Annotated in this window: 98 protein-coding genes, 1 tRNA gene and 5 pseudogenes (2 of these 104 running past the window's edge); 53 read left to right on the forward strand and 51 right to left on the reverse strand. The window is 43.5% G+C overall.

Annotated features, from left to right (window positions below; all coding sequences use genetic code 11):
• From P150_RS16405 to P150_RS0110500, 7 genes are all read left to right on the forward strand, one after another.
• Nucleotides 1-877 carry the end of a hypothetical protein gene (locus P150_RS16405; RefSeq protein ID WP_036932189.1) on the forward strand. It extends 1,955 nt beyond the left edge of the window, so the window shows 877 of its 2,832 coding nt (coding positions 1,956-2,832); its start codon lies beyond the left edge, outside the window; its stop codon occupies nt 875-877.
• 29 nt (nt 878-906) lie between these two features.
• Nucleotides 907-1,935, forward strand: a complete 1,029-nt coding sequence (locus tag P150_RS0110475; RefSeq protein WP_028897633.1) for a hypothetical protein — start codon at nt 907-909, stop codon at nt 1,933-1,935.
• Between the two features lie 58 nt (nt 1,936-1,993).
• Nucleotides 1,994-3,694, forward strand: coding sequence for a hypothetical protein (locus P150_RS0110480; RefSeq protein WP_028897634.1), 1,701 nt, complete (start codon nt 1,994-1,996; stop codon nt 3,692-3,694).
• Between the two features lie 18 nt (nt 3,695-3,712).
• On the forward strand, nt 3,713-4,039 hold the full coding sequence (locus P150_RS0110485) for a hypothetical protein (protein ID WP_028897635.1): 327 nt from the start codon (nt 3,713-3,715) through the stop codon (nt 4,037-4,039).
• 186 nt (nt 4,040-4,225) lie between these two features.
• The gene (locus P150_RS0110490) at nt 4,226-4,468 is read left to right on the forward strand and encodes a hypothetical protein (RefSeq protein ID WP_028896642.1); all 243 of its coding nucleotides are present in this window, start codon (nt 4,226-4,228) and stop codon (nt 4,466-4,468) included.
• Nucleotides 4,469-4,534: 66 nt separating this feature from the next.
• Nucleotides 4,535-5,365, forward strand: coding sequence for a DNA adenine methylase (locus P150_RS0110495; RefSeq protein WP_028897636.1), 831 nt, complete (start codon nt 4,535-4,537; stop codon nt 5,363-5,365).
• Nucleotides 5,366-5,390: 25 nt separating this feature from the next.
• A complete protein-coding gene (locus tag P150_RS0110500) occupies nt 5,391-6,029 on the forward strand; it encodes a thymidylate synthase (protein WP_028897637.1) in 639 nt (212 codons plus the stop codon).
• 141 nt (nt 6,030-6,170) lie between these two features.
• Here the strand turns inward: P150_RS0110500 and P150_RS16410 are convergent, their stop codons facing one another.
• From P150_RS16410 to eptA, 4 genes and pseudogenes are all read right to left on the reverse strand, one after another.
• Complete coding sequence (locus P150_RS16410) at nt 6,171-7,211, reverse strand: hypothetical protein (protein WP_036932190.1); 1,041 nt, start codon at nt 7,209-7,211, stop codon at nt 6,171-6,173.
• Between the two features lie 4 nt (nt 7,212-7,215).
• Nucleotides 7,216-8,710, reverse strand: a pseudogene (nrfA, locus tag P150_RS16415) (ammonia-forming cytochrome c nitrite reductase).
• An 82-nt stretch (nt 8,711-8,792) separates the two neighbouring features.
• Nucleotides 8,793-9,400 (reverse strand): annotated as a pseudogene (nrfH, locus tag P150_RS16420) (cytochrome c nitrite reductase small subunit).
• A gap of 397 nt (nt 9,401-9,797) precedes the next feature.
• A complete protein-coding gene (gene eptA, locus P150_RS0110520; protein ID WP_081819316.1) occupies nt 9,798-11,357 on the reverse strand; it encodes a phosphoethanolamine--lipid A transferase EptA in 1,560 nt (519 codons plus the stop codon).
• Between the two features lie 191 nt (nt 11,358-11,548).
• On the opposite strand from eptA, the gene P150_RS16930 reads away from it, so the two are divergent.
• The gene (locus P150_RS16930; protein WP_051617625.1) at nt 11,549-12,220 is read left to right on the forward strand and encodes a phosphatase PAP2 family protein; all 672 of its coding nucleotides are present in this window, start codon (nt 11,549-11,551) and stop codon (nt 12,218-12,220) included.
• A gap of 570 nt (nt 12,221-12,790) precedes the next feature.
• Here the strand turns inward: P150_RS16930 and P150_RS0110530 are convergent.
• Nucleotides 12,791-13,630, reverse strand: a complete 840-nt coding sequence (locus P150_RS0110530; protein WP_028897639.1) for a bifunctional UDP-sugar hydrolase/5'-nucleotidase — start codon at nt 13,628-13,630, stop codon at nt 12,791-12,793.
• Between the two features lie 55 nt (nt 13,631-13,685).
• Nucleotides 13,686-14,450: a 5'-nucleotidase C-terminal domain-containing protein gene (locus tag P150_RS0110535; protein WP_028897640.1), complete on the reverse strand. Its 765-nt coding sequence runs from the start codon at nt 14,448-14,450 to the stop codon at nt 13,686-13,688.
• Nucleotides 14,451-14,691: 241 nt separating this feature from the next.
• On the opposite strand from P150_RS0110535, the gene rplS reads away from it, so the two are divergent.
• Complete coding sequence (rplS, locus tag P150_RS0110540) at nt 14,692-15,054, forward strand: 50S ribosomal protein L19 (RefSeq protein ID WP_028897641.1); 363 nt, start codon at nt 14,692-14,694, stop codon at nt 15,052-15,054.
• An 80-nt stretch (nt 15,055-15,134) separates the two neighbouring features.
• On the opposite strand, the gene P150_RS0110545 is transcribed toward rplS, so the two are convergent.
• Complete coding sequence (locus P150_RS0110545; protein WP_028897642.1) at nt 15,135-15,419, reverse strand: hypothetical protein; 285 nt, start codon at nt 15,417-15,419, stop codon at nt 15,135-15,137.
• Nucleotides 15,420-15,589: 170 nt separating this feature from the next.
• On the opposite strand from P150_RS0110545, the gene P150_RS0110550 reads away from it, so the two are divergent.
• Both P150_RS0110550 and P150_RS0110560 read left to right on the forward strand, forming a co-directional pair.
• Nucleotides 15,590-16,780, forward strand: a complete 1,191-nt coding sequence (locus tag P150_RS0110550; RefSeq protein WP_255327181.1) for a phosphoribosylaminoimidazolecarboxamide formyltransferase — start codon at nt 15,590-15,592, stop codon at nt 16,778-16,780.
• Nucleotides 16,781-16,894: 114 nt separating this feature from the next.
• Nucleotides 16,895-17,080 (forward strand): hypothetical protein, encoded by a 186-nt coding sequence (locus P150_RS0110560; protein WP_028897644.1) that lies wholly within the window; start codon nt 16,895-16,897, stop codon nt 17,078-17,080.
• Between the two features lie 433 nt (nt 17,081-17,513).
• On the opposite strand, the gene pgeF is transcribed toward P150_RS0110560, so the two are convergent.
• From pgeF to hpt, 4 genes are all read right to left on the reverse strand, one after another.
• Nucleotides 17,514-18,326, reverse strand: coding sequence for a peptidoglycan editing factor PgeF (gene pgeF / locus P150_RS0110570; RefSeq protein WP_028897645.1), 813 nt, complete (start codon nt 18,324-18,326; stop codon nt 17,514-17,516).
• Entirely contained in the window at nt 18,319-19,488 is a 1,170-nt protein-coding gene (obgE, locus tag P150_RS0110575; RefSeq protein WP_028897646.1) for a GTPase ObgE, read from the reverse strand. The genes pgeF and obgE overlap by 8 nt, the downstream gene beginning before the upstream one ends.
• Nucleotides 19,489-19,624: 136 nt before the next feature.
• Nucleotides 19,625-20,197: an adenylate kinase gene (locus P150_RS0110580; protein WP_028897647.1), complete on the reverse strand. Its 573-nt coding sequence runs from the start codon at nt 20,195-20,197 to the stop codon at nt 19,625-19,627.
• Complete coding sequence (gene hpt, locus P150_RS0110585) at nt 20,197-20,736, reverse strand: hypoxanthine phosphoribosyltransferase (protein WP_028897648.1); 540 nt, start codon at nt 20,734-20,736, stop codon at nt 20,197-20,199. Before hpt ends, P150_RS0110580 begins: the two co-directional genes overlap by 1 nt.
• 91 nt (nt 20,737-20,827) lie before the next feature.
• Here hpt and P150_RS0110590 point away from each other — a divergent pair, with 91 nt between their 5' ends.
• The gene (locus P150_RS0110590; RefSeq protein ID WP_028897649.1) at nt 20,828-22,345 is read left to right on the forward strand and encodes a bifunctional ADP-dependent NAD(P)H-hydrate dehydratase/NAD(P)H-hydrate epimerase; all 1,518 of its coding nucleotides are present in this window, start codon (nt 20,828-20,830) and stop codon (nt 22,343-22,345) included.
• Between the two features lie 270 nt (nt 22,346-22,615).
• Here P150_RS0110590 and P150_RS0110595 read toward each other — a convergent pair whose 3' ends face one another.
• The 3 genes from P150_RS0110595 to P150_RS0110605 form a co-directional block, all read right to left on the reverse strand.
• A complete protein-coding gene (locus P150_RS0110595) occupies nt 22,616-23,629 on the reverse strand; it encodes a class II fructose-bisphosphate aldolase (protein WP_028897650.1) in 1,014 nt (337 codons plus the stop codon).
• Between the two features lie 324 nt (nt 23,630-23,953).
• Nucleotides 23,954-24,676: an MIP/aquaporin family protein gene (locus P150_RS0110600; protein ID WP_028897651.1), complete on the reverse strand. Its 723-nt coding sequence runs from the start codon at nt 24,674-24,676 to the stop codon at nt 23,954-23,956.
• 279 nt (nt 24,677-24,955) lie between these two features.
• On the reverse strand, nt 24,956-25,201 hold the full coding sequence (locus P150_RS0110605) for a hypothetical protein (protein WP_028897652.1): 246 nt from the start codon (nt 25,199-25,201) through the stop codon (nt 24,956-24,958).
• 126 nt (nt 25,202-25,327) lie between these two features.
• On the opposite strand from P150_RS0110605, the gene P150_RS0110610 reads away from it, so the two are divergent.
• Nucleotides 25,328-26,134 carry a Cof-type HAD-IIB family hydrolase gene (locus P150_RS0110610; protein ID WP_028897653.1) on the forward strand — a complete coding sequence of 269 codons (807 nt, stop codon included), beginning with the start codon at nt 25,328-25,330 and terminating at the stop codon, nt 26,132-26,134.
• A gap of 19 nt (nt 26,135-26,153) precedes the next feature.
• On the opposite strand, the gene P150_RS0110615 is transcribed toward P150_RS0110610, so the two are convergent.
• The 8 genes from P150_RS0110615 to P150_RS0110650 all read right to left on the reverse strand — a co-directional run bounded on the left by P150_RS0110615 (nt 26,154) and on the right by P150_RS0110650 (nt 35,517).
• Nucleotides 26,154-27,959, reverse strand: a complete 1,806-nt coding sequence (locus P150_RS0110615) for a DNA mismatch repair protein MutS (protein WP_028897654.1) — start codon at nt 27,957-27,959, stop codon at nt 26,154-26,156.
• Between the two features lie 34 nt (nt 27,960-27,993).
• A complete protein-coding gene (locus P150_RS0110620) occupies nt 27,994-28,545 on the reverse strand; it encodes a hypothetical protein (protein WP_028897655.1) in 552 nt (183 codons plus the stop codon).
• 572 nt (nt 28,546-29,117) lie between these two features.
• Nucleotides 29,118-30,431, reverse strand: coding sequence for a DUF58 domain-containing protein (locus P150_RS0110625; protein WP_028897656.1), 1,314 nt, complete (start codon nt 30,429-30,431; stop codon nt 29,118-29,120).
• A 37-nt stretch (nt 30,432-30,468) separates the two neighbouring features.
• Nucleotides 30,469-31,443 (reverse strand): MoxR family ATPase, encoded by a 975-nt coding sequence (locus tag P150_RS0110630; protein WP_028897657.1) that lies wholly within the window; start codon nt 31,441-31,443, stop codon nt 30,469-30,471.
• Between the two features lie 103 nt (nt 31,444-31,546).
• Nucleotides 31,547-32,953: a DUF4350 domain-containing protein gene (locus P150_RS0110635; RefSeq protein WP_028897658.1), complete on the reverse strand. Its 1,407-nt coding sequence runs from the start codon at nt 32,951-32,953 to the stop codon at nt 31,547-31,549.
• Nucleotides 32,943-33,560, reverse strand: coding sequence for a DUF4129 domain-containing protein (locus P150_RS0110640; protein WP_028897659.1), 618 nt, complete (start codon nt 33,558-33,560; stop codon nt 32,943-32,945). Before P150_RS0110640 ends, P150_RS0110635 begins: the two co-directional genes overlap by 11 nt.
• A gap of 42 nt (nt 33,561-33,602) precedes the next feature.
• Entirely contained in the window at nt 33,603-34,565 is a 963-nt protein-coding gene (locus tag P150_RS0110645; RefSeq protein WP_028897660.1) for a hypothetical protein, read from the reverse strand.
• Nucleotides 34,537-35,517 (reverse strand): stage II sporulation protein M, encoded by a 981-nt coding sequence (locus P150_RS0110650; RefSeq protein WP_028897661.1) that lies wholly within the window; start codon nt 35,515-35,517, stop codon nt 34,537-34,539. The genes P150_RS0110645 and P150_RS0110650 overlap by 29 nt, the downstream gene beginning before the upstream one ends.
• A gap of 201 nt (nt 35,518-35,718) precedes the next feature.
• Here P150_RS0110650 and P150_RS0110655 point away from each other — a divergent pair, with 201 nt between their 5' ends.
• The gene (locus P150_RS0110655) at nt 35,719-36,438 is read left to right on the forward strand and encodes an RDD family protein (RefSeq protein ID WP_028897662.1); all 720 of its coding nucleotides are present in this window, start codon (nt 35,719-35,721) and stop codon (nt 36,436-36,438) included.
• A gap of 658 nt (nt 36,439-37,096) precedes the next feature.
• On the opposite strand, the gene P150_RS0110660 is transcribed toward P150_RS0110655, so the two are convergent.
• Nucleotides 37,097-37,170, reverse strand: a tRNA-Met gene (locus P150_RS0110660).
• A gap of 137 nt (nt 37,171-37,307) precedes the next feature.
• Between P150_RS0110660 and P150_RS0110665 the strand changes: the two genes are divergently transcribed.
• From P150_RS0110665 to P150_RS0110705, 9 genes are all read left to right on the forward strand, one after another.
• The gene (locus tag P150_RS0110665; protein ID WP_028897663.1) at nt 37,308-37,703 is read left to right on the forward strand and encodes an START-like domain-containing protein; all 396 of its coding nucleotides are present in this window, start codon (nt 37,308-37,310) and stop codon (nt 37,701-37,703) included.
• Nucleotides 37,704-37,804: 101 nt separating this feature from the next.
• Complete coding sequence (locus P150_RS0110670; protein ID WP_028897664.1) at nt 37,805-39,700, forward strand: LptF/LptG family permease; 1,896 nt, start codon at nt 37,805-37,807, stop codon at nt 39,698-39,700.
• 88 nt (nt 39,701-39,788) lie between these two features.
• On the forward strand, nt 39,789-41,000 hold the full coding sequence (locus P150_RS0110675; RefSeq protein ID WP_028897665.1) for a bifunctional 3,4-dihydroxy-2-butanone-4-phosphate synthase/GTP cyclohydrolase II: 1,212 nt from the start codon (nt 39,789-39,791) through the stop codon (nt 40,998-41,000).
• A gap of 692 nt (nt 41,001-41,692) precedes the next feature.
• The gene (locus tag P150_RS0110680; protein WP_028897666.1) at nt 41,693-42,532 is read left to right on the forward strand and encodes a MotA/TolQ/ExbB proton channel family protein; all 840 of its coding nucleotides are present in this window, start codon (nt 41,693-41,695) and stop codon (nt 42,530-42,532) included.
• A 31-nt stretch (nt 42,533-42,563) separates the two neighbouring features.
• The gene (locus tag P150_RS0110685; RefSeq protein ID WP_028897667.1) at nt 42,564-43,223 is read left to right on the forward strand and encodes a biopolymer transporter ExbD; all 660 of its coding nucleotides are present in this window, start codon (nt 42,564-42,566) and stop codon (nt 43,221-43,223) included.
• Nucleotides 43,224-43,225: 2 nt separating this feature from the next.
• The gene (locus tag P150_RS0110690; RefSeq protein ID WP_028897668.1) at nt 43,226-43,900 is read left to right on the forward strand and encodes a biopolymer transporter ExbD; all 675 of its coding nucleotides are present in this window, start codon (nt 43,226-43,228) and stop codon (nt 43,898-43,900) included.
• A gap of 30 nt (nt 43,901-43,930) precedes the next feature.
• Nucleotides 43,931-44,809 (forward strand): energy transducer TonB, encoded by an 879-nt coding sequence (locus tag P150_RS0110695; RefSeq protein ID WP_028897669.1) that lies wholly within the window; start codon nt 43,931-43,933, stop codon nt 44,807-44,809.
• A gap of 93 nt (nt 44,810-44,902) precedes the next feature.
• Nucleotides 44,903-45,865 (forward strand): PstS family phosphate ABC transporter substrate-binding protein, encoded by a 963-nt coding sequence (locus P150_RS0110700; RefSeq protein ID WP_028897670.1) that lies wholly within the window; start codon nt 44,903-44,905, stop codon nt 45,863-45,865.
• Nucleotides 45,866-45,947: 82 nt separating this feature from the next.
• Nucleotides 45,948-47,372: a lipopolysaccharide assembly protein LapB gene (locus tag P150_RS0110705; protein ID WP_028897671.1), complete on the forward strand. Its 1,425-nt coding sequence runs from the start codon at nt 45,948-45,950 to the stop codon at nt 47,370-47,372.
• Nucleotides 47,373-47,611: 239 nt separating this feature from the next.
• Here the strand turns inward: P150_RS0110705 and folK are convergent, their stop codons facing one another.
• The 6 genes from folK to P150_RS0110735 all read right to left on the reverse strand — a co-directional run bounded on the left by folK (nt 47,612) and on the right by P150_RS0110735 (nt 52,004).
• Entirely contained in the window at nt 47,612-48,025 is a 414-nt protein-coding gene (folK, locus tag P150_RS0110710) for a 2-amino-4-hydroxy-6-hydroxymethyldihydropteridine diphosphokinase (RefSeq protein ID WP_028897672.1), read from the reverse strand.
• A gap of 10 nt (nt 48,026-48,035) precedes the next feature.
• Nucleotides 48,036-49,220, reverse strand: a complete 1,185-nt coding sequence (gene queA / locus P150_RS0110715) for a tRNA preQ1(34) S-adenosylmethionine ribosyltransferase-isomerase QueA (protein ID WP_028897673.1) — start codon at nt 49,218-49,220, stop codon at nt 48,036-48,038.
• 3 nt (nt 49,221-49,223) lie between these two features.
• Nucleotides 49,224-49,931: a tRNA pseudouridine(55) synthase TruB gene (truB, locus tag P150_RS0110720; protein WP_028897674.1), complete on the reverse strand. Its 708-nt coding sequence runs from the start codon at nt 49,929-49,931 to the stop codon at nt 49,224-49,226.
• A gap of 19 nt (nt 49,932-49,950) precedes the next feature.
• Nucleotides 49,951-50,766, reverse strand: a complete 816-nt coding sequence (locus P150_RS0110725) for an undecaprenyl-diphosphate phosphatase (protein ID WP_028897675.1) — start codon at nt 50,764-50,766, stop codon at nt 49,951-49,953.
• Nucleotides 50,766-51,050 (reverse strand): DUF3098 domain-containing protein, encoded by a 285-nt coding sequence (locus P150_RS16430; RefSeq protein WP_051617626.1) that lies wholly within the window; start codon nt 51,048-51,050, stop codon nt 50,766-50,768. The genes P150_RS0110725 and P150_RS16430 overlap by 1 nt, the downstream gene beginning before the upstream one ends.
• 75 nt (nt 51,051-51,125) lie before the next feature.
• Nucleotides 51,126-52,004 (reverse strand): ABC transporter permease, encoded by an 879-nt coding sequence (locus tag P150_RS0110735; RefSeq protein ID WP_028897676.1) that lies wholly within the window; start codon nt 52,002-52,004, stop codon nt 51,126-51,128.
• 234 nt (nt 52,005-52,238) lie between these two features.
• On the opposite strand from P150_RS0110735, the gene P150_RS0110740 reads away from it, so the two are divergent.
• The 4 genes from P150_RS0110740 to P150_RS0110760 all read left to right on the forward strand — a co-directional run bounded on the left by P150_RS0110740 (nt 52,239) and on the right by P150_RS0110760 (nt 58,684).
• Nucleotides 52,239-53,021 (forward strand): radical SAM protein, encoded by a 783-nt coding sequence (locus tag P150_RS0110740; RefSeq protein ID WP_028897677.1) that lies wholly within the window; start codon nt 52,239-52,241, stop codon nt 53,019-53,021.
• A gap of 879 nt (nt 53,022-53,900) precedes the next feature.
• Nucleotides 53,901-57,128, forward strand: coding sequence for a choice-of-anchor J domain-containing protein (locus P150_RS0110745; RefSeq protein WP_028897678.1), 3,228 nt, complete (start codon nt 53,901-53,903; stop codon nt 57,126-57,128).
• A gap of 600 nt (nt 57,129-57,728) precedes the next feature.
• On the forward strand, nt 57,729-58,106 hold the full coding sequence (locus tag P150_RS0110750; protein WP_028897679.1) for a YccF domain-containing protein: 378 nt from the start codon (nt 57,729-57,731) through the stop codon (nt 58,104-58,106).
• A 122-nt stretch (nt 58,107-58,228) separates the two neighbouring features.
• Complete coding sequence (locus P150_RS0110760) at nt 58,229-58,684, forward strand: DIP1984 family protein (RefSeq protein WP_028897680.1); 456 nt, start codon at nt 58,229-58,231, stop codon at nt 58,682-58,684.
• A gap of 233 nt (nt 58,685-58,917) precedes the next feature.
• Here P150_RS0110760 and P150_RS0110765 read toward each other — a convergent pair whose 3' ends face one another.
• Nucleotides 58,918-60,246 (reverse strand): YihY/virulence factor BrkB family protein, encoded by a 1,329-nt coding sequence (locus P150_RS0110765; RefSeq protein WP_028897681.1) that lies wholly within the window; start codon nt 60,244-60,246, stop codon nt 58,918-58,920.
• Nucleotides 60,247-60,554: 308 nt separating this feature from the next.
• Nucleotides 60,555-61,226, reverse strand: a complete 672-nt coding sequence (locus P150_RS0110770; RefSeq protein WP_028897682.1) for a DUF308 domain-containing protein — start codon at nt 61,224-61,226, stop codon at nt 60,555-60,557.
• Nucleotides 61,227-61,344: 118 nt separating this feature from the next.
• On the opposite strand from P150_RS0110770, the gene P150_RS0110775 reads away from it, so the two are divergent.
• Complete coding sequence (locus tag P150_RS0110775) at nt 61,345-61,863, forward strand: histidine phosphatase family protein (protein WP_028897683.1); 519 nt, start codon at nt 61,345-61,347, stop codon at nt 61,861-61,863.
• Between the two features lie 245 nt (nt 61,864-62,108).
• Here P150_RS0110775 and P150_RS0110780 read toward each other — a convergent pair whose 3' ends face one another.
• From P150_RS0110780 to P150_RS0110810, 6 genes are all read right to left on the reverse strand, one after another.
• Entirely contained in the window at nt 62,109-62,972 is an 864-nt protein-coding gene (locus P150_RS0110780) for a hypothetical protein (protein ID WP_028897684.1), read from the reverse strand.
• A 580-nt stretch (nt 62,973-63,552) separates the two neighbouring features.
• Nucleotides 63,553-65,469 carry a nucleoside-diphosphate sugar epimerase/dehydratase gene (locus P150_RS0110785; protein WP_028897685.1) on the reverse strand — a complete coding sequence of 639 codons (1,917 nt, stop codon included), beginning with the start codon at nt 65,467-65,469 and terminating at the stop codon, nt 63,553-63,555.
• 175 nt (nt 65,470-65,644) lie between these two features.
• Nucleotides 65,645-66,682 carry a methionyl-tRNA formyltransferase gene (gene fmt / locus P150_RS0110790; protein WP_028897686.1) on the reverse strand — a complete coding sequence of 346 codons (1,038 nt, stop codon included), beginning with the start codon at nt 66,680-66,682 and terminating at the stop codon, nt 65,645-65,647.
• Nucleotides 66,683-66,705: 23 nt separating this feature from the next.
• On the reverse strand, nt 66,706-68,493 hold the full coding sequence (locus P150_RS0110795) for a chloride channel protein (protein WP_028897687.1): 1,788 nt from the start codon (nt 68,491-68,493) through the stop codon (nt 66,706-66,708).
• A gap of 54 nt (nt 68,494-68,547) precedes the next feature.
• Entirely contained in the window at nt 68,548-69,117 is a 570-nt protein-coding gene (locus tag P150_RS0110800) for an L-threonylcarbamoyladenylate synthase (RefSeq protein ID WP_028897688.1), read from the reverse strand.
• Nucleotides 69,118-69,629: 512 nt separating this feature from the next.
• Complete coding sequence (locus tag P150_RS0110810) at nt 69,630-70,607, reverse strand: ROK family protein (RefSeq protein WP_028897689.1); 978 nt, start codon at nt 70,605-70,607, stop codon at nt 69,630-69,632.
• Nucleotides 70,608-70,727: 120 nt separating this feature from the next.
• On the opposite strand from P150_RS0110810, the gene P150_RS0110815 reads away from it, so the two are divergent.
• The 4 genes from P150_RS0110815 (at nt 70,728) to P150_RS0110830 (ending at nt 74,655) form a co-directional block, all read left to right on the forward strand.
• On the forward strand, nt 70,728-71,408 hold the full coding sequence (locus P150_RS0110815; protein WP_028897690.1) for a LysE family translocator: 681 nt from the start codon (nt 70,728-70,730) through the stop codon (nt 71,406-71,408).
• A 21-nt stretch (nt 71,409-71,429) separates the two neighbouring features.
• On the forward strand, nt 71,430-72,038 hold the full coding sequence (locus tag P150_RS0110820; protein WP_028897691.1) for a DUF4924 family protein: 609 nt from the start codon (nt 71,430-71,432) through the stop codon (nt 72,036-72,038).
• Nucleotides 72,039-72,113: 75 nt separating this feature from the next.
• The gene (gene rfbD / locus P150_RS0110825; RefSeq protein ID WP_028897692.1) at nt 72,114-72,995 is read left to right on the forward strand and encodes a dTDP-4-dehydrorhamnose reductase; all 882 of its coding nucleotides are present in this window, start codon (nt 72,114-72,116) and stop codon (nt 72,993-72,995) included.
• A gap of 91 nt (nt 72,996-73,086) precedes the next feature.
• A complete protein-coding gene (locus P150_RS0110830) occupies nt 73,087-74,655 on the forward strand; it encodes a peptide chain release factor 3 (RefSeq protein WP_028897693.1) in 1,569 nt (522 codons plus the stop codon).
• Nucleotides 74,656-75,279: 624 nt separating this feature from the next.
• On the opposite strand, the gene P150_RS0110835 is transcribed toward P150_RS0110830, so the two are convergent.
• From P150_RS0110835 to rfbA, 3 genes are read right to left on the reverse strand one after another with little or no spacing between them, the layout of a single operon-like run.
• Nucleotides 75,280-75,705, reverse strand: coding sequence for a BT0820 family HAD-type phosphatase (locus P150_RS0110835; RefSeq protein WP_028897694.1), 426 nt, complete (start codon nt 75,703-75,705; stop codon nt 75,280-75,282).
• A gap of 60 nt (nt 75,706-75,765) precedes the next feature.
• Nucleotides 75,766-78,255, reverse strand: coding sequence for a polysaccharide biosynthesis tyrosine autokinase (locus P150_RS0110840; protein ID WP_028897695.1), 2,490 nt, complete (start codon nt 78,253-78,255; stop codon nt 75,766-75,768).
• 25 nt (nt 78,256-78,280) lie between these two features.
• The gene (rfbA, locus tag P150_RS0110845) at nt 78,281-79,156 is read right to left on the reverse strand and encodes a glucose-1-phosphate thymidylyltransferase RfbA (RefSeq protein ID WP_028897696.1); all 876 of its coding nucleotides are present in this window, start codon (nt 79,154-79,156) and stop codon (nt 78,281-78,283) included.
• Nucleotides 79,157-79,873: 717 nt separating this feature from the next.
• On the opposite strand from rfbA, the gene P150_RS0110850 reads away from it, so the two are divergent.
• From P150_RS0110850 to P150_RS0110875, 6 genes are all read left to right on the forward strand, one after another.
• On the forward strand, nt 79,874-80,509 hold the full coding sequence (locus P150_RS0110850; protein WP_028897697.1) for a hypothetical protein: 636 nt from the start codon (nt 79,874-79,876) through the stop codon (nt 80,507-80,509).
• Between the two features lie 104 nt (nt 80,510-80,613).
• Entirely contained in the window at nt 80,614-80,907 is a 294-nt protein-coding gene (locus tag P150_RS0110855; protein ID WP_028897698.1) for a hypothetical protein, read from the forward strand.
• Between the two features lie 11 nt (nt 80,908-80,918).
• The gene (locus tag P150_RS0110860; protein WP_028897699.1) at nt 80,919-81,212 is read left to right on the forward strand and encodes a cell division protein ZapA; all 294 of its coding nucleotides are present in this window, start codon (nt 80,919-80,921) and stop codon (nt 81,210-81,212) included.
• Nucleotides 81,213-81,246: 34 nt separating this feature from the next.
• On the forward strand, nt 81,247-82,788 hold the full coding sequence (rny, locus tag P150_RS0110865) for a ribonuclease Y (protein WP_028897700.1): 1,542 nt from the start codon (nt 81,247-81,249) through the stop codon (nt 82,786-82,788).
• Nucleotides 82,789-83,547: 759 nt separating this feature from the next.
• On the forward strand, nt 83,548-84,504 hold the full coding sequence (locus tag P150_RS0110870; RefSeq protein ID WP_028897701.1) for a helix-turn-helix transcriptional regulator: 957 nt from the start codon (nt 83,548-83,550) through the stop codon (nt 84,502-84,504).
• Between the two features lie 75 nt (nt 84,505-84,579).
• Nucleotides 84,580-85,200: a response regulator transcription factor gene (locus P150_RS0110875; RefSeq protein ID WP_028897702.1), complete on the forward strand. Its 621-nt coding sequence runs from the start codon at nt 84,580-84,582 to the stop codon at nt 85,198-85,200.
• A 32-nt stretch (nt 85,201-85,232) separates the two neighbouring features.
• On the opposite strand, the gene cls is transcribed toward P150_RS0110875, so the two are convergent.
• The 3 genes from cls to kdsA all read right to left on the reverse strand — a co-directional run bounded on the left by cls (nt 85,233) and on the right by kdsA (nt 88,312).
• Entirely contained in the window at nt 85,233-86,465 is a 1,233-nt protein-coding gene (cls, locus tag P150_RS0110880; RefSeq protein ID WP_231477630.1) for a cardiolipin synthase, read from the reverse strand.
• 123 nt (nt 86,466-86,588) lie between these two features.
• On the reverse strand, nt 86,589-87,557 hold the full coding sequence (locus P150_RS0110885) for an SIS domain-containing protein (protein WP_036932194.1): 969 nt from the start codon (nt 87,555-87,557) through the stop codon (nt 86,589-86,591).
• Entirely contained in the window at nt 87,554-88,312 is a 759-nt protein-coding gene (gene kdsA, locus P150_RS0110890; protein ID WP_028897705.1) for a 3-deoxy-8-phosphooctulonate synthase, read from the reverse strand. Before kdsA ends, P150_RS0110885 begins: the two co-directional genes overlap by 4 nt.
• A 266-nt stretch (nt 88,313-88,578) precedes the next feature.
• Between kdsA and P150_RS0110895 the strand changes: the two genes are divergently transcribed.
• The gene (locus P150_RS0110895) at nt 88,579-89,130 is read left to right on the forward strand and encodes an outer membrane beta-barrel protein (RefSeq protein ID WP_028897706.1); all 552 of its coding nucleotides are present in this window, start codon (nt 88,579-88,581) and stop codon (nt 89,128-89,130) included.
• A gap of 635 nt (nt 89,131-89,765) precedes the next feature.
• Here the strand turns inward: P150_RS0110895 and P150_RS17150 are convergent.
• The 3 genes and pseudogenes from P150_RS17150 to P150_RS0110915 all read right to left on the reverse strand — a co-directional run.
• Nucleotides 89,766-90,190: pseudogene (locus tag P150_RS17150) on the reverse strand (mechanosensitive ion channel family protein); the annotation flags it as partial.
• Between the two features lie 654 nt (nt 90,191-90,844).
• Nucleotides 90,845-91,165: a hypothetical protein gene (locus P150_RS0110910; RefSeq protein ID WP_028897709.1), complete on the reverse strand. Its 321-nt coding sequence runs from the start codon at nt 91,163-91,165 to the stop codon at nt 90,845-90,847.
• Between the two features lie 118 nt (nt 91,166-91,283).
• Nucleotides 91,284-93,674 (reverse strand): mechanosensitive ion channel family protein, encoded by a 2,391-nt coding sequence (locus tag P150_RS0110915; RefSeq protein ID WP_028897710.1) that lies wholly within the window; start codon nt 93,672-93,674, stop codon nt 91,284-91,286.
• Between the two features lie 108 nt (nt 93,675-93,782).
• On the opposite strand from P150_RS0110915, the gene P150_RS0110920 reads away from it, so the two are divergent.
• Complete coding sequence (locus P150_RS0110920) at nt 93,783-94,691, forward strand: ATPase (RefSeq protein ID WP_028897711.1); 909 nt, start codon at nt 93,783-93,785, stop codon at nt 94,689-94,691.
• 18 nt (nt 94,692-94,709) lie between these two features.
• Here P150_RS0110920 and P150_RS0110925 read toward each other — a convergent pair whose 3' ends face one another.
• Entirely contained in the window at nt 94,710-95,429 is a 720-nt protein-coding gene (locus tag P150_RS0110925; RefSeq protein ID WP_028897712.1) for an SDR family oxidoreductase, read from the reverse strand.
• 301 nt (nt 95,430-95,730) lie between these two features.
• Between P150_RS0110925 and P150_RS0110930 the strand changes: the two genes are divergently transcribed.
• From P150_RS0110930 to P150_RS0110975, 10 genes are read left to right on the forward strand one after another with little or no spacing between them, the layout of a single operon-like run.
• On the forward strand, nt 95,731-96,081 hold the full coding sequence (locus P150_RS0110930) for an NADH-quinone oxidoreductase subunit A (protein ID WP_028897713.1): 351 nt from the start codon (nt 95,731-95,733) through the stop codon (nt 96,079-96,081).
• Complete coding sequence (locus P150_RS0110935; protein WP_028897714.1) at nt 96,072-97,004, forward strand: NADH-quinone oxidoreductase subunit B; 933 nt, start codon at nt 96,072-96,074, stop codon at nt 97,002-97,004. The genes P150_RS0110930 and P150_RS0110935 overlap by 10 nt, the downstream gene beginning before the upstream one ends.
• Nucleotides 97,005-97,018: 14 nt before the next feature.
• Nucleotides 97,019-98,593, forward strand: a complete 1,575-nt coding sequence (locus P150_RS0110940) for an NADH-quinone oxidoreductase subunit C (RefSeq protein ID WP_028897715.1) — start codon at nt 97,019-97,021, stop codon at nt 98,591-98,593.
• Nucleotides 98,594-98,635: 42 nt separating this feature from the next.
• The gene (gene nuoH, locus P150_RS0110945; protein ID WP_028897716.1) at nt 98,636-99,727 is read left to right on the forward strand and encodes an NADH-quinone oxidoreductase subunit NuoH; all 1,092 of its coding nucleotides are present in this window, start codon (nt 98,636-98,638) and stop codon (nt 99,725-99,727) included.
• A gap of 43 nt (nt 99,728-99,770) precedes the next feature.
• Nucleotides 99,771-100,304, forward strand: a complete 534-nt coding sequence (locus P150_RS0110950) for a 4Fe-4S dicluster domain-containing protein (RefSeq protein WP_028897717.1) — start codon at nt 99,771-99,773, stop codon at nt 100,302-100,304.
• Nucleotides 100,305-100,315: 11 nt separating this feature from the next.
• Complete coding sequence (locus P150_RS0110955) at nt 100,316-100,858, forward strand: NADH-quinone oxidoreductase subunit J (protein WP_028897718.1); 543 nt, start codon at nt 100,316-100,318, stop codon at nt 100,856-100,858.
• Nucleotides 100,855-101,163 (forward strand): NADH-quinone oxidoreductase subunit NuoK, encoded by a 309-nt coding sequence (gene nuoK / locus P150_RS0110960; RefSeq protein ID WP_004358046.1) that lies wholly within the window; start codon nt 100,855-100,857, stop codon nt 101,161-101,163. The genes P150_RS0110955 and nuoK overlap by 4 nt, the downstream gene beginning before the upstream one ends.
• 10 nt (nt 101,164-101,173) lie before the next feature.
• Complete coding sequence (gene nuoL, locus P150_RS0110965; protein WP_028897719.1) at nt 101,174-103,204, forward strand: NADH-quinone oxidoreductase subunit L; 2,031 nt, start codon at nt 101,174-101,176, stop codon at nt 103,202-103,204.
• Nucleotides 103,205-103,208: 4 nt separating this feature from the next.
• Complete coding sequence (locus tag P150_RS0110970; protein ID WP_028897720.1) at nt 103,209-104,720, forward strand: NuoM family protein; 1,512 nt, start codon at nt 103,209-103,211, stop codon at nt 104,718-104,720.
• Nucleotides 104,721-104,732: 12 nt separating this feature from the next.
• The gene (locus P150_RS0110975; protein WP_028897721.1) at nt 104,733-106,169 is read left to right on the forward strand and encodes an NADH-quinone oxidoreductase subunit N; all 1,437 of its coding nucleotides are present in this window, start codon (nt 104,733-104,735) and stop codon (nt 106,167-106,169) included.
• 142 nt (nt 106,170-106,311) lie between these two features.
• Here the strand turns inward: P150_RS0110975 and P150_RS0110980 are convergent.
• Nucleotides 106,312-107,216: pseudogene (locus P150_RS0110980) on the reverse strand (IS982 family transposase).
• Nucleotides 107,217-107,443: 227 nt separating this feature from the next.
• On the opposite strand from P150_RS0110980, the pseudogene P150_RS16440 reads away from it, so the two are divergent.
• A pseudogene (locus tag P150_RS16440) lies at nt 107,444-109,494 on the forward strand (cytochrome c biogenesis protein CcdA).
• A 118-nt stretch (nt 109,495-109,612) separates the two neighbouring features.
• On the opposite strand, the gene P150_RS0110995 reads toward P150_RS16440, so the two are convergent.
• From P150_RS0110995 to P150_RS0111005, 3 genes are all read right to left on the reverse strand, one after another.
• Nucleotides 109,613-110,038, reverse strand: coding sequence for a DUF1573 domain-containing protein (locus P150_RS0110995; protein ID WP_028897723.1), 426 nt, complete (start codon nt 110,036-110,038; stop codon nt 109,613-109,615).
• 321 nt (nt 110,039-110,359) lie between these two features.
• Nucleotides 110,360-111,001: a hypothetical protein gene (locus P150_RS0111000; protein WP_028897724.1), complete on the reverse strand. Its 642-nt coding sequence runs from the start codon at nt 110,999-111,001 to the stop codon at nt 110,360-110,362.
• A gap of 478 nt (nt 111,002-111,479) precedes the next feature.
• Nucleotides 111,480-112,442 (reverse strand): type I phosphomannose isomerase catalytic subunit, encoded by a 963-nt coding sequence (locus P150_RS0111005; RefSeq protein WP_028897725.1) that lies wholly within the window; start codon nt 112,440-112,442, stop codon nt 111,480-111,482.
• Nucleotides 112,443-112,873: 431 nt separating this feature from the next.
• Here P150_RS0111005 and P150_RS0111010 point away from each other — a divergent pair, with 431 nt between their 5' ends.
• Together P150_RS0111010 and ricT are read left to right on the forward strand one after the other, a co-directional pair.
• Nucleotides 112,874-113,995, forward strand: a complete 1,122-nt coding sequence (locus tag P150_RS0111010) for a DNA polymerase III subunit delta (RefSeq protein WP_028897726.1) — start codon at nt 112,874-112,876, stop codon at nt 113,993-113,995.
• 84 nt (nt 113,996-114,079) lie between these two features.
• On the forward strand, nt 114,080-115,343 hold the 5' portion of the coding sequence (gene ricT, locus P150_RS0111015) for a regulatory iron-sulfur-containing complex subunit RicT (RefSeq protein ID WP_028897727.1). Its footprint extends 56 nt past the window's final position; only the first 1,264 of its 1,320 coding nucleotides appear in the window; its start codon is at nt 114,080-114,082; the stop codon falls past the right edge of the window.

Genomic DNA, 115,343 nt, shown 5'->3' on the forward strand with positions numbered 1-115,343 from the left:
TTGCCAAACGTTCAATATAAAGGCGGGAGTCTACGAGAACGTCAGAAATAATTACTACTGGCGTTGCGTATCGGAAGTTGGACAAAAGACAGCAAGTGAAGAAGCGTATATCGTTATCACCGGCGACGACAACTATCGGGATAAAAGCGTAAAGAATGATGAGCCCAAAGCAGGCGACAACGTCGTGTTGTGTGGTCACAACACACTTTGGGACATTACACATGGTGTAGACCCTACGCTGCACCGCAACCGAATGAATGTTACGATGATTACCACCTCGAAGGAGGAGGGTGGAACTATCGAAGTATACCGCAACATTCACGACTTTTCACTGAATAAAGGCAACGCCATATTCCATCTGTCTTCAGACAAGATTTATATGAACAGCCAACGCTTCGAGTGGATAAGCGCAGATGGCGAACGTATTCCTAACGTGATTTATCGTGGCGACTGGACACCCGGCACGGTGGCTGCTCGATACGAAGCGTGGTACCACAGTGGGGGCACGTGGCTTTCCCTTGTAGACGACAATACCGATGAACCGGCTGAGCAGTCGCCTAAATGGAAGAAATATGCAGCTAAGGGAGAAGACGGCACATCGCCCTACACGGTGAGTGTGCAGTCGGAAAGCGGTGGCAATGTTATACACAATGGACAAGGCGAAATTGTTCTTGTGGCTGCCGTCTTCCACGGAGAACAGGATATTACATCAACTTTGCAGCCTTATAACTTTTCGTGGGTAATTCAGACAGGCAATCCCGAATTCGACAAGGCTTGGAATGCCCGACACGAAGCGGTTGGAAACCGTATCACCATACGGGCTGAAGAGGTGAGTTTGAAGGCACAAATAGACTGCATGATAGAAATTGAAAGATAAATACATTCACAATAAAAAAAAGAAAAAATATGGCAACAGTAAAAGCAAGAGGTCAGGTAACAATAGTAGACCTTAACGATGCGAAGCAGGTGCAGCTCGTTATGAGTATTAAGCACCCCGTACAGATGTATAATCCCGACACGAAGGTGTATACGCCTAACTTCGGAAGTGATAACAATGTGGTAACGCCAAAAGTTTATGTTACGGGCAACGGTACTAACCTTGTAAGCAAACTGACAACTCTGAAATACGAAGTCGGCGGTACTGTTATAGCTGCCGGGGCAACAAGCGGGCAATACACTGTAGCAGCCATACCGGCAGGCGGAGCACTCACCATTAAGGGAAACATCACTGGCAATTCGCTCCCTATAAAGATAACGGCTGTTTATCATGACGACGAAACCCAGCAGGACACCACGCTCGAGGCACAGGGCTTTGTCGTGAAGACAGCAAATGCCGGTGCGCTCTTTCAGGTTGTTCTCACACAGCCAAAGGGTAACAGCTTCGATGCATCGAACAACATTTCTACGCTCACAGCCGAAGCAAAATGTTTTCGTGGTGGCACGCAGGACACCGACGGCATTACCTATAAATGGTACTCGCTCAACTTAAAAACACAAACGTGGGAACTGCTCACACAGGGCATAGCAACAACAGGTGGAGTATCGACTCTGTCGGTAAAGGCAAATGACGTGCTCAACGTGCAAACTTTCAAGTGCGAAGCCATCGACGGGGCTGACCGTGCCGAAGCTATCGTAACATTCGAAGACCGCACGGATCCCTACTCATTAGAACTGTTCTCTCCAACAGGTTTACAAATAAAAAATGGTCAAGGTTCTACAACTCTCTGTGCCCGACTATATCGTGGCGGAGAACTAATAGAAAGTGAAACAACATCTTCGCAAAAGTTCACCTATACGTGGACCAAGTTCGATAAAAACGGAGCAAAATCTAACTTTGCAGGCACATCGTCGGCACAAAAGACAGGCAATCCGCTCACCGTGTCGGCCAACGACATTGAGCAGAAAGCAACATTCTACTGCGAAGTAAGTCAATAAAAATACTTGTGCATAGGGCTCTTACCCCCTATGCACTCAATCAATACACATTTGAAGTATGGGAAAAGTTATAGCACGTGCATACCTCTCCATTGTCAATGTAAATGATGGAGAAAAAGGCGAAACTGCACTCACACTTGTCGTAACGCCGAATACCTTTGTCTTCCAAACCAACAACAAAGGTATCATCGAAAACTTGACGCAGAATACAGGCACGGTGAAAATGTATGCCGGCACTACGGAAGTACCCATCGACAGCGTAAGTGCAAAGCCCTACAACTGTGATGCCGTTGTATACAAGCAGCAGCTCGCAGGACAAGCTGGTATTCCGCTATATATCCTCGAGTTTAAAAGTGTAGCGCAGGGACAGTGGAGCGGCAAAGTGGAGGTTACTGCCACCTATAAGGGACAGGCACGCACTGCCATTGCTGAATTTATGGTGAGTGCTCAGAAGTGGAATGAGGCACAGTTCTTGGCCAATGAGCAGCAGTTTAAAAGTATAATAGCACAGAATAAAGCGGATAAGCAAGGGCTTGAGAGGCGCATATCTACCATAGAGCAGGATGCTGGGAACATTCGTCTGGAGGTCAGCAGGCAGACTTTCAGTGGCGTGAATATGCTCAAGGGGGCGAGCTTGCGAAGAGAGAAATTTATCTTTGATGGGGAACTAATCGATATATACGGAGGAAGATTAAACCAAAAGCGTATTGAGATAAAAGACCACGACAGATGTGCGTATATTCATACTTATGGTTTTAGCAGTGATACCAACGGAGGATTGTATTTTGTAGCTAAAATAAATGGAAAGGGGGCTTATACCTTTAGCTTCTATGCACAGGTAGCAACAACACCTGACAGGGGAATGTTCGTCAGCAGCTGTCTGAATAGCACTCCTACAACACGCCAAACTTGGTTGCCGCAGAAAAACTTCACACTTATATCTAACGGATTGTGGAATAAATATACTTTCACGATAGAAGTACCCGATACCGTTTGCCGTTACTTGGAATGCAATATACGAATTGTGCGCAATGGCGAAGTCCGCATAAAAGAAATACAGTTGGAGGAGGGCACTAAAGCTACCGCATGGAAAGACCCGGACGTTGTGGAGAGCGTTGAGCGTACCGGTATTGACCTGACCAATGGCACCGTATCTGTCGAAGCTGCCAATTTTGAAATCAAGCATAATGGTGAGAAGCCTTTTGCTGTGAGCAAGGGAAAAGCCCTGCTGGGCGGCTGGGTGTTTGATAAAGGGAAACTGTTTTCTCAATGCGGGGATATTAACGGAAATCCAAGCACGGACTACGGCAATGCGAATTTCACTCCTGACATTGTTCTTGACCCGGTCAATGGGTATATGTCAGGAGTTGGCTCTTTCAGAAAAAAGGTATTGACAATAACTCCTCAAAATATAGAGAATTATGCAAAAACTTCTTATGAGTTGGGTACAAGCTATGTCTTTTTAGCCGGTAAAATAAGTGCCGCAGCTCTATTTAAAGGTACTTTTAAACATCCAATATTCATAACATTACCCGGTAATGGTGGGAATGGTGGTTTTGAGGTTGCCCGGACAATATTGGGGGAAACAATAGTGATATACAACCAATCAAGCAGTTATATAAACATTTGGGGCAGCGGCAGTAGTATTTCGGTCTATCCAAATCAATTTGCCGCACTCGAAGTGAAAATATCGGTAGATAAGACTGGTACAGAAAGTTATTATAATTACGACTGGATAAAAGGAAAAATGTTAGTTTAATATAAAAATAAACGAATTATGAAACTAAAAGTAATGCAAAAAAGAGTTGAGGCAGACGTGAATGGTATTGTCATTATAAATGGCTTTGTCCACGTAGTTACCTATAAGGCAGATATTAGCGACCCAAAGAATGCCAAGGTGTTGCTTTTTCACGACCATGTAGCCAAATGTACCCATGATGACGTTGCCGATGAAAGTTGTGCGGCAGATTATGGACACAACGGCTCTACATTCACAGATGGGCGTTGGAACTCAATCCCGGATATCGAAGAACAAACTGTCGCATACAAAGGGGTACGTGATATCTATTTCGCCATTGAAAGAGGCGAACTGGTTTTAGAGTAAACCTTATAGGGGGAATAAAAAGCCCCCAGCCTGTTAAAAGTCGTCTCACTTACTATTTAACCAAAAACGCCGCAAGGACGCGACCGGGGGCAATATGCCATTCCGACCGTCCTTGCGGTTTTTAATTTTGGCTGCGCTATGCACAGTAATAAGTGAGACATTGCAAAGATACTAAATTTTATGAAGATGAAGATAATTGAGGTCTTGAAATTTAACAGGGAGCTAATAAAAAGGCTCAAAATAGCAGGAATACGTTTAGAAGATGAAGAATTTGTGGACTTATATACCGATTACACAGCATTGCTTGAACACGGCGAAAAGGTAACCTATATAGTTGCTGTCCTATCAGACAAGTATGCCGTGAGTGTGAGAAAGGTTTATCGACTTATTAAGCACTTTCAAAGCGACTGCAAGACTCTTGCAGTGTGATTTGGTTCAAAAGTTCTTTTGACTTACCGAATATGGCGAACTTTGCCGTATTAATTTAGTGAGACAATGAGAAAACAATACCTTTCAGCACCGCTTCCTTTTCAGGGACAGAAGCGGATGTTTGCCAAGGAGTATATAAAGGTACTCCAACAGTTTCTTGATGGTACTACTTTCGTGGACTTGTTCGGTGGCAGTGGACTGCTGTCGCATATCGCCAAGTACCAGAAGCCGAACTCCACCGTTGTGTATAATGATTTTGACGGCTATCGTAAAAGGCTGGAAGTCTTACCCCAGACGAATGCCCTGCTTGCTGAACTGCGTACAATAGTGGATGTTCCGCGACACAAGGCCATCATGGGAGAGCAGCGCGAGCAGGTGCTGTCGTGTATCCGCAGGCATGAGCGGGAGCACGGATATGTTGACTACATCACGCTGTCCTCATCCATCCTGTTTTCGATGAAGTATGCCATCGAGTATGCAGACTTGGAGAAGGAGACCTTATATAATAACATAAAGGGAGTGGATTATCCACCTTGCAACGACTATCTCGATGGGCTGATCATTACCTCCTGTGATTACAAGGAGGTTTTTGAGCGTTACAAGGATGTGCCGGGCGTGGTGTTCCTCGTTGATCCCCCGTATCTGAGTACGGACAGCAAGACCTACAGAATGTACTGGAAACTGTCCGATTACCTCGATGTGCTGACAGTCCTCTCCAGCCACCACTTCATCTACTTCACCTCGAACAAGTCCTCTATCATAGAATTGTGCGACTGGATGGGCAGACACCCGAACCTCGGCGACCCGCTCAGGAACTGCCACCGTAGGGAGTTCAATGCCCACATGAATTACAGTTCGTCCTATACGGACATCATGTTTTATACGGATGCCGCTTGAATAACATTCTAATACCGTTTGAACGATGAATAAATACTATCAGATACTGAACAAAATCCTGGAGCAAGGAAAGACCCAGACCAATAAGAAAGGCAATATCCGCTACTTGCTCAACGAGCAACTTTCATTGTCGCCGGCCGACCTGCTCGACATTTTCGAAAGCCACGGCATAGCCAGGAAGAAACTAAGAAATGAACTGCAGCTGTTCATGCAGGGTGAGCGGCAAGTGGAGAAATACCGCGTGGCAGGTATCAACTGGTGGGACTATTGCGGTTCCGTGCTCGTCAATAGTTATCCGACTTACTTTGAGAAACTGCCGCCATTGTTAGCGAGGATAAACCGCGAGAAGCGCAACTCGAAGAATTATGTTCTGTTCCTCGGTGAGACAGGCGCAGAAAGCAATCAGGCTCCGTGCCTCAGCCTGGTACAGTTCCAAATTGATGACGGAGAACTTGTTCTGTCGGCCTACCAGCGCAGCAGTGATGCGAACCTTGGACTACCGGCCGATATATACCACCTTTATCTTATGGCGCGGCAGATAGACCTGCCACTGAAAAACATAACTCTGAATCTCGGAAACGTACACATATACGAGAATAATTTGGAGCGAACAAGGCTGCTGCTTGAAGGTGATGAGAGTATGAAGTTTGACTTGAATGTCTGAAATAGAATGATAAGAAACAAGAAACGCCCCAAGAAAATCTGAGGCGTTTTTTTATTGGGAGGGGGGAACCTAAAAAAGAACGTTTCGTTTTACGAGGCAGAACGCTTTGTTTTATTTTTTCGGAACGCTTCGTTTTACGGATTATACATAGCGCAGAGGTTCGCGGGCCGACATGCCGATTTCTGTATTGTCATCGAGCTTCAGACTCGACATCGGAAACATATAGCTGCCCGAACTTACCCAACCACGTTTTACGGTTTTGCCCTTCTGCGCCTTGATCAGAATGGCTGTGGCAGCCCCTTTGTCCTTGTACTCCACAAATCCTCCGGCGTTTATGCGCATACCCAAGTCGTCCATTTTCATCATTTTCATCATCTGCTCGGGCATTCCTTGAAGCATTTTGAGCATACCAGCAGGCATTGCGTCCTCAATATATTTTTCCACGGTAATAGTCCATCCCGCGAGTTCGGCAGAAGTGAAACCCTTTTCAATGACGATGTTCTGTGGTTTCTCCTTTGGCAAAGCCTTTCCGGTCTTGCTTTCAAACATAGCCAACTTTGGAGGATACTCGTCGATGGTAAACTTCTGAAGTTCAATGGCGAGTGGCAATTCGTGAACTTTGTCGTAGCTGTCGAGCGCACGCCATTCCGGATTCCCTTCTTCGCAATACATCTTAAGGCGTTTCATATCGACAGAACCCAATACGCCACAGGTTAGGAATATGAATAGTCCCAGATGGCTCACGAGAGAGGGAATGAAACGTTTCTGAAAATGCACGAGCTGATAGATGCCAACTTCCGCCACGATGATGGTATTCCAGAGATAGATGAGCACGAACGGCCAGAAAGAGAGGATACGGCTCAGTCCAATCGGCTCCATTGCGAGATGCCCTTCGGGCACTTGGCGTGTCAATCCCATAATGACTGTGAGGATAGCTGCCGTTGCCAATGCTGGAACGGCAGCTTCGGTCTGTGCCATAAATCGGAAGATATAGGCTTTGGAGCGCAGCATATAGAAAAGCACAAGCGCAGCGATGAGTAGGGCGAGTGCAATGATGTTGGCGGGCCACATAAAGAAACGCCACTCTACGGGGCCTATTGAGGCTTGTAAAAGGGCTCCTGTAATCAGAAGCCCTATACAGATTGCGATACCTTCGCGATATTTCCAAGGTTTATTCCACATCTTTCTACATTGGTTTAGTGATGAAACGTCCCTTTTCCTTAGCTGTTGCTATCCACTTTGGAACGGTGGTCTCAAGGAAGCGTTTCTTGTTTTCCCTGTTTTGGGGCATATCAAGGCCAATGTAAGCCTGAGCTTTTTCCTTTGTAGTGATGTCGGGCAATGGCACATCGCCTGTGAATCCGTGCTTAGCCAACACTTTGGCAATGCGGAAGCGTGCCTGATTTGCATAGCCGAGAGCGTCGCCCAGCAAGCGGGTAATTTCCTGTGGAGCGTGGAAACTTGCACCGTGGCTTGCCACAGCATAGTCCCAACGCCACTGGCTCTTGCGAATGTCCTTGAGAGCTTCCTCCATTTCGGCTTCCGTAGCTCCCTTGTCCCACGCAAACTTAGCCTCAATGTGTGCTGCCGCAAGTGCTTTCTCTACCTGATTGCGCACGTGGAACACCTTTTCCTGGCGTTCATAAACGTTCTGGCGCAGCGTTTCTGCATCCTGACGGTGACAGGTCTGGCAGGTTCTGTCAATCTTTGCCAATGGCGAAGTGATGTGATGATCGGTAAATTTTACGCCACCTTCCTGTTTGTAAGGCATGTGGCAGTCGGCACAGCTTACGCCACGCTGTCCGTGAATGCCCTGCTTGAATATCTCGTAACCCGGGTGTTGACCCTTCAGTATCTTGGCTTTTGACAATGGATTGATGTAGTCGTAGAAGCCCGGAGAGTCATAGTACTCTTCAGCAGCCTCGCAAGTGAGTCCCTTGTCTTGTGGGAACTTGAGGTATTGGCCGTTCTCCTTCTCGAAATAATATTCTGTATGGCACTGGGCACAAACGAGCGAGCGTATTTCCTGATGGCTTGCTTTCCTCACGTCCTTGCCGGCACGTGCCCACGCTTCATAGAGAGCCGGGCGGGCAGGCTTGAGATCCATCGTGCGGGCATCGTGGCAATCGGAGCATCCTACGGTGTTCATCATCTGGCTGCCGTGGTCGCTCCATTTTGCGGCATAGAAAGCATTGCTGCCCATTTCACGCATCAGGCGTGGCACGTCCGGACCTTTACACGTCCAGCAAGTGCCCGGCTGCATTTCCGTCTCGTCGATGCCCGGAGCACCGGTGCGCAGAATCCTTGGTTACATCCTCAATGGCGTGGCGATGCCCGCGTGGGGTGTTGTAATCGCGGGAGAAAGCGTATCCCGCCCAGAGAATCACCATTTCAGGACGTTCTGCCAGTACATCTACTTCCTGTGAGGAATTGTATTTGCTCACAAATGAAGTGTCTTCGGTCATAGCCCAAGTTTGATATTCACGAGGAAAATCTTCAGCAAACTTCTCGTTCTGCGATACAATGCTGTCGGTCATAACGGTGCGCCGGTTGTTGAACACCGAGGCGACCTCTGCTCTACGTTCCAAAAGCGATGAACAGAGCATACCCAAAATAAAGATGATGACCATAGCCCCACCAAAGAGCAGCCATCCTTGCCATTTCTTTAATTGTTTTGCCATATTTGTAGATTTTTGTTATTTCTTCTAATAGCTTCTGTCTTGTTCCTTTCTGCTGCTTATTGGTCTTGTTTCGGCCAATAGCTTATTTGCTTAATATATTCTGCAGCCACTCGGGAACAGGCGACGGAGGTATAGGCACCTGACTTTCGGCATTCGGTGTGGAAGTTAAGGTGTTCATTCCGCCGTGGGGCACATCCTGATGGCAGTCCCAGCACGCCTTACCCTCGCCGCGTCTTGCCTGCATATAGTCTATTTTGCCTGTGTTTACAAACTCTGTATTGAGTTCGGTATGGCAGCGAATGCAGTTGTCCATAATCACTTCCGATGAGGCTTCTTCAGCCATTATCGCCTGATTTTCTGAATGAGTGACAAAATAAGCCACGTGTTTCATTCCGTCCATACCTTTGAACAGATACTTGGCAGCTATGCTCGAGTGCGGCACGTGGCAGTCGTTGCAGGTTGCATCTCGTCCGTGGCTGGAGTGCGACCACGTGGAATAGTAAGGAGCCATAATATGGCAGTTCACGCAGGCTGCCGGATCATCACCTATTATATAAGTATGCATACGCAAGAGATACATAAACAGACCCACCAGTCCCACGATGACACCCGATAAGGATACCAGTACACCTTCTGACGATAACTGAGAGAAGGCAGAAGGGATTTCAACTTTTGCAGATATTTCTTCATACCTATGATTAAGGTGTTTAAATTCGTTAGAATAATAGATTTCACTACAAAATTAGATAATTAAGTTGATAATGTCAATAGTTTTATCCTCATTAATGAGGGTTTTTGTTTTTTAAAAATGTTTAAAATATTAATTTAAGTTGAAATATGTATGAGTGGTAACAAATATTACCATTTTAATTTTCTATACTTCGATACCTTTGCAGTTTTGAAAACTGAGAAACTGTTTCCTCTCATTTCGATACTGTCTGAAAAGCGATTTGCAAGTAACCGAAGAATGGCGTGCAATCTTCGCACAATTGCAGTGCATTCTTGCGAAGAATGGAATGCAATCTTCGCAAGAATGCAAATGAAGTTTTTATTTCTTGATTTTCAGACTGTTATGGAAACTCCTCGTCTACCTCTTTCTTGCGGAAAACAAATCGTGCTCCTGGTCGTAGATGGGACTTTTCACGGAGAGCAGGTTGAGGACGGAGTGGAAGACATAGTGCTGGTCTATGAGTTCTTTCTTCGGCCTGAGCTGGCGGAATCCCGGAGAAGTCCACACGAGGAACGGAATTTCGTACTGCTCCTTGGGGGCTACGCTCATCGGCAGACCGTGCATAAAGAGATTTTTCTCGCCGAGCGACTCGCCGTGGTCAGACACGAACATCATTGCGCACCTCCAATCCTTCAGTGTGCCCAGCGTGTCTATGAGGCCGTTGAGCAGGTGGTCGGTATAGAGAATGGTGTTGTTGTAGGCGTTTATCAGTTCGGGAATGGAGTCCTTGGCATTCTCTACGTTGGAACACACAGGCGTAAACTTCTCAAACTCCTTCGGATATTTCGTGTTGTAGCAGGGGCCGTGGCTCGTGCTCGTATGAAGCACGACGAAAACCTTGTTTTTCTTGCTCGCAAGGATGCGGCCGCGCAGCCCTGCGGTTAGAATCTCGTCGTATTCGGCGTTTATTTCAGGGTGTTCCTTCATAAGGTCGTTCTTGGCCTTGTAGTCCTTGATGTGCACCGGAGGCTCTCCCCAGTTGGTGGTGCGCCACACCACTTCAGCCCCCATACGATTAAGATAGTTGGGAAGAATTTCGTAGAGGTCGGAAGTGGCCTTGTATTCGAGAATACTCTTGCTGCCGGCAGTAGTGTAAGTGAAACACGACTGCGCATTGAACACCTCGAGGTCGCTGCGCTGGGAGAGTTTCGGATTGGTGGGAACGTCGTAGCCGTAGAGTTGGAAGTTGGCCCTGCGCGCCGATTCTCCAATCACGAGCACCACCACCGTCTTCTCATCGTCCTCGAAAGTGCCTAATGGAAGGAGCGTCTCCTCCTTGTTGGCATCGGCTTGGGACGAGAACCACCGGACGGTGTTCACTATATAGGAGTAGGGCATTACCAATGCGCCCAACGCCGTGTCGTATTTTCCAATCCACAGCACCTGATTGAGGTTGAGAAGAACCAGTGCCACGGACAGGCCGATGGAGCTTCCACAGGCTATGCCCAGTTGTTTCGCTTTTCCACGGTCAATTTCCTGCACGAGGATATAGACGGCGGGCAGGATGCCGAAGGCGAAAACATAGAGCAGCAGCATAGGCGTTATGAAGCCTGAAGCCTCCGATTCACGCGTGTTGAACACGTTTCCCATCATCGAGCGGTCTATCAGTACGTGGTAATTGACGACAAAGAATGTGCAGACGGCACTCAGAACGTTGCAGACGGCAAGAAGAATCCGTCCTACATAGCGCAGAAAATAAACGAGCAGGTAGCACATCATAAAGTTGAGTGCGAGCATAACAATGACCAAACTTGCCGTCAGCAGCGACTTCGTGAGGAAGGAATGGCTGGAATGCTCCAGTACAAAACTGAAGAATGGAATATTATAGAAAATCAGATTGCCGAGACTCATCAGTCCTGAGAATGCCCATAAGGATATGGGTTTGCGAAGAAACTGGAATAATTTAAGACTTTTCATTTAGTGATCTAATTTTGTCTGTGCAAAGATAAGAACAATATTTGGCAAAATTCTATGTTTAAATTCTTTTTTGCCTTCGTGCTTATATATTCCTTCAGATTCTTCTTGAAAGATTTATGTTTTTATTATATCTTTTGGCTGTCCCGAAAAATATTTTTAATTTTGCAGCAAACTATAATTAATCACTATCAATGAAGCGAATCTTTATTCCATTTATTGTGTTGTATGTGCTGTTTGTTGCCGCTATGATGATGGTACTGGCAGTTTTTCCAAAAGGCGAACTCCACTTGCTGCTGAACAGTTATCACGCCCCATTTGGCGATTGCCTGTTTATGTATTTTACGCAATTGGCAGAATGGCCGTTGTATATCATTGCCGCCCTTCCGTTATTTTTCAGAAAAGCCGGTTGGACTTATCTCTATCTGGCATCAGAACTTACCTGCGCATTGATAATCTGTCTTGTCAAGCGATGCTTCGACGCACCTCGCCCAATCATATTCTTCGAGCACTCGGGCGTGAAACCTCCCCTTGTCGAGGGCGTAAGTATGTGCTGCCGGCATTCATTTCCGTCCGGTCATACGTCCACTTTCTTTGTCTTTGCCACGCTGTCGGCATTGCTTCTCGCCTATTATTCCAGACAGGAGAGCAGCGTCAGGAAGAGAACGTGCTGCACCCTTCTTATCATTCTTCTGTTTTCATTTTCCGTTATTGGTGGCTATTCGCGCATTTATCTGTCGCAGCATTTCCTGAGCGACGTACTCGGGGGCAGCATTATCGGTTTCATTGTGCCTTGCGCTATGTTTTGGTTGTTTTACAAGCAGCAATGGATGCAGAAAAGATGGTTCAACAAGCGTGTCTTTTGAAAGGGAAAAAGGCTGCAAGGAGCGCAAGCCCGGGTTCAGAATAAGTTGGAAAGGAGACAATCAAATGCGTGAATAGTAAATTCACATTGTAAAAATTCATTACCAAAAAACGGACTTTTAAAATCTTCAAAATAGCATTTTGCGTCCAATAATTGGGAGATTTCGGACAGGAGTTTCGAGAAAAATTCAATGGGAAAGAATGCGTTGAACTGCGTTTTTGCGAAGAATGCAATGCGCCAATACGGCAAAAGGAAGACAAAGGTGCGGGGAACGGAATGCGTTCTTCGCACCTTTGCGTTTCATTCTTCGCACAATTGAAAACAGATCTACGAACAACTGATAATCAAACGCTTACATAGGGCATCGAATAAATGAAAAAAAGAAATCAATTGACAAGGAAATGAGCTGACGGAGAGGGTAATAGGAGAAAGAAAAGAATAAAGGCTGACAGCATAAAACTATCAGCCTGTTTATGAAATCAAGTGCCAATCGAGTTGAAAGGAACACCTATATTATATGACTTTCTTTTAAACTTGCTACCACGGATAGAGTATCGGGCAGCCGACTTTGCTATTTTTTCTTCGACAAGTCGAGAATCATCTTGCCGATATACAGCCCACTCTTTCCGTTTTGGTCTACTCCGACTTCCTTTCCGTCAAGGTCTTTCACGAAAACCAGTTCTTTCAGGAACGAATGGGAATGCCCTCCAAGCACCAAATCAATACCACGGGTCTGTGCAATAAGCTCTTCATCGCTGATGCCTTCGATGTTCCATCCGAGATGGGACAGACAGATAATCAAATCGCACTTCTCGCTTTTAAGTTTATCAATGGTCTTTTGGGCACAGGAAATAGGATCAAGGAACTCCAATGGCTTGTAATTCTTTTCGATTACCAAGCCATCGAGATAGGTTGAGATGCCAAACACACCAATCTTCACGCCTTTCCGCTTGATAATGACGTATGGTTTCACAATGTCTGCAAGCTCAGTGTCCTTGAAATCGTAGTTGGCACAGACGATAGGGAAGTTCAACTGCTTAAACAAACGGGTCATATTCTCCAAGCCGAAATCAAACTCGTGATTGCCGATTGTGCCTGCGTCATAACCCATCATATTCATCAGCCCCACCTCTACATCGCCTTTATACATCGTGAAGTAGGGAGTTCCCTGACAGAAGTCGCCACTATCGAAGAGCAACAAGTCGGGATTCTTAGCCCGCTCTTGCTTCAACACTTCCAATCTGCGCAGAAATCCTCCCCTGTCGGCCTTGGACGTATCGGCAAGGTTCGTACTCAACGGATAGATTTGGCTGTGCGTATCGTTGGTATGCAATATTGTCAGTTGCTTATTCTGCGCAAAACCAACACCTGCATAAAGGCAGAATGCGATTGCTAATATATTCTTTTTCATATCATTCATCGGTTATTTTCAATCATTATTTCGTATTCAACAGAGCAGAAAACATTTATTCAACTCTGATTCTTCCCTCCACAACAGAGTTTACCACCTCTCCTTTTGCGGCATTCTCCTTAAAATAATTAATGATGATATAGCGACTATTGCTTTTTTCATCCTGTGGAGAGTTTACATTCGTCTTAGCCTTCATCGCATTCATCCTGTCATTGCCCTGAGCCACATAGTCAAGCGTTGCAACACGATACTGTCCGTTTGGATCAATCGCCTTGCCGTGGAGCTTCGCACTCTTGAGCTTGCCATCAGAAGTTATCAATAATTCCACACCTTTACTTACGCCTTCGCCCCCATTATGGGCTATTTCACGAAACAGTTGCAGAACCGTAGAACCCGAAAGTGTGAAAAAACAAATCTTGTTTTCAAAAGGCGCAATCTCCAACACATCTCCATAAGTTACCTTTCCCTTTGGCAATGCAGCTCGAATGCCTCCCATATTATAGACGCCGAAGTCCACATTCTCCTTATAATCACGTGCTCCCCACACCATTATGTCGGCAAGCAAATTGGAAAGGTCGCTTTCCGGCTGTTTTGCCACCATATAATGATCGGATTCGCCCACTATCGGTCCCATAATACTGTCTACCTCGTGTTTGTAAGGCTGCATAAATGCGACTGCTCCGGCATCTACCGACGCATCATACCGACTGTCTACAAGGATTCTTGTGCGAGATATGTCCGACAATCCATAATTACTCTTACAGCCCGTAGCCAGTAAAACGAGCGAAAACCCACAACACAAAATTACTTTTTTTCTCATAATGTATAATTTAGTTGATACAAAGGTATAAAAAAGATAAGAGGAAACCGAACCGAACCCATCAAAATATAGCACAGAGAAACGCAAAATAAAGTTAAATTATCCTCTCGATAAACTTTAATATCCCGTGTATCGGCAAAAAGTAGTAACTTTGCAACGCTTTTCGGTATAACCGCTGGCCGTGGAAGAGTCGCGGGCTACGTTGTATTGGAACGACAAACAATATTTAATTATCAAAAAAATGGATTTAATTAAAATTGCTGAGGAAGCATTTGCAACCGGCAAGAAGTTCCCAGAATTCAAGGCTGGTGACACTGTAACTGTCGCTTACAAAATCGTCGAAGGTAACAAGCAGCGTATTCAGCTCTACCGTGGTGTTGTAATCAAGATCAACGGTGAGGGTGAAAAGAAGCGTTTCACAGTTCGTAAGATGTCTGGTACTATCGGTGTAGAGCGTATTTTCCCACTCGAATCACCAAACATCGACTCTATCGAAGTGAACAAGCGTGGTAAGGTTCGCCGTGCTAAGTTGTACTACTTGCGCAATCTTACCGGTAAGGCTGCACGCATCAAGGAAAAGAGAACTCCTATTGCTGCAAAGTAAACTCCTTCGTAAATCCAAGGAAAATAAAAAGGTTCAGAGTTTCACGCTCCGAACCTTTTTCTTTTCTCTCAAATTTCATTTCAATCCTCATAATTCAACTGTCCGTCATTGTCTCCGTGAATGGCACTCTGCAAATCCTTCCAGTTCTGAAACCCTGCAAACAGTGCCAGTCTGTCGAGCGTCTTCTTCGAAGGTTTTTCCTTTGAGGTGAGATAACCCATAAGCTTCTTCAGAGACTTTGACTCAAGATGAATGTGATGCTGCGCCAATTTGGAAGAAAGCTTCTCAAAGTCGGCAGTCAGACCAGTTAAGTGGGGTACTTTGTGCCCAACCTCTTCAACGAGGTCTTTCAAGTTCTTTTTCATCTCTTAGTTTAATAACTAACCGGATGCAAAAGTACAAAAAGATTGGAAATCACGATAACAAAGTACGAAGAAAAAATAATGAAAACCGAAAAATCGGATAAAAAACTTTTCACGCCAATCGGCTATCTCCCATCTTTTGAGTATCTTTGCATCATAATCACATATACCATATAAGTTATATGAAAGAATTAGCTCTCAAATACGGATGCAATCCGAACCAAAAGCCTTCCCGAATCTATATGGAAGAAGGCGAACTACCCATCGAAGTGCTTAACGGCCGTCCCGGTTATATCAACTTTATGGACGCACTGAACAGTTGGCAGTTAGTAAAAGAACTGAAAGCAGCCACCGGTCTTCCGGCAGCGGCATCGTTCAAGCACGTCAGTCCGGCAGGTGCGGCAGTCGGTCTGCCCCTCAGCGACACGCTGAAGAAAATCTACTTCGTGGACGACGTAAACTTTGAACTCACTCCTTTGGCATCGGCATACGCCCGTGCGAGAGGTGCCGACCGTATGTGCTCTTACGGCGACTTCTGTGCGCTCAGCGATACCTGCGACGAAGCCACGGCACGCCTTATCAACCGCGAGGTAAGCGACGGCGTGATTGCTCCCGACTACACCCCAGAGGCATTGGAAATTCTCAAGAACAAGAGAAAGGGAAGCTACAACGTAATCAAGATTGACCCGAATTATACGCCTACCTCCATCGAACACAAGCAGGTATTCGGCATCACTTTCGAGCAGGGACGCAATGAAGTGAAGCTCGACGACCCACAGCTTTTCGAGAATATTCCCACAAAGAACAAGACATTCAGCGAAGAAGCCAAGCGCGACCTTATCATTTCGCTGATTACACTGAAATATACGCAGAGCAATTCCGTATGTTACGTAAAGGACGGACAGGCTATCGGCATCGGTGCCGGGCAGCAAAGCCGCATTCACTGCACACGCCTTGCAGGCAGCAAGGCCGATGAATGGTGGATGCGCCAGTGTCCGAAGGTAATGAACCTACCTTTCAAGGAAGGTATCCGTCGTGCCGACCGCGACAACACCATCAACATTTACATCTCCGATGAATACGAAGACGTGTTGCAGGATGGCATTTGGCAGAACTTCTTCACGGAAAAGCCTGAGCCATTGACACAGGAAGAGCGCAAGGAGTGGTTGGCACAAAACACGAAAGTTGCCTTAGGTTCAGATGCTTTTTTCCCATTCGGAGACAATATCGAGCGTGCTCACAAGAGTGGTGTTGAATATATCGCACAGGCTGGTGGCAGCATTCGCGACGACCACGTTATAGATACTTGCGACAAGTACGGCATTGCGATGGCATTTACCGGTGTGAGACTGTTCCACCATTGATACTGCCCTTCGCTGCTTGCATAAAATGAAGAGGAAAACATTTAAAGAAGGTTTTATTATTGGGCTGGCTATGGGTGCCCTTGCCGCCCTTATGTTTTATTTAAGATAAAAGATATGGACGATTTTGAACAGATATTAGAAGGTGGAATGGTTTTTCGAGGTGCTCCAAAACCTAAAACCGACGACGGCAAGGTAAAGACCAAGGCTAAGAAAAAGAAGTATATTACCGGGGCACACGGCTCCGGAAGTGCCAAACAGAAAGCAAAGTATCGCACTCAACGCGCCAATAGACACAAGTAAAGTGCTGCCAACAACATTTATAAAACAGCCAAAAGCCCACAGATAGCTTTTGGCTGTTTTTGTTTATATTCACTTGAAAAGTGATACTAACTATAAGAAGAAAAGGAATTACAAACTATCACTTTTCAATCTTGCGAAGATTAGAAAACATTCTTCGCACATTTGCATTGCAATCTTGCGAAAAACGCCGTGCATTCTTCGCACAAATGCAAGACAAATTATAATGATCTGTTTTTCAGATGCTTACAAAACAGAAAGACTACAAGACAGAGCATAATTCTTCTAAACCAAAAAATATAATACTGCCGAACAAAACATTGTTTACCATCTTAGTTGTTCGTCTCGACAAACTCAAAATACTATGGCTATCTATTCTGAATACTTATTTACAAAAATAGCCGAACATCAGTCTGTTCAGCTATCCAATATGCTCTTATTTCATTAAAATCGCATTGTAGATTCTTCCCGACTCAACACCCAGTTTGCGCGCTGAAAAATAATCATCGGAAGAAGTATAAGTGCAGATACCTTCGTCGATTATGTTTTCGGGACTTACGCCACCCATTTCAAGATCCATACGATTGCAAAGCTTTAGATCGATATGCCATTTCATAGGTAGCTCGCCTTCTTTCTTTTCTTTTACAGGATACAGTTTTGCAATGGAATTCATATCAAAATTGACGGCTGCAAACTGATCGTAGACTTCCTGTCCCACTTCAAAGTTTTCCAACGAAATTCCGGGACCGATGATTGCCTTTATCTCTTTAGGATTTGAGCCGAAGTTTACGGTCATCTCCCTGACAATCTTCATCACGATGTGATTCAGTGTACCTCGCCAGCCTGCGTGGATTGCTGCGGCAGCGTGATGAGCCTCATCATAGAGCAGCACAGGAATGCAGTCGGCAGTGGAAACGCCAATGCAAATGCCCCGTTCATCGGTCATTACGGCATCCACACCCTCCAATATCTGATTTTTAACAGATTCAGGCAATGAGAACAATTCGCTTGCAATGCGACGGGACTCGATGTGATGTACCTGATGAGGGATAATTAGTCGGGACTCGTCGATGCCCAAATGTTCTGCCAAAGCCTTTCTATTGGCTGCCACCGACTCCTCATCGTCGCCACAATAGAGGTTCACGCTGAACTCGCCGTGCTTTTCCTTCCCCACCCCTCCGTGTCGGGTGGAGCTGAATGCCACAACGTCTTCAGCCAAATCGTAGTAATGGAGTTCGGGCTTAATCATCTGTGTATTCAAAATCGTCGAGTTCCTCTATATCTTCTATCTCATCCTCATCAATCCATTCAATGTCTTCCACGTCGGCACCTTCGTCGTGCATTTCGGCTTCGAAGCGAGACATATCCTTGTCGCGATGAACAAGGTTTTCCTCAGATGTGATAATCTGGAGTTTGTTGCTCTCGGAATTAAGTTCTTTCCAGAGAACATCCTTCAGTTCGTTCAGTCCCGTGCCTGCCACAGATGAGATAAATACCACCGGAAGATCGGTAGGGAGAGTTTCCTGAAGCATTTCTATCAGTTCGTCATCGAGCAAATCACTCTTCGTAACAGCAAGCACACGATGCTTGTCGAGCATTTCAGGATTGAACTGCTTCAGCTCATTGAGCAGAATTTCGTATTCTTTCTTGATATCATCCGTATCGCCCGGAACCATAAAGAGCAACAGGGAGTTGCGCTCAATATGACGGAGAAAACGCAATCCCAGTCCTTTTCCCTCGCTTGCGCCTTCTATAATACCGGGAATATCAGCCATAACGAAACTCTGATGGTCGTGATAGCTGACGATACCCAACGACGGTTCCATTGTAGTGAACGGATAGTTGGCTATCTTCGGCTTTGCGCTCGACAAAGAAGAAAGCAATGTGGATTTGCCGACATTAGGGAATCCCACGAGACCTACGTCGGCAAGAAGTTTCAATTCAAGGATGACGGTCATTTCCTGCATCGGTTCGCCGGGCTGAGCATAGCGCGGAGCCTGATTCGTAGATGTGCGGAACTGGAAGTTTCCCAGTCCTCCTCGTCCTCCTTTGAGCAGTACGACTTCCTGTCCGTCGTAGGAAACATCGCAGACATACTTACCCGTTTCGGCATTGTAGACTACGGTTCCACACGGAACGTCGATATACACGTCCTTACCGTCGCTTCCGTGACACTTGTCGCGACCACCGTTCCCTCCGTGCTCTGCATGTATATGTCGTTGATAGCGCAGGTGGAGCAACGTCCAATAGTTGTGGTTGCCTCTCAGAATGATGCTGCCGCCTTTGCCTCCATCGCCCCCGTCAGGTCCTCCGTTGGGATTATACTTCACGTGGCGAAGGTGCATAGAGCCTCGTCCTCCCTTTCCCGAGCGGCAATAAATCTTTACGTAGTCTACAAAATTACTTTCCATATCAAAAAGAATCAAAACCAATGACCTCCCTAAAACCTTTCCAAAGGAAGAGGTGTCAAATTACCGTTGTGCCGATAATCAGACATCCCCTCCTTTGGAAGGGGCTCGGGGAGGCCATTAAGTTTAGTTTATATTTTTACAAATTATCAATTATCTTTGCTATTCTCGCAAAGATTTCGTCTATCGTGCCCAAGCCTTCAACGTGATGACGGATACCTTCGTTCTGATACCAGTCAATCAGCGGAGAAGTCTGTGTGTTGTAAACATTCAGACGCTTCTGTATTGTTTCTGCATTGTCGTCGGAACGGCCACTCTGCTCGCCACGGAGAATCAGACGCTTCATCAGCTCTTCTTCCGGAACGAAGAGTTCAATCATTGCAGCAATCTGATGTCCACGCTCTGAAAGCATCTTCTTCAATGCCTCAGCTTGAGGTATTGTGCGTGGGAAACCATCAAAGATAACGCCTTTGTGCTCCTTGCCGAAACTATCGTAAACGCTTGCAAGGATATCAATCATCAACTCGTCGGGAATGAGCTGACCGTTGTCGATAAAGCCCTTTGCAGTCTTACCAAGTTCTGTACCATTCTTGATTTCAGCACGAAGAACATCACCCGTAGAAATGTGTCCGAATCCGTACTTTTCAATCATCTTGTCGCTCTGCGTACCTTTACCAGCACCCGGAGCACCGAAAATTACAATATTCTTCATTATTCGTTTACTAAAGTGTATATATCTCTCAAATTGCGTCCTTGCTGGTCGTAGTCGAGACCATAGCCAACAATAAAGTCATTAGGAATCTCCATTGCAACATATTCAATATCCAATGGTACTTGCAGCTTGCCGGGCTTCAGGAGCAGTGTGCTGATGTGCAGACTGGCAGGCTCGCGCGTGCCGAGTGTCTCTATCATACGCTTCATTGTAGAGCCTGTATCAACTATATCCTCAACAATGACCACGTGGCGACCGCGAATATCTTCGTTCAAACCGATAACTTCCTTGATTTTTCCCGTCGAAGTAGTACCTTCGTAAGAAGCCAGTTTCACGAACGAAATTTCGCAAGGGATAGTGATATGCTTCATCAAATCCGAAGCAAACATAAACGAACCATTAAGAACGGCTATGAAAAGAGGATTCTTGTCAGCCATATCCTTGTTTATACGTTCAGCTACTTTCTTTACTCGTTCAAGTATCTCGGCTTCTGGGATAGAAGTTTCAAAAGTTTTGTCTTTTATTGTTACTCGGCTCATAGTCCTAAATCTGTTATTTTGCGCAAAATTACGAAAATTATAGCAAACAATCCTATATGATTAGCATTTATTTTGTAAATTTGCCTTCATTATGAAGATATTCACTAATGCTCAGATACACGAGCTTGACAAATACACAATAGAACACGAGCCCATCAAGTCCATTGACCTTATGGAGCGTGCTGCGAAAGCATTGACCCATTCGATTATGGAACAATGGAGCAACCAGACACCAGTGGTGGTCTTTGCAGGCCCGGGCAACAACGGTGGTGATGCACTTGCAGTCGCCCGTCTGCTATTTGCCGAGAACTATCAGGTAAAGGTGGTGCTCTTCAATATTTCCAACCAACTTTCCGAGGATTGCGCAACCAACAAGCAACGCTTATTGGATATGAAGCAATTCAAGGATTTCACGGAAGTTACGGCTACATTTGAACCACCTGACCTCACGGCTGAAACGCTGGTAGTGGACGGATTGTTCGGTTCTGGGCTGAACAAGCCTTTGGCCGGAGGCTTTGCTTCGCTGATAAAATACATCAATCAAAGTCCGTCAAAGGTTGTAAGTATCGACGTTCCTTCAGGTTTGATGTCCGAGGATAACTCTTTCAATGTCAGGGCAAACATCATTCACGCCGACCTGACGCTTACGCTCCACCAGAAGAAGCTCTCTTTCCTGTTCGGAGATATGCAACCGTTCCTCGGGGAACTGAAAGTGCTCGACATTCGTCTGAGTCAGGAATATATCAATAAGACAGAGGCACAGTTTTCCATACTCGAAGAATCGGACATACGCAGTCGTCTGCTCCATCGCGGAGACTTTGCACACAAAGGACAGATGGGAAATGCGCTCATCATAGCAGGCAGTTACGGTATGGCCGGCGCATCAGTGCTTGCCACGAAAGCCTGTTTACGTTCCGGCGTAGGCAAGGCCACGGTACACACGCCTAAAAAGAATTACGACATTATGCAGATTTCGGTTCCCGAAGCAGTTATGCAGATGGACCACGAAGAGACCACTTTCTCCGAAGCTGTGGACACGGAAGATTTCGACGCACTGGGAATAGGTCCCGGCTTAGGACTGTCAGAGAACACAGCTATTGCAATGATTTCGCAGATTCGCCGTGCGCAATGTCCGGTTGTGGCTGATGCAGACGCATTGAATATGCTGGCGAGCCACCGTGCGTGGATGCAGCAACTTCCAAGAAACATCATTATGACGCCACATCCATTGGAATTCGACCGTTTGAGTGGCTCGCCTGCCAACGGAGACTACGAACGTCTGCAACAAGCAAGGGATATGGCACAGTCTCTCCACGCATACATCCTTCTCAAAGGACATTACAGCGCACTCTGTATGCCCAATGGACACGTTTGTTTCAACCCAACCGGCAACAGCGGTATGGCTACAGCCGGCAGCGGAGATGTGCTCACCGGCATTATCACGGCACTATTGGCACGTGGCTACAAGCAGGAAGATGCCTGCGCAGTAGGTATGTATATTCACGGATTGGCAGGAGATTTTGCCGAAAAGGAAGTTGGAAAGGAAAGTCTGATAGCAAGCGACATCATCAACTATCTTCCGGAAGCATTCAAACGACTGAACGATTAGAAAGAATAAAGAGAAACCTTAAACGCAGCAGAACTGCAAGTGTCTGCACATATAGAAGCGAAGCCCGAAGAGTATAGGATACTTTTCGGGCTTCGCTTGTTTATCTTAGAAGCAGTTTTGCCGTATCGGCAAATCTCTTATCCTGTCATTAAACGAGCTTATCGCATTCTCAAATTCATCGACCTTACTTTCAACAAAGTATGATACAAAGAAAAAACGGCAGTTTCAATAGAAACCACCGTTTTTATGTCTTTAAGCTCTACCTTAACGTTAGTCGAGGTTAGCCAACTTATTGTCAGAACCAAGTACGTTCTTAATCTTGTCTGTGTACAAGTCAATCATATACTCGCGAGCCTTACCACAATACTGACGTGGGTCGAAGTATTCAGGATGTGCAATGAATGTTTCACGAACACCAGCAGTAAAAGCAAGGCGAGAGTCTGAGTCGATATTGATCTTGCAAACCGCGCTCTTTGTAGCTCTGCGAAGCTGTTCTTCAGGAATACCGACAGCGTTTGGCAACTTACCACCGTTTGCATTGATGATATCAACATACTTTTCAGGAACTGAAGAAGAACCGTGGAGTACGATTGGGAAGCCGGGAAGTTCCTTCTCAATAGCTTCGAGAACATCGAATGCCAATGGAGGAGGAATCAAACGGCCTGTTTCAGGATCCTTAGTACACTGCTCTGGTGTGAACTTATATGCACCGTGAGAAGTACCGATAGAGATAGCGAGCGAATCGCAACCTGTACGTGTAGCGAAATCCACCACTTCTTCAGGGCGTGTATAGTGAGATTCCTCAGCTACAACATCGTCTTCAACACCTGCAAGTACGCCAAGCTCGCCTTCAACAGTTACGTCGAACTGGTGTGCATACTCTACAACCTGCTTTGTCAAAGCTACATTTTCTTCGTATGGAAGGTGTGAACCATCAATCATAACTGAAGAGAAGCCGAAGTCTACACAGCTCTTACAAGTCTCGAAGCTGTCTCCGTGGTCAAGGTGGAGCACGATTTCAGGATGGTTGCAGCCAATTTCCTTTGCAAATTCCACAGCACCTTCAGCAAGGTAACGGAGAAGCGTCTGGTTAGCATACTTACGAGCACCCTTAGAAACTTGAAGAATAACAGGAGACTTCGTGTTGGAAGAAGCCTGAATGATAGCCTGAAGTTGCTCCAAGTTGTTGAAGTTGAAAGCTGGTACAGCCCAACCACCATCGATAGCTCTCTTAAACATCTCACGAGTGTTCACGAGGCCAAGATCCTTATAATTTACTGCCATAACAATATTATGATTTAAAAAGTGAATAATCGAATACCTATTAATCTCTTGCAAAATTAACATTTTATTTTGTTAATGCCAAAACTCAATAGCTAATTAATACTACCCAACTGTTAAAAAGCGTGTTTTTCGATTATTAGATGATTTAAAGCAAGAGTTTATTTCAAAAGGAAACGAGGAGACGAGGGAACGAGGGGACAAGGAAATATGAGGACGAACTAATGAGAAAACAAGCTGACAAGAGTAGAAGAATATCAGAAAACAAGAATACAAAAAGCCTCTTTCCGTTAAGAAAGAGGCCTTTATAATTATTTATTTCCGAAATTAATCTTCCGTAGATGGGTCGATAACCTTCCAGATTACGCTTGCCAAAGCAGCACCGATGAACGGACCTACGATGAATATCCAAAGGTTGCTCAATGCTTCTGCCAGACCACCTGCCAACTGTGCGAAGATAGCAGGACCGATAGAACGAGCCGGATTAACAGAAGTACCTGTGTAACGGATACATACCAAGTGAACCAATATCAGAGAAAGACCGATAGCCAAACCCGCGAAGTTGTTTGTAGCACCGTTTGTCTTTGATGTAGCACCGAGAACAACGAGCACGAACACGCAAGTGAACACGATTTCAGCAATCAAACCACCAGCAACACTGATACCAGACTGGAGACCATTAGCACCCAAACCGGCACCTGCCAATGCAAATTCAGCACCAGCACTCGTTACAAGGGCGTAGAGAATAGCCGCACCGATAAGACCTCCAAGCACCTGAAACACCATATACATAGCGCAATCCTTAGCACTCATACGGCCGCTGAGGAACACTCCGAGCGTAATAGCTGGATTAATGTGGCAGCCTGATATGCCGCCGATGGCGTATGCCATTGCAACTACTGACAAACCGAATGCCATTGCCGTGCCGATAACCGTACCTGCATTTGCCACCACTGAACAATCTGAAGAACAATTAAGGCTGACGGCAACGCCACAGCCCATCAAAACCAGCACCATAGTGCCAATCATTTCTGCTAAATACTTTTTCATAATTAATTTTACTTTGTAAGTTATTGTCAAAACTCTAAGTTAAGTTACTGTTAAATCCAACGCAAAGTTAGACATAATATTGTTACTATGCAACTAAATTCTATAAAATCTGATAAAAAGAAACAATATAAATCGTTTTTTCCTGACATTACTTATTCTAAATCAAAGAATATGTATCAGAGTTCAGGATATTCCTGAGCTAAAGGGGACAAGGAAAAAAGGGGACAAGTTTACAAGTAAGTTTCTGCGTTTCCAAGCGATTTGTATATTATTTCCCTCTTATTTTCTGCGTACATTTTCAAGTAATTTACTTGTAAACTTGTCTACCTGTCCTCTCGTAAACCTCTCATCTGCTTCCCGTTCGCTTGTTAATTTACCATTAAACCCGCACCATTGTTTCACACGGGCAAACAGGCGAATTGCAAATAACCGAAGAACGCAATCCATTCTTCGCAAAATTACAACGCATTCTTCGCAAAAATGCAATGCAATCTTCGCACGTTTGGAAACCCATATTTTATCCATTGATTTCCAACCACTTACAAATCTTCAAAAAATGATGCTTTGCATAACTCTCAATATCATTCGTGTCTGCACATTCTTTTTCGTAATTTTGCACCCGATTAATATATTCAATAAGGATTGTTTTTTATGAAATACAAGATGATTGTGCTCGACCTCGACGGCACTTTGACGAACAGCAAGAAGGAAATAACGCCAAAAACCAAACAGGCACTAATGAAAGCGCAGCAGAACGGCGTAAGAGTCGTATTAGCTTCAGGCAGACCTACCTACGGAATCACGGCTTTGGCTGACGAATTGGAACTCGAAAAGTTCGGAGGATATATCTTAGCGTTCAACGGCGGAAAGATAACCGACTGCGCAACAGAGGAAATCGTGTACGAACAGATGCTCGACGAACGACTCGTGCCTTATCTTTACAATGCCGCCATCAATTCAGGGATGGCGATTCTTACCTATCAGGGAGAGGGAATCGCTGCCACAAGGAGCAATGATGAGTATGTTCAGCACGAGGCTTTCATCAACAAGATGCCCGTCGTGCAGTACGACGACTTCCTCAATCAACTTGTATATCCCATCAACAAATGCCTGATTGTGGGCAATCCTGTCCCACTCCACCAACTGGAATTGAAGATTGCAAAGGAAATGGAAGGAAAGATGAGCGTGTATCGTTCGGCAGACTTTTTCCTCGAATGCGTGCCATTAGGTATTGACAAGGCGCAATCGCTTTCCCGGCTCATCAACAAACTGGGCATTGCGCGCGCAGAAATCATAGCTTGCGGCGATGGCTACAACGACCTCTCTATGATTCAGTTTGCCGGACTTGGCGTGGCAATGGAAAATGCAGCCGAAGAAGTGAAGGCAAATGCCGATTTTATCACGCTCTCCAACGAAGAGGACGGAGTGGCACACGTGGTGGAGAAGTTCATATTCTAACAAAGAATACAATCACTATCTACTGCAATATATTCTTCAACAGGAAAGTTGCATTCTGATTGCGCGCCACGCCCGGCGTTATCTTGTAGGAATACGTAACCTTTTCGCCCAATTCTATCTCAAAACAATAGTTATGGAAACGGGACGGAGCCTCTTCCGAGAGTTTGGACAGCTCCAAATCGTGGGTAGCTATCACGCCCGTAACATTCTTTTCGGAAATGAACTGAAGGAACAACCGCGAACCGTTCAACTTGTCCAACGAATTGGTGCCCTTCAGAATCTCGTCGAGTATTATCAGACTCGGCACATTCGGATTCAGCGAATCAATGAGTTGCTTCAGCCTCAACAGCTCCGCATTGAAATAAGATATGCCGTGCGTGAGGTCGTCGGTGGTGCGCATATTCGTGAACAGATGAAAAACCGACACAACCATCTCGTCGGCAAACACCGGCATACCGTTCATTGCCAACACATAGTTGATTCCCAACGTGCGGAGGAAAGTGCTCTTGCCTGCCATATTCGCTCCCGTGATGATGTAGTATTCCATATCGCGGATGCTGAAATCGTTCTTCACGGCCTTTTCGCCGAGGAACGGATGATAGATTCCACGTGCATCGCAGCAAACTTTGTTGTCGCTCAGCACCTTTGCACGTCCTGTCTTCCCCTCATTCAACTGGAACGTAGCCATAGACACGAGTGCATCGAAAACACTTGCCGTGTCAATCCACAGGTCGGTCGTCTGTTTGTAGGTGCGCTGCCAACGGAGGAAATGCCGAACGATGGTTATATCAATCAGACCGAAGCTGTTGAAAAGCACGATTCCTATCTCGTTGCTGCGATTGTCTATCTTCTGCAAGATGCGTTCGAGCTGACTGAAGGAAGCCATTGCGCCTACAAGCTGCTGCTTGAGTGCGACGAGTTCGACAGAGGTAAAGTTCTCTCCGTCGATGAGTGCCGTCATATTCACGTAGCCCCTTACCTGAATCTGCAACTTTGAAATGATTTCATTGATGAGTTTGATGTACTTATTGGAACAGAACATCGACAGGAAGAAATTGAACATACCCCACCAGAGCGGCACCAATGAGGGTATCAGTCCTCCGACAGACAGAAATATGCTGAGATAGAAGCCTACCAGATTTGCATACGTGAAGAGACGGAAAGTCTTGCCTGCAAAGAAAGCAGGTATCTTGAGCCGTTGAACGGAGGCAAAGGCGTTCTTCACGTCGTCCGTATTCAGCAAACTCTCTGTTCCCTGTGCCTTGAATGCAGACAGGAAATGCTCCTTCATCGCCAATTCGCCGATAGCCTCAGCCCTGTTATCAATGTCGGCAATGAGCTGTTCTGCGCTCTTGTCCTCCCAGTTTCCCGACAGGCACGCTGCCAGATAATCACTTCCACCCGTGGAGATGGTTCGGCTGATGCGCTGAAAGAGCGCATCCTTGCCGAAAACGTCCAAATCGAAGGTAAAGTTATGCGAAGGATTGGCATAGCGTTCTCCTGCATCGAACTGCGAATAGTCGCCTTCGAGATAGTTCACTTCCTTTGTATAAACCAGCTTCAACGCTGTTTGCTCCTCTATTTTCCGGTCATTCTTCGTGTCGAGATTACGGATATAGAAGTAGAGAAACAGCAGAAGCAGGGCTATCCACAACGCCCATCCGGCATTTTCGACAACCGTGAAGAGCGCCACAAAGCCTATTGCAGCAACAAACGAGAGGATTTCGCCCAGAATGAAGCCGCGGCTCTTGGCACGAAGCGCATTGACTGACCGGGAAAGTTCGTCTATCTTCTGGCGATACAGTGTGTTCAATTCCTTATTCATTTCGTGGAGATATTACAAGTTCCGTTCCGTCAAACTATTTCCCAGCCTGTTTCTTGACAACAATATAGCCACGGCTTTCCCAAACACTCGTGGAGTCTTGTCCATTGAAAAGGTAAAGACGGTCGAAGTTAGGAGCACCATTCGCACCTGTCCAGTGTACGGAAGACGAAAAGTCTATTTCGTCCGTGCTGCCGTCGCCCCAGTTGAACTTTATCTTCTCGTGCCGCCACGTGTAATCTGCCATAAACGGACCTACTGCAACAAAATATTGTCCCTTGTATTCCGTCAGCCCCATACCGTGGAAGTTTTCATAATAGGCGCGGGAACTGGGGTTCACTATCGTATCGGTTCTTTGTCCCATCTTATAATCACGCCCCTGTAACGTAATGGAACTTTTGGTTACGAACGTTTTATCATAACCCGGCGACGTCGGCGTGAGCATATCCACTCCGTTTTCATTCAAAACCTGAATGTGAAACATAATAGGATTCAAATCCCAAATCATATCATCGCCGCTATCTTTATTGCACGATACGGCAAACATCGCCAGCAAGGCTGCCACCAGAGGTATAAAAACTTTTTTCATAGGGTTGTTTTTTAAACTGTATTGTTAATTCTATCATTGCAAAAATAGCAATAATTATCTATGAAAGCCTGCTTTCGACAAATGCAGACAGTTTATTTAACAATCTTTTATGCTTGTAAGACGTTCATAACTCACTACTGATTACCCGAATCTAAGATAAATTTACGGGGAGAAATCGAAATTTTCGTCTGCTATCAGACAACTATCCGAAGCAACACAGCATTTCAAGTAAGATGCGTTCCATAAGTGTCTGAAAATCAACGACTAAAACAATACACTCCAAATGTGCGAAGAATGAAATGCAATCTTCGCACGTTTGCCTTGCGTTTTTGCGAAGATTGCATTGCATTCTTCGGACAATTGGAAATCGTGTTTGCAACTATCTAAAATGATGCTTGCTTTAATCACAGCATTACCAATGCAAAGACAAATTCTCGCAGCAAGCAATGATTTGCCTTGAGCCCTTAAACGAAAGAAACGGCAATGGGATTTCCATTGCCGTTTCCTTTGTTCTGCAAGTTCGTGATATGTGAACGATAGGAGAAAGTTATGATTTCGCACGCAGGTTTCGCTCAAGTGATAATCTCGCGCTGCTTCATTTCAAGATACTTATTGATCAGGTCTACACTGAGATTCGACGGCGTGGTAAGCAGACTAAGAATACCGTTCTGTCGGAGTGTGCTGACTATCAATCGTTTTTCATAGATAAACTTCTCGGCAATAACGTGCTGATAATATTCCTCCGTTGTTTTCTTTTCCGATTGGACGTATTCCTTCATCTCGGCATCCTCAAAGAACACGACGAGCAGCCGATGACGACGGTTCAGCAACCGAAGATAAGGCAACTGCCGCTGAAGTGCTGTCATTCCGGAAAAGTTGGTATAGAGTATCAAGAGACTGCGCTTGCTGATATGCTTATTCACATTCACACACAGGTTGCTGAAATCGGTTTCGCCAAATTCTGTCTTCTGCGCATAGAGTGCTTCCATAATGCGCTGCATCTGTCCCGGATTCTTGGTCGGAGGAACATAAGTGTCGAAGTTGTCGGCGAAGGTTATCAAACCTGCCTTGTCTTCTCGGTGCACAACGACATACGAAAGCACCAATGCTGCATTGATGCTGTAATCCAAAAGTGTCATACCCTCAAAAGCCTGCTGCATCACACGTCCTTTGTCGATAACCGAATAAACCTGCTGCGAACGCTCGTCCTGATAGACGTTCACCATCAACTGGTTTCTTCGGGCACTTGCCTTCCAGTTGATTGTTCGGTATTCGTCGCCCTTCACATATTCCTTTATCTGCTCAAATTCGGTGTTGTTGCCCACACGACGGATTCTCTTAATGCCCAACTCCGTAAGATTGTTGCTCATTGCGAGAAGCTCATAATGGTTCAGCATCATATACGACGGATAAACCTTCACGTCTTTGGCTTCGCCCTGCGTAAACCTGCGCTCCACAAAACCGAGAACGGTTCTGGCGAACACACGGATTTTTCCGAAACCATAGACCCCGCGCTCCGTTGGAACCAAATGATAGGAAATTTCGCTGCCTGAATGGGCACCAACGGCAAGACGATATTCCACATCTCTCCGTTGGAATACTGCCGGGGCTTCGTCGATTATCGTTGTATCGACCTTGAACGGATAGGCACTCTCTACCTTTATTTCCACCTTGTTTCTATCTCCGTTGGAGAATCGGTCGGAACATTCCCGTGCAGCCGTAATGCCCTTCTTATGGTAAAGCAAAAGAATATCTACCAATACCAGCAACGCCAAGGCATACACGATAATCTTCCCAATCGTAAAGAGGATTGGAAATGCAAAGCCTAAGCCTATTATCAGAACTGTTGCTATGAGTGTAATGTAGAATCTTCTTGTTAGAAACATCTTTTATATTAAAGAGGTTAAGAAAGGAATAACCGCCCTACTTGGGCACTTCCACCTTTTCTATCAATCGCTGCGCCACCTTCAATGCCGTGTAGCCTTCCATTTCAGCTTCGGCAGTAAGTATCAGACGGTGCTGCAAAACGCTTGGGGCAACGAACTTGATGTCGTCCGGAGCAACGAAATCGCGCCCGTTTATCAATGCGAATGCCTTCGAAGCATTCAGAATAGCCACGGAAGCACGTGGACTTGCACCGAGATAGACGGCACGGGAAATGCGCGATTGCTGCACGATGCTTGCAATGTAGCCTATCAGGCTTTCCTCGATGAATACCTTGTCGAGCATACTGCGCATTTCCAACAACTCTGCAATGGAGAGAACCGGCGCAATGCCGTCCAACTGAACAAGGTTGCGCTTTTCCTGATGACGCTTCAATATGTTCATTTCGTCTTCCAACGAAGGATAATCCATCGTTATCTTGAAGAGGAAACGGTCGAGCTGCGCTTCCGGCAATCGATAAGTTCCTTCCTGCTCAACAGGGTTCTGTGTGGCAATGATGGTATAGAGGTCGCCCATCTTTCGGGTTGTTCCGTCCACAGTAACCTGTCGTTCTTCCATTACCTCGAAGAGGGCAGCTTGCGTTTTCGCAGGGGCACGGTTGATTTCATCTGCCAAAACGAGTTGAGAGAACACCGGACCTTCGTGAAAATCGAACTTGGAGGTCTGCATATTGAAGACCGTCGTGCCTAAAACGTCGCTCGGCATCAAGTCGGGTGTAAACTGAATGCGCGAGAAACGTGCGTCGATGAGTTTGGAAACCAAACGAGCCAACAAGGTCTTTGCCACTCCCGGCACGCCTTCCACAAGCACGTGGCCATCTGCAAGAATAGCTGTAAGAATAAGATCGACAGCCTGATGCTGACCAACTATCACATTACCGATTTGCTGACGCAGTTCAGCAACCTTTGCACTGAATGCGTTCAAGTTGAGTCTTTCCTGTGTATGCTCTTCCATAATTGTATTTTTATCTGTCAATGAGGTTCAAGCGTGGAATGAAGGGCGGGCATCAGCAATGCCTTCCGGCCTGTTTCATTCTCCCGAAGCCTCATCAGTATTTTTATATTTTATTTAAAACATTGTCCATTTCATCTATCAGCAGTCGCATTTCTGCATCCGTAAGCGCAGTTTCCACCTTTGAAATGGTTTCCATCCTATCGAGCAATGCCGAGATTTTCTCCTTATCAATGCCCGTATGACTGCTTATCTGCCCTACGTTATGGCTCCGTTCTTCAAGCTGAAATACATCTATCATCAAATTTCTACGGATATATTCCGCGAAATAATTGTATTTGTTCAACACCAAATCGCGATTGTTATGGTGCTGATAATACAGACTTCCTATCAATTTCACGAACTCAAGCGAACGGTTCTTGGGTGATTCCACTACGGGTATCACTCGCTGACGACGGCGTGCCGTGAAAATAAAGAAGAGCAAAAGCCCGAACAGTGCCAGATAAGTAGCCCATCGCAACGGCGACTGCTCGAGGAAGAAGCGCAAAGGCGACTCCGATTCGTATTCATCCTTATCAAGATAAGCCTGCGTTCGCACTACCGGCATTCCTTCAAATTGCGACATCGTGCGGAAAATGAGGGGATTTATCTCTTTATCCAACACACCGTAATTCGTGAACAACAACGGCAAGGTGTTGAAATAAACCTTACCTCTGCCCCATTTCATTGATACGATGGTCGGCTCTATATAAGATTCTACGGGAGATTCTGCAACAGCATCTATGGTAGGCTCTGCAACAATATAATCCTCTTTACCATAATATGCAGTACTGTCTTCGTCGTTTGCAGCTCCATCTCCGCCATTTGCTGAATCATCCACACTTTCGGCATAATCGGCAGTATATTCATCATCCGCACTGACTGCATCATAACCGTGTATCCAATAGCCGGAAAGCGTGTCGCACAAGTTCTCCCTGCCCGTGAAAATCACGTGGCCGTAATTCATAGATGAATAAATACGGAACATTCCCGGCCTGTAAGGCTTCTGTTCCATCCAAAGCATAGTGTCCATTGGTATCTCCATATTCTCTATACTCGCCTGAACCACCTTGGGATTGAATGAAGAACTGGCGGATATATGCACGTCGAAAATATTGTTCGTACTGTCAGGGGTGTACATTCCACCGATAATCATCAGTTTGTTTCCACGTTCCAGCAGCACTTTCATTGCCTTTTGATCCGTCTTCGTAGGCCTGAATTCCTGCGCATTTACGATAATGGCACGTGGCTTGTCCGTCTTTTCATTCGCCAACTGCCATAAAGTCTTGTCCGTTACCGTGTATCCGTTGGACAAAGACTTCGCCATCAGAGAATCGAATACGGCACAACCGAACGGCTGTTTGTCGTTGTGCAGATACGTTGGTTTCCAGATAAACTTCACAGGGGCGTTCCATTGCAAAACGAACACCAACAGAAGGAAGGCAAAGACAGCAAGGATAAACTTACGATTCATTCTCACCTCCTTCCTCAATCTCGTTCTGAAGCGACAGCATTTGGTCTACGCTGCCCGCATCAGCCGTGTAATTTCCGTATCGGACACGCATAAACAGATTCGTGAATCGGATGAATGCGTCTCGCGGATACTCTCTCGTGTATTGTGTAGGCGTCTTATAAATCTGCCAACTTATCTTTCCGTTATCAGCCAACCATCGAAGCGTCTGTAAATAGATGATACAGACGGCACGGTTGTAGTCATTCTGCTTTATCGCCTTCTTCAGTTCGGCATCGAAATCCACACCATATATATTGTTTTCCTCAATGGACTGTGCAACGGTTTTGCCCGACCTGCTGAACAACGTAGGCTTAAACCTTACGATAAAGTAGGCAATGACACCGAGAACCACCAATGCAAACAATATATACAACACCACTCTGAAGTCCCGTTCATTCTCAATGGCAAACAAACCTCTCAGAAATCCAAATATCTTGTCCAACAACCATTGGAAGATATTCATATCCGGTGCTTCCAATTCACGCGCATAGTTGTAGGCTTCATCAGTCTGAAACCGATGAAGCATTGCCGTATCGCACGTTAATGTATCTTTTATTTCCGGAAGCATAGTTCTGTTTTACAATGTCTGAAATGAGCTTTCAAGCCCTGATTAAACCAGTTTATCGAAGTTATCTATATCTGCATCCACACCAGACTTCTCCTCAAAATGCTCTATATCCTCTTCAACCGAGAACCCGTCTACTTCTTCTGCAATGCTGCCGTACTGAAATCCCAGTCCCACGAGCGACAACGACGTGGAGAGATACATACCGAACGCCTGCAATACTCCAAAGAGATACAGCACGAAATTGTAGATGGCAGAATCAGTAAAGGCTACTCCCGAGTTGGAAGTCCCAAACACACCTTTTATCAAAGCCATTATATACCAAGGTATCATAAAGATACTCTGCAAGGTATTGGTAAGGAAAGACAGGACAAGCAAAAATCCCAATATTCCCCAGTAGGAACGCAAGCCCAGAGATATTCCTCTCTGAATGGATGAAAACACGGTCTCGTTGTCTTCAAAGCAATACACGGGATAAATCAGTGCCAACGGAACGATTGCCGCCACGCCCACGAGGAGGAATATTAAGAAGAATACCACCATACCTGACGCCGCTATGAGCAATCCCATCACAAATAATATGACGAAAATAATGACCGTGAGCATCAGTCCTATCAGAAATGCCCTCTTGGCACACTTCACAATCATCGGTTTCAAGTCTTTCAGCGTTGCTCCCCTAAGTCCGTTCGGTTGCTCGTTATGGTATCTCATCATTGCATAGGTAAATGCAGAGAGGAGAATCGTGCCCAACATAAAGAAGAGGAACAGCAGAATATAGGATACACCCACCTTGATCATTGCCGCCTCTGACGCTACTCCTGTTTCCATATCCAGCATTTCAGAGAAAACACTGTTCATACACAAAGCCTGCAACAGACACAGGGGCAGCAGCAGGTAGACGTTTCCCTTAAACCAGACTCGTCTGTTTTCCTTGATAAATTCAAATGTATCTGAAAACTTATCGCCGAACGAACGAATTTTATACAGTGGTATCTTTGGTCTTTCCATTTGATTTGTGATTACGAAGATAAGGTAAAATGATGAAATAATAAGCAATGAACAGTGCAGAAGAACCGATAATCAGCAACTTCAGCGCGTTGTCCATATCTGTATGCCGTGTTACGAAACTCTCTATGAAGCCGGCAATAATGAAGAGCGGTACTGTTCCGACCACAATCTTCAGTCCCCGCTTTGCGCCTCGCTTGAAACTCTCCAAACGGGAATACGTTCCCGGGAAGAGCCAACCGTTTCCCATAGCCAGACCGGCAGCACCGGCAACCACTATCGACGACAGTTCCAGTGTGCCGTGGAGCATCGTAGCCCAAAGCGCATCGCCGAGCAAGCCCTGCTGATAGAAGAAAGTATCGAAACTTCCTATCATCACTCCGTTTCTGAACAGCAGCAAGCCCGGTGCGAAACTCGTGAGCAGTCCCAAAGCAAAGGCATTGAACGACACCATTATATTATTGACCGTGATCTGCCAGAACATAGAAGCAGAATCGCCCGAGCCATAAACGCCCATCGGATTTCCCTCCTTGATGTTCTCCAAGGTCATATCCACATAGAAATCGCCCATTATCAGTCGGGGGAAACTCTCGTCGCCAAGCGTGGAAAGCACGCCGACGGCAATGCCGACAGCGAAAATCAGAAACGAAATCAGGAGCAGTCGGCGTTCTTTCCACATCACGTCGGGCACTTCCTTCGTCCAGAACGTGAAGAGCCGCGACCATTTTTCTTTCTTGTTCCGGTAGATTTCGTTGTGCAATGCCGAAGAAAGATTGTTCAGATAGAGCGTAATGCGTGAATCGGGATAATGAGTCTGTGCAAAAGCCAAGTCGGCAGTAAGGTCCATATACACGGAGGAAAGATGGTCGGGCGACTCGTTGGCAGCGTTTTCCACAGCCATTTCCGTCGCCCTCCATTTCTCAATATTGTTTCTAATGAACAGAATTTCCTTCATAGATAATAGAAACTTATTTGCACATTAATCTCAGTTTCGAAGCAAAAGTACAGATTTTTTCTTATTTTTGCAACATAAAAGAAAAATCTTTTTATAACGTGGAGGCTTCAGCACAGCATCGGAGAACTATTTTCAACAATAAAACTCGAGCAAAAGATTCCCCTCACGTGAAATCGCAAACCAGTAAACGCACAAGGAGAAATGGCAGAATCGAACATCGTAACAGGACAATACGTCCGCATCAGTCAGACACCCGCAAGCATAGGAACGCGCATTGTGGCGCAGCTTATCGACGGATTCGTCGTCGCCTGCTACGTCGTGGGCATCGCCCAACTGTTGATCAACTTTGAAATCTACTTCGATGAAACGCTATACTACATCCTGATGTTTCTTCCCGCCGTTTTCTACTCCTTCCTCTTCGAGGTTTTCAACAACGGAAGAAGCCTTGGCAAGATGGCTATGCACACGAAAGTGGTAAAGATTGACGGCAGTTCGCCCACCATAGGCGACTATTTTATGCGCTGGCTGCTGCGCATCATCGACGTTCACTTTATGGGTGTGGGCATTGTTTCCATTCTGCTCAGCAAGAACAGTCAGCGACTGGGCGACATAGCTGCCGGAACGATGGTCATCAGTCAGAAAAATTATCACAAAATACAGGTTTCTCTCGACGAGTTTACCTATCTGGAACGAAATTACAAGCCTGTATATGCACAGGCAGAAGACCTCACGCTGAACCAGTTGGACATTATTCAGCGCACGCTGAACGCCGAATACAATTACGAACGCGAAATGCGCATCAACAAACTTGCCGAAAAGGTAAGACAGGCATTGAGGATTCCGAACGACAACGTGCCGAACGAGAAGTTCCTCTACACCATTGTAAGAGATTATCAGCACTATTCCTTAGAAATCATCTAAGCGTTTTCACAGAGTTCTTCCTCCTTTTTCCCCGCATCTTTCCTTTGCGCTCCGTCTTATCCGGAACTGGATACAGAGCAAGTCCGTGCCTTTGTCATATTCGTGAAAGATACTTCCGGCTTGGAAAGATATTTACAAAGTCCTTTCCATAACTTTAATATTTTGAACCGAGGGAAAAGTTTTTCAAAAAATGCCCCTTTTTAGCCCACATTTGCAATAAACTGGTTATCAGGTTTTTACAAAATCACAATTTATTATTCGCAAAATAACAGTACATTCTTCGCAAGATTGCAGCGCATTCTTCGCAAAAATGCAATGCAATCTTCGCACGTTTGGAAACGAAGGTTTTGATGACTGGTTATCAATGGTTTAGCGAAGCTATAAAGAGGTTGGGGAAATAAAATAGAATGCGTGCAAGTTTGAATGTAAATCCGTATGAAGTCCTGTTATTTCAAGTTTGCCTTTTGCTTGTTTTCCTGTGCCTTAAGGGAAGATGTGCTTTAAAGTACATTCACTTGCTGTCTCTTGTGGCTCGGGTGTAGGCTTATCTTGCATTCAGATTTTTATTAGCTTGCCTGTGTGTATTATAATAATGTTGGAATAAGTCAGATGTTTGGAAAAACAAAAAGAGTAACAAATTCCTTTGTTACTCTTTTCGTAGCGGGACGGGGCTACGATCCCCGGACCTCCGGATTATGAATCCGACGCTCTAACCAACTGAGCTATCCCGCCGAAATATGCTTCCTTTTCAAAAGCGATTGCAAAGTTATTAAAAAAAAATGAACCACACAAATTTATTTGTAAAAAATGTTTGGGTGTCAATGAAAAAACTTATATTTGCAAAAAATACTTTTGACAAGGCACTTAATATGAAAGAGAAAATAGAATTGGACTACGAACTGAAGTCAAATTCGGCGACCTTTCTCTGGCCGTTGATAAGTACGGATGCGGGACTCAAGAAATGGCTGGCTGACGATGTGCAGACTACTGATGACGGAATGATGTTTACTTGGGGAAATCCTCACAAACACACAGAGACATACACGGCACAGATTCTGACAATGGTAAAGAAAGAGCGTGTCCGTTTCTTTTGGAAAAACGAGGACGAGGCTGATGTTTACTGGGAAATCAAGATGTCGAAGAGCGAAATAGCAGGCAACTACCATCTGCTCATCACAGATTTTGCCCATAATGACGAAATAGAGGACTTGGAAGAAATCTGGAATCAGAACATAAAGAGGCTCAGACTGGCAACTGGCGTTTGAGCTTTGGCGATAATAAAAAAACATAAAATAGCGTCTACTCTGATATTTTTGTGTACTTTTGCACTTGAATTATACGCACAGGTACGTTACAGAGACAGACGATGTTTCGGATTAAGAAGTTAGACATATTCATAGCCAAGCAGTTTGGTATGCTCTTCGCGGGAGCTTTCTTCATCAGCCTTTTTGTGCTGATGATGCAGTTTTTGTGGAAATATGTTGATGAACTCATCGGAAAAGGTCTGTCTTTGGAGGTTATGGGACAGTTCTTCTGGTATATGGGGCTTATGTTGATTCCTCAAGCACTGCCTCTTTCCATTCTTCTTTCATCGCTCATCACCTACGGTAATCTTGGCGAAAGCTCGGAACTTACGGCCATCAAGGCTGCCGGCATATCTTTGATAAAATCTTTCAGAGGGCTGATTGTGGTGGTGCTGCTCATTACTGTGGGGTCGTTTTTCTTTCAGAACTATGTTGGTCCTGATGCGCAGAAACACATTGCACAGCTTCTTATCTCGATGAAACAGAAGAGTCCGGAACTTGAAATTCCGGAAGGAGTGTTCTATGGAGGCATTCCACAAACGAATCTTTACGTAGAAAAGAAGAACCTTGAGACCGGACACCTATATAATATAATGGTGTACAGAATGACAGACAGCTACGAAGATCAGGCAATCATCCTTGCCGACTCCGGTATGCTGCAATCAACGGCAGAAAAGAAACACCTTATATTAAACCTATGGAGCGGCGAATGGTTCGAGAATATGCGTTCCAGCGAATTTGGCAACAGTGCAGAAGTTCCCTATCGCAGAGAAACGTTTGTTCATAAGAAGATAGTAATCGACTTTGATGCCGATTTCAGCCTTACGGATATGGGAGGCATTTCCAACAATGCACGCACGAAGAGCATCAGCAAGATACGCAAGGACAAGGATTCGCTCATACACGTGTTCGACAGCGTAGGACGTGCGTACTATAAGGATGCGCAGATGGTTTACTATCCGTCGCCGAAGCTGAAGAAAACAGAGACCGAACAGGCAAGAAAGATAGCTGCTGCTGAGAGTTTCAGCATTGATTCTATCTATGCAAAATTGCCTGCCGATCAGCGCAGAATGGCTGTCGATAGGGCATTGTCGTCTGTCCAACAGGAAATCAGCGACCTGAACTTCAAGAGTATGATAACGAGTGATGGCGACCGACTCATCCGTCAGCACGACATCGAAGAGATAAACAAGTATCTGCTTGCGCTTACGTGTGTCATCTTCTTCTTCATCGGAGCACCGTTGGGAGCTATTATTAGAAAAGGTGGATTGGGCGTACCTATCATTATAAGCGTAATCGTCTTCATCGTCTATTATATTCTCGACAACACCGGTTACCGTATGGCGCGCCAAGGCGACTGGGCAATATGGTTCGGCAAGGGACTTTCGCCGGCCGTGCTCATTCCTACGGCAATATTCTTCACGTATAAGGCGAATAACGATTCTGCCGTCTTCAACATTGATATGTATATGAACCTGTTGATGAGGATGTTCGGCCTGAGAGTGAAGCGTCATATCAGCAGTAAGGAAGTTATCATCAATACGCCAAATTATCAGGAAGACGCAGCTATCCTGAGCAAGATGAATGAAGAACTGGTGGCTTATGCACGGAAGACAAACCTGAAATCGCCGCCAAACATTGTCAATACATTCTTCAGATATCAGCCAGACCACGAAGTGGAGAGAATCAATAACGAGTTGGAAGCCGTTATCGAAGACTTGGGCAACACCCGCAACAGGGGTATTATGTCGGAACTGAACCGATATCCGATAATGATTACCAAGGCACACACCCGACCGTTTGAAAGAAAATGGATGAACATTGTTGCGGCAATCATCATTCCGGCAGGTTTGTTCTTCTATTTCAGAATGTGGAGATTCCGAATCCGGCTTTACAGAGACTTGAAGGTGATAAAGAGTGCCAACGAAAATATCATAGAAGAAATAAAGAAGATGTAGCTTCACCTTGTGGACAAACATCTCAAACAGTAAAATATCAACGGAAAGGATAGAGCGAAAACTAAAACCTTTCAATATACATAAGAATATGGAAAACTTCAAACTCAGTAGCATTGAAGATGCTATTAAGGATTTCAAGGAGGGAAAATTCGTTATCGTTGTAGATGATGAAGACCGTGAAAATGAGGGCGACCTTATTATGGCTGCTGAAATGATAACCCCTGAAAAGGTAAACTTTATGCTGAAGAATGCCCGAGGGGTACTCTGCGTTCCCATTACGCTGGACAGAGCCAAGGAACTCGACCTTCCACATCAGGTATCTGACAATACATCCGTATTGGGCACTCCCTTTACCGTTACGGTGGATAAATTGGAAGGATGCTCCACAGGCGTTTCCGTACACGACCGTGCAGCCACCATCAAGGCATTGGCAGACCCCAATTCCACGCCACAAACCTTCGGACGTCCCGGCCATATCAATCCACTCTACGCACAGGATAACGGTGTGTTGCGCCGGTCCGGTCATACGGAAGCTGCCGTAGACCTCTGCCGACTGGCAGGTTGCTATCCCGCAGGCGTGCTTATGGAGATAATGAACGATGACGGAACGATGTCCCGAATGAAAGACCTTATTCCCAAGGCACAGGAATGGGGAATGAAGATTATCAGTATCAAGGATATTATTGCGTATCGCCTTCAGCAGGAGTCGAGTATAGAGGTGGGCGAAGAAGTGGATTTGCCTACGGAACACGGCGATTTCCACCTGATTCCTTTCCGTCAGAAAAGCAACGGTATGGAGCACATGGCACTGATCAAGGGCGAATGGAAGGAAGATGAGCCTATTTTGGTGCGCGTGCATTCCTCTTGCGCAACGGGAGATATTCTGGGAAGCCGCCGCTGCGATTGTGGTGAACAGCTCCGAAAGGCGATGGAAACCATAGAGAAGGAGGGTAAAGGCGTTATCATCTATATGCAGCAGGAAGGCCGCGGCATAGGTTTGATGAACAAGATGCGCGCTTACAAGCTCCAACAGGAGGAAGGACTCGACACTGTAGACGCCAATATCCATCTTGGATTCAAGCCTGACGAACGCGATTATGGCTGTGGCGCACAGATGCTTCGCCATCTGGGGGTTCACAAGATGAGGCTGATGACCAACAATCCCACTAAACGTGTCGGTTTGGAGGCATACGGCTTGGAAATCGTGGAAAACGTGGCATTGGAAGTAACCCCGAATCAATATGATTATCGCTACCTCAAGACAAAGAAGGAGCGTATGGGGCACGAATTGCATATTTAATGGAGTTTTGTAATAAAACTAAGGTTAAAGAATGTTTCTATGAAACAAAATGGCATTTATTTCGTCTGATTGGATGAAATAATGCCATTCTTTTTTCGTTATAGTTCTATAAGAGAGTTATTCTTTGGAAGAATCAAATTTATTATATATAGAAGATCTATGCAGTATTTAAAAAGGTGTGAGTGTTGTAAGTAGCTGGAAGTCAGTTAATAACAACTCCGTTTCCAAACGTGCGAAGAACGCAGCGCAATCTTCGTAAAAACGCACTGCAAGTGTGCGAAGAATGGAATGCTTTCTTCGGTTACTTGCAAATCGTGTTTCCGTCGGCCTGCAAGAATGGTTGTTTCGCTGGTTTGGAATGATACTATTCTCTTGATGAAATAAGTCGGGAGTATTAGGTAAAATGAAAACGCATTGCAGAATCAGTTTACCTTAACAAGGATAAGCAATTTTGTCTAAACTTAAATAAAAACAAGTAAAAAGAACGTAAAAAAGGCACGGCAAGGTAGTAAAATTTTAACGGTTAAAAGTTGTTAATCGTAGTTTTGGTTGTTCGAGATTTGCTATCTTTGCGAAAAATGTAGGCTGAGAGTTGGCTTTGCAAAAGCTGCTTTATGCACAAACTGTTTATAATCAGAAAGATAATAACAATTCAATTCATTAATAACTAAAAATTAAAATTTTATCAAATTATGGCAACTACACAACAAAAGGTAGCCCCAAAGAAGAAATCTGAGGGCTTTAACGGCGTAAGAGCAGCATTCTGGATCATCGTTGTATGCGCAGTCGTAGCATTCGTATTGTTCTTTACATGGTTCGGAAACGATATGCACTTCCAGGATCCGGGCACAAAGGAACATCCAGCTGACGTATGGGGTACAATCTTCAAGGGTGGTATCGTCGTTCCTGTACTTCACACATTGTTGCTTACCGTGTTGGCTATGTCTATCGAGCGTTGGATGGCTTTGAAGACTGCTTTCGGTAAGGGTTCTCTTCCTAAGTTCGTAGCTAACATCAAGACAGCTCTCAACGCAGGCGATATGGCTAAGGCTAATCAGCTTTGCGACCAGCAGAGAGGTTCTGTGGCTAACGTTGTTAAGGCTTCTTTGAATGCTTATGCCTCTATGGAGTCTGGTGCAAACGCAAACTTGAAGAAGGCACAGAAGGTAGCTAAGATTCAGCAGGCTCACGAGGAAGCAACTCAGCTTGAGATGCCTACTCTTACAATGAACCTCCCTATCATCGCTACACTCGTAACACTTGGTACTCTTACCGGTCTTCTCGGTACTGTAGTCGGTATGATCAAGTCGTTCTCTGCTTTGGCTTCAGGTGGTGGTGCAGACTCTGCAAAACTTTCAGAAGGTATCTCTGAGGCGTTGATCAACACTGCTTTCGGTATCGGTACATCTTGGTTGGCAGTAGTATCTTATGGTTACTTCTCAAACAAGGTTGACAAGTTGACTTACGCACTCGATGAAGTTGGTTACTCAATCGCTCAGACATACGAAGCAAACCACACAGAAGAAGCTTAATTTTTGCTAACCCTTTAAATACATTATCGCTATGGGTAAAGTAAAGATTAAGAAGCAAGACACGTTCATCGATATGACGCCTATGTCAGACGTTATGACCTTGTTGCTTACTTTCTTTATGCTTACTTCTACATTCGTGAAGAGTGAGCCGGTGAAAGTAAACACTCCGGGTTCGGTGTCTGATATGAAGGTGCCTGAGAACGGTGTCCTGACAATTCTCGTTAGTCCTGAAAAGGACGCAAGCGGGAAGCCTACTGGCGAAGGCCAGGTATTTTTGAGCTACGATAACACCAATCAGTTGGCTGACATTGTAGATATGGTTGCAACGCTGACACCAGAGCAGAAGAAGACTTTCTTGGCTGAATCTACTTTCGGTGCTCCTATCGACAAGCTTGCAGAATATCTCTCAAAGCCGGCAAAGGTTCGTGGCGAAGAGCTCCCAAAGATGGGTATTCCTCTCGATAGTACTGGACAGGATATGACTGAGTTCCAGCAGTGGGTTAATGCGGCTCGCCAAGTTAATCCGGAAGTGAAGTTGGCAATCAAGTCTGATGCAACTACTCCTTACGGAACAGTAAAGAAAGTAATGAGCGAACTCCAGGATATGGACGAAAGCCGTTACTATATGATCACTCAGTTGGATGCAGGTAAGGCTAAGGCTGCATCGGATGCAAATAAAAAGGAGGATTAACAATGGAAATGATGGATACAGGAAAAGGAGGAGGCGGCAAGCAGAAAAAGATGTCCACTCGCGTAGACTTTACGCCTATGGTGGATATGCTTATGCTTCTCATTACCTTCTTTATGCTTTGTACTTCGCTTAGTAAGCCTTCTACAATGCAATTGACGATGCCTAGCAACGACAAGAATACTGATGACAGTAAGAAGAATGAGGCAAAGGAGTCTCACTCTATTACAATCTTCATCGGCGACAACGACAAGATTTTCTATGGCGAGGGCAAACCTCAGCTCGATAATCCTGCTTGGTTGAAGCCTGCGGATTGGGGAACTGGCAATACTGGTATTCGTTACGTCCTTCAGCACAAGAAAGTGGACGATGGAGCTAGCATTCCTTACGAAGATATGCGTATCGCTATTCAGGAGCTTAATAAAAAGAAGGCTGCAAAGCCTGAAAGCTATCCTGACAGCATTTACAGAGCTGAAGTGGACGCAATCAAGAATGGTACGATTGACGGACAGAAGAAATCTACTTTGACTGTCATTATCAAGCCTACTGATTCGTCTTCGTATAAGAACTTGGTTGATATTCTCGATGAAATGCAGATTTCATATATTGCAACTTATGTCATTGACAAGGTTTCTGATGAAGAAAAGACTGCCCTTTCTGCAAAAGGCGTCAAACCCTAATCACTGACATATAACAATTAAAGAAAAACAATGGCAAAAATAGATTTATTAGATCCCAAATGGGGCGATTTGGTTTTCGCCAACAAGAACAAGGAATATGGAGCTTATCAGCTTCGTAAGTCTGTTTCTTCGCGAAATATTAAAGCCTTAGCTATTCTGCTTATTGCTGCATTCCTCGGTGGTGGTTATCTTGCTTTCAAAATCAAACAGCACAATGATGAGTTGGCTGAATTGGAAGCATACAATGCTCAGATGGAATTGAAGGCGTTGGAAGAAGCTAAGAAAGAGCAGGAGAAACGTAAAGAGCAGCAGAAAAAGGCCGAACCTAAAATCGAGCCGGAAAAGGTTGTTCCTGAAACTCGTGCAACTATTCAGTATACTGCACCTGTCATCAAGGATGATGACGAGGTAAAGGCTGAAATGCCTCCACAGAACGTGGTGAACAAGAGGACGGAAGCTATTTCCTCTGTAACACAGGAAGGTACTGATGACCGTACTACTGTTGCGGCAAGAGCTGAAGTGGCAACTCCTGAACAGGTTTTGCCACCACCTCCTCCAAAGGAAGAGCCGAAGATTGAGGAACCAAAAGAAGACATCAACAAGAAAGTCTTCAAGGTTGCTGAGCAGATGCCTTCTTTCAAAGGTAACGTGAACCAGTGGTTGTCATCTCACTTGCAGTATCCGGCAGTTGCAGCTGAAAACAACATTCAAGGTAAAGTTATCGTTCAGTTCGTGGTTAGTCGCGACGGTAGCGTGAGAGATGCTCAGGTTGTGCGTGGTGTAGACCCTTCACTCGACAGAGAAGCTCTTCGCGTTGTGAACAGTATGCCTAAGTGGAATCCTGGTATGAACAATGGTCAGGCTGCCAACGTACAGTATACTCTACCTATTACCTTCAAGTTGCAGTAAGCAAATTGCATTGGTAAATTAATCAATTGCATTAGCAAGTTAAATAAATTGCATAGGCAAATTAATTAATCAAATTGCATTCAGCAGATTAATATGAAAAGATCCATGTTCTACATTGCAGTAGGATTGATACTATCACTTACCTTTTTCTCTTCTTGTGGAGAGAAAAAGCGTAAGGATGGTAGAACAGATACACCGACGTCAGGGACGATTAAATTCGCCTCTGACGAAAGTTTTAGTCCTTTTATCGAGGAAGAGTTGAAGAATTATCAATACAAATATCCTCAAACTCATCTGATACCTGTATATACAGACGATAATACTGGTATGCAGATGCTTTTAGATTTGAAAGTAAACTTATTTTTCACATCGCATATTCTTGAAGAAGGCGAGGATGCTATCCTGAGAGGAAAGGGTCCTATCCCATCAGTATTCCCGATTGGATATGATGGTATAGCATTCATTGTAAACAATGGCAATCCTGATTCTTTAATAACAGTTGATAACGTTAAGCGTGTATTGACTGGTCAGATCAAAAAGTGGAATGAATTAAATTCAAAATCCAGTATAGGCGATATCGAAGTTGTATTCGATAATAAGGCTTCGGCAACTTTGCGTTTTGTTGTGGACTCTATACTGGGAGGTAAAGATATAAAAAGCGATAACGTCGTAGCGGCAAAGAATAGTAAGGCCGTTATAGATTATGTGCACAAAACACCAAATGCCATTGGAGTAATTGGTTCAAATTGGCTGAATGATAAGCGGGATACTACAAACATTACGTTTAATAAGGATGTCCGTGTGATGTATGTATCTAAAGCTGACAGAGCTGTGCTGTCTGATAGTTGGCAGCCATACCAATATTATCTTTTAAATGGCAATTATCCATTCGTAAGAACGATATATGCAATAGTAGCCGACCCACATAAGGCTTTGCCTTGGGCGTTTGCAAACTACATATCGAATCCAATTGGGCAGAAAATTATGCTGAAGACGGGATTATTGCCTTACAGAGGGGATATTACGTTGCGTCAAGTGGAAGTAAAGTCTGAATAAAAATTAAAATATTAAACTTCTATGGAGAAATAACATCAGAGGATTAAATGCCACAAGAAGTTTAACTAAATAAAAAGAAATTATGAAAACTAAAAGATATCTATTGGCAGGTGCTTTGATACTAAGTTTATCAACATCTGCATTTGCACAAGACAATGGTTATGAAGCTGCGCTTAATCCTATTATAAGTGCATTGAAGGCTTCTCCAAACGATCCAAAGGCAGGTAAGGATGCTATCAAAGCCTATATGAAAGCCTTTAAGAAAGATGAAAAGGCTCTCGTAGCATTGGGTAATGTTTATTTGTCGCAGCGTAATTATCAAGGGGCAAAGGATGTTGCAAACCTCGTAGTAACAAATAAGAAGATGAACGGTAGCCTTGGTTACTTGCTCCTTGGAGATATTGCTGCTCTTGAGGACAGCATTGGTAACGCAGGTGCGGCAGCACAGCAGTATCAGACAGCTATCAGTTTGGATCCACATAATGTAGAGGCATACGAGCGTTATGCCAGAGTATATCGCCACGTAAATTCTGATGTAGCTGTTCAGAAACTTGAAGAACTTCGTCAGATTGAGCCAAACTATCCAGTTGAAGCTACTGCTGCTGAAATTATGTTCAACGACAGAAAGTATACAGAGGCTTTGGAATGGTACAACAAGGCTAATACTTCATACCTGACAGAAGACCATTTCTACAGATATGGCTACACAGCTGTGTTGTGTGGAAAGTACGATAAGGCTATCGAAGTAGCTAATACTGGTTTGCAGAAATTCCCCGGAAGTGAATATGTTTCACGCGTTGGTATGATGGGTGCAACTGAAAAGGGCGATTATGCTAAGGCACTCAGCTTTGCAAGCACTATGTTTGCAGGTTCTGGACAGAAGGTTGCTAACGACTATGCTGTTTATGGTAAGGCTCTTTGTGGCAACAAGCAGTATGATGAGGCATTGACAAACCTCAATAAGGCTTTGGAAATGGATAAGGACAACATTGAACCATTGAAGGCTATTGCTGATGTTTATGCTGCTCAAGGTAATGAAGATAAGTCTTTGGAAGTTCAGATGGAATACCTTTCTAAGAGCAAACGAGCTAATTCTAACGACTGGTTGAAACTCGCCCAGACTTATGTGGATAAGGCTAATAAGGCTGCTGAAGCTAAGAATATCGAAGAAAGAAATGCTGCTTTGGATAAAGCTATCGGTGTTTACGAAAGTATGCTTCCTAAGTTCCCATCAATTTCAGATTACATCTGGTTGAATCAGTCTGAAGCTGCCCGTTTGAAGAATGACGCTGATCAGGTTGCAGCTATCTATAAGAAGGTTGCAGCTTTTGAAGAAGCTAAGCCTTCATTAAATGCAGAAGCAAAGACTTATTTGGAAATGGTTTACTACGGACTTGGTTACTATTATTCAAAGAAGGGTGATAAGGCAACAGGAGATAGCTACTTTAAGAAAGTTTTGGAAATCAATCCAAATCATCCGAATGCAAAGGAAGCTCTTGGTATGTAATTGATGCAATAGCGATATAAAGGAAAAAGCGATAACAGCAATGTTATCGCTTTTTTATGCTCAATGATTTATTTTGGAATGTTTGTTTAATATTGAGTAGGTAATGTAATATAAGGTGAAAAGGTAGATGGAATGATAGATAAAGGTCGTATGAAGAGGGAACAAGGAGGCAATAACTATTTGGAATATAGTTTTAGTGGGATGATAATTTGTGAATATAAGGTTTTTTGAAGTGCTTCTTATGCTTTTAACAGAATCTCTTTTAATGGCACCATTACAAATTCGCGCTGTTCCATTAAAGGATGAGGAACGGTAAGATGAGGTTCATTTATCCGAAGATTGTCGATGAGAAGAATATCGATGTCTATGATTCGATCCTGATACTGACCGTCTATTGTTTTATGATTGCGTCCCATTTCTCGTTCTATGCGTTGTGTTGCAGCCAGAAGTTGGAGAGGTTCTAAGTCTGTTGTGATGCAAATACAGGCATTCAGGAACGTGTTGGGACTATCAAAGCCCCAAGGTTCAGTTTCATAAAATGAAGATTGACGCAATACTGCGCCAATACTTTCATTTATCTTTGCGATGGTCTCTGTCAAAATAGCACGGCGATTGCCGAGGTTTGAGCCGAGACCAAGGTAAGCGGTTCGCATTGCCATTTTATTAATCGTTGAGAATCAGCATTGCATCGCCGAAGCAACCAAACATATAACCTGCTTTTACAGCCTTGTCGTAGGCTTCCATCACGAGGTCGTATCCACCGAATGCTGCCGTTTCCATCAGTAGCGTTGAATATGGATGGTAGAAGTTTACCAGCATAGAGTCTGCCAATCCGAAAACGTATGGAGGGAAGATAAACTTGTTTGTCCATCCTTCGTACTCTTTCAGTAATCCATCGGTTCCTACGGCCGTCTCCGTTGCCTTGACAACACTCGCACCAACGGCACAAACGTGATGTCCTGCAAGTTTCGTTTCGTTCACAATCTTGCAGGCTTCAGCCGTGATGTGCATTTCTTCCGAGTCCATCTTGTGCTTTGTTAGGTCTTCCACTTCAATCTCGTGGAAGTTGCCCAAACCACAATGGAGCGTAACGAATGCCTTCTTGATGCCTTTAATCTCCATCATCTTCATCATCTGTTCAGAGAAATGGATATTAGTTCCGGGAGCAGTAACAGCTCCTTCCTTATCGGCAAACACAGTCTGGAAGTTTTCCAAATCGTCAGCGTCGGCGTGTGCAAAGTCTTCTCCGGCTTCCTTCTCACGATTATCAATGATATAGCGTGGGAGAGGAGCCTCGCCCAAAGCGTAGAGTTCCTTCTTGAACTCATCGTGAGGACAGTCGTAGAGGAAACGAAGCGTGCGACCACGCGATGTTGTGTTGTCTATTACTTCTGCCACCATCGAGCCAGACTCATCGAAGAAGAGCTTATTACCGATACGAATCTTACGTGCAGGCTCTACCAACACATCCCAAAGGCGCATTTCCTGATTCAGCTCGCGAAGCAGAAACACCTCGATTTTCGCATCGGTCTTTTCTTTCGTGCCGTAAAGACGGGCAGGGAACACCTTTGTGTCGTTCAACACGAAAGTGTCGCCTTCATCAAAATAGTTGAAGACATCTTTGAAACGGATGTAGTCTTCCTCTTTCGGTTCACCCTTTACTTCCTTATTAAACATTTCGATAGTTCCAGACTTACGGTGCAATATCATCAGTCGGGCTTCATCTCTGCGTGTAATCTTGAAAGTCTGACTGGTTCCATCGGCACGATTCAATGTGCGTTCTGATGAATGAGGATACAAAGCCACCTGATCGGCAGGTAAATTGAATTTGAATTGTGAAAGCTTCATCTATTATTTATCTTCTTTTTCTATTGTCTGTTTGTTCAACCATTCTTCAAAATGGTCGTAATTTATGCAGTCTTCTACCCGGACGTCGCCCACTCTGGTTCTGCGCAATGCGGTAAGATAGGCACCGCTGTGGAGAACACGTCCCACATCTCTTGCCAAGGCGCGGATATAAGTACCTTTTCCACAGACGATGCGAAGTGTAAGCTGCATTTTTTCCACATCAAAGTCCATAATTTCAATCTCATCGATACGGATATTCTTTGCCTTCAGCACCACCTCTTCGCCCTGTCGTCTGTAATTGAAGGCACGTTTTCCGTTTACCTTCACTGCGCTGTAAGTAGGGGGAATCTGTTCAATATCGCCGATGAACTGGTGCAGTACGGTGTCTACGAGTTGCGGCGTGATATGGCTCGTAGGAAACGTTTCGTTCACTTCGTGTTCCATGTCATAACTGGGCGTGGTTGCGCCCAACTGCATCGTGGCAACATACTCCTTTGTGTGTGCTTGCAGGGATTCTATTTCCTTAGTTTTCTTGCCAGTTGCGAGGATAAGGACGCCTGTTGCCAATGGATCGAGCGTACCTGCGTGTCCGATTTTCACTTTTCCTCCGTAGGCTTGCGAACATTGATAGCGCACGTGTGCCAAAGCCTTGAAGCTGGTAATACCACACGGCTTATCAATGGGAATGAGAACTCCTTCTTTGAAATTCATATCTCTGTTCAATCGGGATTTAATCAACCATATTCAGCGATACGCCTGACAGAAGCATAATGAGAATAACGGTACCCACTATGATTCGATACCAGCCGAATGCCTTGAAACCATACTTTGCCAGAAAGCTGACGAACCACTTCATTGCTAACAATGCTACGATAAACGATACCACGCAGCCGACAGCCAAGAGGAAAAGATTCTCGCTCGTAGCCCAAGCACTGTCGCCTTTCAGCACGTCTATCATATCGAGCAGCGTAGCCCCCGCCATAGTTGGCACGGCAAGAAAGAAAGAAAATTCCGCGGCCTTCTTTCTTGTCAGCCCGTTTGCCATACCACCGACGATGGTAGACATAGAACGGCTCATACCCGGTATGACAGCAAGGCACTGAAATAGGCCGATGTTGAATGCACGCTTGTTCGTTACCTCGTTTTCTTCCACTCCCTTATTGAAAATCCTGTCGCAAAAGAGCATAAAGATACCACCGAGGATGAGCGTTATAGCCACGACCTCAACGGAATCGAGCAGCCAGTCGAGGAAACCACTCTTCTTTGCAGCCAATCCCACCACAACAGCGGGAATCACTCCGATGATTAATTTGCCGTAAAGTTTCCACATTTCTTGGTCAAAGCTGAAGAATTTTTTCCAATACAGGCAAACAACGGAGAGGATAGCACCGAACTGAATAATGAAAGTAAAGGAATGAACGAACTCGTTTCCCGGTTCAACGCCCAACAGATGCTGCGTAATAATCATATGCCCCGTCGATGAAACCGGCAAGAACTCTGTCAGTCCTTCAACGATTGCAATGATGATAGTCTGTATTAAATCCATTATCCTTTCTTGATTTCAGTTTCGTCAGTTATCTCGCTTTTTGTTTCCACACCGTTTTCTTCATCTTTGGGCTTATACATAATTGCGCCAATGATGGAAATGAAACCGATGAAAGTAACTGCCGGAGCTACTTTGATGCGCATTGCGCTGAAAATTTCAGGATTAAACTCTGAATTTGTAGAACCACTTCCACTCATCAGTATAAAGCCCAAAATGATGATTGCCAAGCCAACAGCCAACAAGATGTAGTTGGTTTTGCCGAATGCTAAATTCCTTTTGTCCATAAGTTTATGAATTATCCTGACCTCTGCAAGCTGACTATCTGCGGCATCGGTCAGGAAACTGAATATCTTTTATTATTAAATCTTATACAAGTCGCCAGCCTTCATCTTCAAGAACTTGTTCACGGAGAGCCAAGAGCAGATGAAAGTAATGAGAATACCGAAAGCCAACATCACACCGGCAGTAATGAACAACACATCGTAGTCGAGTATCACGGTAATTTCCGGATCGTATTTATAGAGGAACGACATACCAATGCCCAATACAATGATAGCAATCATCGCCGAAATGAATCCCAACATTACTGCCCGGCGCAGGAAAGGCATACGGATAAAGTTCCAGGACGCACCCACCAGCTTCATTGTATGGATAGTGAATCTCCTTGCATATACGCTCAGTCGGATGGTATTGTTGATCAATGAGAACGAAACGATGGTCAGCAATGCTGCAATTACGAGCAACACCAACCCGATTTTGCCCAATGTGCGGTTCACACTCTCCACAAGGTCCTGACGGTAAGTAACATCGCTCACGCCTTTGAACGATTTCAATTGCTTGGCAATCCCTTTTATGGAATCGTTGTTGGCATAGTTAGCCTGCAATTGCAGCTCTATTTCTGCCGTGAATGGGTTTTCTCCGGCAAATTCAGCGGGATTCGCCCCCAATTCCTTTGTGCCTTCCTTCAGGGCTTCTTCCTTGCTGATGAATTTCAGGCTGTTGATGTATTCCAACTGATCGACACGTTCGCACAGGGCAGAACATTCCTCATTGCTCATATCAGGCTGAAGAATCATCGTGATAGTGAGATTCTCCTTCACGTAAGAGCTTAAATTACGGCTGGTAAATACTGTCAGCACCACCATACCAATGAGAATAAGCACCATAGCCGTGCTTATACATAGGGTAACAACCTGCAAACTGCGATGTTTACGGGCTTTATTTCGTCTTTTTGTCATTTCTCTAATAGGTATAATACACCAAATTCCTTGCAAAGGTAGTGTAAAATGGCTTAAATTCAAAAGAAATTATAGTTTATTTGCAAACACTTGGAAAAATCCAACAGACACAGTTCCGTATATGATTTAATTGTTTTACCTTTGCCCTTGAACAAGGTTTAAAAATCAATGCCCAACATACAACGGACATTCTGAAAAGGCATTCGTAAAAACGATGCCTGAAACAACAACACTATGAGCACCATTATATATCCATCACCAATTTTCGGCCCGGTAAAAAGTCGCAGACTGGGCATTTCTCTCGGTATCAACCTCCTTCCCGGCGACGGAAAAGTATGCACATTCGACTGCATCTACTGCGAATGTGGTTTCAATAAAGACTACCGAACAAAATCCCCGTTCCCGACTCAGGCAGAAGTGGCACGCAAACTGGAAGAAAAGCTGAAAGAAATGCAGGCGACAAACGAGCTTCCCGATGTACTCACGTTTGCCGGAAATGGCGAACCTACGGAAAATCCACACTTTGCTGAAATCATCGACGACACGATTCGTCTGCGCAACCGGTATTGTCCGAATGCCAAAGTTTCCGTACTGAGCAATTCCACTTTCATTCATCGTCCAAAGGTTTTCGAGGCATTGCTGAAAGTTGATAACAATATTCTGAAACTCGACACCATTAGTGACGACTATATTAATAAGGTGGACCGACCTGTTATTCCTTCTTATAAGGTTGAAAAAATTATTGAAGGAATGAAAAAGTTCAATGGAAAGCTCATCATTCAAACGCTCTTTATGAAAGGAACATCTCAGAGCGGTATCGATGTGAACAATGTGAAGGAAGAGTTTATCGTTCCTTGGCTCAAGGTCGTAAAGGAAATTGCGCCAAGAGAAGTAATGATATACACTATTGCGCGCGAAACTCCAGATCCGAATCTCGAGAAAGCCACGAAAGAAGAACTGGATTCCATTCGCGACAGAGTGATAGAGATGGGCATTCCCTGCTCGGCTTCATATTGATAAGATGAACTCGATTAAGGGCTTCTTGTAAAATATTTTCAGTCCAAATTGGTGTTAAGAAATCTTTATCGCACGATTGCCTTGCAATCTTCGCACAAATGTAGTCTAAACGTGCGAAGAATGCAAGGCATTTTTGCGAAGATTGAGAGTCAGATAAACGGAAGATGCAAACGTTTGTAAATCAATGTTTTGTAAGTCTTAATCTGTTTGCGCCTTAAAAAATCTGTGTAAATATTTTTCGTATATCTTCTTACCGATTGAATTATGCCTATCTGCTTAACCGTTGTCGGGCAGTTTGTTCAGTTTCTTTCCTTTCCCGGCATTTGGTTTCTCGTACCGTTAAGAAATACATAATGGACGGTGGAAATTGTTAATGGAGCTTTATGTGCTTGATATAAGTCAATAAAAACCACAAAAATAGCACAAAATACAGATAAATATTTGGTTGTGTGCGAAAACAGTAGTACCTTTGCAACATCAAAAAGATAAAATAGATTGTTTAGGTTAGTAGTAATAGATTTAGGTTTTTAGTTAATTTTTTAAGGTAGAACAAAAGAGATTGTTCAGGAATTAGAAAATAGGTTAGTCAGGTAATAAAGATTATTTCAGAAAAGGATAACATTTGATGCAAGATTCAGGGGAACGCCGTGAGGCGGGAACCCAAATCAAGCTCAATCAGAATGATGATTTTACATTATTTAATAGACAGATGCAGAGCTGCAAGGCTCTGCATTTTTCTTTTCATCAGCTTTTCGACAGAGTTTTTATACCGAATTATTTGGAATGTTGCAATATTTCTCTATCTTTGCATTTGTCAATGTCAGATTGAAACGTATCTGTCTGTATATTGTTCATTATTTTAATAAATCTTGATTAATTATGAAGAAACTCTCACTCCTTGCATTTTGTGGTACAGTGCTGATAGCAGCACCGATGAATGCACAAGTTAGTTTCGATAATCTTTCGGCCGAACAGATGGAAGTGCTTCGCAAGTTTGAAGTTATGAAACAGCAGAGCGAGCAGCAGCGTACCGACGGTTTTTCGGTCGGTATGAAGACAAATGCTCCTCAGAAGTTGAAGAATCCGATGAGATTCGGGCAGAAGACAGTTGTTAATCGTGCAGCAGCTACACAGCGCAGAAAGGCTACAACGGAAATCTTTGCTGCCGGATGGAGCAACACCCTCCGTTCACAGGCTGAATTTGATCAGTTCTCTGTTATCGACGCCAATGCAGACGGCAAGACGTGGGCATTCAGACCATACGATGAAGGCGGCGAAACGATGTACCAATACAGTACGACTAATCAGGCTGACGACTGGATGATTTCCCCGGGATTGCAGATGAAGGCTGGCAAAACCTACTATGTTGAGTTCAAGACCCGTTGCGTTCAGTCTACCTATGCCGAGAAGATAGAAGTGAAATACGGCACGGCGGCTACGGCCGAAGCTATGATTAATGAGATTCTGCCTGTAACGGAAGTGGCAAACACGAGCTACAACACGCACCAGAAGATGATTAAGCCGAGTGCCGACGGTGTTTACTACATTGGTTTCCACGCTGTCAGCGATGCGTTCAAGATTAATCTGATGGTGGCCGACGTGTCGGTTGTTGCAGCACCGGAGCCTAAATCGCCGGCAGGTGTAACGAATGCGACCGTAACTGCCGATCCTTCTGCGGCATTGAAGGCAACGATTACTTTCAACAATCCAACGCTTGCATTCGACGGAAGCGCACTCGGTTCCATCACGGGCGTGAAAATAATGAGCAGTGGCGAGCAGAAAGCAAACCTTCCTACAACTGCGATTGGCGGTGCTATGTCATTCGTAGACGAGTCTCTCAAGAACCCGGGTATTGCGCATTACACCATCGTGCCTTACAACGAGTTTGGCGACGGAAAGGCAGTAAGCGTGTCGGCTTACATTGGGCTTGATTCGCCTGCCGCACCTGAAAACGTAGTGCTTTCCAATGATCCTGAAAGTATGGTGCTCAGTTGGAATCCGTCAAAGGCAGCTCATAACGGCGTGATTGTTCAGGACGATATCTCTTACAATATCTATACAGTTGTCTACGATAATTATGGTTCGGCTGTGCTGGATAAGAAGAAGGGCAGCACGCCAGACGGCGAAACGTCCTTTAGCGTTGGTCAGGGAGCCGATGAGGGCAAGCCTGCCGTACTCGAGTTGGCCGTAGAGGCAGAGAATGGTTCGGGCACAAGCGACGGCTTTACCGTTTCCAATTCCGTCTTGCTCGGCAGGCCCGACAAAGCTCCGTTCGACGAATCATTTGCAGATGCCACACCTGCAAAGTTGCTGATACCATTCGGAGAAGGAACCGGCGTCAGTTATGGACAGGCCGGTGCTGGTTTCACGGTCGATGAAGACGCAAACGGAGATGGTGGGTCGGCATATTTGCAGACATTGTCGAGCGACAGCGTGGGATTCTACACCTACAAGGTAAATCTTGCCAATACCACGCAGCCCAAACTCGTGTTCAGCAAAAAGACCGGTGCCGACGTTGGCACATTCTACGCCTATGCTGAAAAGGCAGATGGCACGAGAGTGAACTTGTTGGAGGAAGACTTGTCGGCAGTAGCTCCGTCGGAGGGTTGGAAGACATACAAGTACGACCTTTCGCAATTCAAGGACGAACGCTACATATTGGTGGGCTTTGCATACGCCGAAATGTCAGGTGGATTCGTGCAGCACAATATCTACATTGACGATATCCACGTTGGCGACCTTGTGGCAAAGGATTTGAAGGCTTCCGTCTCTGCGCCTGCAAAGTTGGAACGTGGTGCTTCCTCTTCGGCTACGGTGCGTATCAACAATATCGGCGACGAGGATGTAGACAGCTATCGTGTCTTGGTAACTGCTGATGGTAAGGAAATCTACAATGAAGTTGTCAGCGAGCCGTTGGCTTCTTATAAGAATAAGATAATAGAGGTGCCGTTTACCGTGAACAGTCTGACGGAAGGCAGTTATTTCAACATTCTGGTAAAGGTAACAGCCGACAACGATGCGAATGAGGACAACGACGAGGTGCAGCATTCCGTTGAAATCAAAGAACCGAGTGTTTCTCCAGTAGAAAATCTTGCTGCTGAAAACGTGGTTGGTGCTGGCAAGATGGACATCAGGCTCACTTGGGACAAGCCTTCTCCACTCGTAGAAAAGACGGAAAGTTTTGAAGTCTACGAAGACTGGAACATTGCCGACGACGGTCTCGGCCCTTGGATTAGAAAGGATATGGACGGTGGTGCCACGGGTGGCAACTTCGTTTACAATGGCAACACCGAAGTAACTTACGAGAATATGGGAGAAAGATTTGCCTACATCGTGTTCAACGACCATAATTTCGGTGGCTACGACTTGCAGAATCTCGGCATCAAGTCGTTCGCTGCCCACGCCGGCGACAAGTGTCTGGCATCTATGTGGGGTGCAGCCTTCGACTTTGCATCGGGCGAATATCAGAACTGCGACAACAACGACTGGCTTATTTCTCCGGAATTTGCAGGTGGTTCGGTAAGTTTCTGGGCAAAGAACCTTGTTGCGAGAAGTGCAGACGGAAATACCTATGACCTCAAGCAGGCCGTGGAAGTGCTTTACTCTACTACCGATCAGGAAGTCGGCAGCTTTACGAGCATCGACACCTGCTATGCCGAAGGTGGCGAATGGAAACAGTTCACGGTAAACGTTCCGGCCGGAGCCAAGTATTTTGCATTGCGCAACGTAACGGATGTGAAGAACACATTCCTCTTGCTGCTCGACGACGTAACCTATACCGTCAATGGCGGAGAGGCCGTAAGCTACAACGTTTACCGCGACGGCGTGTTCATCGGCAATACAACCAGTCTGACATTTACCGATGCAAATGTTGCAGACGTGCCTCATACCTATCAGGTTGTGGCCGTTTATGGCAATGGTCAGGAGTCATCGCCACGCAGCGTATCAACCGTAACTTCGGGCATTACGACCGTTGAGCCTGCTGCCGATAAGCCGTTTGATGTTTATGCTGTGAACGGTGTGCGCGTACTTCAGGGCGCAACATCGCTCAATGGGCTGCCAAAGGGCATTTACATCGTAAACAATCAGAAAGTTGTTGTGAAGTAAATCCTTGAGTTGATTACATTTTTGATACATAAATTCAGGGCTGTCTGCATTTCGTGGATAGCCCTGACTGTTTTTAAATTCAGTGAGTTCTTGTTGATTAATCATAGGTATATTCTTTCTCTTCTATATCTGATATTCGTTAATATGGTGTTGCGATAATAGTTTCATAATAGTGAGACAGTTGTTTCATAATTATGAGACAACTGTTTCATAGTTATGAAACTATTATAGTTATTCCGTAACGACAATGTAGTTTCCTTAGAATGTGGGATAAAAGATAAGGAGAAAAACTTTTAAAGCCGAGCGTATGAAGATGGAAAGTACTTTACTTGTAAACCTTTGAAATAGTTGCCTCTATAATCTTATATGGAGTATGTGGGTTTTATGAAAATTGGCACGATTTTCTCTCATCTGTTCGTGAGATAATGAAATTAATTGGTTAAATTTGCAAGGGAATATTCGGATATTGAATTATTAAGAACTTGCCCGAGTCCATAGAAAAAAGATAGCAAGAATCGTATGAAGAAATCTGCTTGTCAGCTCCTTCATCTGTGCGCTTGTTTACTTTCCCGGGCTTGGATGATTAAAAAGGAGAATGAAATGAAGATATTAGGAAACGTTATTTGGCTTGTTTTCGGCGGTTTTGAGTCTGCAATGGCATATTTTGCATCGGGTTTGGCTATGATGCTTACCATCATCGGCATCCCGTTCGGCATACAGGCTTTCAAGTTGGGATTGTACGTGCTGTGGCCTTTCGGCTTCAAGGTTGTGCCAAAAGAGGGGGGACACGGCTGCCTTGACACGCTGATGAACATTATCTGGTTTTTCATCGGCGGCATCTGGATATGGCTTATCCACGTGTTCTTCGGTTGTCTGCTCTTCATTACGATTATTGGCATTCCGTTTGCGAGGAAGCAGTTCGAGATGGCGGGGCTTGCCTTCCATCCGTTCGGAAGCAGGGTTGTGGAAGATATGTAAGACGGACGGAACGATGGAAAGGAACTGCGAAACCAGCCGCAAGGCAAAGCAAGAGAACCGAAAGTGGCACACGCCTGTCTTTGAACATCTGAATGAATAGGAAACACTTAAATTTTTATAGAATGAAACTGGCAGAAGCATTGTCAATCCGAAAGGATTTGAGCAGAAAGATAGAACAGATAAAGAGCAGACTGTTGAGCAACGTCCGCTTGCAGCAGGACGACAAGCCGGCAGAAGAGCCTGAAGAACTTTTTAAGGAACTGGACAGTTGTCTGGTGCAGTTACAGTCGCTGATTGCGCGTATCAATAAAACGAATATGAACACGGTTTCGGAAGGTAGGACGCTGACGGAGATGATGGCCGAGAAGGAGGTGCTCGGGAAGCGCATTGAGATTCTCCGTGCCGTGTTTGACAAGGGGAACGAAACGCAAGACCGGTATTCGCGCACCGAAATCAAGATGGTTACGGTGATTGACATCAAGGCGTTGAACAAGCAGATAGAGAAACTTTCAGAGCAGTTGCGCAAACTTGACATCAAGATACAGGGTTTGAATTTCCTCACGGATCTGATGGAGTAAATTCAAACGGCTTATTGGTGTAGCCACATTGTAGAGGGCGAGTTGAAAAAAACATTCTGTTAGTCGATGGAGCAAGACATTCCGCATAGCCGGATTCACGTATGATGCTCAGCACGTTGGCATTTACAATCGATGACGATTCACAGCGCACTACCACCAACTGACTTTATTCTGTGGCGAGGGTGGGTTTCGGGAATTTCCTTTTCTCTGGTTGGAGAAGGGGAGGGGTTTGATTATTTCACCAAATCCTTTATCAGAATATTGTTCAGATTGCCTACATAGGCAGCCCTTATGGTGCGCACTTCCTCCATTGTTTCGTTTCCCATCGTTTCGTCGGGATCAAGATTGAGGTAATCGTACTTGTCGTGTGGATAGGATTCCAGTAAATCTATCATCTTTCCTACGGTTATCTGATTGGTATCCCGTGTCGGGGAGAACGTGATTTCGTCGGATTCGAGCGATGAGTTTTCGGCAATCAGGTTTACTTCGCAGAGTTTGTAGAGAATGTCTGTCGTGATTCTGATAGGAATCTTTGTCAAAGTTTTCAGCTCCAATGCCGTGTATGGACGCTGTCCGGCTGCAAAACGGCGGCAGATGTGGCTCAGTATTATCGCACTCATCAGCAGTTTGTTCTTGTGGCTCACGTTCTTGGATTCAATCAGATACTCGTAGAACTCCAAGTTTTGGTTGGTGTAGCAGAGTTCTGCGCAGAACAGGCAGATATACCACGATATCTGCATCCAAAGCATAAAGAGAGGGAGAGCTGCCAACGAGCCGTAGATGGCGTTGTAGCTGGTAAGGAGTATCTGTCCGTGGATGTAGAACCATTGAAGAATGAGCATCAGTGCTCCGGCTATCAGTCCGGGAACAATCACTTTTGAGAGCTTCACTTTCGTGTTGGGCATAAATATGTACAGCACAATGAATATCAGCGACATTATGAACCAAGGGAGAATGTAGTTGATGACAAATAGAGCCAGACTTCCCACTACCCAATAGTCTTTCAGTTGGTTGGCGAACCCATAGAGATAGATGCTGAGGCCCGACATTATGATGATGGCGATTGGGATGAGGAACATCATTGCCGTGTAGTCCGTGAACACTCGGTTCCAAGGGCGCGCGCCCTTTACCTGCCAGATGGAGTCGAACACGCGCTCGATGGTGTTGATGAGCGATATGACGCTATAAAGCATAAAGATGAGGCCGATTCCAATGAACAGCCCTGCCTGTGCGTGGAGCAGATAGGAATTGGACAACTGTATGAGCCAGTCGGCTACGTCGGGCTGACTGGACAGCAGAACCCTGCATTGCTGTTCGATATAGACTGCGAATCCGAATCCTTTTGCAATGGCAAAGATGAGCGAGAAAATCGGGACTATGGCGAGAATGGTGCTGAAAGACAACTGCGTGGCATAGTCGATATGCCCTCGCTCGAAGAAGAACTTCACGGCAAGATACATCTTTTGGAAGAGACGCAGCCATAAACTACGCTTTGACGAGTCGTCTTCGCTCGTTCGCCACATTCCAATCTTCAGGAAATGTTTGATTCGTGCTATATTCATTGTCGGTTATCTTGTTTTGAAATGCAATACGTCGGAATGCCGTTTGCTCGATATGTATGTTCTGCAAACTTAATAAAAAAAATCCAATTATGGTTGGTTTCTGCGAAAAAGCCGTGTAATGGACAGACAATGGAGCGTGGAGAGATATGAAAGATAAGTATGAATGTGTTGATTCGGATATATCTCGTTGCCTTTTACGGTTCAGTTGGTTCCTGTCTGAGGTTTCTTGTTGGTAAAAAGAAAACCGAGTTTTCACTCATCGGGAGTGAAACTCGGTTTGTTTTTCAATGCTTGGTCGTGAAATTAGATTATTCTTCTTTGTTGTCGTCTGCTATGATAACAGCATCTTCAATGTCTTCTTTCTCGGAAACTACCGTACCCTTTACAATCCGATTTTCTTCAATCTTGTCGAAAGCCTTTTTCATCTGATGAATCTTAAGGGTATTCAATAGTTCTATTACGCCGTAGAATATCAGACACCAACCGATAATAAGGAGTTGTGTTGAGGTTTCAATGTCGCGTTTTGCCAAGATAAAGCCTCCAACACCTAACGTGATTATCGGGAATAGCCAATAGAGCAGGGGAATACGTGCAAACTTGCTTGCAGCAATCAGATTGATAAATTGGCTGATTGCGCCGAGAATGAGAATGGCCGCAAGAATATACACCACCCATTGCAAGAAGTTCTGGTGCATAAAGGCGAGGATGATGCCGAGGATGGCACTTCCGATTCCAACTATTGGTATCATCGGCAGTCTTTGCAGCTTCTCTTCTCCTTCTTCTATCGCCTTACTGTTCGCTCTCTGAATCTTTGATTTATCAATAAAATAGGCTATGCAGGAGAATAAACCTGACAGGAAAAACAATCCTCCGACTGTTACGGTAAGCCATCCGGCCGACTCTTCTCTGAATTGAGCCAGCAACACTCCGACTACGCAGGCAATGATGGCACGGAGAATAGAACTTTGCATTAGTTTCATAATTTGTCGTTTATATTGGTTGCATAATGTTTCTACAACTCTACAAATTTACAAAATATTCCGAATTATGGGGACTAAGTCTGAATAATTTACTAATTTTGTTGTAAAATATCTTATTATGACAACCTTATATTTGGTAAGACACGGCGAAACGGTGGATAATGCCAACCGTATTATGCAGGGACACACGCCCGGTATGCTGAACGAAATTGGTATCTTGCAGGCTGAAGAAGTGTCCGAGAAACTGAAAGATGAGCATTTCGATGCCTTTGTGTCCAGCGATTTGCGACGCAGCATCCATACTTGTGAGATTATTGCCCGTCCGCATCAACAGGATGTTATTACCACTCCTTTATTGAGAGAACGGGACTGGGGCTCGTTTACCGGTAAATACATTCCTGAATTGGCAAACTTGAACGATCCGACGAAATGGCCTGAGGATATAGAAGCACTTGAGGCGATGAAGAACCGGGCAGGTAATTTTCTGGAATGGATAAAAGAAAACTTTCCCGACAGGAAAGTATTGGCAGTAGGACACGGTATTATAAACAAGGCCGTGCAGAGCGTGTACTTCAATAAGCCGATGAATGAGATTCCTCCAATGAAGAATGCCGAGATAAGAATACTCGAATTATAGTACCATATATGAAAAGTGAAAGGAACTCCATATCACATGGAATTCCCTTCTGTCATCTAAATAACTCTCTAAATTGCCATTTTTCCTATGGCATGGCTTCGACAAGCCATTGCATTTTCTATTTACTTGTTTTTATATATGTTGAAGTTAAGTGGCAAATTACTTTACTGAAAAATCTCTTACCTAAACAAACATTATACTCTTGAGGTCTTGTATTATCTTTTAAATTATCTAATTGTAATCTTTTATCTGTGTCCTCCGAAGCGTGAGCTGCCTGCCGAGCGTGAAGCACCGCCACCGAATGAACGATTTGGAGTTCCCGTGGGACGATTGCCTCTTGACGGTGTGAATGAACGGCTTGGTGCCTGGCGGGTTGTACTTCCACCGAACGAGCGACTTCCACCAAATTGTCTGTTGCTCGGAGTTGTTACAGTAGTTCGTGTTGAACTCTGACGGCCTGTGTTGGCTCTGCTGCGGCTTCCGCCAAAGTTTCTGCCGTGCTGATTGCCGAACGAGCGATGGCCGTTGGATGCTGTGTTTGTTCCAATGTTGTTTGAGCGCGCATTATCGAATCCGTTGCGATAGTCGCCTCTCTGGAATCCGTCTCTCATTCCGAATTGTCTGCCGTTGTTTCTGCTCGGATCTGCAAAGCTGCGTCCGTTATACCAGCTTCGTCCTCCGTTCATACGCCAACTGTGGCCTCCACGATATGCGGTGTAGAAATGAGGTCTGCCGAAGTAGAAGTAATCTCTACGGGGATAGCGGGCATAGATACCGAAGTGCCAGTTGCCGGCATCCCACCAAAGCGGGCGATAGAAATAACTGGCTTCCACGAATGAGCGATACTGCCAGTCGAGCAGAATATAGCTCAAGTCGAGATTGCGATGAGTCCAGTATGCGCCGTACAGGTCGTCGGCCGTGTTTACGCTCATCAAGTAATCCAGATTTATTTCGTATGCTGCTTCGTATTGCTCTTCTGTAAGATTGAGCTCGTAAGCCATTTTATCAGTCAGGAACAAGGCTTGGATACGTGCCTGTTCATATCCCATAGCGTTCGTAGAAACAGCCATAGTGAACATTGCAATGAAGGCTAATATGTATTTCTTCATAATTGTTTCCTTTCTCTTGTTATATTCTGTTTTTGTAATACTTCATTCTAAATTACGATGCAAAGGAACGAATAAAAAACAAGTCTATGAAAGGAATATCCCTAATGGGGAGGGGAATTTCCCTAAAACCCCGTCAGGCGGATCAATTCAGTCTGCCGTTTCCTTGTCAATTCCTATGCCTTTCGTCTGTTTTTGCAAAGGAATTACAGCACAAAATAGGCAACATAATGAATGTCTGCCGACAGGTAAAATAATACGGATTTGCAAGTATGCGAAAAACGCAATGCAATCTTCGCATACTTGCGATGCGTTCTTGCGAAGAATGGAACGCAATCTTCGCACGTTTGAAAAGTGTCTTTTAAATATCTGATTTACAGGTACTTACAGATTTGTTAAAAATAAGATTATAGCATACATTACTTATATGGTTACTGTTTTTAAAAAGGATGCTTTTGCCGTATAAGCCAACTTTCTTATCTGTTGCCTTGAACCTAACTCCAGAAGGTATATTCGTTTTTATAAATAAAAATGGGGCGTGATTTGATGAATCATCGCCCATAATTGGATTGGATTTGAAGTGTTACTTTTCCTTGTCAAGCACTGAATATTCACTGTTGTTGCTCACATATTCAGGCACTAATTCCTTCATAAGTTTCACAATTTCCATACTTTGGTAGTTGTGGCTTACCTTTATGAGGTTCTCAATTCGTGCATTGACATCCTCAAAATCATATTCTCTGACCTGAGCAATGCGAATCTTGTCGTGGAAACTTGGAAGTGTGTTTTCGGTTGTGCTCAAAACTTCTTCATACAACTTCTCGCCTGCACGCAGTCCTGTATATTTCACTTCCACACCTGTTGCTCCCGACAGCTTAATCATTCGCTTCGCAAGGTCGGCAATTCGCACCGGCTTACCCATATCGAACACAAATATCTCGCCACCTTTGCCGTGTGTGCCGGCTTCAAGCACCAGTTTGCAGGCCTCCGGAATGAGCATAAAGAAACGAATGATGTTAGGATCGGTTACCGTTACCGGACCACCTGCCTTGATCTGCTTTTCAAACAACGGAATGACAGAACCGTTTGAACCTAATACATTGCCGAAACGCGTAGTAACGAACTGTGTTGCACTACCGTTTTCCGCATTGATTTTCTTGTTGAGGCTCTGGCAATAAATCTCGCAAATGCGCTTGGAGCAGCCCATTACGTTTGTTGGATTCACGGCTTTATCGGTGGAAATCATCACAAACTTCTTGACTCCGTACTTAACGCTCAAGTCGGCAATGACCTTTGTGCCCCAAATGTTGTTCTGAATACTTTCAGACGGATTGTTTTCCATCATCGGAACGTGCTTGTAGGCAGCAGCGTGGAATACGTATTCCGGTTTGCTGTTGCGGAAAATGGATTCCATTCTGTCGTAGTTTGAGATACTTGCCACAATAATCTGTACTTTGATGTCGGGCCAGTTGAAGTGCATCATCAGGCGAATATCGTGCTGAGGTGTTTCAGCTTGGTCGATAAGGATGAGTTCAGCAGGCTTGTAAATGGCAATCTGTCTTACCATTTCAGAGCCGATAGAACCGGCTGAACCGGTAATCATTATTCGTTTTCCATTCAGCAGATTGCCGATAGCATCCATATCCACAAGGATTTCGTCGCGTGGGAGCAAGTCTTCGATGCTGATTTCCTTTAGTTGAACGTTCTTGAAATCCTGATTTTCGTCCCATTCCTTGGTGCGTTCTGTCAGGTAAATATGAATACCGGCATTGATTAATATATCCTGTAATTCGGTATCGGCGCGAAAACGTTCCACTTGAATAGGTGAAACCAATACTGCCTGAATGTTCATTTCCTTCAGATAGTCGCCCAATTTCTCATTCACGATATATATCTTCTCGCCCATAAGGATACGACCTTTGAAAGCCGAGTCGTGAGCAATGAATCCCTTCAGGCGAAATTTGCTGTGCGATTCGTTGCGGATATTTTTTGCAAGTCCGATTCCTCCTTCCTGAACACCGTAGATCAAGGTGCGAACTCCCTTGTCGGAGTTGAACATTACATCATAGAGCGACTTGACAAGAATGCGGAATGCAATCATACCAATCGTGGCAACCAAGTACATTGCAGCAATCTGTCGGCCTTCAAGTCTTATAAATTCCAAGTTCCATCCATATACAATGTAGTGCATTACCTCAGCAATGACAAATGAAAGGAACATTGCAAGGCTGACACGCTGCAAATCAATGAAGGAAGAATACCTGATGATGCCTGAATAGGTACGGAACACTCTGAACCCAATCAGGTTGAATATCATATAGACGAATATGGTCTTGGTCAGCAATCCTATGTTGGCGAGCGTTAAGGCTCCGTGATAATATAGCCAGAAAACGAATATGCCAGACAAATAGCAGATTAGGCAGTCCACAAGAAGCACTACCCAATATGGTAAAGCGTTTTTAGAAAAATACCAATCAAAGATTTTTCTTATAGCATTCATAAAATCGTTATTTAATTAAGATATCTATATGAAATACTTAAAGTATTCTAATGCAAAAGTAGTAAAAAATCAACAATTACACAAAGATGGCTCTCTATTTTTAAAATAAAAGTGATTTGATGTCGAATCAAATCACTTTGTATACTATTTAGATAGGAATTTGGCTTTCCAAAAATTATTCTTTTGAGTTTGAACTTTTCAGGCAGAATGATTCCAAATCCTTGAATCCGTTGAGGAATGAGCCGGCATCCATTCGCTTTTTGCCCGATAATTGAACTTCGAGAAGCTCCAATAAACTGTCTGTTGTATTGACAAACAGTCTTGATTTCTCTATATGCAGCATTCCTGGAGTGCCTGAACTGGGCTTGTCTGTTAGCCTTGTCTTGAATATTTTCAATACCGTTGAGCTTTTAGTTTTCGGTTCGTTTAAGCTGCAAAGTTGTGCCCACGCACCGGGATATGGCGACAGTCCCCTGACGAAATCATTAATGTGCTTTGCAGAGTTGTTCCAGTTTATTTCGCAAGTTTCCTTAAAAATCTTTGGTGCGTGCTTCAAATTTGATGTATCTAAACTATCTTGTGAGACGCTGATAGCATCCAAGATTTCCTTGAAGTCTGATTTAGCCATCGTTTCCGGGATCTTTGATGCAACAAGTTCAATAGTTTCTACTGCAATGTCGGCTCCGAGTTTCATCAGTCCGTCATATACGCATTCCACGTTGGCATCTTCCGGAATCGGAAAATGCTTCTGTAAGATGATTCTTCCGGTATCAATGTCTTTGTCGAGGAAGAAAGTGGTAACGCCTGTTTCCTTTTCGCCGTTTATCACAGCCCAGTTGATAGGAGCGGCACCTCTGTATTGTGGGAGCAAGGCAGCGTGAATGTTGAACGTTCCTAATCGCGGCATTGCCCAAACAACCTCCGGCAGCATTCTGAAAGCTACTACTACAAAAATATCGGCATTAAGTTCCTGAAGCTGTGAAATGAAATCAGGGTCTTTCATCTTTACAGGCTGCAAGACTGGAAGCCCAACTGACAGCGCATATTGCTTTACAGCCAGTGCCTGCAACGATTCCTGATGGCGTCCGACTGGCTTGTCGGGCTGCGTTACAACACCGACAACATTATATTTATTCTCTACCAAAGTCTTGAGTGTCTCAACTGCAAACTCCGGCGTACCCATAAAAACAATACGTATATCTTTACTGTTCATTCCTTTTATCTGATTTTTTCCCTTTATTCTGCGCTGTAATCAGCGACCATCTGCCGATACATACTGAACAAGCGTGCGCGCGACAGATACCCGACCAATATTCCTTCAACGTCCAAAACCGGAAGATATTGCGCTCCTGTCTTGTCGAATGTCTTGATAATCTGCTCCATCGGGTCGTTCACACCCACTGTTGCAAGTGGCTCTGTCATTAATTGTGCCACCTTGAAACGATGATAGAGTTCGGTTCGGAATATGATATGGCGTAGTTTTGTAATATCAATCTCGCCGAGAAGATTGCCATTGCTGTTCACGACCGGTATGTAATAGTTGCGGCTGGAGCTGATGACGTGTACGAGTTTTCCCATTTCCATATCCTCGCCCACAGAAGTATAGTCTTTTTCAAGGATGCTTTCAATGGTCATCATTGTAAGGACAGACTTGTCGGTATGATGCGTCAGCAATTTACCTTGCCTTGCCAAGCGAACAGCATAGATGCTGTGGTTTTCAAATATATTGATGATAAGATACGAACTTACGGTAACTATGATCAAGGGAATGAAGAGGTTGTACCCTCCTGTCAGTTCGGCTATCAGGAAAATGCCCGTCAATGGGGCGTGCATCACGGCTGCCATCACACCCGCCATACCATAGAGCGTGAAGTTTTTCTCGGGAATATATACGCCAATCTGATTGATATTCCAGATTCTGGCAAAGAAGAATCCTGCAAAGCCACCGATAAACAATGATGGCGCAAAGGTTCCTCCGCACCCTCCGGCACCATTCGTTGCACTGGTTGCAAATACTTTCGTAATCATAACCAACCCTACATAGAGCACGAGAAACTCCGTATGCCCGGCAAACATTGAGCCTTGAAGCACCTGATTCCAGTCGGCCTCGGTCTTGCCTTCGATGAACAGTCCCAGACTGTCGTACCCTTCGCCGTACAGGGCAGGGAAAAGGAAAATCAAAGACGACAACACCAGCGCACCTGCTAAAAGACGAAGGTAAGGACGTTGGGCAAGTTTCGCGAATCCTCCTTCACACCAAGACATTACGCGCATAAAATAGAGCGAAAGGAATCCACACCCAATGCCAAGCAATATCGTGGCGGGAACTCTGCTAAGACTCCACATATAGTCTATCTTGAAGTCGTACATAGCCAATCCACCCGTGAAGAAATAGGAGAAACAAGTGGCAGTAACCGATGAAATGAGGATTGGCAGCAATGAAGCCATCGTCAAATCCACCATCAACACTTCCAATGTGAACACCAATCCGGCAATGGGGGCTTTGAAAATACCCGACACGGCGGCCGCTGCGCCACAGCCAACAAGGAGCATCAATGTGCGTTTGTCGAGATTGAATATTCTTCCGAGATTGCTTCCGATGGCGGAACCCGTGAGAACAATCGGTGCTTCGGCTCCAACGGAGCCACCGAACCCAATCGTTATGGCCGATGCCACGATAGAAGTCCACGTGTTGTGCGCTTTCAGTTTCGAGTTCTTGGTGGAGATGGCATAAAGAACGCGTGTTATTCCGTGTGAAATATGGTCGCGTACAACATATTTCACGAACAGGCTCGTGAGCCAAATACCGATTACCGGATACAAGAGATAGAGCCAGTTGAGGGTGGTCATCTGGAATCCGGATGTAACAAGATGCTGTATTTCCTTGATTATCAGGTGTAGAACGTAGGCAGCTACCGATGCTAAAAAGCCAATGGCAAAAGCCAACACAAGAACGAATTGCCTGTCGGATACGTTCTTCTGTCGCCAGTTATCAATGCTTGAGACTAAGTTTTTATAAGACATAGTTCTTGCCGGACGCTTATTTCAGATGATATGAGAATATTAAATGCTAAAAGATTATTTTCGGATTACGTTCACTTCTCCACCTTTACCTATTTTAATAATAGTAGACGGCTGATGAGGCTTGTGTTCCTGTCGGCGTGCAAAGCAGACATAATCTACTGCCGAAAGGATTTCTTCCGAAATATCGCCATAGTTCTGTGCCGTTGGTTCGCCGCTGATGTTGGCAGACGTGCTTACGATGGCTTTCTGAAAACGATAGCAAAGCTCCTGAGAGAAAGGTTCTTTAGTGATTCTAATACCGATGGAACCATCTTCGGCAATAAGATTTGGCGCAAGATTCACGGCTCCGTCAAGAATTAAAGTGGTCGGTTTCACTACTGCATCTATCAATTGCCACGCCACTTCCGGAACGTTCCTCACGTATCTTTGCAGCCTGTTGTCTGAATCAACAAGACATACCAGAGCCTTGGAATCGTCGCGGCGCTTGATTTTATAGACCTTTGCCACAGCCTCCTCGTTGGTTGCATCGCATCCAATTCCCCATACGGTGTCGGTAGGATAGAGAATCACTCCACCGTTTCTCATCACTTCCACGGCCTTCTTGATATCGTCTTCTTGTTTCATCTGTATCTTTAAATTCTTTTGTTCAGGGCAAAGATATTGTAAAAAAGCGAGAAAGCAAAATAAAATGTAGAAAACATTAGAAAATATAGCCTTGCTCCGTACTTTTGCATAGTTTGGAAAGATTAGGAGGAAGTGTAGATTGGAAGCTGTTTTCGATTGCTTTCTTCAGAGAAATGGCATCATTTCAGGGCAACGGAATGCCGCTCATTTCAGGTTAATGAAAAGATGATTTTCAATCTTCGCACAAATGCGCTGCAATCTTCGCACGTTTGCATTGCGTTTTTGCGAAGAATGGAACGCAATCTTCGCACAAATGGAAACAACGTTTTGATGTGTTGATTATCAATGTGTTACGAATATATCCCTTGTGGAGGATAAATGCGATGTACTTTCAGTCGTTTTATCCTCTTGATAGTGGTTTACGGCAAATCTTTTGTGCAGTTGCTTGATAAAAACAAAAAGGTCGGCACTTTTCTGTACCGACCTTTTTCCATTCCATTTTTATCACTGTCTTATAATTCCCAACCGATGGCTGAAGCACCTAAAACGGCTGCTGCCGCATCGTCGAGACCACTGATGAGGAACTTTGGCTTCTCTTTGAAGATAGGCATAGCGTATTTTTCGTAGGCCTTCTTGATAGGATTCATAATCAAGTCGCCTGCCTTTGTCAAGCCACCGAAGAATACAAATGCTTCAGGAGAAGAGAATACGGCAAAGTCTGCACAGGCAGCACCGAGCATATCGCCGGTAAAATCAAAGATTTCCATAGCCATCTTGTCGCCCTTTCCGGCTGCTATCGAAACGTCCAAGGAGGTAATTTCTTCTGGTTTTATCTCACGCAGCAGAGATGGTTCTGATGATTTTTCCAAAAATTCGCGTGCGGTTCGTGCCACACCTGTTGCAGAACAGTATGCCTCCAGACAGCCTGTGCGGCCACAACCACACATACGTCCGTTTTCTCCACGCACCATTGTTACGTGACCAAGCTCGCCTGCAAAACCGTCTGAACCGTAAACCATCTGCCCATTGATAACGATTCCCGAGCCAACACCGGTGCCAAGAGTAATCATAATGAAGTTCTTCATACCTCTTGCCACGCCATACTGCATCTCGCCGATGGCTGCTGCGTTGGCGTCGTTGGTCATTCCTACTGGAATATTCAATCGTTTGGAGAACATATCTGCCAATGGCACAACGCCTTCGTGTCCCCAAGACAGGTTGGGAGCGTATTCTATCGTGCCGCGATAGAAGTTGGCATTTGGCGCACCAATGCCCATTGCCTTTATCTGATTGATGCCTCCAACCTTTGCAACGATTGGTTTCAGGGCTTCAACGCCTGCATCAACAAAGTCTTCAACTGTTTTATAACTCTGAGTTTTGATAGAGTTAGTTGCCAATACCTGACCTCTCTGATCAACAATCCCGAAAACTGAATTTGTTCCGCCCAAGTCCAATCCTATAACGAATGGCTTCTGCTCTTGTATATCCATTTAAAATAAGTTTTTAGTTTATATTCTAATCGCAAAGTTATGAAAAAACTGGAATACCACAAACTTTTGCTAACTAAATTTGCTCATTCCGTATTATTTTTGCAATTTTGCAAATGAATTATGAGCATGCCATTTATCCAGTTAGATATACTCGACTTTATGTTTAAGGGTATATTGATAGGTATTATTGCGTCTGCGCCAATGGGGCCAGTCGGCATTTTGTGTATCCAGCGCACTCTTAACAAAGGGCGTTGGTACGGCTTTATAACAGGCGTTGGTGCGGCTGTGAGCGATGTTATTTACGCGTTGATCGTAGGTCTGGGAATGAGTTTCATAATGGAACCTCTGCAGAATCCGAAATATCAGTTCGCTTTACAGATATCGGGGAGCATCATTCTGCTCCTGTTCGGAATATTTTGTTTTCTCACGAATCCGACGAAGAAGATTCATAAAAGCGGGAATACGAAAGGTTCGCTGCTTCATAACGGCCTGACGGCGTTTCTCGTAACTTTCTCCAACCCATTGATTATCCTTCTTTTGATGGCGACTTTTGCCCAGTTTGCCTTCGTTCAGCCATCGCAGCCGTTTGAAATGATTGTGGGTTTCACTTGTATTCCCCTCGGTGCGCTGATTTGGTGGTACGGACTGACATGGCTGGTGGATAAGATACGTGGAAAGTTCGATGTGAATGGCATACTGATTATAAACAGAATCATTGGTTCTGTCGTGATTTTATTCTCATTGATTATGCTTGTCGGCACAATTTTCAACCTCTATCACTTACCGTCGATTGGGCATTAAGCTAAAACACTGATATAAAGAATGTTTGTTGCACAGGAATTAAGAAAGAAAAGCATTGCTGAATATCTGCTGTATATGTGGCAGATAGAAGATATTATTCGTGTTTACGATTGTTCGCTGACGAAGATTCGCAGGGAATACATTGACAAGTTTCAATATACCGATGAACAGAAAGAGGAAGAAGAAGATTGGTTTGGCGACCTTGTCAGAATGATGAATCAGGAAGGATGTCGTAAGAGTGGGCATCTTCAGATTAATAAGGTGCTGATGCAGGCTCTGTCTGAGCTTCACGCACAGTTGTTGGCGTCATCAAAATTTCCTTTCTATTCGGCTGAATACTATCGTGTTCTGCCTTTTATCGTGGAATTGCGTGGTAAAACCAAACAGGTGGCCGACAGAATGGCGCGGAAGAATGAGGAAAATCTCAAGGAGATTGCCGCAAATCTGGGGCATAGCGAGATAGAAACCTGCTTCGACGTGCTTTATGGCGTGATGATGCTCCGACTTCAGAAGAAAGAAATCAGTCAGGAGACTGCCACAGCTGTGAAGGAAATCACTACATTGATAGGTATGCTTGCTGATTATTACCAGAAAGATAAGACGGAAGGGCTTATTTTTGAGGATGAGTGAGCTTCTTTGGCAAACTCATAGCACCTGTTTAGGAATGCTGAAGCGCAAGTGTGAAGATATTAAGAACATAAGGATATGAACATTTTAGTTACTGGTGCCAACGGAATGTTGGGTAATACCATTCAGATAGTAACCAAGAACAGTAAAGATAACTACATCTTTACCGATGTCTGCGATGGATACAAGCAGCTTGATATCACGAGTTTTGAAGATGTTCGCAAGGCTGTCAAGGAGAATAATATCGGGTGCATCATCAACTGTGCTGCGTGGACGAATGTTGATAAGGCCGAAACTGCAGGCGAAATAGTGGAAATATTGAATGCTGTTGCTCCTGAAAATTTGGCCAGAGCGATGAAGGAAGTGGACGGCTTGCTCGTTCACGTGAGTACCGATTACGTCTTCGGTGGCGACCCATACAACACCCCTTGCAGGGAAAATCAGAAAGGAACGCCAACTGGTGTATATGGACTGACAAAGCTGCACGGCGAAGAGAAAATCGTTGCAACGGGCGTTAATCATATCATTGTGCGTACAGCGTGGCTGTATGGCGAGTTTGGGCACAACTTTGTTAAGACAATGATGAACCTAACTGCAACAAAACCTGAACTGAAAGTAGTTTTCGACCAGTGTGGAACGCCTACTTACGCAGTGGATTTGGCTAATGCAATCTTTGATATTGTGGAGAACAGGAAGTTCAAGGGCAAGAGTGGTATCTATCATTTCTCGAACGAGGGTGTTTGCTCTTGGTACGATTTCGCCATCAAGATAGCCGAACTCGCAGGCAATACCAACTGCAATATTCAGCCTTGCCACAGCGACGAGTTTCCTTCTCCAGTAAAACGCCCAGCCTATTCGGTTTTCGATAAGACCAAAATAAAGGAAACTTTCGACACGAAAGTGCCATATTGGGTCGATAGTCTGAAGATTTGTATGGAGAATTTAAACAAACAAAACTAATTGGAATAATCATAAATAGAGGAAAAGGCTGTGAGAAACGGAGGCATAATTTCCGTTACTTTCGTCTTTCCTCACGCTCCCACAAAGATATATGAACGAAATAGAACGCAGAAGAACTTTTGCCATCATCTCTCATCCTGACGCTGGTAAGACCACTCTCACAGAAAAGTTTCTCTTGTTTGGTGGACAGATTCAGGTTGCGGGTGCAGTTAAGAGTAATAAAATCCAAAAGACGGCGACTTCCGACTGGATGGATATTGAGAAACAGCGTGGTATCTCCGTATCAACTTCGGTAATGGAATTTGATTACGAGGGTTACAAGGTAAACATTCTTGATACTCCCGGCCATCAGGACTTTGCAGAAGACACTTATCGAACGCTGACGGCAGTAGATTCTGCCATCATTGTAGTGGATTCTGCCAAAGGTGTGGAAACGCAGACGCGAAAACTGATGGAAGTTTGTCGTATGCGCAATACGCCTGTTATTATCTTTATCAATAAGATGGACCGTGAAGGTCGCGACCCGTTCGATTTGCTGGACGAACTGGAAGAGGAACTTCAAATCGGAGTTCGCCCATTGTCTTGGCCGATTGGACAAGGACAGCGTTTCAAGGGTGTGTATAACATTTTTGAGCAACGGCTGAACCTCTTCACTCCTAACAAACAGCGAGTTACTGAAACCGTTGAAGTGGATGTGGATTCAGATGAGTTGGATACTCAGGTTGGTGCTGATTTTGCCGCACAACTGCGCAATGACCTTGAATTGGTAGATGGTGTATATCCTGAATTTGAAGTGGAAACCTATCGTGCCGCCGAAGTTGCACCTGTATTTTTCGGTTCTGCGCTGAATAATTTTGGTGTTCAGGAACTTCTGAACTGCTTTATCAAGATTGCACCAAGTCCAAAACCGACGAAGGCAGAAGAACGTTTGGTGGAGCCGATTGAGAATAAATTCACAGGTTTTATCTTCAAGATTACGGCAAACATCGATCCGAATCATCGCAGTTGTATTGCTTTCTGCAAGGTTTGTTCGGGAAAATTCCAACGCAATCAGCCATATCTGCACGTGCGCAATGGAAAAACGATGCGCTTCTCTTCGCCCACTCAGTTTATGGCGCAGCGCAAGAATACCGTGGATGAGGCTTATCCGGGCGATATTGTTGGTTTGCCGGATAGTGGCGGCGTTTTCAAGATTGGAGATACACTTACCGAAGGCGAGAATATCCACTTCCGTGGTTTGCCAAGTTTCTCTCCGGAGTTGTTCAAGTATATTGAAAACGACGACCCAATGAAGGCAAAACAGTTCCAGAAAGGTCTCGAGCAGTTGATGAACGAGGGTGTTGCGCAGTTGTTTGTCAATCAATTCAACAATCGTAGGATTGTAGGCACGGTCGGACAACTCCAATTTGAAGTTATCCAATACCGTCTTGAACACGAATACAATGCCAAATGCCGTTGGGAACCGGTTCATCTGCACAAGGCTTGTTGGATAGAAGCCGACGACGAAAAGGAACTGGACAATTTCAAAAAGCGCAAGTATCAGTATATGGCAAAGGATATTGAAGGCAGAGACGTCTTCCTTGCCGATTCAGGCTACGTGCTCAGTATGGCACAACAAGATTTTGAGGATATTAAATTCCATTTTACCAGTGAATTTTAACGCTATAAGAAGATTGCTCAACCGAGCAATCTTTTTTGTTTTCTATTCTTCCGTTTTGTTTTTTGTAAGAATTAATTACTCAAAAGCGCATATGTTTTTTCTGTAATCTGGAGAAATATTCTCTATTTATTAAATGAATAAAGCTGATTTTCGCAAAATAGAATTGTGTTTATCGGATGATTGTTTTGCATTTTTGCGATAAATGCAAAACGTTCTTCGTAAGATTGCACGGAGAAATTACGAAGAATGATCTCCAAAATAAGGTTTATAGTTCGGATTTATTCATCTATTTGAGAACAGAATGCTTGATTCATAGTGCACAAATTGATGATATAGCTTCTTAAGTGATTGTAAATGTGTTTGTTAAGGTTGCACATAAAATATGGTCATATTTATAAATGAAAAATATTTCTTTGGAAATAATGAAGTTATGAATGCCCTTTTGTAAAGATTATTCGTGTTTATGTGAACGTGTCAGACACATTATACTTATCGAAAAAGTGTTGAATGCGTGGGTTTTTAAACTTTGGGCAATACATAGAATCAGTAGATTGTCTTAAAAAATCAAAAGCCTTTGGAAAAATCCAAAGGCTTTTGTTATGTTAGGATGTGGAAATTTGTAGACTATCTACTCCACCAATGTTTTTTCTTGCGAGGTTCTCGGTCTTCAAATGAAGTGCCAAGATAGCCTCTTGATTCCCACGTTTCGTGATTTTTAATCATCTGATAGATTGTGCCCCAGTCGGGTAAACCTCCTAGGTTTCGGTCGTCGATGAACATTTCTACCTTTAGCTTTCTGGAAAAATGGTTGTTCTTCTCCCGTTCTTCTTCGGGATAGTCCTTGTTGATTGCCCAAAATTCAACTCCTTTATTCTTGCACCAATCCACGGCTTCCTGAAGAAGTTCCCCTTCTCTCACGGTCCATAAGATGAGTTGGTGTCCATCCTTGATGAGTTCTTTGAGCGTTTCCGTTGCGAAAGGAATTTCATCGCCAATCTTTGGATATCTGTGTTCGACGATTGTTCCGTCGAAATCTATTGCTATTACCATATACTCTTCAAAATTAAAAAGGTACTAAAAATGAATTACAGTACCTTTTGGGAAGTTTTATTATCGTTTTATAGACTTATCGTTCTTATTTCCGTAATGGCTATTGCTGTAATTTCCGTATTGACCGTATGAACTGCCATACTTGCCACTGCCATATCTGCCATACTTGCCGTATTTTCCGTATCCGTAATAATATCCATACTTCTTCTTGGACATATCGATACCGTTGATAACGATTGAAATCTTAGGCAGTTTCTTCTCTCTTGAAAGTTCGTTGATCATTTCAAATGTAGCCTTCGGCGTATAGTCAGCACGGCAGAGGAACACCGTAGTATCTGCTACTCGTCCAATCTGCAATGTATCCGTAACCAAACCGACTGGTGCCGTATCTATAATAATATAGTCATACTGAGATTTCAATAACCCAAAGATTCTGTCAAGCGAGTTTCTTGCAACAAGTTCGGCGGGGTTTGGGGGAACAGGCCCTGCAAGAAGCAAGTCAAGATTCTTGTTGATTTCAGATGGGATAATCTGATTGTTGATATCTTCAAGATCTATTGACTCCTTAATCAGCAGATTGGTTATACCGTGCTTCTTGTCTTTTAAACCAAACAGCTCTGCAAGTCTTGGCCTGCGAATGTCGAGACCTACCAAAACAGCCTTTTTTCCAAGCAATGCAAAGCTGACGGCAAGGTTGGCAGCAGTAAATGTTTTACCTTCTCCGGATGTTGAGGAAGTGAACAATATAACCTTCTGACCCTCTTTCAGAATGAATTGCAGGTTCGTTCTCATAGAACGGAACACTTCTTCCATCTGATTGTTCTGATTTTCTTGTACAATGATGTCGGCTTTGCCCTTCGCACTATTGCTTGCAACAGGCACATCTGCCAATATTGGGAGTTTGGTAAGGCGAGCAACGTCATCGTGTCCTTCAATCTTATAACGGAAGAGCTGAATCAAGAACAGGATAAGTGCAGGAACTGCCAAGCCGATAAGTCCAGCAGCCAATATAATCATTGAAGAATTAGGACTTACTTGGCCTGCAAATTGGGGGTCATCGAGCAATTTTCCCTTGTCTACGGTAGCTGCAAGAGATATATTATTCTCTTCGCGCTTCTGCAAAAGCATCAGGTACAGGCCTGCTCTGACTTCCTGCTGACGGCCTATTTCAGTCATTTTTCGTTCCTGAACAGGCGTTTCTTCAACCTGACTGTTGTATTTGTTGTATTGTGCAAGTATGCCGTCGCGCTGGATTTCAAGATTTCTTCGTGACGTTTCAATAGAACGCTTGATGTTTGTATTCAGCGTTCTTATCTGATCAGTAAGTGGTTCTACTACTGGAGAATTCTCAGAAGCACTTCTCAAGAGTCTGTTTCTCTCGAGCACAAGTTCGTTGTATTTATTAATCAGGCCAGTTGTAGCTTCGTCGATAAGTCCGATGTTTGAAGGAATAATCTGTGAAAGATTCCTTGAAGAACTTGCAGTTTCCGATGCAATATTATTGAATAATTCTATCTGAATTTCAATTTCCGAAAGTTTTTGTTCGGCAGCAGTCTGGTTGCTGAAGCTATTTGTGGCATTCATCTTCAGTTCCACCATACCGTTGTTTTGCTTGAAACTCTGGATCTGCCCCTCGGTTTCGCCAAGCTCTGAATTGATTTTCTCCAGACGGGCATTGATAAACTTGTCAGTTCTCAATGCAACAGTATTTTTATCTTCGTTTGCCTGTCGGTTGTAAACCACGGCCAGTTGCTTTAGGTAGTCTATTGAACGCTGAGGAATTTCATCGGTTATGTTCAGCATTGCAATTGTTGTTGATTTTGAATTCTGCGCAACCTGCAATGAACCTACGTATTTATTTGCCACATTCTTGGGCGATTGAATCATAACCTGCAAACTTTCGCCATCCCTCAGCATCTTACCGTTGTTTGAACTGATGGTAATGATTCCCGCACGCGTGTTGATGGTGGCAGGAAGAGAGTTGAAGGTCTTATTAAGTGAGAATGGACCTTCTGCTTCTCTTTCGTCAATAGGAACCGAATATGAGCCTGAAACAGAATAGGAAGAACCATTTCGGGAGATACTAAGACTTATGGGTCTGTTCAAAGTTTCGAGATGGGTGGCGTCTACATCAACGTTCAAAGGCTGATTTCCATAATATGGAACACTCTTTACTCTTCCTTGCGTTGCATAGGTTACATACAATTTCAAATCACGAACGACATCCTGTGCCATTGTTCGTGATGAAAGTATTTCCATTTCATTGTCTATACCGGCAGAGTTTGACATTATACCGAGTGTAGACATATTGCGGATGGACTGTGCTCTGCCATCATTTTCCTGATCCTTGATTAAGAGTTTAGCGGTAGTCTTATATATAGGAGTAGTGTATCTCAGATAGATAGCGGCTAATCCCACACAGATAATCAGCGACAATATAAACCAATACCAATTTAAAACAACAGTACGGTAGATGGTTTGAAAGTCGAAGAAAGACTTTCCTTCCTGTTCCTGACCGTATTCTGCTTCAGCTTTTTTGAGTTCTTCCATATTTATTTTATGTGTATTCTCTGTTTTATTCTTCTATTAAACGCAACAAGTACTGGCCGTACTCGTTCTTTGCCATTGGCAGTGCATTCTCTTTTACCTGTTCTTTCGTTATCCAGCCTTTGCGATAGGCTATTTCTTCGAGACAGGCAATCTTGAGTCCTTGTCTCTTTTCTATCACTTCGATGAACGTACTTGCTTCCGAAAGGCTGTCGTGTGTGCCGGTATCCAGCCACGCAAAGCCTCTCTGAAGGGTTTGAACCTTGAGTTCCTGCTTGGCAAGATATTCCTGATTGACGGTTGTTATCTCCAGTTCGCCACGCGCAGACGGTTTGATGTGCTTGGCAATCTCGACAACGCTGTTGGGATAGAAGTATAAACCCACGACGGCATAATTGCTCTTGGGCTCTTTTGGCTTTTCCTCAATGCTCAGGCAATTGCCTTGCTTGTCGAATTCTGCCACGCCATAACGTTCCGGGTCGTTGACGAAGTATCCAAATACGGTAGCCTTATTGTCTTCTTCGGCATTCCTTACACTTTCCTTGAGCAATGCCGTGAATCCGGAACCGTAGAAAATATTATCTCCTAAAACGAGGCAGACACTATCGTTGCCGATAAATTTCTCGCCAATGATGAAAGCCTGTGCCAGTCCGTCGGGCGATGGCTGCTCAGCATACTCGAACTTTACTCCTAATTCGTGTCCGTCGCCCAGCAATCGCTTGAACCCCGGCAGGTCGAACGGAGTAGAGATAATCAATATTTCCTTGATACCTGCGAGCATTAAAACCGATACTGGGTAATAAATCATCGGTTTATCGAAGATTGGGATTAGCTGTTTGCTTATACCTTTGGTTATAGGATACAGACGTGTGCCTGAACCTCCGGCAAGAACTATACCTTTCATTTCTGTATTTCTTTGTTGTTATTTCTTTCGATAACTAAGCGCAAGATACGCATTGCAGCACCTGCACAATAGCTTTTGACTTTTAATCAGGAAACCAGTAAATGTCTAAAAACTCCACAACAATCAATAACTATTGTGTTTTAGTATCAGTATGATACACCAAATTTTATTCATTTCTGAGTTATTCCAATTATGTTCGCAAAGGTAATAATTTAAATTGAGATTTATAATAAGGAATCAAAAAAATATCTATTATATATGAAATCTTATCCGTTTAGTTGAAATTATCTTGCCTAAACCTTTTCATTCTTTTGTGTTTTCAGCTTCTTTTTTCAAGCGAATCGCATTGTTTGGAAACTGTGTAACAACTGTCTGTTTCAGGCATACGAAACCTTGATTTGCAATTGTCCGAAGAATGGCTTGCAATCTTCGCAAGATTGCATTGCATTTGTGCGAAGAATGAAACGCAATCTTCGTAAGAATGGAAAGTAGTGTTTTATTGGTTGATTATCAGATACTTATGATTCTTGTTGTGCTTGGCGCATTGCATAGCTCTGAATTGAACTCCGATGGACAACCACAATAGGCACAAATTCTCGTTTATCAGTATTTTATAAATTTAATTCGTCCAACGGAGCAAATATTATTTTATTTTATTAACTTTGCATTCATAATTACAGGGCAATGGCTCTTTACACTAAATGATTTAATATTATAATGGGATTTTTTTCAAAGATATTCAATCAGAATCAGGAACCTCAGGAAAAGACGGGGGGAATGAATGATTATATGACTCTTGTCAGAGTTTATTTTCAGGCGGCACTCGCTGCCAAGTTGGGCATTACCAATCTGGCAATGCTTCCGGACCTGCGTACTTACAAGCAGGCTTTCCGAGTTCCAACAATGAATAATAAGTTGGGAGTGGGTGAGAAGACGAGTGTCAGGAAGACGATGAAGAACCTTTATGGCACGGAAGACTTGTTTTTCGACGAAATTGATGCGAGTATTAAGAAGAATTGCAAGAAATTACAGGACGTGCAGACTTATCTTTATCAGTTCCAAGGCTTCTCACAGGACTTGATGATGCTCATTGGTAACCTGATGAAATTCAAGCTCCGTATGCCCGGTTTCTTCAAGAAACTGATCTATACGATGACCGAAAAGACGGTTAATGACATTTATGACAAGAATGATTTTTCTGATCCGGGCGTAATTAAAGCCGTAATGTCCGTGAGACAGTTGAATCAGCGTCTGGGATTCTCTCGCAAGTGGACTACTGACTTCGTTTACCAGATAGTAATGCTGGCAAAGAAAGAGCCGAGGTTGGTTAATCAGGACGACGGTAATAAATAACAAGTCAGACGTTGGCTGCAAACTGCATAGCTTAAAATAATTGAATAATAATTTTGTTGAATTAAAAGTTTAATGTAAATTTGTAGCCAAAATGTTGTAAGTATATGAATGCGAATGAGAAAGCACTAAACACGTTTGCAACTCGTGTCCGTCAAATGATTCTCCATTATCAGGAAATGAAAAAGGAGAACGACGAGTTGTATTCTTTAGTGGATCAGCGTGATGAAGAAATAAAGCGTCTTCAAGCGCAGCTTAAACAGTCGCAGAGTGACTACAACTCATTGAAGATGGCCAAAATGCTCGAAATTTCTGATGGCGATATGGAATCGGCACAGAAGAGATTGGCTAAGCTCATCCGAGATGTAAACAAGTGCATTACCTTGCTAAGTGAGAAATAACCTGAAAGAAGATGGCAGAAGATAAACTACATATAAGACTTCACGTCTACGACACGGAGTTGTCGGTGAACATTCCCCGCGAAGAGGAGGAATACTATCGCTCTGCTTCTAAACTGATTAATGAGACTGTAAACACTTATTCAACCCTCTTTAAGGGCAAGAAGACGGATAAGGATATATTATATATGTCAATGCTTGATATAGCACTTCGTTATAAGAAAGAGGGTGCCCGCAACGATACAGCTCCGTTTAGCGATATTCTTGGGAAACTCACTTTAGAGATAGAGGATGCTCTAAAGAAATAGTAAATAGTCAAGAATAATAATAAATTTATATTAGATGAATATTGGATTAGCAATAGCTATTGCCGTAGCAGCCCTTATAGTAGGATGTGTCGGTGGATACTTTTTGTTTCGTTATATCATAAATGGTAAATACAGCGAGGCAATGGAAAAGGCTGAGAAAGAAGCTGAAGTTTTGAAAGAAAAGAAACTCTTGGAAGTTAAGGAAAAGTTCCTCAACAAGAAGAACGAATTGGAGAAAGAGGTTCAGCAGCGTAATCAGAAGATTCAGCAAAGTGAGAACCGTCTGAAGCAGCGTGAGCTTTCCTTGAATCAGCGTCAGGACGAAATAGGCCGTCGTAAACAGGAAATTGAGCAGCAGCAGCAGCGAATAGAAAACGACAAGAAACTTCTTCAGGTTAAGCAGCAGGAGCTTGACAAGATGCAGGATCAGGAACGTGCAAAGCTGGAAGAACTTTCAGGGCTTAGTGCTGAAGAGGCGAAGAGCCGTCTCGTAGAAAGTCTTAAGGATCAGGCAAGGCTCGATGCGGCTTCATATATCAATGAAATCGTAGACGAGGCTAAGTTGAACGCAAATCAGCAGGCAAAGAAGATTGTCGTTCAGACCATTCAGCGCGTCGCTACCGAAACTGCAATCGAGAACTCTGTAAGCGTTTTCCATATTGACAGCGACGAGGTTAAGGGTAGAATTATCGGCCGTGAAGGACGTAATATCCGTGCCTTGGAGGCTGCAACTGGTGTTGAAATCGTTGTTGATGACACTCCGGAAGCTATCGTTATCTCTGCATTCGACCCTGTGCGCCGTGAAATCTGCCGTTTGGCTTTGCATCAGTTGGTTGCAGACGGACGTATTCATCCGGCAAGAATCGAAGAAGTCGTTGCCAAAGTAAAGAAGCAGCTCGACAGCGAAATCATTGAAACAGGTAAGCGCACCGCCATTGACCTTGGCATTCACGGCTTGCATCCTGAGTTGATTCGTATTGTCGGCAAGATGAAATACCGTTCTTCATACGGTCAGAACCTGTTGCAGCACGCTCGTGAAACCGCTAATCTCTGTGCAGTGATGGCGAGCGAATTGGGCTTGAACCCCAAGAAGGCAAAGCGAGCAGGGCTTTTGCACGATATTGGTAAGGTGCCAGATGAGGAGACCGAACTTCCACACGCATTGTATGGTGGCAAGATTGCGGAGAAATTCAAGGAAAAGCCTGAAATCTGCAATGCGATTGCAGCCCACCACGATGAAATAGAAATGACCAGTCTGTTAGCTCCAATCGTTCAGGTCTGCGATGCTATCTCTGGTGCGCGCCCCGGTGCGCGTCGCGAAATCGTAGAGGCCTACATCAAGCGTCTGAATGATTTGGAGGCAATTGCAATGAGCTATCCGGGCGTAACCAAGACTTATGCAATTCAGGCAGGTCGCGAATTGCGTGTAATCGTTGGCGCAGACCGTATGGACGATGCAGAGAGCGAAAAGCTGAGTACCGAAATCGCAGAGAAGATTCAGAATGAAATGACTTACCCCGGACAGGTAAAAATCACTGTGATTCGCGAAACCCGAAGCGTATCTTACGCAAAGTAAATTCTATATATTTGAGATAGGTGAAGAGGCAATCTGATTGATTGCTTCTTTTTTTGCCTCAAAGCTATGCAGTAAGGTTCGATGAATAAAATTTATAAAGGCCCGATAAGAAATAATTTTATATATATTGTTTTTTCATCAGACTGCAATTAGAAATTATGCGATGAGTAAAAATACGCCTTTGTAAGTTATTGGAAATCAGTAGATAAGTGATGGTTTTCCATTCTTGCGAAAAATGCATTCCATTCTTCGCAAAAATGCAAGGCAAACGTGCGAAGATTGTTTGCCATTCTTCGGTCACTTAAAAACTGTGTATGAATCAGTCTGGAACCAATGAGCAGATTTACCCGAGTTCGTGAACCGTAAACTCTTTAACCTCTAACTTTGTTTCTCGGGGGCTTGGATTTCTTCCAGACTTGCATTATTTATCACTGTTTTGCAAGTAAAGGTATGATATTGTTGTGAGATTATTAGAATCTTTGTATATTTGCAAACAAAAAAGAGTGCAGCTTCCTGATTGTGGTCTCGTCAGCACATTAGTTTTGTGTTATAAGTCTTGAAGAAATGAACTTATTATAACCACTACTGCTGTAACGGGCGTCTCAATCATCCCTGCACTCTGTTATGATGCAAAGATACAACAGCCTTTTGAAACCTGCAATACTTAAAATTTAGTATTCTCAAATACCTAAAAATAGCTATTGTGCGAATAGAAGAAATTTTGTTAATTTGCAAGATTAATAATAAACTACGGGCAAGATGAAAAATCAGAAAATGTACGAAGCTGATGACAAGATGATTAATCTCATCAGCGATAACTATGATTTGCTCCAGTCTCTTGGAAGTTTCGGAATCAGTTTAGGTTTCGGCGACAAGACCGTTCGTGAGGTTTGCGAAGGGCAAAACGTAGATACATATACTTTTCTCGCAATTGTTAATTTCACTATAAATGGCTATAAGGAGTTCGACGATGCCGACAGACTGTCGATTTCAACCTTAGTGAAATATCTTAGAGCGAGCCATACTTTCTATTTGGATTTCCAGTTGCCTTTCATACGCAAGAAACTGTTGGACTCTTTGGATGAGAATGATAATCTTGCACGCTTGATTCTCAAGCTCTATGATGAGTATGCACACGATATACGCAATCACATGAAGTATGAAGAGAATACGGTGTTCCCTTACGTGGATGCTCTTCTGGCAGGGCAGAGCAGCGATAATTACGATATTGAGACATTCTCGAAGCATCATACGCAAACCGATGTGAAGTTGCGCGAACTGAAGAACATCATCATCAAGTATCTGCCTTCAGATGCACGGCACAACAGTCAGCTGACAGCTACTTTATATGATATTTACAACTGCGAGGCTTGGCTCGATCAGCACGCAAATGTGGAGGATGAGATTCTGATTCCGGTGATTCGGCACCTTGAAATGAAGAGCAAGCAGAACGATGTGAGCGTGAAAATATCCAGTATGCTCAATCAGAATGCAGAAACAGTAGAGACCTTGAGCGACAGAGAGAAAGACGTTATAATATGCGTGGTGCAGGGAATGACGAACAAGGAAATTGCAAATCATCTTTGCATTTCAACGAATACGGTTATCACGCACAGAAGAAATATTGCGCGCAAGTTGCAGATACACTCACCGGCAGGCCTGACTATCTATGCAATAGTGAACAATTTGGTTGATATAAGCAGCGTTAGCTTGTAATACTGCTGTTAAAAATATGGAATAATGAATATGATGCACGGCGAAATGCCTCCACACGGAGAGAATCCTCACGGAATGCCACACGGTCAGATGCCGAAAATGACGTCCGGTCGTCCGAAAATAGCTATTGTTGATGCAAATACATTGGCTGTTTTGGGATTGAAGAATATATTGCAGAATGTTATGCCGATTATGACAGTCGATACTTTTGCATCATTTGAGGAATTTTCAGGGGTTTCGCCTGATACATATTTCCATTATTTTGTTTCCCAGCCCATTGTTCTGGAGAACAGAAGTTTCTTCAGCGGCAGGATTCAGAAAACCATTGTGCTGACTATTTCCAAGGATCCTAATGCGCAGTTGTCGGGATTTCACAGTTTCTGTATCAATGTATCGGAAGACGAATTGGTAAGAGATATTCTGAAAATAGCACAATTTGGGCATGCGGGAGGCAAGAACTTGCCTGATATGCCGCAGATACTGAAAAAGAAAATACTCAGCGATCGTGAGATAGAAGTGCTTTCGCTGATTGTTCAGGGCTTTATCAATAAAGAGATTGCAACCAAACTTTCCATTAGTCTTACCACGGTAATTACACACAGAAAGAACATAATGGAGAAGTTGGGAATGAAGAGTGTGTCGGCTCTTACCATCTATGCCGTGATGCACGGATATGTGGATATCAACAAGATATAAGTTTTTGGAAAGGCGTTTTTCTTAATCGGATTTTACAAAAGAGGAGCAAGAAGGTGGGCAAACCATCCTCTTAGCTTCTGCCAAGGAGTTCTCCAGTTGTCCCAACTTTCTTCTGTCAGTTTGAAACAGTCTTTCAACTGACTCGTAAACAGCGTATCCAGTTCCTTTGTTGTTTCCTTATCTATGATTACGGCATTCAGTTCGCGGTCCCATCTTAGGCTTCTCGCATTGAGATTTGCCGAACCAACAGTACAGAATTTCCCATCCACCAATATGATTTTTGTATGATGGAAGCCCGGTTTGAACATCCAGATGTTGCAGCCTGCCTTCATCAGTTGGTGCGCATTGTAGAAACCACAGTCGGGCGTAAGAGGAATGTCGCTCTTTATGCTAAGCATAATGTCCACCTTCACACCACGCTTTACGGCATTCCGAAGAGCTTGCTTCAGTTTACGGTTAAGCGTGAAATAGGGATTGATGATTTTGATGCTGTCCTTCGCATCGTTAATGGCGTTTATGTAGAAATAACGGATGATTTCGTTTGAAATCTGTGGCTCTCGATTGATGATGCCCACCATTTGCTTGCCCGAACTCGTGCAAGTGTCAGGTTTCAAACCTTTTATATAATCGGCATTCGATATACCCCTGTAATACTGTGGTCCTTCAATCCTCTCTCCTGCAACCTTCCACCACATATTGATGAAGATTTTTTGCAAGGTATTTACTTCGTCTCCTTCTATTCGGCAGTGCATATCGTGCCACGAACCAACGGCTTCCGTGCCTTTGATATAATAGTCGGCCACGTTCATTCCTCCCGTATAGCCCACCTTTCCGTCTATAATGACAATCTTACGATGGTCTCTGTTGAATATATCGTGTATCCACGGAAATTCCAATGGCTTGAATTCATAGATTTGAATGCCCTTTTCCCTGATAGCGCGAAGATGCTTTTTCTTCATCGGTTGGTTGTTGCTGGCGTTTCCGAAGCCATCAAATATGGCTCGTACCTCCACGCCTTCCTTTGCTTTGGCAGCCAAGTGCTTGATAAATTCGTCGTTGATGGAGTCGTTTCTGAAGTTGAAATACTCCAGATGGATGCTCGAACGCGCCTGATCTATGGCTTTGAATAGGTCGTCGAATTTCTCTTGTCCGCTTGTAAGCAATGTTACGGAGTTATTTGAAGAGAATTTTACTCCCTTCTTGCGTAGCTGTTGCACGATTAATGAGTCGGAGCCAACTTCTATATCCGTACATCCAACAGTCAATGAGTCCGGAACGCTTGCGTAAGCCGACGCTGTTATCCCTAATAAAATGAATGCTAAGAAACTCTTTATCTTATTATTGAATATCACTTTCCCCTTATTTTTATACTTTATCAGGTCGGACCATTAGAACATACAACTGTAATGATCGACCACTCCAAGAAGTTTCTTGTTTTCATCACAAACAAGTACCGTATGCACCTTGTTGTCCTGCATTATTTTCTGAATGTCGGCAATCTTTGTTGAAGGGAGCACCATCTTAGGATTTCGGGTCATAATATCGCTGACGGTATGGTCGAAAAACTCTGCCTGCCACTTCTCCATCGCCCTACGGATGTCTCCATCAGTAATCAATCCTATTACTTGGTCGTTTTCTATCGAGACGCCAAGCCCCAGTTTGCCTTTACTCACGAGAATAATAGCCTGTCCCAAGTGCATTTCCTTCGGCACGATAGGCAATTCTTCCGAGCGCATAACGTCTTGAGCAGTAGTCAGGAGTCGTTTGCCCAGTTCGCCACCGGGGTGGAACTGTGCGAAGTCGCGTGGTTTAAAGTTCCTCACTTGCATTAAGGCTATGGCCAGTGCATCGCCCATAACGAGGGCGGCAGTCGTGGAACTGGTTGGAGCAAGATTGAGAGGACACGCCTCTTTCTCGACCCATACCTTGATATGAGCCGTAGAATATTTAGCCAACAATGATTTTGGGTTTGCGCTCATTCCAATAATGGGAATATCCATGTGGAGAACCATCGGGATGAAACGCAGCAATTCATCGGTCTGACCTGAATTTGACAATGCAAGCACCACATCGTCCTTAGTCATTACACCCAAATCGCCGTGATAAACGTCCAGAGGATTCACAAAAAAAGCCGGTGTTCCGGTAGATGAAAGCGTTGCCGCTATCTTAGCACCAATGTTTCCGCTTTTGCCAACACCGGTTACAATGATTTTTCCTTTGCAGTGGAACATCAAATCGATAGCCTTGTCAAAGTTTTCATCCAATTGATCAATCAAGGCCAATGTAGACTTCGTTTCTTCAGTAATACACTGAATGGCGTAGTCGCGGACACATTTCAGTCGTTCTTCGCAGTTCATAGAAGTTTTCCTATTAAGTCATCAAGGTTAGAGAGTTCCATCATATTGGCAGCATCGCTCTTGCCTTCGTCTGGGGTAGGGTGTACTTCAAAGAAATATCCATTGGCACCGAAGGCCTTGGCAGCCAATGCCATTGATGGAACGAACTTTCTGTCGCCAACTGTCTTTCCGTCGCCTGCGCTTGGCCGTTGCACGCTGTGGGTGCAGTCCATTATCACATTGGGAACAATTTCCATCATATCAGGAATGTTCCGGAAATCAACAACGAGATTATTGTAGCCGAAACTGTTGCCGCGTTCTGTCAGCCAAACTTCCTTGGCACCACTTTCCATACATTTTTCAACAGGATATTTCATATCTCTGCCGCTCAGAAACTGTGCTTTCTTAATGTTTACTATCTTTTCGGTTTGTGCAGCTGCCACCAGAAGGTCGGTCTGTCGGCAAAGAAATGCCGGAATCTGAATAACATCTATCACTTCTCCAACAGGGCCGGCTTGGTTGCTTTCGTGAATATCGGTAAGTATTCTTAATCCATACTTCTGCTTTATGGAATCTAACATTGCCAATCCTTTATCCAACCCCGGACCACGGAATGAGCGCAGACTGGTTCTGTTTGCCTTGTCGAAACTGGCTTTGAAGATGATGTCAATACCATATTTCCTGTTAAGACGAACGAGTTCTTCAGCCACAGTATCCAATAGCTCTTGGCTTTCAATAACGCAAGGACCTGCTATGAAAATATTGTTGTTGTTCATAAAAATCTAATTAGCTGCAAGTTTTGTTGGCTTATTTCTGCAAACCGACTTGTCTTTATCTATTGCAAAGTTATATATAATAAGGAGAATACACAAGATATTAACATCCGTTTACATACTGTTGGAATTTTAATGTTAAAATGTTTGCTGGTTATTATGAAATAGTCTTACATTTGCACTTGACTTTGAGAGGTTTATGCAATCTCTCTTGGATAACGAAAAGAATAGTGTTCAAACAACATAGTTATAAACTAAATTTTAAGACAATGAAAAAGATTTTAATGACTTTTGCAGTTGCTCTCATTGCAGTAGCTGCTAACGCACAGGTTTATGTTGGTGGTAGTTTAGGTATTGCCTCATCTAAGATCAATGGTGGAGATAACGTAACTACTTACAAGGTTCTCCCGGAAATCGGTTACGGTATTAACAAGAACTGGGCTATCGGTACAACCATCGGTTTCGGTAAGGGTACTCCTGTTGAAATCGAAGGCGAGAGCCGTAACTACTTTGCAATAGCTCCTTATGCTCGCTACACATTCGTTCACAGCAAGTATGTAAACGTGTTTGTTGATGGTGGTTTCGAGTATGCTCACTACAACGGCAAGACAAACCGCGGCATATCTACAAATGCTTGGTCAGTAGGTTTGAAGCCGGGTGTGGCAGTTAATCTCAATAGCAAGGTTAGTTTCGTTGCACACGTTGGTTTCGCTGGTTGGAAATCAGTTAAGGATGATTACAAGGGTGCCAAGAGCAGCGACGCTTGGGGCGTAGATGTTGATGGTAATAACATTACATTCGGTGTTTACTACAACTTCTAAGCAATAGCTTTTAGAATACAAATCCACCAACAGCATCTGATTTAAGGATGGCGTTGGTGGATTTTTTGTTGTCCTTTTGTTAAAATCCATTACTCAAAAAAGCTCCGTGAAAAATCTTGAAATAGAAAAATGAAAGGTATTTTTCAAGGTTCAATATTGGGAATATGTGAGTCAATTTTGAGAAATTCTGACGAAGGATGAATGAGTGTGCGAAGATTGCAAAACGTTTTTCGCATAACTGCATTGCATTCTTCGCACGAATACAAAACGTTTTTCGGATGATTACAAGATTATATCGCAAAAATGGAGCGCAAAATTGATAGAAATATCGGTTATATTGGTTTGTTTGCGAATGAAATTGAGTATATATCTATGCACAAAAGATAATGGAATGAAAATAAAGAGTTGATTTTTAATCAATTATATTTGCACAGACATAACTCCCGTATTTGAAAAAATAAAATAAGTGGCGCAGAAAATGCACCACTTTTTTAGCACTTTTGTAAAGAAAATTATTTAAACTCAGGTTGTTCAAACTCATAGTTAGCGAGCTGCAAATTAATGAAGCCTCCTCATCAATTTGCTAACTTGTCGCCTTATCCCTTTATTCACAATGCTGAAGTCAGTATAATATTTTATATTTCCATCAGCGATTTGTCCTCATTGCCGTCATTGATGTGCTTAATAGTAATCTCACGCTGTGGGAATGGTATTTCAATGCCGTTGTCGTTGAGCGTCTGATAGATACATTCCATAATGGCACCATCGTCGCCATATTGTGTCAATACATTGATCCATACAAGGATTTTGAGCGTGATGCAGCTTTCGTCGAATCCCTTCAGGAATACTTTTACAGGCTTTTCCTTATAGATGAAGTCGAGTTTGGATATGGCATCCACCAGCATTTTCTTCACTTCGGCTACGTTAGACCCATAGGCAATTCCAACTTCGAGTACATCAAGTTCGTAGCCGTGGTTCTTGTGAAGAGCTGAGAGTTTTGAAAAACAATCACGGAACTGTCGGTCTCTTCCTGAATCGTAGACGTTATTTTGCTGTTACTGCCAAAAATTTGCAGAATTGTAAATTAATGTAATTATGTTATCAGCCATACGAAATTTTTGAGTAACTTTGTCCTTGGAAGTCATAACAGTTTTGCTTGTATGACAACACTATAAAGTTGCAATAAATCTTACTGATTTTAAGATTTTCAAGTGTTTAATGGAATTATGGTGCCTAAATATTTGTATTAGAACTATGGAATTATGGCTCCTTATTTTAATTATAAATTAATAATTTATGGTGCTGAAAAATATGATTTTGTAAGATTATCGACACGGAAATATATAGAGTGTTTTAGAGGTTGTTTGACTATTTTAGTCAAGAAACGATGAGGCTCAAGCCAAATATTTGTTGATAATTTAAAATCTATATTAAAGCCCATTAGGGAATTCAATAAATATCAAGTAAAATGAAAATAGATGGAATAGAGGTTTGCACTCCTATAAGATTATTGGTTGAACTGTTGGAAAAAAATAATTTTACTATTATAAAAGAGGCTGTTAGTGATTATCATTTTCACACAATATCCATAATTATGAAAGGTACTTTTAAAAAAGAATTGGATGATATACACATAAATAATATTATCAGAGTAAATACAAATACATTTGCTTGTAAATGTAATTGGTCTACTGTCAAACTCGAATATGAATGATCATTTTATCTTTAAAATTAAATCTCCCTCCCGAAGTCTTATACAATCTCCCTTCACAGTCGTTTCTGCCCAAAGTGATATATCTTCGGTATCGCAATCATCCATAAGCCTGATTTCAGAACTGTTAGTAATCGTTTCATCAATGCGATAATACTTGGCATTTAGTATTTCTGGATGCTTACTCATAAATAGAATTTCTTGCTTAATTCTTTCCAGTTCTCGTCGTTTTGCAACCAGCTTATGATTCTTTGGAGAATCTCTTAGATCTAACTTTATGTCAAGTATAAGTTTTTCGATATATGATAAGATGACATCTCTCATTGTTTAACTATAATAATAGATGATTTTTTCCCTTTTCCAGTAAGAATGTTAAGTATGAGGTAATCTGCGCTGTGCAAACACATTCTCAAGGAAACATAATTACAATACACTATGTGTGTTATATTTCCGTCAATACCTTGTCTTCATTTCCGTCATTTATGTGCTTAATAGTAATCTCACGCTGTGGGAATGGTATTTCAATGCCGTTGTCGTTGAGCGTCTGATAGATACATTCCATAATGGCACCGTCGTCGCCATATTGTGTCAATACATTGATCCAGACAAGGATTTTGAGCGTGATGCAGCTTTCGTCGAATCCCTTCAGGAATACTTTTACAGGCTTTTCCTTATAGATGAAGTCGAGTTTGGATATGGCATCCACCAGCATTTTCTTCACTTCGGCTACATTAGACCCATAGGCAATTCCAACTTCGAGTACATCAAGTTCGTAGCCGTGGTTTTTCGTGAGGTTTTTGTAATTCTTTGTGAAGAGCTGGGAGTTCTGAAAAGCAATCACGGAGCCATCTGTCGCCTCCAGAATGGTGGAGGTGTAATTGATGGAGCTGACTTTGCCTCGCACATCGTCGCAAATGATATAGTCTCCTATCTTTATTCTCCCGGCCATCAGCGAAATACCGTAATAGATGTTCTCGAGAATGTCTTTCATTGCAAACCCGATACCGGTACTGAGACCGCCGGAAACAACTACGAGCCAAGTGTTGTTTACCTTGAAAAGACTCAACGCCGTAAGCAGCCAAGTACCCCATACAACTACTTGTATTACGTTGATAATCATCACACTTTTAGATATTGCCGTGCTTTGGTCTTTCGATTCCAGATAAAGTTTGACGGCTCCCTTCATAGTATGGTTGATATAATTGAATACATACCAAAGAATGATGGTCAGTGCAATGGTATAGATGCTTATCTTGAAGTTTGGTGTGTCGATGAAATCGGTGCGCACTATCTGCCAAGTAAGGTCGCTCAGGTTGAAAACATCGGCTGCCCAGTAGACAGCGAGGATGAAGGAAATGACAAATGCAACAGGAATGATAACAAAATATACGAATCTGAAAAACCAAGATTTCGATACCGGTTTATGTGTCATACCGTGTTTCTCCTTATAGGCAGTAAGATAGTTGTACACGCAGGTAATGGTAAGGATACAGGTAAGCTGCATCATCCACCAGATAATAATTTGGACGGATAGGAAAATATAGCCTATCCACGAGCATACGAGTGAGAATACGAATACAGCCTGTGTGAAATAAGCAAGATAGAGGTCGCTCTTAGGTACGTCATTCCTGTACTTGAAAATCATTTTCAACTGCCAAATGCTGCCTATCAGCAGTACGATAGGGAAGATGAGATTGACAATGCTGCCCGGAATCAGTACGATACGGAAGGTTATGACAATGAAACCTACCATAATGAGTGTGTAATAGAGTCGGTAGGTATTGCGTATCTGTGCGCCATCGACACGGAGCAGGAGCGATGTGAAGATTACCGTCAGCAGCCAAGTAAATTCCAACAATAAGCCACACGCCATATTCACGAAGTTGGACAGGGAAAGGAATCTGATGATAATCAGGATAACGCCGAAAGTTGCTATTGAAGCGGCAATGGTAATACAGGTCCGTCGGGCTTTGAAGCCTTCGCTTCGCTGTGCGAATCGCTCTGTATTGAATAGTTTCGTAACGAGATATCGGATGCTCAGATAATTTATCGCCACGGCGATGAGCCCATAAATGAGAATCATCGAGAAGAGCGTGATGAGCCACATTACGTCCCATTGCGACTTTACAACCTTCTTCGGGAGATATTTCTCGTTTATCGTGCTGCCCACTTGCTGTCCCTTGAGTTGGAAATTCTGCAAGAACTTGAAGTAATTGTCGCCACGAATTGCGAAGATGCTCGACTGAAATTCCTGATATCTTTTCTTTGCGTAGGCGTCGAGGGCTTCTATCTGTTTCTGACTGTAATGATAATATTGTGTATATTCCTGATAGGAATCATTGTTTTCCTTCAACATCCTTCGTATGCTTACCGCCAAGGTGAGGCAGACGTTACGGTCGATTTTCGTTTTTTCCGAAGCATTGAGCAGAAACATCGTGCTGAGAACATTAATCAGCGAATCGTAACGGGCTATTTCCAGATTGCTTTCATTGATCATATCGTGGAATGGGCGCGTCTTTGTCTGGAAGTCATTCCACAAATTGGTGGCTTCCTGACACGCGTATGTTACATCGAAAATGTTATCACTGTTTTGTGAGTACAGCATCAGCGATACTTGGGCAGACTTCTCGCCAATCTCTTTCAGTTGTGTCATCACACTCTTGCTTATGGACTTCGATTGGTTTAGACGTTCCGTCTGGTCATAATGCTTCGTTATGAGTTCGTGGCGCAGTACAGAGAGCGAGTTCTGTAACGAATCCTCCTGAAGTACGGCCTTTGAAGGCAGAAATACTAATGACAAAAGAAAGAAGATGATATATAATCGTCTGTTCATATACGGGCTGTTGAAAAATATTTTTAGTTGCAAAGATACTGAATGTTTGCCGTTTAGACTTTAGCGTTATCAACTTTTTTTGTTAATTTTGCATCAAAAACATACAATATGATTCTCATTGCAGATAGTGGAAGTACGAAGACCGACTGGATTTTGTCTCAGGACTCAGAGGTTTCAGAAGGAAAAGACAGGTTTTATCAGTTTAAGACACAGGGTATAAATCCTTTCCATCAGACGGAAGAGCAGATTCAGAATATTCTGATGAACGAGCTGATGCCAGAATTAAGATTTATCTTTAATTCGCTGGATTTGCCTTCAGACAGTTCCTCGATGACGGAAACTATCGAGTTTCTGGCATTTTATGGGGCAGGCTGCAATGATGCAACTGTGTCGAAAATGCAGAAAATATTTGTCAGACTGTTGCCGAAAACAAAGTTGGAAGTTGCAGGAGATTTATTGGGTGCGGCACGTGCGTTGCTTGAAGACGAAGCAGGTGTTGCAACGATTCTCGGCACAGGCTCGAACAGTTGTTTCTATGATGGGAGAACCATCGTGAGCAACGTGCCTCCGCTCGGATATATTCTTGGAGACGAGGGGAGTGGGGCGTCGCTCGGAAAACTGTTTATGAATGGTATTTTCAAGGGCAGTCTTTCAAAAGAAATCCGTGAGGAATATTTGGAAAGTCAGCGTCTGACCTACAATGATGTCATAGAGAGGGTGTATCGCCAGCCATTGGCAAACCGTTTTCTTGCCTCTTCTGCAAAATTCATTTTACAGCATATTGACGAACCCGGAATGAAGGAGTTGGTAATGTTGAATTTCGACAACTTTTTCAAGTATAATATTTCCCATTATGATGGTTTGGGCAAACGAGCGATTTCATCGGTTGGAAGTATTGCATTCTATTTTAAGGACTATTTTGTTGAAGTGGCGAACGCAAATAACTATAAAGTTGATAAGATATTCTGTTCGCCTATTGAAAGAATGTTGGATTATCATAAGAAAGCAAGACGATAGAGTCTTGCTTTCTTTATTTCACAGAGGTAGTTTTCTCCAGAGATAATTTGGTATGAGTTTCCAAAATGATGTGATGATGCGCCACCTCCAGTCGATGATGATGGTGTGCCTTTGAGCTTTCAAGGCGTTTACTATCTTGTCAGCAACTGCCGACGACTTCATCAGCATTGGAAAACGGGTTCCGTTGAGCAATTCGGTATCAACGAATCCGGGTTTTATGTCGGTAAGGATAATATTCAGTTTTTTCTTTCTCGCCATCTGTTCCAATGCCTGAAAGTAAGTGTTTTGTAATGCTTTTGTTGCGGAATAGGCCGGGGCAGGGCCGAGCCCTTTCGTTCCTGCAATCGAAGAGACGCAAGCAATATGCCCTTGTTTCCGTGCTTCAAAATATCGGAATGCGTGCCCGATTATCCGAGTGAACGCCATTGCGTTTGTCTGTATCGTTTTCAATTCTTTCTCTTCCTCGAGATTTGGATTTTGCCAACCGATTCCCACTGAATAGAAAAATAAATCCATTCCGCCCATTTGGCGTATTAAATTATCAAGATTTTGGATAGCATCGTTTGCATTAACATCTATTTCTTGTACGAAGACGTTATTTGGCGCAAGTTCTTTTATCTCATTTAGCTTGTCTGTTCGTCTTGCGCCAATGCCGATTTTCCATCCTTCCTTGAGAAGAAGGAGGGCGACTTCTCTTCCGATTCCTGATGAAGCCCCGAGAATAATACATCGTTTCATAATTTTTATTGTTCTTATTTGCTGTCAAAAATAATAAATTAAATATTAATATGGTAGGTTATGTGTTTTAAATCTTATGGAAATGAGCGATTTTTAGCTTATTTGTTGCCCCAATAGCTATTCTACATAGATACAAGGTCAGAAGAATGTTGTCAGCATTGTAAAGTCGAGTTGGCAAAAAGCGATATTTTTTGTTTTTTTCTTTGCATCGTTAATAAATATTTTTGTAACTTTGCAGTTGTTTTAAAACAATCTTATACATTAACAATTGCAGAATCAAATTATAGCTATATAAAGTTTTATGTATTACACACTTTTAATCACCGTTTTTATAACGGCTGCCTTCTTGGTCGTGGCTGCTTATGTCGTGGCAAAGTTGATTGGTCCCCGTTCATATAATCCGGTTAAGGGTGAGCCATACGAATGTGGTATTCCGACTTACGGGCAGTCTTGGCTTCCTGTACACGTTGGTTACTATCTGTTCGCCATCCTTTTCCTGATGTTCGACGTGGAAACAGTCTTCCTTTACCCTTGGGCAGTTGCTGTAAAAGCAATGGGTCCGATGGCACTTGCCACGATTGGATTCTTTATGTTGGTATTGGTTTTTGGCCTTGCTTACGCTTGGCGGAAAGGAGCGCTTGAATGGAAATGAGAAAGCCGAAGATTAAGGCTATGCCTTATGACGAGTGGAAAGACAACGATACGCTCGAGAAAATGGCTAATGACCTTAACGATGGGGGTACAAACCTTGTTTTGGGAAATTTGGACCAACTGATAAACTGGGGACGCAGCAATTCTCTATGGTCGCTTACCTTTGCAACTTCCTGCTGTGGTATTGAGTTTATGGCTGTGGGTTGTGCGCGTTACGACTTCTCCCGTTTCGGATTTGAGGTTACTCGTAACTCTCCACGTCAGGCAGACCTTATTATGTGTGCCGGTACCATTACCAACAAGATGGCTCCTGCGTTGAAGCGTTTGTATGACCAGATGGCTGAACCTAAGTATGTGATCGCTGTTGGTGGCTGCGCTATCTCTGGTGGTCCTTTCAAGGACAGTTACCACGTTATGCGTGGTATCGACGAGATTATCCCCGTGGATGTTTATATCCCGGGATGTCCTCCGCGTCCTGAAGCAATTATGTATGGAATGATGCAGTTGCAGCGTAAGGTAAAAATCGAGAAATTCTTTGGTGGTGCCAACAAGAAGCAAAATGAAGAGGAAAGATTGCTCGGCAAGAGTAATTCTGCTATCATCTTTGAAGAAAAGCTCGGCATCAGTGCAGAAGAAATCAAGAACAAGCGCGAAGCTGAGTACGCGGCATCGAAGAAACCTGCCGAAAAGCCTGCAAGACCTGCTCGTCCGGCTGCAGCCGTTGCATCAAAAGCAGAGGCTGCCGCGGCTGAAACGCCAAAGGACGATGCCGTAAAGGTGGCAGAAGTGTCAAAGAAGGCTGATACTATCATAGTAGACAAGCCTGTTACAAAAGAAGATGTAGAAAAATTAGGTAAGGAATTGGATCAGTTGAGTGCAGAAACTGCAAACAACCCTGCCGAAACCGACAACACTACTAATTAATAAGGTACGGAAAAATGAAATTAGAAAACAAAGAATTTGGTTTTGATCGTTTTGCCGACGAAATGGCAAAACTCAAGAATAATCAGCATTTCGACTACCTTGTAACTGTTGTTGGAGAAGACTTCGGTGGCGAAGAAGGTCTCGGCTGTATCTATATTCTTGAAAATACTCAAACGCACGAACGCTGTTCGGTAAAGCAGCTTGCAAAACAGGTGGGCGAGGAATATGTTATTCCTTCTGTCTATAACCTCTGGGCAGATGCTGACTTGTTGGAACGCGAAGTCTATGACTTCTATGGAATCAAGTTCCTCGGTCATCCGGATATGCGCCGTCTCTATTTGAGAAACGACTTTGTGGGTTATCCGCTTCGTAAGGATTACGATATGGATCCTGCAAAGAATATGTACACCACGGAAGATGACATCGAAGTAGACACTACTTCGGAATGGAATCTCGGTGCTGACGGTAAATTGGTTGAAACGACACACAGACTCTTTACCGAGGATGACTTCGTTGTGAACATTGGTCCTCAGCACCCGTCTACTCACGGTGTGTTGCGTTTGCAGACTGTGCTCGATGGAGAGAAGGTAAAGAAGATTTATCCTCATCTTGGCTATATCCATCGTGGTATTGAAAAGATGTGTGAATCTTATACATATCCTCAGACCTTGGCTCTGACAGACCGTATGAACTATCTGTCGGCAATGATGCACCGTCACGCTTTGGTCGGTGTGATAGAAGAGGCTATGGGTATTGAACTGTCAGAGCGCATTCTCTACATCCGTACGATTATGGATGAGTTGCAGCGCATTGACAATCACTTGCTTTACACTTCTTGTTGTGCTCAGGACTTGGGTGCGCTTACGGGTATGCTTTATGGTATGCGCGACCGTGAGCACGTCCTGAACGTAATGGAGGAAACAACAGGTGGCCGTTTGATTCAGAACTATTATAGAATAGGTGGCTTGCAGGATGATATCGATCCGAACTTTGTTGCAAATACAAAGGCACTTTGCAAGTATCTTCGTCCAATGATTCAGGAATATCTTGATGTCTTTGGCGATAACGTCATTACGCATCAGCGTTTTGAGAATATTGGTACGATGAATGAGAAGGATTGCATCAGCTATGGTGTTACTGGTCCTGCCGGTCGTGCGAGTGGTTGGAGAAACGACGTGAGAAAGTATCATCCTTATGCCGTATATGATAAGGTGAACTTTGAAGAGGTAGTTATGACAAACGGCGATTCAATGGACCGCTACTATTGCCATATCAAGGAAATGTATCAGAGTCTTGATATCATCGAGCAGCTTATCGACAATATTCCTGAAGGAGAGTTCTACATTAAGCAGAAACCAATTATCAAGGTTCCTGAAGGGCAGTGGTATTTCTCTGTTGAAGGAGCAAGTGGCGAGTTTGGTGCTTATCTTGATTCACGTGGCGACAAGAGTGCATATCGCTTGAAGTTCCGTCCAATGGGATTGACCCTTGTTGGGGCTATGGACAAGATGCTTCAGGGTCTGAAGGTTGCCGACTTGGTTACGGTAGGTGCTGCGCTCGACTTCGTTATCCCTGATATCGACCGTTAAGTGAGTAATGATCATAGTAATGAATTAAGAAAAATCATATACATGTTCGATTTTAGTATTATAGCGAATTGGTTCGATAGCCTTCTTAGGACTACCTTGGGATTAGGCGATTTCTGGACTATTCTTATCGAGTGTGTGTTAGTGGGCTTGGCGATAATCATTGGTTATGCCGTTCTTGCTATCATACTCATTTTTATGGAACGTAAGGTTTGCGCTTATTTCCAGTGTCGTATCGGTCCGGTACGTGTTGGATGGTGGGGTACCTTGCAGGTTTTTGCCGATGTGCTCAAGATGTTGATTAAGGAAATCTTTGTAGTTGATAAGGCTGATAAATTGCTTTACTACTTAGCTCCGTTCCTCGTTATTGCAGCGTCAATCGGTACTTTCTCATTCCTTCCTTGGAACAAAGGTGCTGAGGTGTTGGACTTCAATGTGGGTGTCTTCCTTGTAACGGCAATTAGTTCTATTGGTGTTCTTGGCGTTTTCATCGCAGGTTGGGCAAGTAACAACAAGTATTCGGTACTTTCTGCTATGCGTGCAGCCGTTCAGATGATTTCATACGAACTTTCATTGGGTATCTGTTTGATTTCTGCTGTTATCCTTACGGGTACGATGCAGATATCAGGTATTGTGGAATCACAGACAGGTCCGTGGCAATGGCTGATTTTCCAAGGTCATATTCCTGCTATCCTTGCCTTCTTGGTGTTCTTGATTGCAGGTAATGCCGAGGCTAACCGTGGTCCTTTCGACTTGGCAGAAGCTGAGAGTGAATTGACTGCAGGCTACCATACAGAGTATAGCGGTATGGGATTTGGATTCTACTATTTGGCTGAATACCTGAACCTCTTTGTTATATCCGGTCTTGCAACGACAATCTTCTTGGGAGGTTGGGCACCTATTAATATAGGTATAGAAGGATTTGATACTTTGATGAACTACATTCCCGGTATTGTATGGTTCTTGGGCAAGGCCTTCGTGGTAGTATTCCTCCTTATGTGGATTCGTTGGACGTTCCCGCGTCTGCGTGTAGACCAGATATTGAAACTCGAGTGGAAGTATCTTATGCCATTGAGTCTTGTTATCTTGGTGTTGATGACTGTCTGTGTGGCTTTCGGCTGGACATTCACAGCATAATAAGAGGTAGTTATAAAGTGGAATTTAAGAATTTATAATTCTAATGGAAAATAAACAATCATATTTCGGTGAGATTGGGGCTGCTTTCAAAACCTTGACGACTGGACTGAAAACTACGATGAAGGAGTATTTCACGCCAAAGTCAACAGAGCAATACCCAGAGAACCGTAAAACAACGCTTCATATAGCCAAACGCCATCGTGGCCGTCTTGTCTTTAAGCGTGATGAAAGCGAAAACTATAAGTGTGTCGCTTGCTTGATGTGTGAAAAGGCTTGTCCTAATGGAACAATCCGGATATCAAGTGAAATGCAGACAGACCCGGAGACAGGTAGGAAGAAGCGTCAGTTGCTCGACTATCAGTATGATTTGGGCGATTGTATGTTCTGCAATCTCTGTGTGAATGCTTGTAATTTCGATGCAATTGAATTTACAAACGACTTCGAGAATGCTGTTTTCGACCGTTCACAACTTGTAATCCATCTTAATGAAGAAGTTTATAAAGGTGGTTCTTTGCCAAACGTCATTGACGGTGGTGCTGAGTGGCAGGTTGGAACGTTTAACACTAAAACCAAATAAGGAGATAAAGTATGGCTAAGTTAATTGTATTCGCAATTTTGGCTGCTGTAATACTCGGTTCTGCCGTATTCTGCGTGTCAACAAAGCGTATTATGCGAGCTGCAACGGCATTGCTGTTTGTGCTCTTTGGCGTAGCAGGTCTTTATTTCCTGCTCGATTATACATTCCTTGGTGCTGCACAAATCAGTATCTATGCAGGTGGTATTACGGTAATGTATATCTTCGCTATCCAGTTGGTTAGCAAGAGAACGCTTCAAGGTTTATCCGAACGCTGGCTTGGAAAGAGAAGTCTTTTTGCCGGCATTATTGCGCTGATAGGTGCAGTTACAGTTGTAGGAGTATCCTTGAAGAACAAGATTCTTTCTGAAGTTATTTCAAAAAGTACCGTTGCCGACACTGAGGTTTCAATGGAAGTTGTCGGTAAGAATCTGATGAGTGCCGATAAGTTCGGTTATGTTTTGCCTTTCGAGTTTATCTCAGTATTCTTGTTGGCTTGTATCATCGGTGGTTTGGTAATTCTCAATATTCGTAAAAAAGAGGAGGTAGAAAAATGATACCAGTAGAATATTTTTTCGTCCTTAGTGGATTGTTATTCTTTATTGGAGTCTTTGGTTTTGTAACCCGTCGCAATCTCGTTGCGATGCTTATCTCCGTAGAGTTGGTTTTAAATAGCGTGGATCTCAATTTTGCGGCATTCAATCGTCTGCTTTATCCCGAAGGATATGAAGGTATGTTCTTCACTATCTTCTCCATCGGCGTAAGTGCTGCCGAATCTGCCGTTGCTCTTGCTATTATTATTAATGTTTACCGTCATCTCCACAGCGATCAGGTGAACAGTATTGAAAATATGAAATTATAAGGAAAGAACTATGTTTGATTACGCATTTTTGATACTTCTTCTCCCATTCCTGAGCGCAATCGTTTTAGGATTGTTTGGAATGAAGATGCCGAGACCGGTAGCAGGTATCATTGGTACTTGTATGTTGGGTACTCTATTCGTACTGAGCCTTTATACAGCTTACAACTATTTCTTCTATACAGGCGAATACGTTGCCGGAGGCGAAATATTCAATGTTGTGAATGGGCGTTTGAATGGTGGCGAAGGAGTTTTTCCAACCGTTACAGTCTTCAACATTACTTGGTTGAGATTTTCAGAGTTTCTGACGTTTAACATTGGTTTCCGCCTGAGTCCTATCAGCGTGATGATGCTTGTAGTTATCACTACTGTGAGTTTTATGGTTCATATCTATTCATTCGGCTATATGGCCGAACGTGATAAGGACTATAAGTTCGAGGAATATGAACACGGATTCCAACGCTTCTATGCATACCTTTCATTGTTTACAATGTCAATGTTGGGTCTTGTAGTTGCAACAAACGTTTTCCAGATGTATCTTTTCTGGGAATTGGTGGGTGTTTGCTCTTATTTGCTTATTGGATTCTATTATCCAAAGCATACTGCTGTTCACGCAAGTAAGAAGGCATTTATCGTAACACGTTTTGCCGACTTGTTCTTCTTAATCGGTATCTTGTTCTTCAGCTTCTACGTGGGTACTTTCAACTACGACCTTTCGGCCGATGCAAGCCTTGCCGGAAAGCTGACAGCCGTTGCTGCAAATCCTGAAACAGCTTGGGCTATCCCGACGGCACTCTTCCTGATGTTTATAGGTGGTGCAGGTAAGTCTGCAATGTTCCCGCTTCACATCTGGTTGCCGGATGCTATGGAAGGTCCAACACCTGTTTCTGCTTTGATTCACGCAGCAACGATGGTTGTTGCTGGTGTCTTCCAAGTTGCAAGTATGTTCCCGATCTACATTAAGTTTGGTGCTGTCGAACAGCTCCACTGGATTGCTTACATTGCAGCATTCACAGCTTTCTATGCGGCGGCAGTAGCTTGTGCGCAGCGCGATATAAAGCGAGGATTGGCATTCTCTACAATTTCGCAGATTGCCTATATGCTTGTTGCATTGGGCGTTTGCTATGCACTGAACAATGAAGAAGGTGGACTCGGCTATATGGCGGCAATGTTCCACTTGTTCACACACGCTATGTTCAAGGCACTCCTTTTCCTTTGCTCCGGTGCTATCATCGTTATTATCGGCAGCAATTTTAAGGAATATATGGGAGGCTTGCACAAGTATATGCCTATCACTAACGCTTGCTTCCTCATCGGGTGTATTGCTATTGCCGGTGTATGGCCGTTTGCGGGCTTCTTCTCTAAGGACGAAATCGTTGCAGCCTGCTTCCAGTTCTCTCCGGCTTTGGGTTGGTTTATGACTCTGGTGTCAGGTATGACAGCATTCTATATGTTCCGTCTGTACTACGTCATCTTCTGGGGTAAGTCTTATTATGAGGAAGATCCTGAGAACCGTCGTAAGCCACAGGAAGTTCCTTTCGTTATGTGGGGACCATTGGTGTTCCTTGCCATTATTTCAATCTTCGCAGGTTGGATTCCATTCGGGCATTTTGTTTCTGCAACTGGCGAGGCACAGGAAATACATTTGCAGCATTTCCATTTCTCAAGTGTTGCTTGGTTCAGCCTTTTGGCGGCAGCAATCGGTATTGGTCTTGCTACTTGGATGTATAAGTCTAAGGAAAATCCGGTAGCAGATATGCTTGCAAAGAAGATGCCAGGACTCCACAAGGCAGCTCTCAACAGATTCTATATAGACAATGCTTGGCAATTCTTCACACATAAGATTGTCTTCAAGTTCTTCTCAATTCCTATTGCTTGGTTCGACCGTCAGGTTATTGATGGCACTTTCAATTTCCTTGCTTGGGGTACAAATGAGGCAGGAGAAAGCATCCGTCCTTGGCAGAGCGGCGATGTTCGCCATTATGCAATATGGTTCATTACAGGAACTGTAGCTTTAACATTAGTAATACTTTGCTTGATTTAAAGAGATGAGTTGGATATTAACAATATTTGTAATAATCCCCGTATTGATGCTCTTAGGCCTTTGGGTTGCTAAGAATGACAATCAAGTACGCGGCGTGATGGTAACAGGTGCCACAATGTTATTGATAGGTGCTGTTTGGCTTACCGTCTATTTTGTCCAGCAGCGCAATGCTGGCAATGATGCTGAGATGTTATTGGCTCAGTCCGTAATGTGGTTCGAACCGATGAATATCAAGTTTGCTGTCGGAGTGGATGGAATCTCTGTTGTGATGATTTTGCTTTCTGCGATTATCGTTTTCACAGGCACATTCGCAAGCTGGCAGCTCGAACCTATGAAGAAGGAATACTTCCTTTGGTTTGTATTGCTTTCTTCCGGAGTATTCGGCTTCTTCATTTCAACGGATATGTTCACAATGTTTATGTTCTATGAGGTAGCCTTGATTCCTATGTACCTTCTTATTGGTGTATGGGGCACGGGTGCGAAGGAATACTCAGCTATGAAACTTACCCTTATGCTGATGGGTGGTTCAGGTTTGCTGATCTTTGGTATTCTAGGCATCTACTACTTCAGCGGAGCGCAGACAATGGATGTTATCGAGTTGGCGAAGCTGCACGCAATGCCGAAGGAAATTCAGAACATATTCTTCCCATTCGTGTTTGTTGGTTTCGGTATTCTTGGCGCATTGTTCCCATTCCATACTTGGTCGCCCGATGGTCACGCTTCTGCACCAACGGCAGTTTCTATGCTCCACGCAGGTGTGTTGATGAAGTTGGGAGGTTACGGCTGTCTCCGTATCGCAATGTTTATGATGCCCGATGCGCTTGAGCTTTGGGCACCGGTATTCCTTGTGCTTACAACGATTTCTGTTGTTTACGGTGCGCTTTCAGCCTGCGTGCAGACCGACTTGAAGTATATCAATGCCTATTCTTCTGTATCACACTGTGGTATGGTGCTCTTCGCATTGGTTATGACAACGCAGACTGCCATCACAGGTGCTATCCTCCAGATGCTTTCTCACGGTTTGATGACGGCACTCTTCTTTGCTTGTATCGGTATGATTTATCATCGTGCAGGAACTCGCGACGTCCGCTATCTCGGTGGTTTGATGAAGGTTATTCCGTTCCTCGCCGTTTCTTATGTTGTGGCAGGTTTGGCCAACCTCGGTCTTCCGGGTTTCTCTGGTTTCATAGCTGAAATGACCATCTTTGTAGGTTCGTTCCAGAATGCAGGTACTTTCCATCGTGTTTGTACCATCGTAGCCTGTACGTCTATCGTGGTAACTGCTGTATATATCCTTCGTGTGGTAGGCAAGATTCTTTTCCAGACCATTCCTAATCAGAAGTTCTATGAACTCCACGATGCAACTTGGGACGAGCGTTTCTCCATCGGCGCACTCATCTTCTGTGTTGCCGGTCTCGGACTTTGTCCTTTGTTCTTCCAGGATATAATTATTGATGCAGTAGATCCTATCATCAAGCACATCAATGTATTTGTTCCAAATTTGGGTAATCTTTAATAAACTGGCGAAATGAATTATAGTGATTTCTTTAAAATGATTCCAGAGGCAAGTCTCATTGCCGTTCTGATAATCTTGTTCGTTGCTGATTTCGTATCAGCAAATAAGGAAGTGCGCAAGTGGTTCAATCCTCTGGCCAGTGTATTGATGCTTGCAAACACCATCGTCTGTCTTCTCAGTATGGATGCGCAGACGGCGTTTGGTGGAATGTACGTTACTTCTTATGCAGTCAATGTAATGAAGGCAATCCTTTCCTTCGGTACTTTCATCGTAGTTTTGCAGAGCCGAGTATGGGCTGTGAAGAGTGAGAAGGAAGGCGAGTTCTATATGCTCATCGTCTCAACGCTCTTGGGTATGATGATGATGATGAGTTCAGGCAACTTCCTGATGTTCTTCCTCGGTCTTGAAATGGCGTCTGTGCCATTGGCTTGTGCTGTGGCTTTCGATAAGTATCGCAACAACTCCGCAGAGGCCGCTGCTAAGTTCATCATCACGGCCACATTCTCCAGTGGCGTAATGCTCTATGGTATCAGCTTCATCTATGCAGCTTACGGCACATTCTATTTCGATGATATCGCCGCAAAGTTGCAGGCAACGCCGCTCACGGTTATGGGTTTGGTGTTTTTCTTCAGTGGTCTTGGCTTCAAGATTTCCTTGGTTCCGTTCCACTTCTGGACAGCCGACACCTATCAGGGTGCGCCAACTACGGTAACCGGCTACCTCAGCGTAATCTCAAAAGGTGCTGCCGCTTTCACTTTGCTGAGCATTCTCTTCAATGTCTTCGGCCGTATGATAGAGCAATGGCAGGTGCTGATGATGATAGTCATTGCACTTTCCATTACCATTGCCAACCTCTTCGCAGTTCGTCAGGGCGAGTTGAAGCGGTTTATGGCATTCAGTTCCATCTCACAGGCAGGCTACATAATGTTGGCAGCTCTGGGCGGCAACTGGACGGTTTCAGTATCATCATTGAGCTACTATGTGCTTATCTATATCGTGGCGAATATGTCGGTGTTTACCATTATTTCTGTTGTTGAGCAGAACAACGGGGGCAAGACAAATATCTCGGACTATGATGGCTTCTACAAGACGAATCCCCGTCTTTCCTTCCTGATGACCCTTGCTATGTTCTCATTGGGTGGTATTCCTCCGTTCGCGGGTATGTTCTCTAAATTCTTTGTCTTTATGGCAGCTGTGAAGGGAGCGGACATTACCACCACTCACGGAGCGTGGATCTATGCTGTCCTTTTCGTGGCATTGATCAATACTGTAGTTTCACTTTACTACTACTTGAAGATAGTGAAGGCTATGTATATCAACCATTGTGACAAACCATTGCCAGCATTCAAGTCCGACAGCAACACTAAGTTTGCTTTGGCAATCTGTACTACTGGTATCGTTCTCTTTGGTGTGTGCAGCTGCATCTATACTTGGATTGCCGGAGCGTAGTCAGCAGAGCATTAGAGAATATCCTGATATCAAAATGCCCATTGGAAACTCCAATGGGCATTTTCTGTTTTATTTCTTAGACGATTTCAGGCTTATGTGTGGGAAACTTGTATTTGCATATATTAACGTGAGTTCGACGAATTCAGAACAAAGCAAGCTGTGTGTCCAATGTCCTTTGTACATTGATGCACGGCTTCTTTGGAAACAGGCAATAGGCCGCAATGCCCCCCAATAAATTGACGATGAAATTGTCAAAGGACCGATGCCTGGAGTGCTCTACCTGTGCAATGTTCTTGAGCTCATCATTCACCGTTTCTATGATGGCCCTCTTTCTGAGCAGCAGTTTATCCGAAACACTCATCAATGCTCCTTTCATGTTGCTTTTCAATTTGGTAATAAGCTGTATGCCATCAACGAAAAGCCTTTGGAAGAGCCCCTTGCTGATATACCCCTTGCCACCGACCAACTTACCATGTATAAACTCTACAAAGGCTTTGTATTCCAAAGGCTTACGGTCATCAATGTCACCTGGTGTAATCATGAAGTTGAGAAGTTCTCCTCTCTCGTTGCAGATTAAATGCAACTTGAATCCGAAGAACCAGCCCATGGAGCATTTCCCTCTTTGGGCAATGCCCTTGAAAACCTTATGAATGTGTATTATCTGGTTTCGGCAGACGCGAAGAGGCGTGCTGTCAACAAAACTGATGCCTGTGCATTTTCCCAACAGGACCTTTTTGATAAACAAAGCCAATGGGATGGCGACTTCCCTTTCCAATTCTGTGAAACGGTTGTACGAAACTACCTCGGGAAATAGATGACGTAAATGCTTGCACACCTTCTCAAGATAGAAATGCTTCAGGCAGTGATAGCCCGAATCGTGAAAGAGTATCATAATCAGCATGATTTCAGCCTTGGACATCGTGGAATCACGGTGATATTTTCTCTTATTGACGGGTTTTAGCGTATATTTTGTCATCATTGCATCAAAAACTTGCAAAAGTCATCAATAACACAGAAAATTTCAATAACTTTGTCTTCGGTGAACATAGCGATTTTTGTTTGTAATTCTTTGTATTTTAACACTATAAAGTTACAACAAATTTCGCTAATTACCAAATTTACAAAGACTTATAATTCGTCGAACTCACGTTAAATAAATTAATCAAAATTATATTTTTCAGAAAAAATTATTATCTTTGCAGCCATAAGTTATGAATTAAATTTTAAGAGCCGGAAACGATAGTTGAAAATCTATCTAAACTATGATGAAAAATATGAAATTTAAGTTTTTATTTGCTTTGCTGATGCTGTTTAATCTAACAGCTTTGGCACAGATGCCTGTACATTTCAGTGTTAAACAAAACCAAGTATCCCCAACCGAGGTTGATGTAATCTTTACTGCTAAGATTGATGCCGGTTGGCACGTATACTCTCCAAACTTAGGAGCAGATGGTCCTACTGAGGCGAAGGTTTTTACAGAAAAATCTGAAGGAGCGCAAGCAGTTGGAAAGCTAATTGCAAAGGGTTCTGAAAAGAACGTGTTCGACAATGCTTTTCAGATGAAGCTAAGGTATTACGAGAACAATGTTACTTTTGTTCAGAAATATAAAATTACAGGTAAGACGTATAATATTTCCGGTTATTTGGAATATGGTGCCTGCAATGATGAAATGTGTATGCCACCGGGCAGTGTAGAGTTTAACTACAAGGGTAATGGTCCTGCTGACGCTCCACAACCGGTTGCCGATGCAGAAAAAAAAGTGAAGAAGCTGAAGCCGACGGTTTAGCTGCTTTGACAGATTCTGCATCTTCAGCTGTTCCCGGCGACACAACGCTTTCTGATTCAGCAGCAGTTGCCAGCGCGTCATCACCCGATGTTAATTCCAACGATCTTTGGAAACCTGTAATCAATGAGCTGAAAGCATTCAGCAATGGACAGAATACAGAAAGCCGTTCGCTGATTTACATCTTCCTGATGGGCGTTGTTGGTGGACTTGTGGCATTGCTCACACCTTGTGTATGGCCTATCATTCCTATGACTGTCAGCTTCTTCCTGAAGCGTGCAAAGGACGACAAGAAGAAAGGTATCCGTGATGCCATCACTTACGGAATCTCTATCATCGTTATCTATATGGGACTTGCGGCGATTATTACTGCCATATTTGGTCCTCAAAAGCTGAATGAGTTGGCAACGAATGCCCCATTCAATATCTTCTTCTTCCTTTTATTGGTAGTGTTCGCATTGAGTTTCTTCGGATGGTTCGAGCTTAGTTTGCCATCATCTTGGGGAAATGCGGTCGATAATAAAGCTGCCTCAACCACAGGTTTGCTTTCTATCTTCCTGATGGCATTTACCTTGTCATTGGTAAGTTTCTCTTGCACGGCTCCGGTAGTTGGACTCTTGCTCGTGCAGGCAGCAACCAGTGGTGACTGGGTGGCACCAACGGTGGGAATGTTTGGCTTTGCGTTGGCATTGGCACTCCCATTCTCATTGTTTGCAATGTTCCCAACTTGGTTGAAGCAGGCACCTAAGTCAGGTGCGTGGATGAATATGATTAAGGTTGTATTGGGTTTCATCGAATTGGCATTCGCATTGAAATTCTTCTCTGTTGCCGACTTGGCTTACGGATGGCATTTGCTCGATAGAGAAACATTCCTCGCATTGTGGATAGTAATCTTCGGTCTGTTGGGGTTGTATCTCATTGGAAGGCTCAAATTCCCACACGACGATCCATCACAGACGGCAATGCCTGTACCTGCCATTATGCTTGGTATGATTTCATTGGCATTCACAGTTTATATGATTCCGGGACTTTGGGGTGCACCATTGAAAGCCATCAGCGCATTTGCTCCACCTATCAATACTCAGGATTTCAATCTGCATCATCAGGAAGTAGAAGCGAAATACACTGATTATGAAACAGGTATGCGGGCAGCTGCACAAGCAGGCAAGCCAGTTTTGTTGGACTTCACTGGTTTTGGTTGTGTAAACTGTCGCAAGATGGAAGGTTCTGTTTGGACGGATGCGAAGGTTGCGGAGAAGTTGAACAAGGATTATATCCTGATTTCGCTCTATGTGGACGACAAGACTCCGTTGAAGGAGCAGGTTAAGGTAAAGGATGTAAACGGCAATCCACGTACGTTGAGAACAGTTGGCGATAAATGGAGCTACTTGCAGCAGACTAAGTTCGGCTATCTGGCACAGCCATTCTACGTTACGGTAGACAATGCCGGCAATCCTTTGAGTGGTAGCTTCACGTATAAGGAAGACATACCTGCTTATCTTGACTTCCTTGACAAGGGATTGGAAAACTACAAGAAGTAATTTCAAAACCTGATATATGAATAAATCGGCGATTCTTACAATTAAGAATCGCCGATTGTTATTGTTTGATATCGAATCAGTCTTTGGCGGAAAAACAAGATGGAAGGTGCTCATTATCTTAATTAACAACTCCGTAAATTCCTGGTATTATGTAGAAATCTCCTTGATTGAGTTGTACAAAAATACGTTTTTCAAAGCGTCCTTTTCTATTTGTTGGGTCAAACACAACATACAATTCTATTGAGCTTTTAGGACCTATTATGTGTGAATTAACCTTAGCATTTATGCAACTACATCCAACCCTTATCCCATTGATAACAATGGTGTCATTACTTGAATTAAAAATATTAAAAATATGACCAATCTTACCCTGTTTTTCATAAATTTCTCCTACATTGAACAATGCAGAATCTATAATCAAAAAATCTGCATATTGCATATTTGCTCTACTTTTTTGACTGCTATTATCAACATTATTGCTCCATATAGAATATATGGATAATATAATGATAAATAATAATAAAATGAATGTCTTGGGGCGCATATTTTAGTTATAAAATCCCCCTCAGATAAAAAACAGGGTATATAAGAATATTTATCTGAAGGGGATATTGTTAATAATAATTTATGATGGTATAGGGTATTTGGTAGGAATTAGCTACAATAAAACTCAGTAGAAATATCGTGTCTATTATTTGATGTCGTCGAACCTTATAGGTTTTACACAAAATGATAATTTCAGCTATAAGGCATATTGTATTGATCAATAAACCTATACTTAATGCAATCCTACTGAAGCGAATCCCGATAGAAATAATCAAGCAACCCAGCATATTACAATAAGTTATATCGTCTTCAAATTCTTTCATTTACCATTCATACATTTACCAAATTCATAGACGGAATATGCAATCGTAATCCAAGCTCCTGCTCGTCTAAGAACAGCTTTTACTATCATTTTTGTTGCTACGGCTTTTGTTAATTGAACTGTACCACCTATATAATTTTTGATAGCAATAAAATCACCAAACCCAAACGCTTCTTTGACGCAATCCCATATAGATGCAGTTTGAGCTTGCGACATTTGCCGTTCATTTATTAATGGATCCTCTATTAATGAATGTGTAATAAATGCAATGGAAGCAAGTTGTTCAGGAGTCAGTTCCTTAAAATCTTTAATTTCTTCTTCTGTCAAATCTATTTTACCAGAATTAGACAAAAGTATCATATCATTAACTATCATCTTTCCACTTGGCACAAGTGGAGACAAAATAGCTTCAGCATCTTCATTTGAAATATTATTTTTTGAACGTGTCGTTAGCTCATTGTTAAAAAGCTCTGCAATTTTAGTTGAAACTTGCCTATAAGTTGCTTCATCTACGTAGGTAGATGCCGTAGTAGACTCTTTGGCTTTAAAATCATCATCATTGTTACAACCTGTAAAAGATAATAAACCTAGTAATAAAAATAAGAAATTACGACCTTGTTTTTTTGAAAATTGTTTCATAGTTTTAATTATTTAATTTTAAAAAAATCCTCATATAAATTAGGATAAATAATTGTTATCTTTTTATGACTTCAAAGATAATATATACTTTTGATATACTATATCTATAAATAGTTTTTATTTTTAAAAAAACAACTCTTTATAGGTGTTTTTAAGATTTGTTGGATTCTAATTGATTATTCTTATTTCTTAACTCGGAATTAACATTATAACTTTACTTTCAATAAATCCTACTTAAATAAATTTTCGTTATAAAGCATATTGCATTAATCAATAAACCTAGACTTAATACAATCCTACTGAAGCGAAGTCCGATAGAACTAACCAAGCAACCCAGCATATTGCAATAAGTTATATCGTCTTCAAATTCTTCACGCATCATTTTTATGTATACAAGTCTTTTTCAACAGGCATATCGGGAGATTCTGTATGTGTGCAAGGTATAAGTATGGTTCTATCTCTGATGGGTGAAACTGAACTAAACGTATGTTTCCAAGAATTTAATAGTACCCGAAACTTTCACTTGATTCATCTTTGCAGGGAGAAGTATTGTTTCTCCTGCCTGAAAAGAAAGTTCATTTCCGGTTTCATCCTCAACCGTTCCCACTCCTCCGAGACCGATTAAGACGACAAAGGAGTCCAATTCTGTATAATCCAGAATCATAGGTTTGTTGATGTCATAAACAGATGTGGTAAAATAAGGGCATTCAATAAGTTCTACTCCTTCATTCTTTACAGGCGTATAATGGGTTTTATAATCTTCCTGTACCGTATAATCAATACATTCGGCAGCTTCTTTCGTATGAAGTTCTCTGTAATTTCCGTCTTTGTCCTTGCGTTTGAAATCATAAATTCTATACGTTACATCACTGGTTTGCTGAATTTCAGCCAAGAAACAGCCTGCACCGATAGAATGGATTCGTCCTGATGGCAAATAGAATACATCGCCTTCTTTCACTTTATATTCAGCCAAAGCCTCTGTAATGGTGTCATTCTCCACCATCATTGTGTATTCTTCAGGTGTAAGTTGCTTACGTAAACCACTATGAAGAACGGCGCATTCATCGCTCTTCATAATATACCACATCTCAGTTTTCCCTCTTTCAAAACCTTTAGCCTTGGCCTTTTCGTCATCGGGATGCACCTGAATGGACAACTGCTGTTTTGCATCAATGAATTTTATCAACAGAGGAAATTCATTTCCAAAACATTCATAGTTGTTTTTTCCGAGCAAATCGCTTTTCAGCAAAGCTGCAAGCTCGGTTATTGTCATACCTTTATATTTGCCATTGGCTACAATGCTTTCGTGGTTCTTCACGGCAGAAATCTCCCAACTCTCGCCAACTTTTGTGAGCGATTCATTCAAATGCTTGAAAGGGATAATCTTTTCGCCACCCCAAAGCACTTGCTTTAAAATCGGGTTGAACTTTAACATTTCCATATGTGTCTGATAGTATGAAACTAACTTGTAAGATTATAATTAACCAAGGCTGCTATTTTTTATACTTTGCAATTCTTTTTCGCTTATCTGCTTATCAATATTTTGCTTTTTGCGTATTTTTAGAAGCTGCCTTTATTGGGCATTTAATCAGTATTTTTATAGAAAGAAGCAATCTCTTTCATTGTTACTAATTGTGCAAAGGTAATAAAATATACTTCATCATCTTTATTTTTGTGCGTTTTTATTGCATACTGACCAAATATCTTTCAACCATTTGATAGTTTTACACCAAAAAATCCATTTTTATTTATTAACTTTGTAGCCAAATGCTGTTTTAGGATATGTGAAGAATACATTTTTTCAAAACTTAAAAGGCACGCATTCATAAAAATATTGATCAACGAAAGTAAAATATCGGACAACGAAAGTAAATGGATTTTTCAGAGGTTATCGGACAAGAAGAAACCAAGCAGCGACTGATGCGGCTGGTTCAGGAAGAGCGTGTGCCTCACGCTTTGCTCTTCTGTGGTCCTGTGGGCAGCGGTAAGATGGCTCTTGCAATGGCTTTTGCAAGCTATCTTCTCACGTCCTCATCAGCCAATGAAGAAAGTTCCAAGGCTATGCTCAGAAAATGGGAACATCCTGACCTCCACTTCACTTATCCTACTGTTAAACTCGCTGGTATGAGTGCCGAACATCAGCCGGTAAGCAGTGATTTTGCAAAAGAATGGCGACAGCTTTTGCAGCAGGGGGCTTACTTTACTGCAAAGCAATGGATGGAAGCGATGGGTGCCACTACGCAGCAAGCTATCATAACTGGTGCTGAAAGCGATGAAATCGCTCGCAAGTTGGCACTGAAATCAAGCCAAGGAGGGTATAAGGTTTCTATCATCTGGCTTCCGGAACGTATGAACCTTACTTCGGCCAATAAACTTCTGAAGTTACTGGAAGAACCCACGAAAGGGACAATCTTCCTGATGGTGAGCGAAGAACCCGAGAAGTTGCTCGAAACTATTATCAGCCGGACACAACGGATTGATGTGAAACTGATTTCAAATGATGCCATTGAGGCTGCACTCATTGCTCAGCGGGGAATAGAACCTGAAATGGCACACAGAATTGCTCGCTTGGCGCACGGAAGCTGGCAGACAGCTTTGGAATCATTAAACTCTGAAAATGAAGGCAGAGAACTCTTGGCTATGTTCCAGAAACTGATGCGTCTGTGTTATATGCGTGATGTCAAGGGACTGAAGATGTGGAGTGAAGTTGTTGCAACTTTCGGAAGGGAGAAGCAAAGACGAATGCTCGTTTACTTCCAAAAGCAAGTTCGCGAGAATTTTATGTTCAATTTCCAGAATCCCGACCTCGTTTATATGTCATTGGAGGAAGAAAACTTTGCGAAAGCCTTTTCACGCTATATCAATGAAGCCAACGTTATCGAAATAAACGAACTGTTCGGGCTTTGTCATCGCGACATCGGGCAGAACGCCAACGCCAAAGTAGTTTTCTACGATATGGCACTCAAAATGATAGTCCTTTTATTAAGGAAATAATATATTTATGTATCAAAAATTATATATACAACCTAAGCGCGACGGAGTCAGCGACTTTAGAGCTTAGGTTTCCACACATTAACAATGGATTATAAAGATATGAAATTCAAAATATGGACCGGCTGCGACCGCGGCCTGTGCCATAAAGCCTGTGGAAGACAGGATAAACAACTCAATACTTACGACTGGCTGGAGGATGTTCCGGGGAATACGGACACGACAGACCTTGTTGAAGTGCAATTCAAGAATACCCGAAAAGGATATTATCATAATGTCAATAATCTTGAGTTGAACAAAGGCGACATCGTTGCCGTTGAAGCAAATCCGGGACACGACATCGGAGTGGTTACGCTGACGGGAAGACTCGTCAAGTTACAGATGAAGAAGAACGGTGCCGTGAAATCTCCCGATGATATCAAACGGGTTTACAGGCACGCAAAGGAAATTGACTTGCAGAAATACGAGGAAGCAAAGGCCCGCGAACACGCCACAATGATTGAAAGCCGACAGATTGCCAAAAGGCTTGGCCTTCAGATGAAGATAGGCGACGTTGAATACCAAGGCGACGGCAACAAGGCTATCTTTTATTATATTGCTGATGAACGTGTAGACTTCCGTCAGCTCATTAAAGATCTCGCCGCCGCTTTCCACGTAAGAATTGAAATGAAACAGATAGGTGCGCGACAGGAAGCGGGGCGTATTGGCGGAACTGGTCCTTGCGGACGCGAACTCTGTTGCACCACGTGGATGAAAAACTTCTCGAGCGTCTCCACTACGGCTGCAAGATTTCAGGACATATCGCTCAATCCAACCAAATTGGCAGGTATGTGTGCGAAACTGAAATGCTGTCTCAACTACGAAGTTGATGATTATGTAGAGTCAAGCAGAAAACTTCCAAGCAAGGAGATTCATCTTCAGACGATGGATGCAGAATATTATCTGTTCAAGACAGACATTCTCAACGGCAAATGCACCTATTCCACAGACAAGAGACTTGCGGTGAATCTTGAAACGATTTCTGCTGAACGTGCAAAGGAAATAATCGAGATGAACAGAAACGGAGAAAGGCCATTGTCGTTGCTCAATAATGGTAAGGCAAAGCCTGACAAAAAGCCTATCGACTTGCTGGCAGGTGCCGACATCAGCCGTTTTGACAAGGATAAGACTGGCAGAAAGGGCAATAACCGTAGCAACAACCGAAACGGAAATCAGCGCAGAAACGGCAATCAAGACCAGCAGCGGAGAAACGAAGACAGAAGGCAAAACCCAAGAAATCACGGTCAGGAACAGCGAAACTCAAGACCACAACGCAATGGGCGACAGAACAATTACCGTGGCAACCGGCAAG

The organism is Prevotella sp. HUN102 (assembly GCF_000688375.1).
In the GTDB taxonomy this organism is placed as follows: Bacteria; Bacteroidota; Bacteroidia; order Bacteroidales; family Bacteroidaceae; genus Prevotella.

Excerpts from the sequence above, each read along its gene's own strand:
- P150_RS0110680 (WP_028897666.1), top strand. The coding sequence starts at position 41,693 with ATGGCAACTACACAACAAAAGGTAGCCCCAAAGAAGAAATCTGAGGGC.
- P150_RS0110725 (WP_028897675.1), bottom strand. The coding sequence starts at position 50,766 with ATGGATTTAATACAGACTATCATCATTGCAATCGTTGAAGGACTGACA.
- P150_RS0110650 (WP_028897661.1), bottom strand. The coding sequence starts at position 35,517 with ATGAAGGAAATTCTGTTCATTAGAAACAATATTGAGAAATGGAGGGCG.
- P150_RS0110885 (WP_036932194.1), bottom strand. The coding sequence starts at position 87,557 with ATGAACTGCGAAGAACGACTGAAATGTGTCCGCGACTACGCCATTCAG.
- fmt (WP_028897686.1), bottom strand. The coding sequence starts at position 66,682 with ATGAACAGTAAAGATATACGTATTGTTTTTATGGGTACGCCGGAGTTT.
- P150_RS0110770 (WP_028897682.1), bottom strand. The coding sequence starts at position 61,226 with ATGAAACTAATGCAAAGTTCTATTCTCCGTGCCATCATTGCCTGCGTA.
- P150_RS0110850 (WP_028897697.1), top strand. The coding sequence starts at position 79,874 with ATGGGATTTTTTTCAAAGATATTCAATCAGAATCAGGAACCTCAGGAA.
- eptA (WP_081819316.1), bottom strand. The coding sequence starts at position 11,357 with ATGAAAAGTCTTAAATTATTCCAGTTTCTTCGCAAACCCATATCCTTA.
- P150_RS16930 (WP_051617625.1), top strand. The coding sequence starts at position 11,549 with ATGAAGCGAATCTTTATTCCATTTATTGTGTTGTATGTGCTGTTTGTT.
- queA (WP_028897673.1), bottom strand. The coding sequence starts at position 49,220 with ATGAAGCTTTCACAATTCAAATTCAATTTACCTGCCGATCAGGTGGCT.
- obgE (WP_028897646.1), bottom strand. The coding sequence starts at position 19,488 with ATGGAAAGTAATTTTGTAGACTACGTAAAGATTTATTGCCGCTCGGGA.
- P150_RS0110605 (WP_028897652.1), bottom strand. The coding sequence starts at position 25,201 with ATGGATAAAATATGGGTTTCCAAACGTGCGAAGATTGCATTGCATTTT.
- P150_RS0110535 (WP_028897640.1), bottom strand. The coding sequence starts at position 14,450 with ATGAGAAAAAAAGTAATTTTGTGTTGTGGGTTTTCGCTCGTTTTACTG.
- truB (WP_028897674.1), bottom strand. The coding sequence starts at position 49,931 with ATGAATTTCAAAGAAGGAGTTCTCATTCCCATTGATAAGCCGTGTGGT.
- P150_RS0110930 (WP_028897713.1), top strand. The coding sequence starts at position 95,731 with ATGTATTACACACTTTTAATCACCGTTTTTATAACGGCTGCCTTCTTG.
- P150_RS0111005 (WP_028897725.1), bottom strand. The coding sequence starts at position 112,442 with ATGGAAATGTTAAAGTTCAACCCGATTTTAAAGCAAGTGCTTTGGGGT.
- hpt (WP_028897648.1), bottom strand. The coding sequence starts at position 20,736 with ATGAGCCGAGTAACAATAAAAGACAAAACTTTTGAAACTTCTATCCCA.
- rfbD (WP_028897692.1), top strand. The coding sequence starts at position 72,114 with ATGAACATTTTAGTTACTGGTGCCAACGGAATGTTGGGTAATACCATT.
- pgeF (WP_028897645.1), bottom strand. The coding sequence starts at position 18,326 with ATGATTAAGCCCGAACTCCATTACTACGATTTGGCTGAAGACGTTGTG.
- P150_RS0110500 (WP_028897637.1), top strand. The coding sequence starts at position 5,391 with ATGAATAAATACTATCAGATACTGAACAAAATCCTGGAGCAAGGAAAG.
- nuoH (WP_028897716.1), top strand. The coding sequence starts at position 98,636 with ATGTTCGATTTTAGTATTATAGCGAATTGGTTCGATAGCCTTCTTAGG.
- P150_RS0110955 (WP_028897718.1), top strand. The coding sequence starts at position 100,316 with ATGGCTAAGTTAATTGTATTCGCAATTTTGGCTGCTGTAATACTCGGT.
- P150_RS0110910 (WP_028897709.1), bottom strand. The coding sequence starts at position 91,165 with ATGAGAGATGTCATCTTATCATATATCGAAAAACTTATACTTGACATA.
- folK (WP_028897672.1), bottom strand. The coding sequence starts at position 48,025 with ATGCGAACCGCTTACCTTGGTCTCGGCTCAAACCTCGGCAATCGCCGT.
- P150_RS0110655 (WP_028897662.1), top strand. The coding sequence starts at position 35,719 with ATGGCAGAATCGAACATCGTAACAGGACAATACGTCCGCATCAGTCAG.
- P150_RS0110475 (WP_028897633.1), top strand. The coding sequence starts at position 907 with ATGGCAACAGTAAAAGCAAGAGGTCAGGTAACAATAGTAGACCTTAAC.
- P150_RS0110625 (WP_028897656.1), bottom strand. The coding sequence starts at position 30,431 with ATGTTTCTAACAAGAAGATTCTACATTACACTCATAGCAACAGTTCTG.
- P150_RS0110615 (WP_028897654.1), bottom strand. The coding sequence starts at position 27,959 with ATGAATAAGGAATTGAACACACTGTATCGCCAGAAGATAGACGAACTT.
- P150_RS0110840 (WP_028897695.1), bottom strand. The coding sequence starts at position 78,255 with ATGGAAGAACTCAAAAAAGCTGAAGCAGAATACGGTCAGGAACAGGAA.
- P150_RS0110740 (WP_028897677.1), top strand. The coding sequence starts at position 52,239 with ATGAGCACCATTATATATCCATCACCAATTTTCGGCCCGGTAAAAAGT.
- P150_RS0110600 (WP_028897651.1), bottom strand. The coding sequence starts at position 24,676 with ATGAAAAAGTATTTAGCAGAAATGATTGGCACTATGGTGCTGGTTTTG.
- P150_RS0110620 (WP_028897655.1), bottom strand. The coding sequence starts at position 28,545 with ATGAAAAAAGTTTTTATACCTCTGGTGGCAGCCTTGCTGGCGATGTTT.
- P150_RS0110800 (WP_028897688.1), bottom strand. The coding sequence starts at position 69,117 with ATGAAACAAGAAGACGATATCAAGAAGGCCGTGGAAGTGATGAGAAAC.
- rfbA (WP_028897696.1), bottom strand. The coding sequence starts at position 79,156 with ATGAAAGGTATAGTTCTTGCCGGAGGTTCAGGCACACGTCTGTATCCT.
- P150_RS0110815 (WP_028897690.1), top strand. The coding sequence starts at position 70,728 with ATGAGCATGCCATTTATCCAGTTAGATATACTCGACTTTATGTTTAAG.
- P150_RS0110690 (WP_028897668.1), top strand. The coding sequence starts at position 43,226 with ATGGAAATGATGGATACAGGAAAAGGAGGAGGCGGCAAGCAGAAAAAG.
- P150_RS0110750 (WP_028897679.1), top strand. The coding sequence starts at position 57,729 with ATGAAGATATTAGGAAACGTTATTTGGCTTGTTTTCGGCGGTTTTGAG.
- P150_RS0110700 (WP_028897670.1), top strand. The coding sequence starts at position 44,903 with ATGAAAAGATCCATGTTCTACATTGCAGTAGGATTGATACTATCACTT.
- P150_RS16430 (WP_051617626.1), bottom strand. The coding sequence starts at position 51,050 with ATGGACAAAAGGAATTTAGCATTCGGCAAAACCAACTACATCTTGTTG.
- P150_RS0110530 (WP_028897639.1), bottom strand. The coding sequence starts at position 13,630 with ATGAAAAAGAATATATTAGCAATCGCATTCTGCCTTTATGCAGGTGTT.
- P150_RS0110855 (WP_028897698.1), top strand. The coding sequence starts at position 80,614 with ATGAATGCGAATGAGAAAGCACTAAACACGTTTGCAACTCGTGTCCGT.
- P150_RS0110580 (WP_028897647.1), bottom strand. The coding sequence starts at position 20,197 with ATGAAGAATATTGTAATTTTCGGTGCTCCGGGTGCTGGTAAAGGTACG.
- P150_RS0110925 (WP_028897712.1), bottom strand. The coding sequence starts at position 95,429 with ATGAAACGATGTATTATTCTCGGGGCTTCATCAGGAATCGGAAGAGAA.
- P150_RS0110670 (WP_028897664.1), top strand. The coding sequence starts at position 37,805 with ATGTTTCGGATTAAGAAGTTAGACATATTCATAGCCAAGCAGTTTGGT.
- kdsA (WP_028897705.1), bottom strand. The coding sequence starts at position 88,312 with ATGAACAACAACAATATTTTCATAGCAGGTCCTTGCGTTATTGAAAGC.
- P150_RS0110995 (WP_028897723.1), bottom strand. The coding sequence starts at position 110,038 with ATGCGCCCCAAGACATTCATTTTATTATTATTTATCATTATATTATCC.
- P150_RS16410 (WP_036932190.1), bottom strand. The coding sequence starts at position 7,211 with ATGTGGAATAAACCTTGGAAATATCGCGAAGGTATCGCAATCTGTATA.
- P150_RS0110920 (WP_028897711.1), top strand. The coding sequence starts at position 93,783 with ATGATTCTCATTGCAGATAGTGGAAGTACGAAGACCGACTGGATTTTG.
- P150_RS0110480 (WP_028897634.1), top strand. The coding sequence starts at position 1,994 with ATGGGAAAAGTTATAGCACGTGCATACCTCTCCATTGTCAATGTAAAT.
- P150_RS0110645 (WP_028897660.1), bottom strand. The coding sequence starts at position 34,565 with ATGGAAAGACCAAAGATACCACTGTATAAAATTCGTTCGTTCGGCGAT.
- P150_RS0110785 (WP_028897685.1), bottom strand. The coding sequence starts at position 65,469 with ATGAATGCTATAAGAAAAATCTTTGATTGGTATTTTTCTAAAAACGCT.
- rny (WP_028897700.1), top strand. The coding sequence starts at position 81,247 with ATGAATATTGGATTAGCAATAGCTATTGCCGTAGCAGCCCTTATAGTA.
- P150_RS0110590 (WP_028897649.1), top strand. The coding sequence starts at position 20,828 with ATGAAGATATTCACTAATGCTCAGATACACGAGCTTGACAAATACACA.
- P150_RS0110735 (WP_028897676.1), bottom strand. The coding sequence starts at position 52,004 with ATGACAAAAAGACGAAATAAAGCCCGTAAACATCGCAGTTTGCAGGTT.
- P150_RS0110780 (WP_028897684.1), bottom strand. The coding sequence starts at position 62,972 with ATGAAGAAATACATATTAGCCTTCATTGCAATGTTCACTATGGCTGTT.
- P150_RS0110875 (WP_028897702.1), top strand. The coding sequence starts at position 84,580 with ATGCCACACGGTCAGATGCCGAAAATGACGTCCGGTCGTCCGAAAATA.
- P150_RS0110695 (WP_028897669.1), top strand. The coding sequence starts at position 43,931 with ATGGCAAAAATAGATTTATTAGATCCCAAATGGGGCGATTTGGTTTTC.
- P150_RS0110765 (WP_028897681.1), bottom strand. The coding sequence starts at position 60,246 with ATGAATATAGCACGAATCAAACATTTCCTGAAGATTGGAATGTGGCGA.
- P150_RS0110490 (WP_028896642.1), top strand. The coding sequence starts at position 4,226 with ATGAAGATAATTGAGGTCTTGAAATTTAACAGGGAGCTAATAAAAAGG.
- P150_RS0110760 (WP_028897680.1), top strand. The coding sequence starts at position 58,229 with ATGAAACTGGCAGAAGCATTGTCAATCCGAAAGGATTTGAGCAGAAAG.
- P150_RS0110635 (WP_028897658.1), bottom strand. The coding sequence starts at position 32,953 with ATGAATCGTAAGTTTATCCTTGCTGTCTTTGCCTTCCTTCTGTTGGTG.
- P150_RS0110745 (WP_028897678.1), top strand. The coding sequence starts at position 53,901 with ATGAAGAAACTCTCACTCCTTGCATTTTGTGGTACAGTGCTGATAGCA.
- P150_RS0110870 (WP_028897701.1), top strand. The coding sequence starts at position 83,548 with ATGAAAAATCAGAAAATGTACGAAGCTGATGACAAGATGATTAATCTC.
- P150_RS0110685 (WP_028897667.1), top strand. The coding sequence starts at position 42,564 with ATGGGTAAAGTAAAGATTAAGAAGCAAGACACGTTCATCGATATGACG.
- P150_RS0110860 (WP_028897699.1), top strand. The coding sequence starts at position 80,919 with ATGGCAGAAGATAAACTACATATAAGACTTCACGTCTACGACACGGAG.
- P150_RS0110835 (WP_028897694.1), bottom strand. The coding sequence starts at position 75,705 with ATGGTAATAGCAATAGATTTCGACGGAACAATCGTCGAACACAGATAT.
- P150_RS0110820 (WP_028897691.1), top strand. The coding sequence starts at position 71,430 with ATGTTTGTTGCACAGGAATTAAGAAAGAAAAGCATTGCTGAATATCTG.
- P150_RS0110975 (WP_028897721.1), top strand. The coding sequence starts at position 104,733 with ATGAATTATAGTGATTTCTTTAAAATGATTCCAGAGGCAAGTCTCATT.
- P150_RS0110665 (WP_028897663.1), top strand. The coding sequence starts at position 37,308 with ATGAAAGAGAAAATAGAATTGGACTACGAACTGAAGTCAAATTCGGCG.
- rplS (WP_028897641.1), top strand. The coding sequence starts at position 14,692 with ATGGATTTAATTAAAATTGCTGAGGAAGCATTTGCAACCGGCAAGAAG.
- P150_RS0110705 (WP_028897671.1), top strand. The coding sequence starts at position 45,948 with ATGAAAACTAAAAGATATCTATTGGCAGGTGCTTTGATACTAAGTTTA.
- P150_RS0110830 (WP_028897693.1), top strand. The coding sequence starts at position 73,087 with ATGAACGAAATAGAACGCAGAAGAACTTTTGCCATCATCTCTCATCCT.
- P150_RS0110970 (WP_028897720.1), top strand. The coding sequence starts at position 103,209 with ATGAGTTGGATATTAACAATATTTGTAATAATCCCCGTATTGATGCTC.
- P150_RS0110895 (WP_028897706.1), top strand. The coding sequence starts at position 88,579 with ATGAAAAAGATTTTAATGACTTTTGCAGTTGCTCTCATTGCAGTAGCT.
- nuoK (WP_004358046.1), top strand. The coding sequence starts at position 100,855 with ATGATACCAGTAGAATATTTTTTCGTCCTTAGTGGATTGTTATTCTTT.
- P150_RS0110485 (WP_028897635.1), top strand. The coding sequence starts at position 3,713 with ATGAAACTAAAAGTAATGCAAAAAAGAGTTGAGGCAGACGTGAATGGT.
- P150_RS0110675 (WP_028897665.1), top strand. The coding sequence starts at position 39,789 with ATGGAAAACTTCAAACTCAGTAGCATTGAAGATGCTATTAAGGATTTC.
- P150_RS0110560 (WP_028897644.1), top strand. The coding sequence starts at position 16,895 with ATGGACGATTTTGAACAGATATTAGAAGGTGGAATGGTTTTTCGAGGT.
- P150_RS0110545 (WP_028897642.1), bottom strand. The coding sequence starts at position 15,419 with ATGAAAAAGAACTTGAAAGACCTCGTTGAAGAGGTTGGGCACAAAGTA.
- P150_RS0110610 (WP_028897653.1), top strand. The coding sequence starts at position 25,328 with ATGAAATACAAGATGATTGTGCTCGACCTCGACGGCACTTTGACGAAC.
- P150_RS0110795 (WP_028897687.1), bottom strand. The coding sequence starts at position 68,493 with ATGTCTTATAAAAACTTAGTCTCAAGCATTGATAACTGGCGACAGAAG.
- P150_RS0110915 (WP_028897710.1), bottom strand. The coding sequence starts at position 93,674 with ATGAACAGACGATTATATATCATCTTCTTTCTTTTGTCATTAGTATTT.
- P150_RS0110630 (WP_028897657.1), bottom strand. The coding sequence starts at position 31,443 with ATGGAAGAGCATACACAGGAAAGACTCAACTTGAACGCATTCAGTGCA.
- P150_RS0110775 (WP_028897683.1), top strand. The coding sequence starts at position 61,345 with ATGACAACCTTATATTTGGTAAGACACGGCGAAACGGTGGATAATGCC.
- P150_RS0110640 (WP_028897659.1), bottom strand. The coding sequence starts at position 33,560 with ATGCTTCCGGAAATAAAAGATACATTAACGTGCGATACGGCAATGCTT.
- nuoL (WP_028897719.1), top strand. The coding sequence starts at position 101,174 with ATGTTTGATTACGCATTTTTGATACTTCTTCTCCCATTCCTGAGCGCA.
- P150_RS0110940 (WP_028897715.1), top strand. The coding sequence starts at position 97,019 with ATGAAATTAGAAAACAAAGAATTTGGTTTTGATCGTTTTGCCGACGAA.
- P150_RS0110810 (WP_028897689.1), bottom strand. The coding sequence starts at position 70,607 with ATGGATATACAAGAGCAGAAGCCATTCGTTATAGGATTGGACTTGGGC.
- P150_RS0111010 (WP_028897726.1), top strand. The coding sequence starts at position 112,874 with ATGGATTTTTCAGAGGTTATCGGACAAGAAGAAACCAAGCAGCGACTG.
- P150_RS0110595 (WP_028897650.1), bottom strand. The coding sequence starts at position 23,629 with ATGGCAGTAAATTATAAGGATCTTGGCCTCGTGAACACTCGTGAGATG.
- P150_RS0110495 (WP_028897636.1), top strand. The coding sequence starts at position 4,535 with ATGAGAAAACAATACCTTTCAGCACCGCTTCCTTTTCAGGGACAGAAG.
- P150_RS0110950 (WP_028897717.1), top strand. The coding sequence starts at position 99,771 with ATGGAAAATAAACAATCATATTTCGGTGAGATTGGGGCTGCTTTCAAA.
- P150_RS0110935 (WP_028897714.1), top strand. The coding sequence starts at position 96,072 with ATGGAAATGAGAAAGCCGAAGATTAAGGCTATGCCTTATGACGAGTGG.
- P150_RS0111000 (WP_028897724.1), bottom strand. The coding sequence starts at position 111,001 with ATGAAACAATTTTCAAAAAAACAAGGTCGTAATTTCTTATTTTTATTA.